Source organism: Streptomyces sp. NPDC020747 (genome assembly GCF_044334695.1).
Taxonomy (GTDB): Bacteria; Actinomycetota; Actinomycetes; order Streptomycetales; family Streptomycetaceae; genus Streptomyces.
The window spans coordinates 1-115,343 of record NZ_JBIRTJ010000020.1 but is presented as its reverse complement, the minus strand read 5'-3'; the positions used below and the strand labels follow the sequence as shown (position 1 = coordinate 115,343).

Annotated in this window: 78 protein-coding genes and 11 pseudogenes (1 of these 89 running past the window's edge); 52 read left to right on the top strand and 37 right to left on the bottom strand. The window is 68.8% G+C overall.

The annotated features are described in order from the left end of the window. Positions 1 to 314, bottom strand: partial view of a ferredoxin reductase gene (locus ACH4YP_RS40615; RefSeq protein WP_398496145.1) — the start only. Its footprint begins 742 nt before the window's first position; 314 of the gene's 1,056 nt are visible here — the first part of the coding sequence; its start codon is at positions 312 to 314; the stop codon falls past the left edge of the window. An 86-nt stretch (positions 315 to 400) separates the two neighbouring features. Here ACH4YP_RS40615 and ACH4YP_RS40610 point away from each other — a divergent pair, with 86 nt between their 5' ends. The 3 genes from ACH4YP_RS40610 (at position 401) to ACH4YP_RS40600 (ending at position 3,491) form a co-directional block, all read left to right on the top strand. After that, on the top strand, positions 401 to 1,540 hold the full coding sequence (locus tag ACH4YP_RS40610) for a helix-turn-helix domain-containing protein (RefSeq protein WP_361069556.1): 1,140 nt from the start codon (positions 401 to 403) through the stop codon (positions 1,538 to 1,540). A 567-nt stretch (positions 1,541 to 2,107) separates the two neighbouring features. Then, a complete protein-coding gene (locus ACH4YP_RS40605) occupies positions 2,108 to 2,446 on the top strand; it encodes a thioredoxin family protein (protein WP_398496143.1) in 339 nt (112 codons plus the stop codon). 556 nt (positions 2,447 to 3,002) lie between these two features. Beyond that, positions 3,003 to 3,491: a hypothetical protein gene (locus ACH4YP_RS40600; protein ID WP_398496141.1), complete on the top strand. Its 489-nt coding sequence runs from the start codon at positions 3,003 to 3,005 to the stop codon at positions 3,489 to 3,491. 191 nt (positions 3,492 to 3,682) lie between these two features. Here the strand turns inward: ACH4YP_RS40600 and ACH4YP_RS40595 are convergent. Both ACH4YP_RS40595 and ACH4YP_RS40590 read right to left on the bottom strand, forming a co-directional pair. Beyond that, positions 3,683 to 3,829, bottom strand: a pseudogene (locus ACH4YP_RS40595) (thioredoxin-disulfide reductase); the annotation flags it as partial. Between the two features lie 20 nt (positions 3,830 to 3,849). Then, positions 3,850 to 4,650, bottom strand: a pseudogene (locus tag ACH4YP_RS40590) (transposase); the annotation flags it as partial. Between the two features lie 487 nt (positions 4,651 to 5,137). Between ACH4YP_RS40590 and ACH4YP_RS40585 the strand changes: the two are divergent. The 4 genes and pseudogenes from ACH4YP_RS40585 to ACH4YP_RS40570 all read left to right on the top strand — a co-directional run bounded on the left by ACH4YP_RS40585 (position 5,138) and on the right by ACH4YP_RS40570 (position 12,381). Beyond that, positions 5,138 to 8,425 carry a S8 family serine peptidase gene (locus ACH4YP_RS40585; protein WP_398496140.1) on the top strand — a complete coding sequence of 1,096 codons (3,288 nt, stop codon included), beginning with the start codon at positions 5,138 to 5,140 and terminating at the stop codon, positions 8,423 to 8,425. Between the two features lie 141 nt (positions 8,426 to 8,566). Then, entirely contained in the window at positions 8,567 to 9,559 is a 993-nt protein-coding gene (locus ACH4YP_RS40580) for a helix-turn-helix domain-containing protein (RefSeq protein ID WP_398496138.1), read from the top strand. A gap of 1,122 nt (positions 9,560 to 10,681) precedes the next feature. Continuing rightward, positions 10,682 to 11,095 (top strand): annotated as a pseudogene (locus tag ACH4YP_RS40575) (thioesterase II family protein); the annotation flags it as partial. 59 nt (positions 11,096 to 11,154) lie between these two features. Beyond that, on the top strand, positions 11,155 to 12,381 hold the full coding sequence (locus tag ACH4YP_RS40570; protein WP_361069558.1) for a cytochrome P450: 1,227 nt from the start codon (positions 11,155 to 11,157) through the stop codon (positions 12,379 to 12,381). Between the two features lie 78 nt (positions 12,382 to 12,459). Here ACH4YP_RS40570 and ACH4YP_RS40565 read toward each other — a convergent pair whose 3' ends face one another. From ACH4YP_RS40565 to ACH4YP_RS40520, 10 genes are all read right to left on the bottom strand, one after another. Further along, on the bottom strand, positions 12,460 to 13,725 hold the full coding sequence (locus ACH4YP_RS40565) for a cytochrome P450 (RefSeq protein ID WP_361069561.1): 1,266 nt from the start codon (positions 13,723 to 13,725) through the stop codon (positions 12,460 to 12,462). Then, positions 13,722 to 14,339, bottom strand: a complete 618-nt coding sequence (locus ACH4YP_RS40560; protein WP_361069563.1) for an ATP/GTP-binding protein — start codon at positions 14,337 to 14,339, stop codon at positions 13,722 to 13,724. The genes ACH4YP_RS40565 and ACH4YP_RS40560 overlap by 4 nt, the downstream gene beginning before the upstream one ends. Next, positions 14,320 to 14,676 (bottom strand): DUF742 domain-containing protein, encoded by a 357-nt coding sequence (locus ACH4YP_RS40555; RefSeq protein WP_361069566.1) that lies wholly within the window; start codon positions 14,674 to 14,676, stop codon positions 14,320 to 14,322. Before ACH4YP_RS40555 ends, ACH4YP_RS40560 begins: the two co-directional genes overlap by 20 nt. Further along, a complete protein-coding gene (locus ACH4YP_RS40550; protein WP_361069569.1) occupies positions 14,673 to 15,092 on the bottom strand; it encodes a roadblock/LC7 domain-containing protein in 420 nt (139 codons plus the stop codon). Before ACH4YP_RS40550 ends, ACH4YP_RS40555 begins: the two co-directional genes overlap by 4 nt. A 123-nt stretch (positions 15,093 to 15,215) precedes the next feature. Continuing rightward, positions 15,216 to 16,961: an ATP-binding protein gene (locus ACH4YP_RS40545; protein ID WP_398496134.1), complete on the bottom strand. Its 1,746-nt coding sequence runs from the start codon at positions 16,959 to 16,961 to the stop codon at positions 15,216 to 15,218. Positions 16,962 to 19,078: 2,117 nt separating this feature from the next. Continuing rightward, a complete protein-coding gene (gene asnB, locus ACH4YP_RS40540; RefSeq protein WP_398496133.1) occupies positions 19,079 to 20,914 on the bottom strand; it encodes an asparagine synthase (glutamine-hydrolyzing) in 1,836 nt (611 codons plus the stop codon). A gap of 80 nt (positions 20,915 to 20,994) precedes the next feature. After that, the gene (locus ACH4YP_RS40535; protein ID WP_361069578.1) at positions 20,995 to 22,257 is read right to left on the bottom strand and encodes a nucleotide sugar dehydrogenase; all 1,263 of its coding nucleotides are present in this window, start codon (positions 22,255 to 22,257) and stop codon (positions 20,995 to 20,997) included. A gap of 72 nt (positions 22,258 to 22,329) precedes the next feature. Further along, positions 22,330 to 23,727: an MFS transporter gene (locus tag ACH4YP_RS40530; protein ID WP_398496131.1), complete on the bottom strand. Its 1,398-nt coding sequence runs from the start codon at positions 23,725 to 23,727 to the stop codon at positions 22,330 to 22,332. Continuing rightward, a complete protein-coding gene (locus tag ACH4YP_RS40525; RefSeq protein WP_398496129.1) occupies positions 23,720 to 25,555 on the bottom strand; it encodes an NAD-dependent epimerase/dehydratase family protein in 1,836 nt (611 codons plus the stop codon). Before ACH4YP_RS40525 ends, ACH4YP_RS40530 begins: the two co-directional genes overlap by 8 nt. A 104-nt stretch (positions 25,556 to 25,659) precedes the next feature. Beyond that, entirely contained in the window at positions 25,660 to 26,451 is a 792-nt protein-coding gene (locus ACH4YP_RS40520; RefSeq protein WP_361072236.1) for a phytanoyl-CoA dioxygenase family protein, read from the bottom strand. Positions 26,452 to 26,741: 290 nt separating this feature from the next. Here ACH4YP_RS40520 and ACH4YP_RS40515 point away from each other — a divergent pair, with 290 nt between their 5' ends. From ACH4YP_RS40515 to ACH4YP_RS40490, 6 genes and pseudogenes are all read left to right on the top strand, one after another. Beyond that, complete coding sequence (locus tag ACH4YP_RS40515; protein WP_361072233.1) at positions 26,742 to 27,386, top strand: hypothetical protein; 645 nt, start codon at positions 26,742 to 26,744, stop codon at positions 27,384 to 27,386. A gap of 226 nt (positions 27,387 to 27,612) precedes the next feature. Then, positions 27,613 to 28,840: pseudogene (locus tag ACH4YP_RS40510) on the top strand (IS701 family transposase); the annotation flags it as partial. A gap of 854 nt (positions 28,841 to 29,694) precedes the next feature. Further along, positions 29,695 to 31,311, top strand: coding sequence for an MBL fold metallo-hydrolase (locus ACH4YP_RS40505; RefSeq protein ID WP_398496128.1), 1,617 nt, complete (start codon positions 29,695 to 29,697; stop codon positions 31,309 to 31,311). Between the two features lie 62 nt (positions 31,312 to 31,373). Next, positions 31,374 to 32,129, top strand: a complete 756-nt coding sequence (locus ACH4YP_RS40500; RefSeq protein ID WP_398496126.1) for a thioesterase II family protein — start codon at positions 31,374 to 31,376, stop codon at positions 32,127 to 32,129. Between the two features lie 211 nt (positions 32,130 to 32,340). Continuing rightward, positions 32,341 to 34,155: an amino acid adenylation domain-containing protein gene (locus ACH4YP_RS40495; RefSeq protein WP_398496125.1), complete on the top strand. Its 1,815-nt coding sequence runs from the start codon at positions 32,341 to 32,343 to the stop codon at positions 34,153 to 34,155. Next, on the top strand, positions 34,152 to 35,906 hold the full coding sequence (locus ACH4YP_RS40490) for an NAD(P)/FAD-dependent oxidoreductase (protein ID WP_361072504.1): 1,755 nt from the start codon (positions 34,152 to 34,154) through the stop codon (positions 35,904 to 35,906). The genes ACH4YP_RS40495 and ACH4YP_RS40490 overlap by 4 nt, the downstream gene beginning before the upstream one ends. Before the next feature lie 74 nt (positions 35,907 to 35,980). On the opposite strand, the gene ACH4YP_RS40485 is transcribed toward ACH4YP_RS40490, so the two are convergent. Further along, positions 35,981 to 37,264 (bottom strand): cation:proton antiporter, encoded by a 1,284-nt coding sequence (locus tag ACH4YP_RS40485; protein WP_398496123.1) that lies wholly within the window; start codon positions 37,262 to 37,264, stop codon positions 35,981 to 35,983. A 452-nt stretch (positions 37,265 to 37,716) separates the two neighbouring features. On the opposite strand from ACH4YP_RS40485, the gene rsgA reads away from it, so the two are divergent. Both rsgA and ACH4YP_RS40475 read left to right on the top strand, forming a co-directional pair. After that, a complete protein-coding gene (gene rsgA / locus ACH4YP_RS40480; RefSeq protein WP_398496121.1) occupies positions 37,717 to 38,841 on the top strand; it encodes a ribosome small subunit-dependent GTPase A in 1,125 nt (374 codons plus the stop codon). 289 nt (positions 38,842 to 39,130) lie between these two features. Further along, positions 39,131 to 41,590 carry an amino acid adenylation domain-containing protein gene (locus ACH4YP_RS40475; RefSeq protein WP_398496119.1) on the top strand — a complete coding sequence of 820 codons (2,460 nt, stop codon included), beginning with the start codon at positions 39,131 to 39,133 and terminating at the stop codon, positions 41,588 to 41,590. Between the two features lie 425 nt (positions 41,591 to 42,015). On the opposite strand, the gene gntD is transcribed toward ACH4YP_RS40475, so the two are convergent. From gntD to ACH4YP_RS40450, 5 genes and pseudogenes are all read right to left on the bottom strand, one after another. Beyond that, entirely contained in the window at positions 42,016 to 43,053 is a 1,038-nt protein-coding gene (gntD, locus tag ACH4YP_RS40470; RefSeq protein WP_398496117.1) for a guanitoxin biosynthesis L-enduracididine beta-hydroxylase GntD, read from the bottom strand. Between the two features lie 165 nt (positions 43,054 to 43,218). Then, positions 43,219 to 43,326 (bottom strand): annotated as a pseudogene (locus ACH4YP_RS40465) (IS110 family transposase); the annotation flags it as partial. Between the two features lie 361 nt (positions 43,327 to 43,687). Then, a complete protein-coding gene (locus tag ACH4YP_RS40460; protein ID WP_398496115.1) occupies positions 43,688 to 45,304 on the bottom strand; it encodes a condensation domain-containing protein in 1,617 nt (538 codons plus the stop codon). Further along, complete coding sequence (locus ACH4YP_RS40455; protein WP_398496113.1) at positions 45,297 to 45,479, bottom strand: hypothetical protein; 183 nt, start codon at positions 45,477 to 45,479, stop codon at positions 45,297 to 45,299. Before ACH4YP_RS40455 ends, ACH4YP_RS40460 begins: the two co-directional genes overlap by 8 nt. Beyond that, the gene (locus ACH4YP_RS40450; RefSeq protein WP_398496112.1) at positions 45,469 to 52,551 is read right to left on the bottom strand and encodes an amino acid adenylation domain-containing protein; all 7,083 of its coding nucleotides are present in this window, start codon (positions 52,549 to 52,551) and stop codon (positions 45,469 to 45,471) included. The genes ACH4YP_RS40455 and ACH4YP_RS40450 overlap by 11 nt, the downstream gene beginning before the upstream one ends. 199 nt (positions 52,552 to 52,750) lie before the next feature. Between ACH4YP_RS40450 and ACH4YP_RS40445 the strand changes: the two genes are divergently transcribed. After that, positions 52,751 to 53,587 (top strand): putative nonproteinogenic amino acid hydroxylase, encoded by an 837-nt coding sequence (locus ACH4YP_RS40445; protein WP_361062521.1) that lies wholly within the window; start codon positions 52,751 to 52,753, stop codon positions 53,585 to 53,587. Here the strand turns inward: ACH4YP_RS40445 and ACH4YP_RS40440 are convergent. From ACH4YP_RS40440 to ACH4YP_RS40415, 6 genes are all read right to left on the bottom strand, one after another. Beyond that, the gene (locus tag ACH4YP_RS40440) at positions 53,563 to 55,128 is read right to left on the bottom strand and encodes an amino acid adenylation domain-containing protein (protein WP_398496110.1); all 1,566 of its coding nucleotides are present in this window, start codon (positions 55,126 to 55,128) and stop codon (positions 53,563 to 53,565) included. The genes ACH4YP_RS40445 and ACH4YP_RS40440 overlap by 25 nt on opposite strands. A gap of 38 nt (positions 55,129 to 55,166) precedes the next feature. Beyond that, a complete protein-coding gene (locus ACH4YP_RS40435; RefSeq protein ID WP_398496108.1) occupies positions 55,167 to 56,252 on the bottom strand; it encodes an ornithine cyclodeaminase family protein in 1,086 nt (361 codons plus the stop codon). Positions 56,253 to 56,266: 14 nt separating this feature from the next. After that, positions 56,267 to 58,060, bottom strand: a complete 1,794-nt coding sequence (locus ACH4YP_RS40430; protein WP_398496106.1) for an ABC transporter ATP-binding protein — start codon at positions 58,058 to 58,060, stop codon at positions 56,267 to 56,269. 49 nt (positions 58,061 to 58,109) lie between these two features. Next, a complete protein-coding gene (locus tag ACH4YP_RS40425; protein ID WP_361062533.1) occupies positions 58,110 to 59,801 on the bottom strand; it encodes an ABC transporter ATP-binding protein in 1,692 nt (563 codons plus the stop codon). 112 nt (positions 59,802 to 59,913) lie between these two features. Continuing rightward, positions 59,914 to 60,678 (bottom strand): alpha/beta fold hydrolase, encoded by a 765-nt coding sequence (locus ACH4YP_RS40420; protein WP_361062536.1) that lies wholly within the window; start codon positions 60,676 to 60,678, stop codon positions 59,914 to 59,916. After that, the gene (locus tag ACH4YP_RS40415) at positions 60,669 to 61,442 is read right to left on the bottom strand and encodes an alpha/beta fold hydrolase (RefSeq protein WP_361062539.1); all 774 of its coding nucleotides are present in this window, start codon (positions 61,440 to 61,442) and stop codon (positions 60,669 to 60,671) included. The genes ACH4YP_RS40420 and ACH4YP_RS40415 overlap by 10 nt, the downstream gene beginning before the upstream one ends. Positions 61,443 to 62,128: 686 nt before the next feature. Here ACH4YP_RS40415 and ACH4YP_RS40410 point away from each other — a divergent pair. The 6 genes from ACH4YP_RS40410 to istB all read left to right on the top strand — a co-directional run bounded on the left by ACH4YP_RS40410 (position 62,129) and on the right by istB (position 68,448). After that, positions 62,129 to 62,923 carry an SDR family NAD(P)-dependent oxidoreductase gene (locus tag ACH4YP_RS40410; RefSeq protein WP_361062541.1) on the top strand — a complete coding sequence of 265 codons (795 nt, stop codon included), beginning with the start codon at positions 62,129 to 62,131 and terminating at the stop codon, positions 62,921 to 62,923. Continuing rightward, entirely contained in the window at positions 62,913 to 63,425 is a 513-nt protein-coding gene (locus tag ACH4YP_RS40405; RefSeq protein WP_398496102.1) for a GNAT family N-acetyltransferase, read from the top strand. The genes ACH4YP_RS40410 and ACH4YP_RS40405 overlap by 11 nt, the downstream gene beginning before the upstream one ends. A gap of 35 nt (positions 63,426 to 63,460) precedes the next feature. Then, on the top strand, positions 63,461 to 65,176 hold the full coding sequence (locus ACH4YP_RS40400; protein ID WP_398496101.1) for a carbamoyltransferase N-terminal domain-containing protein: 1,716 nt from the start codon (positions 63,461 to 63,463) through the stop codon (positions 65,174 to 65,176). Positions 65,177 to 65,289: 113 nt separating this feature from the next. Then, on the top strand, positions 65,290 to 65,820 hold the full coding sequence (locus ACH4YP_RS40395; protein WP_398496099.1) for a hypothetical protein: 531 nt from the start codon (positions 65,290 to 65,292) through the stop codon (positions 65,818 to 65,820). Between the two features lie 706 nt (positions 65,821 to 66,526). Then, entirely contained in the window at positions 66,527 to 67,288 is a 762-nt protein-coding gene (locus ACH4YP_RS40390) for a Mu transposase domain-containing protein (RefSeq protein WP_398496098.1), read from the top strand. A gap of 29 nt (positions 67,289 to 67,317) precedes the next feature. Beyond that, complete coding sequence (gene istB, locus ACH4YP_RS40385) at positions 67,318 to 68,448, top strand: IS21-like element helper ATPase IstB (RefSeq protein WP_398496097.1); 1,131 nt, start codon at positions 67,318 to 67,320, stop codon at positions 68,446 to 68,448. Positions 68,449 to 69,110: 662 nt separating this feature from the next. On the opposite strand, the gene ACH4YP_RS40380 is transcribed toward istB, so the two are convergent. Then, positions 69,111 to 69,503, bottom strand: a complete 393-nt coding sequence (locus ACH4YP_RS40380) for a DUF4440 domain-containing protein (RefSeq protein WP_361062556.1) — start codon at positions 69,501 to 69,503, stop codon at positions 69,111 to 69,113. A gap of 286 nt (positions 69,504 to 69,789) precedes the next feature. Here ACH4YP_RS40380 and ACH4YP_RS40375 point away from each other — a divergent pair, with 286 nt between their 5' ends. Next, positions 69,790 to 70,125: a hypothetical protein gene (locus ACH4YP_RS40375; protein ID WP_398496095.1), complete on the top strand. Its 336-nt coding sequence runs from the start codon at positions 69,790 to 69,792 to the stop codon at positions 70,123 to 70,125. A 21-nt stretch (positions 70,126 to 70,146) separates the two neighbouring features. Here ACH4YP_RS40375 and ACH4YP_RS40370 read toward each other — a convergent pair whose 3' ends face one another. Continuing rightward, entirely contained in the window at positions 70,147 to 70,929 is a 783-nt protein-coding gene (locus ACH4YP_RS40370) for a transposase (protein WP_398496093.1), read from the bottom strand. Positions 70,930 to 70,979: 50 nt separating this feature from the next. Further along, a pseudogene (locus ACH4YP_RS40365) lies at positions 70,980 to 71,741 on the bottom strand (ISL3 family transposase); the annotation flags it as partial. Positions 71,742 to 71,845: 104 nt separating this feature from the next. Here ACH4YP_RS40365 and ACH4YP_RS40360 point away from each other — a divergent pair. From ACH4YP_RS40360 to ACH4YP_RS40350, 3 genes and pseudogenes are all read left to right on the top strand, one after another. Beyond that, positions 71,846 to 72,298 (top strand): annotated as a pseudogene (locus tag ACH4YP_RS40360) (thioesterase domain-containing protein); the annotation flags it as partial. A gap of 41 nt (positions 72,299 to 72,339) precedes the next feature. Next, positions 72,340 to 72,852 carry a hypothetical protein gene (locus ACH4YP_RS40355; RefSeq protein ID WP_398496294.1) on the top strand — a complete coding sequence of 171 codons (513 nt, stop codon included), beginning with the start codon at positions 72,340 to 72,342 and terminating at the stop codon, positions 72,850 to 72,852. A 14-nt stretch (positions 72,853 to 72,866) separates the two neighbouring features. After that, on the top strand, positions 72,867 to 73,631 hold the full coding sequence (locus tag ACH4YP_RS40350) for a hypothetical protein (RefSeq protein WP_398496091.1): 765 nt from the start codon (positions 72,867 to 72,869) through the stop codon (positions 73,629 to 73,631). Between the two features lie 303 nt (positions 73,632 to 73,934). On the opposite strand, the gene ACH4YP_RS40345 is transcribed toward ACH4YP_RS40350, so the two are convergent. Next, complete coding sequence (locus ACH4YP_RS40345; protein ID WP_398496089.1) at positions 73,935 to 74,684, bottom strand: SAM-dependent methyltransferase; 750 nt, start codon at positions 74,682 to 74,684, stop codon at positions 73,935 to 73,937. Positions 74,685 to 75,153: 469 nt separating this feature from the next. Between ACH4YP_RS40345 and ACH4YP_RS40340 the strand changes: the two genes are divergently transcribed. Continuing rightward, entirely contained in the window at positions 75,154 to 75,594 is a 441-nt protein-coding gene (locus ACH4YP_RS40340; protein WP_361062570.1) for a GNAT family N-acetyltransferase, read from the top strand. A 34-nt stretch (positions 75,595 to 75,628) separates the two neighbouring features. Here the strand turns inward: ACH4YP_RS40340 and ACH4YP_RS40335 are convergent. Beyond that, positions 75,629 to 76,504 (bottom strand): annotated as a pseudogene (locus tag ACH4YP_RS40335) (IS5 family transposase). 182 nt (positions 76,505 to 76,686) lie between these two features. On the opposite strand from ACH4YP_RS40335, the pseudogene ACH4YP_RS40330 reads away from it, so the two are divergent. The 7 genes and pseudogenes from ACH4YP_RS40330 to ACH4YP_RS40300 all read left to right on the top strand — a co-directional run bounded on the left by ACH4YP_RS40330 (position 76,687) and on the right by ACH4YP_RS40300 (position 85,794). After that, positions 76,687 to 77,844 (top strand): annotated as a pseudogene (locus ACH4YP_RS40330) (IS701 family transposase). 463 nt (positions 77,845 to 78,307) lie between these two features. Next, the gene (locus tag ACH4YP_RS40325) at positions 78,308 to 78,739 is read left to right on the top strand and encodes an NfeD family protein (RefSeq protein ID WP_398496087.1); all 432 of its coding nucleotides are present in this window, start codon (positions 78,308 to 78,310) and stop codon (positions 78,737 to 78,739) included. 4 nt (positions 78,740 to 78,743) lie between these two features. Then, complete coding sequence (locus ACH4YP_RS40320; protein WP_361062577.1) at positions 78,744 to 79,781, top strand: SPFH domain-containing protein; 1,038 nt, start codon at positions 78,744 to 78,746, stop codon at positions 79,779 to 79,781. Positions 79,782 to 79,882: 101 nt separating this feature from the next. Continuing rightward, positions 79,883 to 79,975 (top strand): annotated as a pseudogene (locus tag ACH4YP_RS40315) ((2Fe-2S) ferredoxin domain-containing protein); the annotation flags it as partial. A gap of 30 nt (positions 79,976 to 80,005) precedes the next feature. Continuing rightward, positions 80,006 to 80,419 carry a LysR substrate-binding domain-containing protein gene (locus tag ACH4YP_RS40310; protein WP_361062609.1) on the top strand — a complete coding sequence of 138 codons (414 nt, stop codon included), beginning with the start codon at positions 80,006 to 80,008 and terminating at the stop codon, positions 80,417 to 80,419. 977 nt (positions 80,420 to 81,396) lie between these two features. Then, positions 81,397 to 83,205: an alpha-L-fucosidase gene (locus ACH4YP_RS40305; protein WP_398496085.1), complete on the top strand. Its 1,809-nt coding sequence runs from the start codon at positions 81,397 to 81,399 to the stop codon at positions 83,203 to 83,205. Between the two features lie 264 nt (positions 83,206 to 83,469). Then, positions 83,470 to 85,794 carry a glycosyl hydrolase family 95 catalytic domain-containing protein gene (locus tag ACH4YP_RS40300; RefSeq protein WP_398496083.1) on the top strand — a complete coding sequence of 775 codons (2,325 nt, stop codon included), beginning with the start codon at positions 83,470 to 83,472 and terminating at the stop codon, positions 85,792 to 85,794. 650 nt (positions 85,795 to 86,444) lie between these two features. Here ACH4YP_RS40300 and ACH4YP_RS40295 read toward each other — a convergent pair. The 3 genes from ACH4YP_RS40295 to ACH4YP_RS40285 all read right to left on the bottom strand — a co-directional run bounded on the left by ACH4YP_RS40295 (position 86,445) and on the right by ACH4YP_RS40285 (position 89,544). Continuing rightward, on the bottom strand, positions 86,445 to 87,320 hold the full coding sequence (locus ACH4YP_RS40295) for a Ku protein (RefSeq protein WP_398496081.1): 876 nt from the start codon (positions 87,318 to 87,320) through the stop codon (positions 86,445 to 86,447). A 387-nt stretch (positions 87,321 to 87,707) separates the two neighbouring features. Continuing rightward, the gene (locus tag ACH4YP_RS40290) at positions 87,708 to 88,625 is read right to left on the bottom strand and encodes an NADP-dependent oxidoreductase (RefSeq protein ID WP_398496079.1); all 918 of its coding nucleotides are present in this window, start codon (positions 88,623 to 88,625) and stop codon (positions 87,708 to 87,710) included. A gap of 679 nt (positions 88,626 to 89,304) precedes the next feature. Next, a complete protein-coding gene (locus ACH4YP_RS40285) occupies positions 89,305 to 89,544 on the bottom strand; it encodes a hypothetical protein (protein WP_398496077.1) in 240 nt (79 codons plus the stop codon). A gap of 116 nt (positions 89,545 to 89,660) precedes the next feature. Here ACH4YP_RS40285 and ACH4YP_RS40280 point away from each other — a divergent pair. From ACH4YP_RS40280 to ACH4YP_RS40260, 5 genes and pseudogenes are all read left to right on the top strand, one after another. After that, a pseudogene (locus ACH4YP_RS40280) lies at positions 89,661 to 90,511 on the top strand (IS5 family transposase). Beyond that, entirely contained in the window at positions 90,508 to 90,783 is a 276-nt protein-coding gene (locus ACH4YP_RS40275) for a hypothetical protein (RefSeq protein ID WP_398496075.1), read from the top strand. Before ACH4YP_RS40280 ends, ACH4YP_RS40275 begins: the two are co-directional and overlap by 4 nt. 1,292 nt (positions 90,784 to 92,075) lie before the next feature. Further along, positions 92,076 to 92,384, top strand: a complete 309-nt coding sequence (locus ACH4YP_RS40270) for a transposase (protein ID WP_398496074.1) — start codon at positions 92,076 to 92,078, stop codon at positions 92,382 to 92,384. Next, entirely contained in the window at positions 92,381 to 92,713 is a 333-nt protein-coding gene (locus tag ACH4YP_RS40265; protein ID WP_398496072.1) for a hypothetical protein, read from the top strand. Before ACH4YP_RS40270 ends, ACH4YP_RS40265 begins: the two co-directional genes overlap by 4 nt. A gap of 21 nt (positions 92,714 to 92,734) precedes the next feature. Next, complete coding sequence (locus ACH4YP_RS40260; protein WP_398496071.1) at positions 92,735 to 93,664, top strand: LysR family transcriptional regulator; 930 nt, start codon at positions 92,735 to 92,737, stop codon at positions 93,662 to 93,664. A 107-nt stretch (positions 93,665 to 93,771) separates the two neighbouring features. Here ACH4YP_RS40260 and ACH4YP_RS40255 read toward each other — a convergent pair whose 3' ends face one another. Beyond that, positions 93,772 to 95,256, bottom strand: coding sequence for an NF041680 family putative transposase (locus ACH4YP_RS40255; RefSeq protein WP_398496069.1), 1,485 nt, complete (start codon positions 95,254 to 95,256; stop codon positions 93,772 to 93,774). Between the two features lie 155 nt (positions 95,257 to 95,411). On the opposite strand from ACH4YP_RS40255, the gene ACH4YP_RS40250 reads away from it, so the two are divergent. Then, positions 95,412 to 96,356, top strand: coding sequence for a hypothetical protein (locus tag ACH4YP_RS40250; RefSeq protein WP_398496067.1), 945 nt, complete (start codon positions 95,412 to 95,414; stop codon positions 96,354 to 96,356). 240 nt (positions 96,357 to 96,596) lie between these two features. Here ACH4YP_RS40250 and ACH4YP_RS40245 read toward each other — a convergent pair whose 3' ends face one another. Genes ACH4YP_RS40245 through ACH4YP_RS40235 form a run of 3 tightly spaced genes read right to left on the bottom strand, consistent with a single transcriptional unit; the run spans position 96,597 to position 99,435 of the window. Beyond that, a complete protein-coding gene (locus tag ACH4YP_RS40245; RefSeq protein ID WP_398496065.1) occupies positions 96,597 to 97,154 on the bottom strand; it encodes a hypothetical protein in 558 nt (185 codons plus the stop codon). 22 nt (positions 97,155 to 97,176) lie between these two features. Further along, a complete protein-coding gene (locus ACH4YP_RS40240) occupies positions 97,177 to 98,223 on the bottom strand; it encodes a DUF5937 family protein (protein ID WP_398496063.1) in 1,047 nt (348 codons plus the stop codon). Positions 98,224 to 98,244: 21 nt separating this feature from the next. Next, entirely contained in the window at positions 98,245 to 99,435 is a 1,191-nt protein-coding gene (locus tag ACH4YP_RS40235) for an amidohydrolase (protein ID WP_398496061.1), read from the bottom strand. A 368-nt stretch (positions 99,436 to 99,803) separates the two neighbouring features. On the opposite strand from ACH4YP_RS40235, the gene ACH4YP_RS40230 reads away from it, so the two are divergent. The 12 genes from ACH4YP_RS40230 (at position 99,804) to ACH4YP_RS40175 (ending at position 115,079) form a co-directional block, all read left to right on the top strand. Further along, entirely contained in the window at positions 99,804 to 100,142 is a 339-nt protein-coding gene (locus ACH4YP_RS40230) for a hypothetical protein (RefSeq protein WP_398496059.1), read from the top strand. A gap of 284 nt (positions 100,143 to 100,426) precedes the next feature. Beyond that, positions 100,427 to 101,062 (top strand): hypothetical protein, encoded by a 636-nt coding sequence (locus ACH4YP_RS40225; protein ID WP_398496058.1) that lies wholly within the window; start codon positions 100,427 to 100,429, stop codon positions 101,060 to 101,062. 213 nt (positions 101,063 to 101,275) lie between these two features. Next, a complete protein-coding gene (locus tag ACH4YP_RS40220) occupies positions 101,276 to 102,025 on the top strand; it encodes a transposase family protein (RefSeq protein ID WP_398496056.1) in 750 nt (249 codons plus the stop codon). A gap of 184 nt (positions 102,026 to 102,209) precedes the next feature. Next, positions 102,210 to 102,422 carry a hypothetical protein gene (locus ACH4YP_RS40215; protein ID WP_398496054.1) on the top strand — a complete coding sequence of 71 codons (213 nt, stop codon included), beginning with the start codon at positions 102,210 to 102,212 and terminating at the stop codon, positions 102,420 to 102,422. Between the two features lie 2,042 nt (positions 102,423 to 104,464). Beyond that, complete coding sequence (locus ACH4YP_RS40210) at positions 104,465 to 107,335, top strand: CRISPR-associated endonuclease Cas3'' (RefSeq protein WP_398496052.1); 2,871 nt, start codon at positions 104,465 to 104,467, stop codon at positions 107,333 to 107,335. A 303-nt stretch (positions 107,336 to 107,638) separates the two neighbouring features. Then, positions 107,639 to 109,174, top strand: coding sequence for a type I-E CRISPR-associated protein Cse1/CasA (casA, locus tag ACH4YP_RS40205; protein WP_398496051.1), 1,536 nt, complete (start codon positions 107,639 to 107,641; stop codon positions 109,172 to 109,174). Further along, complete coding sequence (gene casB / locus ACH4YP_RS40200; protein WP_398496049.1) at positions 109,174 to 109,818, top strand: type I-E CRISPR-associated protein Cse2/CasB; 645 nt, start codon at positions 109,174 to 109,176, stop codon at positions 109,816 to 109,818. Before casA ends, casB begins: the two co-directional genes overlap by 1 nt. 259 nt (positions 109,819 to 110,077) lie before the next feature. Next, the gene (gene cas7e, locus ACH4YP_RS40195) at positions 110,078 to 111,241 is read left to right on the top strand and encodes a type I-E CRISPR-associated protein Cas7/Cse4/CasC (RefSeq protein ID WP_398496047.1); all 1,164 of its coding nucleotides are present in this window, start codon (positions 110,078 to 110,080) and stop codon (positions 111,239 to 111,241) included. Further along, positions 111,238 to 112,047: a type I-E CRISPR-associated protein Cas5/CasD gene (gene cas5e, locus ACH4YP_RS40190; RefSeq protein ID WP_398496045.1), complete on the top strand. Its 810-nt coding sequence runs from the start codon at positions 111,238 to 111,240 to the stop codon at positions 112,045 to 112,047. The genes cas7e and cas5e overlap by 4 nt, the downstream gene beginning before the upstream one ends. Beyond that, positions 112,044 to 112,688 (top strand): type I-E CRISPR-associated protein Cas6/Cse3/CasE, encoded by a 645-nt coding sequence (cas6e, locus tag ACH4YP_RS40185; RefSeq protein ID WP_398496044.1) that lies wholly within the window; start codon positions 112,044 to 112,046, stop codon positions 112,686 to 112,688. Before cas5e ends, cas6e begins: the two co-directional genes overlap by 4 nt. Before the next feature lie 25 nt (positions 112,689 to 112,713). After that, on the top strand, positions 112,714 to 114,273 hold the full coding sequence (locus ACH4YP_RS40180) for a Mu transposase C-terminal domain-containing protein (RefSeq protein WP_398496042.1): 1,560 nt from the start codon (positions 112,714 to 112,716) through the stop codon (positions 114,271 to 114,273). Further along, positions 114,270 to 115,079, top strand: a complete 810-nt coding sequence (locus ACH4YP_RS40175; protein ID WP_398496040.1) for an AAA family ATPase — start codon at positions 114,270 to 114,272, stop codon at positions 115,077 to 115,079. Before ACH4YP_RS40180 ends, ACH4YP_RS40175 begins: the two co-directional genes overlap by 4 nt. The last annotated feature ends 264 nt before the right edge of the window (positions 115,080 to 115,343 follow it).

The following is a 115,343-nucleotide window of genomic DNA, read 5'->3' as shown; positions in this document are numbered from 1 at the left end:
ACGGTGATCGTGACGCGGCCGTCCCGGCGGTTCGTCGGCGAGGTGAGGGAGTAGGCACGCCACAGGCGCACCCCGTCGACGTCGACCCCGATCCGCACGTACTGACCGGCTGTGTGGCCGCGCCAGCCCCGTCCCGGCCTGATCACGATGGTCGCGGCGTCACCCGTCTCGGGGTGCACGGCCTCGATGCGCCCACGCAGGTCGGCGCCCGCACGCAGCGGGCTGACCAGGTCGAGGTAGTCCGACGGCAGTAGCGGCGTCGTGACCATCTCCACCAGTTTCCACGCCCTGCTGCGGAGGGCTGTACTCGTCATGACCCCAGCTTGCTGCGCCTCAGGGCGTAAAGTCCTGACCGCAGGACGTAAATCTGGTCGGCAGAATTGTTCGCAGGGAACAAAAAATGAGCCATGCAATCCGGAGGGTCAGCGAACTGGCCCTCGATGAGACGACGGTCACCGCACTTCGGGCCGCGCTGAAGACCACCGCCGACGAGGTCGTCCAGGCGATCATCGACGAGGTCCCTCCCTACGCCAACGCCCTTTCGGGCCGCATGGGCGGCACCATCCGCCGAGCCGTCCGCACCGCCCTGGGGCACTACCTGGACCTCGCGAGCGGGAACGCCACAGGCGGCGACGCCGGTGACGCGGCCTACGAGCTGGGCCGCGGCGAGGCGCGCGACGGCCGTTCGATGGACGCCCTGCTCAGCGCCTACCGCGTCGGCGCCCGCGTGGCCTGGCGATGCCTGGCAGCGGGTGCCGTACCCGTGGGTCTGCCCGCCGCCGAGGTCGCCAAGTTCGCCGAGCTGACCTTCGCCTACATCGACGAGCTCTCCGCCGCGAGCGCCGCGGGCCACGCCGACGAACTGGCCGCCCGGGGCAGAGCCCACGAGCGCCACCTGGAACACCTGGCCCGCGACCTCCTCGCCGACGCGAGCCCGGACGTGCTGCTGGCCTCTGTTCAACGGGCCGGGTGGCAGCCTCCGGTTTCACTGACCGCGGTCCTGCTGCCCGCCGCCCAGGCCCGGCCCGCCTACCGCGCGCTCGACCCGAGCACCCTCGTCCTCGACGATCTGCCGGACGCCACCGGTGTGCTGCTCGTCCCCGATGCCGACCGATCACATCTCTTGCGGCAGCTGACCGACCGCACCGCCGTGGTCGGCCCGGCCCGGCCATGGACTCGTGCGTCCGCCTCGTACGCACGAGCCGTACGCGCCCGCTCCCTCTCCTCCGACATTCGCGACACCGAGGACCACCTGCCCGAGCTGGTGCTGAGCGCCGACGCGGACGCGTTCGCAGACCTGCGTGCCCGAGCCCTCGCACCGTTGCGGACCTTGCCTGACGCGACCGCACGGCGGCTGGAGGAGACGTTGCGGGCGTGGCTGCTGCACCAGGGCAGGCGGGAGGAGGTGGCGGCAGCGTTGTTCGTCCATCCCCAGACAGTCCGGTACCGGATGTCGCAGCTGCGGGAGCTGTTTCCGGATCTCGCATCGCCACATCGGGTCCTTGAACTGACGCTGGCGGTCGGTCTTCGGGCCGGCTGACGCGTACGTCGGCCGTCCACGACCGCGTCCGCGAGCGGTCCGGGAATCGTGCCTCGTTCTCGGTGCCATCGGCTGGCTCATGCGGCCCGGAGAAGAGCGGTATGCGCTGGCTGAGACCGAGGGTTGATATGAGGACCGGGCAAGGCCTCGGGAAGCTCGGCAGGGGCGTTGTCTCTGAGAAGCGCGGTGGCGGATACGGCTCGACTGGATCCGGTGGACGGATGCGCACAGGCCCGTTCGTCGACGCGCTCATCGAGCATCTGGTCGGTGATCTGGGCAGTTACGTCCCGGAAAACTGGTTTTCACGTCGTCGTGGAGGGGCTGTCCTGGCCCGAGCTGACCCACGGGCGCGCGGCGGGCTGCAGCTGGGTGACCGGCGGGGCGGCCAGGCCGGGTCATCAGGGGCCGGGGGGCGGACCGCTTGCGCCGGGGACCACTGGTTCTGCGACGGCTCCGTGCCTCCGCCTCCCTTCCGGCAGGTCAGCCGGACGACCGACCGGGCCGGCCCGGCACACCGCGCGAGGGATGATGGGGAGGGAATGACGGAACGTGAGGTCAGGAGCTTTGATGGCGCAGCGGGTTCACCGACCCCGTGAGGACGCGGAGTTCAATTTCATCCTCGGGATGAGCAAAGTTCCGGTCTTCGCATACTTCACCGGGACATGGCCCAAGGCAATCGAGCCCTGCCGGGTGATGGACCTCGTCGTGGGTGGCATCGCCGACGACTACACGGGCCGCCTGACGGCCGTCCGCACCGACATCACGCGTTGTCCGGCCGCAACCGAGCGATACGGGATCACCGGAGCCCCGTCCTACGTCCTGCTGAAGGAGGGAGAGGCGGTGGCGCACGGCACGGGGCCTATGACCATCGCCGAGGTACGGACGTTCTTGGACGGCCACCTCTGAGCGGCCGCTGCGGCACGTGGCCGCGACGCCTGTCACGTCTCGTCCATGGGAGCTGCGCAGCCTGAGACACCTTGGGACTGAGACACTCCCCCCACAGGTCACATAACGCAGTCGATCGCGGTCGCGTCCGGCAGCCACCCGGCACCAGCCACAACCTCAGGGAACGCGGGTGACATCTGGGCGCCGTGCCGTGCCGTGAGCGAAGCACCACCTCGTCGCCGTCGACGGAGAGTGCGGCCCGGAATCCGTCCCACTTCGGCTCTGCGGTCGGCAATGCCGGCAGGGCGGGGCTGCGTACCGCGTCGGTGAGCATCGGCTCCGGCAGGGTCCACGTCATCTGGGATGCCTTCCACCCTCCTGGTCGGCTGCGGGCGTGGTCAGCCGAGTGGTTGTATGCAGTCACCGGTCGTTCGCCGCGGCGACGGCATGTATCCCCGTCCACGGTGTCGGCCGCATCCGCGGACAGCCCTTGCCCGGATGGGACGGGGCATTGCCGGTGTGCATCCTGCTGGGCATGTAAATCTCGCCCTCTGCGCTTCGGTACGCGGCGCTCGCCTTGTCGGTGACGCGCACGGCGGGCATGGGGTCGTATGCCGGATTCCAGCTCGGCGATCGGCTGGGTTCCCTGGCGGGAGCCGTGGTGGCGACGGTGGGGATTCTTGCGGCGGTGAGGATCACGCTGGCTCTGGCCGGCCTGCGGGTGGCGGCTACGGTCCGCGCTGTCCTGGGCGACGGGCACGTGCAGGGGACGGCGGACACAGCTTTGACGGGGATCACGCTGTACGAGGCCGCGGCCTTCCCGCTCATCGACGGAGGGACCAGTGCGCAGGAGCGGCAGGCGCGCCGGACGGTGGCTTACCGGCTTGCTGCCTATGACGGTCTGCCCCGGCCGGTGAGGGGGGCGGCTGCCGCGGCGATGGAGGTCATCGATACGGGTTTGGACAGGAAAGGAGCCCGAGCTGCGGTGAACGAGCTGGCAATCTTGATCTACGACTTGTGCAGCGGGCACCCGGACGCGGACGCGTGCGGTGACGAACTGCGCTGACGGGGCCTGCACGCGGAAGGTCCGCAGAGCCGATCGGTTACTCCCGGCTGCGTAGCGGCCGGTGAGGTCGCCGAGAAGCATGAGGTCAGTGGCGGTCCGCGGGAGCTCGGCGAGTCCCAGTGGTGAGGTTTGGGTGCCTGTGGCTGCCTCTGGCTGGTCTCTTGCTGGATGTGAAGCCTTCTGCGAGTAAGGATGTCGCCGGTGAGGTCGACCTCGACGATGTCGTCGTCGACCATCTCCGCGCCGACCTTCTCGGCCTGGGCCCGCATGTTCTCCATGAGGACCGGGCCGTCGATTCCCTCGGGGAAGCCGGGGAAGTTCTCGACCTCGGTGGTTGTGGGGGCGTCTATGTCTTTGGTCAAGTGAGGTGTGGGGTTCTGGGTTCGTAGAAGGTGCCGTCGCGGAGCATCGCGAACAGCACATGGATGCGTTGTCGGGCGAGCCGGAGGAGGGCTTGCGTGTGGGTCCTTCCGCGGGCTCGGCAGCGGTTGTAGTAGGTGCGGGAGGCGGGGTCGTGCAGGGCGGCGAACGCGGAGAGGAACATCGCGCGTTTGAGCTGCCGGTTGGCGCCTCTGGGGGAGTGTTCGCCGTGGATCGAGGTCCCGGAGGACTTGGTGGTCGGGGCGAGGCCGGCGTAGGAGGCGAGGTGGGCGGCGGTGGGGAAGCTGGTGCCGTCGCCGACGGTGACCAGCAGAGTGGCGGCGGTCCTGACCGCGACCCCTGGCATCGAGGTCAGGACCTTGGCAAGAGGGTGGTCCTCCAGCAGGGTGCTGATCTGGGCTTCTGTCGCCCGGCGTTCTTCGTGGACGGCGCCGGGCGACAGGGCCAGCGAGGGGATCACGATGTTGAGCGTGCCGGTTCCCGGAACGACGACGGTCTGCTCGTCGAGCGCGTCGAAGACATCGTCGATCAGCCGTGTCGCCGTGCACGGGGCCTTGGGGCGGATCTCCTCGACCAGCCTGCGGCGTCCGGTCTTTCGCAGCGCGGCCGGGGGTCCGTAGCGTTCCAGCAGCCAGGTGACGGCCTGGTGGTCCGGGTGCGGTCCGAGGACGCGTGACAGCGGCGGGTGGAACTGTGTGAGCAGGCCGCGGATCCGGTTGGAGGTGTGGGTGGCCTCGGCCGCCAGGTCCTGGTCGAAGCCGACGAGCACGGTCAGCTCGTTGTGGGCGTGCGGGACCATGGAACACCCGGATACCTCGCCCCTCGTGAAGAACGGCGACCCGGCCGTGGTCAGCGCCTACTACTCGCTCGACACCGGTCGGGCGGAGGTTCTGGCCGGGGCGCCGTCGACGTGACCGCCGGCCCGGACTCCGAGACCGTACTCCGCGGTCGGACGAACGGGCCGTGCTCGACAACTCCTCGCTGGGCCCAGAAGTGGCCTGTCTGCGTCATGGCGCAGACAAGCCACTTCACTCTGTTCCCGCAGGTTCCACCCGTCTGCCACCTTGTCGCGTATCCCACTCCCCTTCATTCGCTACGGAGGCCGACGAGTGACATCCCTGCGGACACCGCGGGGCGTCTGTACGACGTCCTGCACGGCGCTGACCCTTGTGGCGTCGATGTTCTTGGCAGCCGCACCTCCCTCAGCAGCCGCATCCTCGGCGGACGCGGCCGGAAAACCCCAAAGCGCCCTGGAGAACCGGGCGGTGACGCTGATCACCGGGGACCGGTTCCTGGTGGACGGAAACGGCGGCATCGTGTCGTTCACGTCCGCTGAAGGCCGCGACGATGTCGGCTTCCGGGTCGAGGAATCCCGCGAGCACCTGTACGCGATCCCCACGGACGCGGAGGAGTTGATCGCGCGAGGCACCGTGGATCGTCGTCTGTTCGACCTCAAGGCCCTGTTGGACGACGGGTACGACGACGCGCACAGCGGCAGACTCCCGCTGGTCCTCGGCGGGACCACGGCCACGTCCTTGTCCGCCACCCGCATCGGCTCACGGCCCGTTCCCGACGGGACGGTCGTCACCAAGAAGCTGCCGGCCGTCCGGGGCGCGGCCGTGGAGGTCGGCAAGAAGGCGGCCGGCGAGTTGTGGCGGACCCTGACCCGCCTGCCCGCCTCCGGTGCCGCGGACGGGCAGCGAGCCACGGCGGCCGGAGTCCGGCGGATCTGGCTCGACGGCACGGTGAAGGCCACGCTGGACCGCAGCGTGCCGCAGATCGGCGCGCCCGCCGCGTGGGCCGCCGGACACACCGGCAGGGGCGTCAAGGTGGCCGTGCTGGACACCGGCGTCGACAGCAGCCACCCGGATCTGGCCGGGAAGGTTGTCGCCCAGGCGAACTTCACCAGCACCGCCGACGCGGTCGACCGCCACGGACACGGGACCCACCTGGCATCGATCATCACGGGCAGCGGTGCCGCGTCCGGCGGGAAGTTCAAGGGGGTCGCCCCTGATGTCACTCTGCTGAACGGCAAGGTGCTCGACAACCAGGGCGGAGGCAACTACTCGGACATCCTGGAAGGGATGCAGTGGGCCGTCGACCAGGGCGCGAAGATCGTCAACATGAGCCTGGGCGGCCAGGACGATCCGGCGACCGACCCTCTCGAAGCCGCTGTCGACGACCTGTCCCGCAAGCACGGCACACTGTTCGTCGTCGCCGCGGGCAATGACGGGCGCAACGGTGACGGTACGGTCGGCAGCCCGGGCAGCGCGGACGCCGCGCTGACAGTGGGAGCCATCGACGACTCCGACGCCCTGGCCACGTTCTCCAGCACCGGCCCCCGCATTGGGGACAACGCTGTCAAGCCCGACATCACGGGCCCCGGTGTGCAGATCGTCGCCGCCCGTGCGGCCGGCACGTCGCTGTGCGAGAACGCTTGTGTTCAGCCGGGCGACGGTCCGGTCGACGCCAACTACACCTCGGCGTCCGGCACTTCGATGGCTACACCGCATGTCGCCGGCGCGGCGGCACTCCTGGCGAGCGCGCACCCCGACTGGTCCGGCGCGCAGCTCAAGAGCACGCTGATGACCTCCGCCCGGCCCAGCACCGACCGGGGCGCGTTCCAGCAGGGCGCCGGCCGGGTCGACGTGGCCGCCGCGACGAGCAGACAGGTGACCAGTGAACCGGCCTCGCTGTCCTTCGGCTTCGCGGACTTTCCGCACACCGACGACACGCCGACCGCCAGGACCCTGACGTACCGCAACAGCGGTGACCAGGACCTCGTACTCGACCTGGCCGCAGCGACGGCCGACCGCTCGGGCAAGGCGGTCAACGAGGGCACCTTCACCGTCGCCCCGGCGCGGGTCACGGTCCCGGCCGGTGGCACCGCGACCGCCACCGTCACCTCCGACACCCGGGTCGGCACGGCCACCGGCCAGCTGTCCGGCACGGTCACCGCGACCACCGGGTCCGCCGTCGTCGCCCGCACCCCGCTCGGCGCCGTTCGAGAGAGCGAGGTCTATGACCTGACGTTTCGTCGCATCGGAGCGGACGGGAACGCCCCGGTGCCCAGTTCCGGGGACAGTCTCTACGACACCACCACCGGCGCCTCGTACAGCTCCGACAGGCAGTCCGACGGCACCTGGCTGGTGCGCGTGCCCCCCGGCACCTATCACCTCAACAGCACCATCACCACCCGCCGGGCCGACGGCAGTACCCAGCGTGCCGTCCTCTACCACCCCGAACTCGTCGTGAACGAGGACAGGTCCCTGACCCTCGACGCCCGCACCGCCGGATCGGTCGATGTCACCCTGCCCGATCGCGAGGCCACGAGGACAGCCGGTGTGCTGGCCGTCCGAAGGACCACCGGCAGCGGGCTCAGGATGACCACGTCGTGGCTGGGCTCGTTCGACGGACTGTCGTTCGCGCAGCTCGGTGGGCGTGCCACCACCGGATCGCTCCAGGTGATGCTCGGCGGTCTCTGGACCCGCCCGGAGGTCCCCGGCGGCGCCGGCGCTCCCCAGTACCGCCTCGCCTTCCCGCTGCCGGACAGGCGCGGCGCCGGTCTCACCCGGGACCTCACCCGGCGTGACCTGGCCCGGATCGACAGCACTCTCGTCGCCTCCGTCGTGAACAAGCAGGCAGAGGTCGCGGCGGTTCCTTACGCGCCGGACGGCATGAGCTCCGCGGGCGTCGCTCTTCGCGACACCACCGCGCTGCCCCGCGTACAGACGGACTATGTCAACACGGCGGCCGGGGTGGCCTGGGGATTCATCGTGACGCAGAACAGCGCCACGCTGCGTGACGAGGCCAAGTACTACAGCCCCGAGCGACGCTACCGGGCCGGCGGCAGCTACCGGACCAGCTACGGAGTGGGCGTCTTCGGTCCCGGATTCGGCCTGGGTGAAGGGCGTGACAGTCTCGGTGGCAGAGGCTGGGGGCTCTTCAGGACCGGGAACCAGCTCGACATGAGCATCCCCCTCTACACGGACACCGCCGGCCACCCAGGCAGCACGGGCCTGCGCTTCGGTGGCCGTGCCCGCACCACACTCGTGGCCGGCGGCACCACCCTCGTCGACACCGCCTTCCCCACCTCCATCGGCAATGTCGCCGTCCCCGCTGGTGACATCGGCTACGTCCTGTCCACCGACCTGACCCAGGCGGCCCAGTACACCAGCCTCTCTCCCCGGATCGTCTCCACCTGGACCTTCCGCTCCGCCGCGGTCGCGTCCGGCACCCAGCGGATCCCGCTGCTGAACATCCGCTACACACCTCGTCTCACGACGGACACCGGCGCACCGGCGGGCCGGCCGGTCCTCGTGCCGGTCAGTGTCGAGGGGGTCCGCGCGGGGATCCGCTCCCTGACCGTGGAGGTCTCGTACGACGAGGGCGGGACCTGGCAGCGCGTACCCAGGACCGCAGGCCGGATCCAGCTGCTGCCCCCTGACGACGCAGTCTCCGTGTCGCTGCGCGCCAAGGTGAGGGACGGCAAGGGGAACACGGCCGATCAGACGATCATCCGTGCCTTCAAGGTCACCCCGCGCGACAACTGACCACCCGTCACCGTCGAGTCGTACGCGGTCCGGGCCCGCCCTCTCCGGAGGCGGGCCCGGACCGCGTATGCCCTGAGGGAGCCGTAGGAGACCTACGCTGTGCTGATCCACCTGATGTCGGCGGGAAGGAGCACGGGCCCCATGCTGGCTGGTCTCGGCCTGAGCTCTGTCGAGGAGGACGTCTACCAGCACCTCGTCGACCGCGGCGAAACCACCACGGCGGCACTCCGCACGGCCCTCGATCACCCGCCGGAAGCCATCACGGCGGCACTCGCCGGCCTTGCCCGCCACGGGTTGGTCACCACCGCACCGGACGAATCCGGCAGCCATGTCGTCGGCCCGCCCACCATCACGCTCGGCTCGATGCTCGCCGCCCGGCGCGACGAGTTGCGCCAGGTCGAACTCGCCGTCACCGAACTCGCCGAACGTCACCGTGCCGCCGCCAGTCGTGATCTGGGCGGTCTCATCGAGATCGTGACTGGCTTACAGCCCATCAGCCGGCGTTTCCTCCAGGTCCTGGAATCCGCCGACCACCAGATATGCGGCTTCACCAAGACCCCGCCGATCGCGGTCGGCCCGAGGGACAACCCCGCCGAACCCGTCGTCGCGCGGCGCGGGCTGCGTATGCGAACGGTGATCGAGCAGTCCTATCTGGCCGACCCCGACTCGACGATCGACATCGACCAGTCCCTCGGCCGGGGCCAGGAGATCGCCATCGTCGCCGAGTTACCGGTGTCCATGGTCATCGCGGACTCCGCTATCGCACTGGTGCCGCTTCTCGTCGGCCCCCAGGAGACACCCCGAGCCGTGCTGATCAGCTCCAGCGGCCTGCTGAGCCCACTCGTGACGCTCTTCGAGAAGACCTGGGCAGACGCCTACCCCCTGCGCCCGCGCGCCGCAGGTGAGGCACCGGTACCGTACGCGGACGGCTCCCCCGGCCCGGCCCGGCTCTCCTCCCTCGACGCCAAGATCCTGGACCTGCTGCTGGCCGGACTCACCGACCGTGCCGTCGCCAACAACATCGGTCTGTCCCTGCGTACCGTCACTCGCCGAATCCGGCACCTGATGGATCTCGCCGGCGCAGACAACCGCATCCAGCTGGGCTGGCGGGCGGCACAACGCGGCTGGATCTGACCCGTTCGCACGCACGACGCCGATTCCGCTCCCGCTCCCGCTCACCGAATCCGGCGCGCCGGTCGGACCCGCCGGTCGGACCCGCCGGTCGGACCCGCCGGTCGGGATGACCAGTCCGCGACGCAGTCGTGGCGCTGGTGCCCGGCGGCACGGTCGCGGTGAGGTGGAACCGTCCCTCTTCGATACGCCGGCTCGATGCGAGCGCTGCACGGAGTCGAACTCTCCCTCGGCCCAGGTGAGTCGGCCGCCCGGCCGGGGGCTGCTGTCGAAGTGGCGGTAGCCGGGAGCGTTGTCGCGCAGGCGGGATGCCCGCGATGGGGCGGTGGAGGGTGCAAGGAGATCACCGCTGTCCCTTCTCTCGTAGCGTAGAGACCGTGACTGCAGGGGGAGTTGGGGGAGAGTTCGACGACTCCGGCGGCACCCACGGCTCGCCGCGGATCTGGATCAGGCTGGTCGCGACGGCGGCACGCCACGGTGTCGAACCGGTCGTCGCCGCCCTGCACATAGCCGCGACGCCCCGTGGCGGAGACGTGTGCGGTGTCATCTTTCACACGGACCGCAGGAGCGAGTACGCCTCAGGCTCCTCAGATGGGCCACAACATAGTGGTGTCCGGATTCGACCGTTTCATGGCGCCAGGCGGCCCAGCAGGAGCCGCGCTCTTCGACCCGGCCACCAAGGTGCAGGAAGCGCAGAAGGCGAAGGTCCATCCGAACGCAGACCCGGTCCGAGGAACCGCACCGCTCAAGATCCGGACCATTCCCGGGCCGGCGATCCTGCCAAAGTCACGACGGGCACTGATCGCTCTGGTCAACGATTCTCTGCCGCCGTACCACCAGCAGAGAAAGAACCTGCCGACCGGCACCCCTCCGCCTCGCCCGCCAACGCATCATTGTCCTGTTCGCCATGCTCCGCGACGGCACCTTCTACGAACCCCACACCCCCGAAACCACCCCTGCATAAGCCCTTCGGCCTTGACGAAGGACATAGAGGCACCCCCCTCAGCACACCCTGGACCGTCCTCTTCTTCCCGCACTCAGGCGGTTCCGCAAGTTCCTACCTGCCTTGCTGCGCGCCCGGCCGGCAGCGCCCGGACAGCGGGCGTCCAGTAACCCGGGCGGGCGGAACGCCAACAGGAGCCGCTCTTCGCCGATGTGCAGGCTCTCGCCGACGAGGTGGCTGAAGCGTTCGCCTCGGTGGACGACGGCGGGCCAGTGATCTTTTTCGGTCACAGCCTGGGGGCGGCGGTCGCCTACGAAGTCGTGCGCAGAATCCCCGACCAGGGGTGGACGCTGCTCGTGGCCTCCGGCCATCTTGCTCCGTCCCGCCTCAGCCTGCCTGTTCTGGGGGCGGCCGACGACGAAAATCGCCGAACCACCCGCCGTCGGGGAGATGCCCGTAGGGGAGCCCCTGGCGAGAGTCGGGCATCTCGCGGGGCCTTCCGTGCCCGGGAGAGCGGTGAACGACCCTGTGGCCGTCCTGCATGCTCGACGCCCGATGGTCAGGCATTCAACTTCGGCCCGGACTGGACTGTTTGAGCCATCGAAAGATCAATAGCCTGTCCCTCGACGGCACGCATCTACTTACGAGGAGTACCGTGTCCACTGCCCAGCAGGTGCCCGACATCCTCTCGCCCGAGTTCGCCGCGGATCCCTATCCCGCGTACGTGGCGATGCGGGAGAAGAACCCCCTGATCTGGCACGAGGCCACCCAGAGTTACATCATCTCCCGCTACGACGACGTCGAGCGGGTCTTCAAGGACAAGAAGTCCGAGTTCACGACCGACAACTACAACTGGCAGGTGGAGCCGGTCCACGGCAAGACGATTCTCCAGCTCAGCGGTCGGGAGCACGCGGTGCGGCGTGCACTCGTCGCCCCCGCGTTCCGCGGCAGCGAGCTGCAGGAGAGATTCCTGCCGGTCATCGAGCGCAACTCGCGCGAACTCATCGACGCCTTCCGGCACTCCGGCTCGGCCGACATCGTCAGCGACTACGCGACCCGGTTCCCGGTCAACGTGATCGCGGACATGCTGGGCCTGGACAAAGCCGACCACGCCCGCTTCCACGGTTGGTACACCGCCGTCATCGCCTTCCTCGGCAACCTCTCCGGCGATCCCGAGGTGACCGCCGCCGGCGAGCGCACCCGGGTGGAGTTCGCCGAGTACATGATTCCGATCATCCGCGAGCGGCGCGACCACCTTGGCGACGATCTGCTGTCCACGCTCTGTGCCGCCGAGGTCGACGGTGTCCGGATGAGCGACGAGGACATCAAGGCGTTCTGCAGCCTGCTGCTCGCCGCCGGTGGGGAGACCACTGACAAGGCGATCGCGAGCATCCTCGCCAACCTGCTCCTGCACCCCGAGCAGCTGGCGGCGGTCCGCGAGGACCGGAGTCTGATCTCCGCGGCCTTCGCCGAGACGCTGCGCTACACCCCTCCGGTCCACATGATCATGCGACAGTCGGCCACCGAGGTCGAGGTCTCCGGTGGCACCATCCCGCAGGGAGCCACGGTGACGTGTCTCATCGGAGCTGCCAACCGGGACGAGCGCCGCTACCGCAACCCCGACCGGTTCGACATCTTCCGAGACGACCTCGCCACGACCTCTGCGTTCTCGGCCGCTGCCGACCATCTCGCTTTCGCGCTGGGCCGACACTTCTGCGTCGGCGCGCTGCTCGCCAAGGCAGAGGTCGAAGTGGGGGTGAACCAACTGCTCGACGCGATGCCCGATCTGCGTTTCGCCGACGGCTACGAGCCCGTCGAGCAGGGCGTCTTCACCCGCGGCCCGCAGTCACTGCCGGTGCGCTTCACCCCGGTCACCACTTGAGCGACGGCCCGGTGGCGATCCACGTTCTCCGCGTGCCAGGGGCCCCGCGGATCGCTGCCCGGCCCGCGGAGGACGTGGCTACTGCGCCGCCGGAGTGAACTGCACGGGCAGGGACGTCAGTCCGCGCATCCAGATGGACGGACGCCAGGTCAGGTCAGCCATTTCGATGCCCAGCACCAGGTCGGGCAGCCGCTCCAGGAGAGTCTCCACCGCCGTGCGTGCCATCACGTCGGCGAGCAGCGGAGCGGGATAGGGGCAGCGGTGCTCACCGTTGCTGAAGGACAGGTGCGCGGAGTTCTCGACGCCGACATGTGCGTCGGGCCAGATCTGAGGGTCCGTGTTGGCCGCCGCGAGGCCGAGGACGAGGCAGTCGCCCTCGCGGATGAGCCGCCCGCCGAGCTGTGTGTCGCGCACGGCCCAGCGGCCGATGAAGTTCTGGGTCGGCGTGTCCAGCCACAGCACTTCGTTCAGCGCGTCCCCGACACTGACCCGGCCGCCGGAGACGTTGACCGCGAAGCGCTCGTCGGTCAGCAGCAGGCGCAGGGTGTTGCAGATCCAGTTGGCGGTCGGCTGCTGCGCCGCGGCGATGACGGAGATCAGGTCCTGCACGATCTCCTCGTCGCTGAGGTCTGCCGGATCCAGCAGCATCCGGGAGGTGACGTCGGGACCGGGGCGCTCCCGCTTCTCCTTCACCAACTGCATGATGCGTTCCCCGACGCGCATGTACGCCGCCACCGGATCGTCGCCCTCACCGGCGTCCAGCGAGATCCGCAGATCATCGATGAGCTGCTCCGTATCCGCGCTGCCCTGCGGCACGCCGCACATCCACAGCACCGCACGGGCCGGCAGGGCATGCGCGTACGCGCTCATCAGCTCGGCCTGACCGCTGCCGGCGAACGAGGTGATCAGTTGCTCGGCGATCGACTGGCATTCGCGGGCCAGTTCGAACTGGTCGACCCCCTCCAGCGCCTGGGTGATGACGCCCGCCCGGCGCTGATGCTCCTGCCCCTCGGTGAACAGCACGGACGGCTGGTAGCCGACGAACGGCAGCAGGGGCCAGTCCTCCGGGATGTTCGGCCACTGGTTCCACCGCCGGGAGTCCCGTGCGAACAGCTCGTCATGGCTGGTCACAAAGCTGACCTCGGGGTAGCCGAGTACGAGCCAGGCCGGGATGTCGCCGTCGAGCAGGACCGGCGCCACCGCCCCGTGCTCCCGGCGCATGGTGCGGTACAGCTGCGAGGGCGTCTGCTGGTACTCCAGACCGCCCAGGGGTACGGCGGAGGCATGTGCCGGGCAGCCCGGCGGAGGCGTGCCCGTGGACGGGGAGCCGGTGGAGTCGCTCACGAGGTCCCCTCCTGGGACAGGGCCAATGCGTGGAGATGGTCCACGAGAGTGATCAGGACCTCTTTGCCCGAAGACCTGACCCGTGCGTCACAGTCGACCATGGGTACGTGTTCGCCCAGCGCGAGTGCCTGTCGGATCTCGTCGAGCGATAGCTGGCGCTTGTCGTCGTCGAAACGATTGACGGCCACCACGAACGGCGTCTCGTGGTGTTCGAGCCTGTCGATCGCGTACCAGGAGTCCTCCATACGCCGGGTGTCGACAAGGACGATCGCGCCCAGAGTGCCGGAGAACAGACGGTCCCAGAGGAACCAGAAGCGTTCCTGGCCCGGTGCGCCGAACAGGTAGAGCACCATGCGCCGGCTGAGGCTGATACGCCCGAAGTCGAACGCGACGGTCGTCGTGGTCTTTCGCTCCACACCCGTCGTCTCGTCGACGCCCTGCCCGGCCTGCGTCATCACCTCTTCGGTGTTGAGCGGCCGGATCTCGCTGACCGAGCGGACCAGGGTGGTCTTGCCGGCACCGAAACCGCCCACGACGACGATCTTCAGGCCGGTTTCGGCGGCATCGGTCAGCGGTGTGCGCTGGGCGGGCAGCTCAGAGGTTGCGGAGCCCATGGAGCACCTCCTGCAGCAGGGCGGTTTCGGGGAGGGTCGCGACGGACTCGGCCGCGCGGGGGTGACGGGCGCTCACCTTGCCCATGGCATGGAGGTCGCCGAGGAGGATCCGTACGACGGTGATGGGCAGCTTGAGTTCGGCCGAGATCTCGACCAGTGCCGTCGGGTGCCGGCACATCTCGAGGATCCGGGTGTGCTCGGACTGCATCCCGGCGGTGGGCTCGCACTCACTGACGATCAGTGTGACCAGGTCGAAGGCGTCGTCGGCTTCACTGCGTCCACCCGTGACCATGTAGAGCCGGTCGGGGCCGCCGACGTCCACGGGTTTGTGGATCACGCCGAGGCACCCCCGGTGACGGAGGCGCGGGGTTCGGCCCGCAGATGGTCACCGATCTGTTCCACCAGCTCGGTCATCTGATGGCCGACGACACCCGGGTCGGCGCTCTCCTCGGCGACGACCGCGAGATGCGCGCCCTGGCCGGCGTCCACGATGAACAGGAGACCTCCGTGGAACTCGGTCATGGAGTGCCGCACGCCGCCCGTTCCGTCGCCGAACTCCACGGACGCGCCCTGCGCGAGAGCCTGGATGCCGGAGCAGATCGCCGCCAGCTGATCGGCCTGGTCGAGGTTCAGGTGGTCCGTCCAGCACAGCTTCAGGCCGTCCCGTGACAGTACGAGTGCGTGGCGGGTGCCCGGGGTGCGCTCCATGAGGTTCATCAAGAGCCAGGTGAGGCTGTTGTCAGTGGTCTCCATGATGGGCGGGACGGGTCATGACCTCTTGGTGGTCACCCGGCCCGTTCCTCCAATCCAACGGGGTGCGGCGAATCAATGCGGAGGGGGCTTGCGGTGCCCCTGAGGTGTGCGAAGGGGCCGGATCTAGTCGTCCGCCTCGGGCCCGGTCTCGTGCCCGGAGTCATCGCCGGGATCGGCGATGGAGCCGGCGGAGGACCCTCCGGCCTGTCGGCCGCGGTGAAAGGCACCGAACTGGCTTCCGGCGTCGCGCGCCGGACCGGTTCCGCCGGGCTCCGCCCGGGACGGCTCGGACGTCGTCTTCGGCCGTCCTCGTTCTGCCTCGGCCATGGTGCGGCCGGGGGCCCGGACCGGCAGCCCGTTGGGAGTGGCCGCGGTGGGCCTGCCGGGAACGTCGGCTCGGGGCGCCTCATCCGCGGGCCCGACCGCCTGAGGTCGCAGCGGGAGTGCTTCCTCGACCACGGGAGCCGACGCGGCGGTCGGAACTCCCGCGCCACGACGCGGAGGCTCGGGAGTGACCGGCTCGCGCTGCTGCGCCACGAGCTGGGGCGGCAGCAGTACGACGACGCCGGTGCCGCCGCGCGAGGAGGGACGGTAGTTGACGCTGATGTCGTGCTTGGCGGCGAGCCGCCCCACCACGCTCAGGCCGAGCCGGGTGCCCTGCAGCGAGGCGAGGTCGGTGACCTGGCCCGACACCGACTCCGCAGCCCGGCGCATGGAGGCGTCGGACATCTTCAGACCGCTGTCCTCGATGGTGATGACGAGACCGGCGCTGCGCTCTTCCACGTATACGTGGACCTCGTCGATCGGCGGCGAGAAGTTGGCGGCGTTGTCCATGAGTTCGGCCAGCAGGTGCATCACGCCCTCTGCCGCGAAGCCCGCGATGGCGACCTTGCTGGAGTTGTGCAGACGGACGCGCCGGTACGCGGCGATCCGGCCGACGGAGCCGCGCAGAATGCTCTCCATGACGATCGGCTTGTTCCAGACGCGGCTGGAGCGGCCGCCCATCAGCAGGGCGAGCCGGTCGGTCATGAGGCCCAGTTGGGAGGTGCTGTGATCCAGGCGCAGCAGATCGCCGAAGATCTCCCCGGCGTGGCGGTCCTGCATGTCCCGCAGGTCGGCGAGCATGCCGACGGTCTTGGCCTGGACCCGGCTCAGCGCCTTCGCGGAGGCCGCCTGGGCGGCGGCGGAACGGCGCTCTGCGTACGCGAGTTCACGGATGAACGATTCCGCGGGGGAGCGCAGCAGGGGGACGCTCGGCCAGTCGAGCTTGGCGAGGACGGTGTCCGCCGAGCTGCCCTCGCGCAGCAGGGCCACCGCGGCCGGCAGCGTGTCGTTGGTGAGGCGTTCGAGTTCCTCTGTCCCCCGGGCCAGTTCACGACGCATCATGTCGAGGTCCGACTGAGCCTCGGCGGTTCGCCGGACCGACGCGGCGACCTCGGTGGTGAAGATGTGCAGCATCCGGCGCAGGTACGGGTCGGAGGGGATGGGCAGCCCGGCCAGAACCTCGTCGGTGCCGATGCCCTCGTTGAGCCGCTTGGCTGTCTCCGGCAGGGTCACATTGACCAGCCGATCCGTCTCGGCGCCGTGCTGCATCCAGTTGTTCTTGGTCATCTCCAGCTCACCGGACCGTGACACCGTCTCACGGTGGGCCTGACGCAACCGGGCGGAGGTGAAGGCGACGACGGCCGCGATGCAGCCCCAGGCTGCGATCGCCGTGCCCGCCACCCATGGGCGGGCTCCCTCGGGGGCGAGGCCGACGGCCGCTCCGGCTCCCGCGGCCGTGACGACCAGGAGTGCGGAGAGCACGGCTGGGGAGGAACCCGTCGGCTGCGCGGATCGGCGCTGGCGGGGGCGAGCAGGCACTGGCATTCCGCGGTCCCTCGGTCCGTGTGATCAGGGGGTGCGTCCATGGCTGAGACATCGCCGAGAATCCGGAAGACGTTGGGGCATCGTCCGGATCAAGCACGTCGCTCATGCTAGTCACCACACCAGGCACACGGGCCCCGGCGAAGGGTCTACTTCACTTCGTCGGAAAATGGCTACCGTGGCACAACTGTGTGGTAACCGGACTGACTTGCCGCCGCTGATCCATGGCATGCGGCATCCGGCGTTTTCAGGCGATTTACCGCCCCCTCGTCGTGTTCGAGATTTCGTGACACTCGGCTTGGAGTGTGCATTTTCAGCCAATTGAGCTCCAGTGATGGCCGATGAATCAGACAGCCATGAACAAGGATGGCGCGGACGTTGTGAGGATCCACCGATGGCCGGCGGGGTGCGGGTTGCGGCGGGGGAGGCGGCGGACGGGCTTGGTATCCCTGCATCGTTGAGCGCGCGGGTGATGCGAGCGATGCGGGCGATGCTGTGCCGTCCTCCTGGCCGGCCGTCTGCGGGTCGACGATTCCGCCCGGTGCGGGAGTGAGGGCCGTCAGTTGTGTCCGGCCCGGTGGCAGGGACTCCTCACTCGTCGCTCCTACGCACCTTCACCGAGAGCCTGCTCGAACACGGCCGTTGTGTCGCGTACGTCGTCCCGTCGTTCCGCCACGGTTCCGCGCCCGCTGACGCCGCAGGCACCCAGGAGAAGGGCAACAGCCGCCCCGCACGTTCGCCCACCTCCAACAGCAGTACAACGCAACGAGCCCCACGCGAGCGGCTACCGCGCGCCGGCCTTCCCCTCCCCGGCCGATCGACCGGCGGGGATCCGGTGGGGATGAGGAAGGCGGATCGCAACAGGGCACGTCCGCGGCGTGCGCGGTCGGTGACGGGTGACATCACGGTCAGGGGGTGCGTCTCGCCCTTGGCGTGGCACTTGATGTGCCATGGAGTGGGCTCGTATGGCGATACGGCCTGTCCGATGCTGTGCCGGGGCTGTTTGTTGTACTGACGGTGCGGCGGCGGGCGTGGGCCAGCCTGGGCCGGGAGCGGGATCTGGCGGCTCAGGCCGCCAAGGCGGCCCTGGCGGCGTGGGCGGTGGCGGGCTGGTGGAGTCGGCCTTGTACCGATCGGTCGCGCACGGTCTGCGGCAGCTCGCGGCGATCGCGGTGGGTACGGCGGTGGCGCTGATGCTGGCCAGCGCGATGGCCCTGGTCCTCCCGGCAGTGTCGCTCCCTGCCGGGCCCGGTTTCCCGAGGCGGTCACCGCTCCGGAGCAGGAGACGAAGTGTGTGCTGACCGGCGGCCTTTGGTACAGCGCCTACGACGACCTGTACCTCGACAGCGCGCGCAAGTTGGACGTCGACCACATGTGATCTGCAGCCGCGACGGACGAACCTGGATGGAGGTGCTGTTCAGTGCGTCAACGGCATACTGCTGACACCTTCAGTTGCGGGCGAGACGCGGTGCAGATCCGATTTCTGATGTGCGCGGCGGGCGAGGGCCCAGGGCCGTTGTTCGGCTGGCCCGACCGCGCCGACCGGTGCTGGAACAGCCGACTGCGCGACGAGCCTGAGTAGCGCGGCAGCGCGACAACGCTGCGCCACGTCGTGCATCGCGACCCGAGAGGCGACACCACCGGGTACGCGCTCACACGAGGCGGTGCGGATCGTGGAACTGGCAGCGGCCACCCGGCAGGTATACGCCGCGCTGTGGCGCTTCCTGACCGGGATCGGCCTGGTGCCTTGGATCGAGTAGGAGGCCGCCGCCAACGAGCCGCTCCCCAACCTGCCGGCCGAACCGCGAGCGGTCCACTCACCCGTGGTCGACCGGCTGTGGTTACGACTGGTCGATGTCGCCCGGGCCCTGGCCGGATGCCGCTGCTCCACCCCGCTGGACGTGGTCCCGGACGTCGATGACGACTTCTGCCCCTGGAACGCCGACCGCTAACGGCTGCAGGCCGAGAAAGACACCGTCACCTGCGAGCGCACGAAGGCCCCCGCCGACCTCCACCTCACCGCAGGCGAACTCGCAGCAGTCCTCCTCTGCGGCACCACGCTCGCCTCCCTCACAGCCGCGGGCCTCGTTCGAGAACTGCTGGACCTTCTACAGCGTCGGTTAGAGGACGAGCTGCACGTCGTAGGCACGCAGCCAGGCGTCCAGTTGCAGTGTGGTCTCCAGGGCGGCCCGGCTCATCCCCTGCTTCAGGGCAGCCGCGCCCTCCCGGCACACTGCCGACTTCAGTCCGGGGGCGATGAGGGGGTCAAGAGGAGCGTCCCCCGTGCGGATCAGTTCGGCCAGCCGCTCACGTAGCGTCCGGTCGTAGGCCTCGGCCCTGATGGAGGGATAGGGCGTCTTGACCCGCTGGGCCACCGCCTCCGGCAGCAGGTCCCGCATCGCCGCCCGCAGCAGGCTCTTCTCCCGGCCATCGAAGCTCTTCATGGCCCACGGGATGTTGAAGGTGTACTCGACCAGGCGGTGGTCGGCGAAGGGCACCCGGACCTCAAGACCGCAGGCCATGCTCATCCGGTCCTTGCGGTCGAAGAGGATTTGAGCGTGCCGAGTAAGGGCGAGGTAGGTGACCTCGCGATAGCGGGCCTCCACCGGGTCCGCGATGTCGGCGCGGGCGTCGATCTCAGCGACGGCGGTGCTGTGACAGTCCCGCTCGTACGCCGCGAGGTCCAGCTTGGCGAGCAGGTCGGGCGAGAAGACGACCTCGTTGCCCTGGTAGTTGGCGCGTCCTTCGTGCACCCAGGGGAAGGTGCTGGAGAGCACGGTGTCCCGTTCGCGCTGCCAACGGTAGCCGCCGAACACCTCGTCACCGCATTCTCCGGAGAGCGCGACCGTGGAGTGCCGACGCACGATGCTGAAGAGCAGGTGCAGCGAGGCGTGTTCGTCGCCCTTGGCGATGGGGAGGTCGTACGCCTGGAGGACGGAAGCCCGCAGGGCGGGATCGAGCAGGTCGGGTGCCTTGAGGGGGAGTTCGCTGTGGTCGGATCCGACATGCTCGGCGAGCAGCCGGGCGTACACGTGGTCCTGGTTGGCGGCGGCGCCCGCCGAGCCGTCCGGGTCGGGGTCGCTGACCGAGCAGGAGCGGATGCGCCCGGTGCCGGCCGTCTGTGAGGCCTGCGCGGCGAGTGCGGTGAGCGAGCTGGAGTCGAGACCACCGGACAGCAGCGTGCACAGTGGCACGTCGGAGACCATCTGCTCCTGGACGATCTGCTCCATGAGTTCCCGTACGGTGCTGATCGTCCGGTCGAGGGAATCGGTGTGCTCGGCCACCCGCAGCCGCCAGTACCGCTCCTCGGTGAGACCGGAGCGCCCGACGCGGACCATGCCGCCGGGCGGCACCTCGCGCAAGCCGCGGAAGACGGCGTGACCCGGGACCTTGGCCACGGAGAGGATGTCCCGGAGGCCGTCGACATCGAGGACCGGGGAGAACCCGGGGTGGGCGAGGACGGCCTTGGGCTCGGACCCGAAGAGCACGCCCGAGGCGGTCTCGGCGTAGTAAAGGGGCTTGACCCCCATCCGGTCCCGGACGAGCAGCAGTTCCTGCCGGTCCAGGTCCCAGACGGCGAACGCGAAGATGCCCTCCAGCCGGGTGGCGAGTCCGGCTCCCCACTGCTGGTAGGCGCGCAGCACCACCTCGGTGTCGCTGCGGGTGGTGAACCGGTGGCCCAGGCCGCTGAGCTGAGTACGCAGTTCCTGGAAGTTGTACGTCTCGCCGCTGTACGTCAGCGCGGCGCGTACGGCGGAGGGGCTTTCGGCGGCCATGGGCTGGCAGCCGCCCTCCAGGTCGATGACGGAGAGGCGTCGGTGTCCGAGGGCGACGTGGTCGCTGGTCCACAGTCCCGCGGCGTCGGGACCTCGGCGGGCCATGGTGGCGGTCATGGCCAGTGCCGTGCCGTGGTCGAGCGGGCGGGCGAAGTCGACCCAGCCGACGGTACCGCACATGTTTTTACACTCCTGTGAAGCGGCGGGCCCATGGGCCCTGAGGGAGGGAGGTTGGGGGTGCCGGCCGGCGGCGCAGGGCTTCAGAGGCGCTCGACGTGGTGCTGCGGGCGGGCGGCGCCGCGGGTGTCCAGCAGCAGCGGCGCGTGGGCTTCGATGAGGTCCGTGTCGTAGACGCGGTGGTGTTGGAGCAGGACGGCCAGGTCGGTGTCGGCGAGGGCGGTTCGCAGGTCCGGGTCGGCGGCCTGGACGGGGGCGCCGTCCACGGTCCATTGGGGTACGTGGGGATCGTGGTAGGAGACCTTTGCACCCCGCGTGCGTAGCCGTTTGACGACATCGCGGGCGGGGGTCTCGCGATGATCCGCGATGTCCGCCTTGTAGGTTACGCCGAGCAGCAGGACCCGGGCGCCGGTGAGCGTCCGGCCGGCGCGGTCCAGGAGGTGCTGAGCGCGTTCGACGACATAGCGCGGCATCCGGGCGTTGATCTCCTGGGCCAGTTCGACCATGCGGAAGGGGTAGCCGAGGGTGCGGACCTTGTGTGCCAGGTAGTTGGGGTCGATCGGGATGCAGTGCCCGCCGACGCCGGGCCCGGGCCAGAAAGCCTGGAAGCCGAACGGCTTGGTGGCGGCGCAGGAGATCGCGTCCCACAGGTCGATGCCGAGTTCGTGGCAGAACACCGCCATCTCGTTGACGAGGGCGATGTTGACGTGCCGGTATGTGTTCTCGATGAGTTTGGCCATCTCCGCTTCGCGGGTGCCGGCGGCCTGCACGATGCTGTCGATGAACTTCCCGTAGAAGGCCGCCGCGGCCGAGGTGCAGGCGGGTGAGTGGCCGCCGACGACCTTGGGTGTGTTGCGGATCCCGAAGGCACGGTTGCCGGGGTCGACGCGCTCCGGTGAGAACGCCAGCCAGAAGTCCCGGCCCGCGCCGAGCCCCGATTGTTCGAGGATCGGCCGCAGCAGTTCGTCGGTGGTGCCGGGGTACGTGGTCGACTCGAGCACGACCAGGGTCCCGGGCCGCAGATGGCGGGCGACCGCCTCGCACGCGTCCCGGACCATGGCCAGGTCGGGCCCGCCGTGCTCGGACAGCGGGGTGGGCACACAGATGACGACGGTGTCGGTGTCGGCGAGGACGCCTTCGTCGGTGGTGGCGGCGAAGCCACGGGCACGCAGGTCGGCGACAGTGGCGTCAGACACGTCGTCGACGTGCGAGACACCTGAGTTGAGGCGGTCGACGGTCGCGGGGTCCCGGTCGAGGCCGACAACGTTCAGACCTGCCCGGCCGGCCTCCACGGCGAGGGGGAGCCCCACGTAGCCGAGTCCGATGACGACAAGATCGCTGGTCACAGCGTCCCCTTTCGGAAGTGGGTGCCCCTGGCGGGGCACCGGAATGGGTGGGACCGGGGCGAGCGGCCGCTGTCAGACGACTCGGGCCCGGCCCGCCAGCACTGCGACGAGGAGCGGTAGCGCTACCAGGAGCGCGAAGGCCGACGCGTAGCCGCCGAGCCGGCCCGTGCCCAGCGCCAGACAGGCGTTGAGGACCGCGGAGGCCAGCCCCAGGACGACGACCTGGCCGAGGTTCATATTGGTCTGCAGGGCGCTGGTGGTGTGGCCCTGCCGGCGCGGGGCGCTGTGTTTGAGGGACAGCACGGTGACACACGGGTCCAGCAGGCCCATGCCGACGGCGGCCAGCGGCATGGCGGCCACCGCGATCAAGGGGTGCACGCCGCTGAGGCTTCCGGCGGCGGCCAGGATGACGGACACGGCCATGATGAGGGCGCCCGCAGTGATCAGACGGTGCCGGGCGACATGCTGGAGCAAATTGCCCTGAACCCAGGACGCTGCAGCCCACAGCACCGCCGCTGTGGTGAACGCCACGCCGACCGTCACAGTGGCGACGTCCCGCTCGGTGATCAGCATCAGCGGAACCAGGGCCTCGACGGTGAAGTACGTGCCCGAGGTGAGGCCGCGCAGCAGCACGGTGGTCGGCAGTCCGCGGGCACTGCGCCAGGTGCCGGCCGGCAGCAGACGGGGGGCGAACACCACGAGCAGAGCGACGCCGACGACGACGAACAGCAGGTGGCGGACGTCCCATTCCGAGACACCGAACTGGCCGAGCGCCGCCCCGAGGCTGAGCATCGCTGCCACGACCAGCGGCGGGCGGGCGGCGCGTTCCTCGGCCGGTGGCAGGTCCGTCGGCGCGGCCCCGTCGCTGGAGGGGCGACGGAGCACGATCGCCAGCACGATTGAGGGCAGGAGGGTCAGCGCGGCGAGGCCGTAGAAGACGACCCGCCAGGACCACGCCTCGGCGACCACGCCCGCCAGTGGCGGGCCGACCAGGGACGGGATCACCCAGCTCGCGCTCATCAGCGCCAGCATCCTTGGCCGCAGCTGCTCCGGGTAGGACTGGCCGATTGCGGTGGTCACGGACACCGCGACCATGCCGGCGGCGAGACCGTCCACGAACCGGCCGGTGACCAGCTGCCAGATCGACTGGCTGGAGGCCGAGACCAGCAGGGTCAGGACGGACAGCACCATGCCGAGCGCGAGCGGTCGGCGTGCACCCGAGCGGTCCGCCCAGTGCCCGCCGAGCACGCCGCCCAGCAAGCTGGCGGCGACGAAGCTTCCCGCCACCAGCGGGAAGAGGGAGACTCCGTCGAGGTCGCGGGCCGCCGTGGGCAGAGTGGGGACCACGGCGAGGGCAGCAAATCCGGTCAGGAACATCACCACGGCGAAGGTCGTGGTGGCAACCGCGTACGGGCGGGAGAAGATCCCTGTTCCGGTGTCGGCCAGGGGCTTCGGCGGGCTCTCAGCCATCGCTGCCTGTTCCCTTTGGACCTGGGACGTCGTCATGGGTGTCGCAAGCCAACCACTGGGCCTGGGCTCGGGCCCCGCCGTGCACGTCGGCGGCGGGGCGCCATCCGGTCTCGGCGGTGACCAGGGCGGTGGACATCAGGGGCGGGTGCGCGCCGTCGGCGCCGGTGCCGGGGTGCCAGGGAGTGGCCCGGGCGGTGTCCGTGACGAGCTGGGCCAGCTCGTTCTCCTCGTACCGCACGGACGCCACGTTGTATGTCGCCGAGCGCACGGGGGCGGTCAGGATGGCGGCGAGGGCTCCGGCCATGTCGCGGTGGTCGATGATCTGGTGGCGACGGCCGTTGAGCAGCTCCATGGGGCGTCGGGTCCAGGCTCGCAGCATCCACCCGGCGAGGACACCGTGCAGAGGCGCGTGCGGCCCCACCTGCTCGGCAATCCGTACGACCTGGACGGGAATCCCGGTGCGGGTGCCCCAGCGCCGGCAGGTCTCCTCCGCGTCCCACCAGGCACGCGCCTCAGCGTCGGCCGGTGGCCGCCCGCTCACGGCGTTCTCGGTGCACTCCTCGTCGGTCAGCCCGCGGTAGACGGCGGCGGAGGCAATCAGGACCAGGCGCCGCACGCCCTGCCGCTCGGCGTCGGCGAACAGGTCCGGCAGGGCGTCGCTCCGGCCGTGCGGGTCGGCGAGATGGATCACGGTGCGTGCCGCGGGATCCGGCCGTTCGCCGGGGACCGCGGCGCATCCCGCGTCGGTGAGCAGCCGCGCCAACTGTTCCCGGAAGGCCGCGGAGCCACCGGTGACCGCGAGGTCGGCCGTGGTGGCACGAGGTCCGGGCGAGGCCGCGCGGCGGGCCGCCCGGCCGGCGGCGAACGCGGTGAGCGCAAGCGCCCGTATCCGCGGGATCATCTCCATCAGCTCGGCGCCGGTGTACTCCTCGCACAGGCCGCCGGGGCCCAGCGAGTCCATCACCGCGTCCGCCACCGCCGGGTCGGATTCCGCGGCGGTCAGCCCTTCGACGACGGCACCGGTGGCGAAGGCCGTGAGCCACACGTGGCGGCGCACGACGGCCGGCAGCCCGGGTCCGTCGTGTTCCGCGAGCCCGGTGTCGCACCGGTCCAGCAGACCGACGCGCCGCAGGTACCGGTCGGTGTCCAAGTGCTCCCAGTACGTCCCGTACCGGACCGCGCAGCGGGCCTCTCCGTATTGGTAGTAGGGCACCACGGAGAACGCGGCGCAATCGTACGTCCGCACGTCTACGGCGCGCTCGGAGAAATAGGTTGCGCGTCGCCATCCGTGCGTGCTATTTCCGGCGAGGCTGGGTACGTCGTCATGGTCCACGGTGCTGGGAACAGCGATACGCACCGGAATTTCTCGTGATTTCAGATACCGCTGGATGACGACGTCGTAGGGCCAGCCTTTGCCATGTGTCACAGCAAATTTCTGATATTCGCGGGCGATTTCGGCGGGCAGCATGAGGGCGAGCGAGGGCACGTGCTCATCGATCGCCCGGGCCCACTGTGCTCCGGTGAGAGCGCCGAGGCGCACGACTCCGCTGTTCCTTCCCTCCCAGCCCTCGTAGAAGGCGACCGCCTCTCCGGGGACGGCGGCGGCGACCTGTTCCAGGTAGGGGAAGAAGCCGTCGGCGATCAGGACGTCGTCCTGGAAGACCACGTGGTGGGTCGCGTCGTCCCCGACGCAGCTCCATGCGGGGTTCGCGGTGCGCAGCGCGGTGGGCGGACCGGACGGGTCCGGGTCCGTCACGACGCGGATGCGTCGCAGAGGGTCGCGGGCTGCGATGACCTCGGCGGCTGTGGCCCTCCGGGGGTGGGTCATTACGGCGCCCGTCAAAGAGATGGGGTGCACGGCTTCCCTTCTGGCCTCGCGGATGTGGGCCGCCGGGCCGACGGCGGAGGCCGGCCCGGCGGGCTGGGGCGGTGTCAGTTCTCGGCCGCGGCCGAGTTGCGTACTTGTCGTACGTTCTCGTTGAGACCGTGGTCGGCGCCCTGCTCCCTCTCCAGCCGGATCATCGCGGCAGGGCGGTAGTTGAGGATGTACGCCCTGCGGGTGGCGTCCGTGGTGTTGCCGCGTGAACTGTGCAGGGTCGTGCCCGCGTGGGCCACCGCCTCGCCCGCCCGCACCGGCACGCACGTGGCTCCCGGTTCGTCCTCGGAGCAGTCGCACTCGATGTTCTTGCCGTCGCTGGTGGGGCGGTGTACCCGCAGGGGCTCGCGATGGGAGCCACGCATGTACCACATGCAGCCGTTGTCGGCGACCGCGTCGTCGAGCGCCACCCAGATCGACACGGCCCGGTGGTCGGGCATCTCGATCCAGTACGCCGCGTCCTGGTGCCACGGGGTGGGGACGCCGGTGTGCGGAGCCTTGTGGATCAGCATGTCGAAGTCGAGCTCCGCGTCCGCGCCGATCAGTTCGCGGGCGAGGTCCAGTGCGTGTGAGTGCAGCGGGAGTTCGCGCAGCGGCGGATGGAGTGCCGACGGCCACATGATCTGTGTGATGTTCTCCCGAACCCCGTCCCGGAGTGGAACGTGCGAGCCGAGGTCGGACCTCTTGTCGCCGGCCGCGATGTCCCCGCTCAGGAAGCGGTCGTAGATGTCTCGGTAAAGGTCGAGGTCCCCGGGAGCGATGAGCTCACCAACAGGGGCGAACCCGTCCTGGGCGAAATTCTGCGCAACGCTGGAAACTACCTGCGCGGTCACGTTCAACAGCCCCATTCTCTAGCTCTGCACCGGTACTGCACCGGTATTGCACACGGTTTTTCGTGGAGCGTGAATTTGCAGTAGAAAATCGAATAGGGAAACCGAAGGTAATGGTCTGGACCAGCTACTCGTCGACCTTAAATTGCTTCAACGATCACAGTCAACAGCGAGAATCGGAACCACATGGGAATGTTCAGGCCATACGCCTATCGGTGTTCCAGGCCCCCTGGCCGGCCGGCGATCAAGGCGGCTACAGTCCTGCGCGCCGGGTCCCCGGGACGCGACCGCACTACGAGGAGACACAGGTGACCGACACGAACGGGCGGACCGCACTGCTGCGCGTGCGCGCCGCGATACGCCGCAACCCGTACGCGTACATGCTCGACGACGCCGAACTCGGCGCGCTACTCACCGACCTGGCCGAGCGGCGGGCAGCCAGCATTGCCCGGAACCACGCAGCAGCAGTCGGCGAAGCACCCCGCGGGCCTTACCCCCGCCCGGCGATGGGTTTCGTCATCCTCGACCCGACAGCCGAGTCCGGTGCCGAACCGGCCGATACCGTGCTGGGCGCTCTCACCGTCGGCGAGGACGCGCGCCGCTTCCTGCCCAAAGCGGCTGCCAAGGCTGCGACGCACCAGCGTCTGAGAGGCAACAACGGCACGGCCGTACACACCGATCCGCATCTGCTGGGCAACGGAGCCTTCCGCTACGGGCACTCCGCCGAGGTGCGGGGGGTCGTCGTGGCCGCCAGTTCGCAATCCCCCGACCAGGATCTGTACGAGGCCTCACGCCTTGCCGCCGACCTCGTCGAGGAGGTCGGCATCCGGCACCGGCGGTACGAGCGACGCGAGGGCGAGCGGGACTGGCTCGCTGCCACGGACGAGCCGCCGGCCCGCTATGCCGGGATGACAGCATGGTTCCCCGAGGAGTCGGCCGACTCCGCCGACTGACGCCGAAACGGGCGGACGCTCAGTCATGAGGCCCACCTGGTACTGCAGTGGAACTTCACCATTTCCGCTGGTCAGGCGGGTAGTTTCGAGCTTATCGGGCTGGTGGGCCGTCAGTGGATGGTTCCGGCAAGCCGCCTCGGGCACGGGTGCGTCGACGGTAGTGGCAGGCACGGGCAGTGGCTCGATGGCGTCTGCACCAATGGGACCAGTTCAGTGCGCTGGCGCGATGGTGCGCGGGCCGGCGACGGACAGTTGCCAGCAGGCGCCGGTTGGGTGTGTCGATACGCATGAAGTGAACCGATTACGGGCTGGGTCGGGGCTCCTCGTGGAGGACGTACTCGCCTCGGTGCCGCGCAGGGATCGGAGGTGGTGGGGCGAGTGCCCTCTGCGGGGGCTGATGCCGGACGGCCGCCGCAAGTCGATCCAGGCGAGGGCCTCGCGGCTGCCGGACGGCAACGAGCAGAACCTGAAGTAGTTCGTGAACCAGTCCACCTGGGATCCGGTGCCGGTTCAGCGGCGTATCTGTGAACGGATGCTGCCGCTGGTCGCACCGACGGCGTGGGTGATCGACGACGTGTCGGTGCCCAAGGACGGCCAGATGCCGGTCGCCGTGGCTCCGCGGTACTGCGGAGCCCAGGGCAAACGCGCCAACTGTCAGGTCGCCGTCAGCGTTCACGCGGCGAGTGACACCGCTTCGTGCCCGCCGCGATGGCGGCTGTTCCTGCCTGAGGACCGGGCCTCGGACCGCGACCGCCGGGCCAGGACCAGGATTCCGCCCGAGGTTACCCACCAGGAGAAGTGGCGCCTGGCCCTGGACATGCTCGATACCCTCGCCGAATGGGGCATGAAGGCGCCGGCCGTGGTGGCCTACGGCACCAACGCCCACCTGCGGGCCGCCTCGCAGGAACGTCGGCTCGCCTACGTGCTGGCCATCCGGGCCGGTGTGACGGCATATCCGTTCGCCACCAAGCCTGAGGCCCCGGCCCGCAGGGGCACGGTCGGCTGCTGGCATCAGCCCCGCTACCGCCACCGAGCGCCCTCCATGGCGGCCCTCGGCGTGGGACTTGAGCGAACGGATTTCACCCCGCTCACCTGGCGGCAGGGCTCGCGCGGAGAGTTACGTTCCCGCTTCGCCGCCGTACGCGCCCGGCCGGCCGGTAAAGCCGTCGAGCGCCCGATCACAGCCACGGCCTCCGCTGAGCAGGGCTGGTGGGACGGGGTCCTGCCCGACTGCCGGCTGCTGACCGAATGGCCCGAGGACGCCGAGGCATCCACCGAGTACTGGCTGTCCAACCTGCCCGCCGACACCCCGATCGCCGACCTGGCCGGGCTGGCACCACCACATCACCCTCGTGACCGTCGCCTACGCCTTCCTCACCGAACAGCGCCTGGCCCCAAAAGCGCCCGGCCCGGTCTCACGCCCTGCCAAGTCCTCGACGCCCTCCAGAGCCCCTGAGGTGTCGGACCGGCATCTGCACCACCTGCCACCAGCCCCTGCCCCTGCCCGCGAGAACACGCACGACACCAAGATCAAGACAGACCTAACGGAGTCCTATTGGTGCCGCGAGGCGAGGTCATGTGATCCAGAACCCTGGTTCATGCCCAAGCTCGATGATCAGTATGAATAGGGTTGCTAAAGAGCGCCTCAATTGGCCTGATCACTGGGCTGGTTGACGTGAATTCGATGGTTCGACGGCGGGTCCCGAATCGGGACGTGAAGTGTTTAAGGTGTCGTCTTCGAGGCCGTCAAGGGCTGCGCTCGGAGGGAAAGGGCCTTCGGCTCATCCGGGCCGACTCCGGGACCGCCGGTTCACAGAATGGAGCCATGCGGGGCGTCGACCTGCCGAGCGCGACATCTCGCCGGCCATCACTGACGCGGATATAAGGGAAATGCGTGATGGCCGTGCCTACCGGGGTAGGGGTCGAAGAGGGCTCAGGGAAGCACGAAAACGGGACCGCGCTCCATGTAATCCATGTCACTTGACGTTCGCCTTGAACCAGTTGGGGGGTAATAGCTAGATGCATCATCGAGCGTGAGCGGTACTCAACTGGGCTGCCAAAACTGCCGGATTCATGATCTGCGGACGTGATAGACATGAACAACGCTGCGAGGTAAAGGGGCTGACTCACCCTCAGACGGACACCGCAGGAATGGCGCGAAAACTCCGAACCCGGTGACTCGAACGTTTCCTCCGGGCCCAGGCCGGACAGCCCTGTGCCTTGTGTTTCCTTATTCACGGGCACACGCACGCTCATGCCACGAGCCATCCCCACCCACCGTCATCACTCGACCAGTGAGGGAAGTAACGTGCCGGCACACCAGAAGCTGTACCTTCGCCCGTCCGTGGTCGCGCAGCCCCTGCTGCACCGCTGGTACGCGTGGCCCTATCTCCTGGCACCCCACACCGGCGCGCTCAATCTACGAGACCGTCTCCTCCCTATCGTGGACAGCTACTTGAAAGCCCCTCATATCCACGAATCGGTCACCGCGGACCCCCACCGCTACGGCGCCCCCTTCCTCGATCCCCAAGGCGCCGACCACGAGGACGTCCAAGCCGTTCGCGACACGATGGCCAAGGAAGGCCACGCCAAGCTCCAACTAGCCGACGACATAGACCAACTCCGCACCCTCTTGCGGGAGAACGCCCTCGGCGGGCCGATGGAGCCCCTCTACCCCCTGGTCCCCGACGCCCTCCGCGGACGGGTCGAACTCGTCTACGACACCGCCCACCGGCCCACCTTCCGCTTCTTCGAACCGCTGATGTACGCCTCTCCGGCCTACGAACGCGACGGCCAGCGCATCTCCCTCACCGCCGCACCAGCTCCTCAGCCCTTCGTGTACAGCAGCCCGGTTCTCCCTCACCCTGATCGACTGGACATCGACCTGCCCTTCGACTCCCCTCTGTGGGACGAACTCTTCACCGCCCGCACCACCCCGGTCGACGTCCCCCGCCTCGCGCAGCGCTTCGGCATCCCCGAGGCCGACATCCCTGCCTTCATCGCGTTCTTCCACGACGTTCCGCCGGCCGCCCACACTCGGCCCGCGCCCGGAACCGTACGGACCCGTTACTTCAATCACGCGACCGTGCTCATCGAAACCGACACCACGTCCGTTCTCCTCGACCCCCTCATCGGCTACACCGACGACGGTCACCAGCACTACACCTTCGAAGACCTCCCCGCACACATCGATGCCGTGGTCATCAGCCACTTCCACTCCGACCACTTCTCCGTCGAAACCCTTCTCCAACTCCGCGCGCGCATCGGCACCGTCCTCGTTCCCCGTGCCTCCGGCGGATCTCTGCCCGATCCCAGCCTGAGGACCATGCTCCAGGCCCTCGGCTTCCCCGACGTCAGGGAACTGTCCGAACTCGAATCCCACCAGGTAGCCGACCGCGTCGAGGTCACCGCCCTCCCCTTCCTGGGCGAACACGCCGACCTCGACATCCGCACCAAGATGGTCCCCCTCGTCCAGGCCGCAGGCCGCACCTTCCTCTTCGCCACCGACATCACGCCTCTCGAGCCCGCTCTCTACAACAACATCCCCCACCTCACAAAGACCCCTCTCGATGCCCTCTTCATCGGTCTCGAATGCGTCGGAGCCCCCCTCAACTGGCTGTATGGACCGCTTCTGGAACAGAAGCTCTCCCGCGAACACAACGCCGGGCGCCGGCTCAAGGGCAGCGATGCCGCTCAAGCCGACCAACTCGCCCAACAGCTCAACGCCCGACACGTCTACGCCTACGCCATGGGCCTCGAACCCTGGCTCAAGCACCTCACCGGCTCCGACTACGACCCTGAAGCCGAACCCGTCCGACAAGCCGCCGTCCTCGCCGACCTCAGCGCCCGACGAGGCATCACATCCGAACTCCTCCGGGACCAAGCCGAACGCAACTGGCCCGCCCTCGGCCCGACAGGGCAGTAGGCGTCGAGCGGAACTCCTTCCCCGCGGTACTCGTCGTAGATCCCCTTGGATGGTGTGCGCACATGCAGAGCAACGCCGGGCGCGGCAACGCGCCTCTGCGCCACTTCGGTCCGCGGAATCCCGGCACGGGCGACGTCACTCGCGCCACCCTGGTCTGCTTTCCGTGCGCGGGTGGAGGGGCGACCGGCTTCGCGTCCTGGCGGCGGTTGCTGCCCGACCAGCTCGATCTCTACGCCCACGTGGCACCTGGGCGCGAGGAGCGCGGGCGAGAGGTGCCTCTCAGCTCAGTGGACGAGCTCATCGCTGATGTGCTGCCGGACGTGCTGGCGCTCTCAGGTCCGCTGGTTCTGGTCGGGCACAGCTTCGGCGCCGGCCTGGCCTACGAACTGACGCACCGGCTGACGCTGGCAGGGCGCCCACCGATCCGGCTGGTGGTGCTGGCGTCGGTCGCCACAGGGGCGACGAAACTGCGGCCCCCCAGAGATGATCACGAGATCGAACTGCTCTGGAAACGGCTCGGTGCAAACCCCGCCGGTCTCGCCCGTCCCGGGTTCCGCGAATGGCTCTTCCCGGTGTTGCGCGCGGACTTCACCGCGCAAGCGGCTTACCGGCCTCCGCTCAGCCGAGCGCACATCACCACGCCTGTCACGGTGATGTACGGGGACGAGGATTCCGTGGTGACGGCCGATGAAGCATCAATCTGGCGGACGTTGTGCGCGGGGCCGTTCGAGGTCACGCCGGTACCGGGCGGACACTTCTTTCCGCAGACCTCGACAGCTGCGACGATCGGCGAACTCGTCCGTGCCCTCGAGCGCTAGTGCGCAACACTGTCCGCGCTTTTCGGCGTCGGCCCTGGACCATGACGAAGAAATGGGAGCCGGATTCGACAGGACGTTTCCGGACTTTCCGTGCCACGACTCTCTGCGGCGACTGGATTCAGTCACCGAAATGGTGTCGCAGAATCAAGAAAAGCCCCCTTGATCACCCGATCGGTGGCGGCTAGGCTACCCGAGTCGAGAAGTTAGGATAATGCCGCAGGGGGAACATTTGTCGATGAGTAATGACGATTCGAGTACCCTGAAGTTCCTTTTTGAGGAGTGCGCCCGAAAGGTTCCGGGGAGCATCGCCCTGGAATTCGAAGGCGAATGCATGAGCTACGGCGAACTCAATCGCCGTGCCAATATGCTGGCGCATCACCTGCGGGACGCCGGCGGAGTCCGTCCCGACGATCGGGTGGTGATCCTGGTTCGGCACCCGCCGGATGTGGTCATTGCCGTGCTGGCCGTCATCAAGGCCGGCGGCGCCTATGTCCCCCTGGACCCCGACAACCCGCCGGGTGTGACGCAGCGGATCGTCGAGAACGTGGCGCCGAGGGCCATGGTGATCGAGTCCTCGTCGGCGGCGGGCGCGATGTTCTTCGACGGAGAACTCTTCGTGCTGGACGTCATGGGTGCCTCACTCGACACCCCGGACTCCGACCCCGAGCCGGCGGCGACGCCGTCCGACCTCGCATACGTGATGTACACATCGGGAACGACCGGGACGCCCAAGGGCATAGCCGTCGAGCACCGTGCCATCGTCAACACGGTGACGTGGCGCAATTCCTATTACGGATTCGGTCCGGAAGACGTGACGCTGGCAATTCCGCGACCGTCGTTCGACAGCTCCGTAGCGGACACTTTCTGCGCCCTCACGTCCGGTGCACGACTGCTCCTGCCCCGCCGGGACCGCATCACTGACCGGCGTTATCTGACCGGCCTGATGGAGCAGCGGAGTGTTACCCACTTTCTGATCACTCCCGCGCTGTACAAGCGCCTTCTCGGCGGAATGGACGCCCAGCGGGCGAAATCCCTGCGCAGCGTCACCATCGCCGGTGAGTGGTTCACGTCGAGTCTGACCCAGGAGCATTTCCAGCGTCTCCCGGCGGTGCAGCTGTTCAATGAATACGGCCCCTCCGAGAACGCTGTCTGCTCCACCGTCCACCCGCTCGCAGCCACCGATGCGAGCGTGCTCATCGGCAAGCCCATCGACAACACCGAGGCGTTCGTCCTGGACGAGGACGGCACGCCCGTGGAACCGGGCGGAACCGGCGAGCTGCACCTGGCCGGGGCGGGGCTGGCCCGGGGCTACCTGGGCGATCCGGAGCTGACCGCGGAGAGGTTCTTCACCCCGTTCTCGCCCCCGGCCGCGGGAAAGCGGGTCTACCGCACCGGCGACATCGTCCGGCAGCGCGAGGATGGTGATCTCCAGTTCATCGAGCGCCGCGACGAGCAGGTGAAGATCCGGGGCCGCCGGGTCGAGTTGGGCCATGTGGCCGAGATCCTCTCGAAGGACGCCGCGGTCGGCTACGTCCACCTTTTGCGTCGCGAAACGGATTCCGAGACGCCCCTCCTGATCGCCTTCGTCCAGGGCCCCGCTGCCCGGGACGTGGACCAGCTGCGCGCGCTGGCGCAGGACAACCTGCCGGGGTACATGGTCCCGTCAGCGATCATCCCGGTCGACGCCGTGCCGCTCACCGGCCACGGCAAGGTCGACGAAGCGGCCCTGACCGCCTTGTACGAGAGCGCCACCGGCCAGGCCGGCTCCGGCCCGGAGCCGGTGACGGAGACCGAGGCAGTGCTCCTGGCGGTCTGGCAGAAGCTGTTCGCACCCCTGCGCATTGCCCTGGACGACGACTTCTTCGACCTCGGCGGAGACTCCCTCAGCGTGATGGATCTCGTCTCCGGTGTGGAGGAACGGCTCGGAGTTCAGCTGGACAACTCGGCTGTCTACACGGACCGGACCATCCGGAGTCTGGCCCGAATCATCGAGAACCGACGGAACGAGAAGGCGGGTACATCTTGAGCGGGAAACGCGGTACCGATTCCATGTTCACCGGTGTCGACTACGACGTGGTCATCGCGGGCGGCGGACTGGCCGGGCTCTGCCTGGCCAAGCAGCTCAAGGACGAGTACCCGTCGCTCTCCGTCCTCGTCTGCGAGCGCGAGCGTTCACCGATACCCCTGTCCGCGTTCAAGGTCGGCGAGTCCACGGTCGAGGTGGGGGCGCACTACTTAGCCGAGGTCATCGGCATCCGCGACTACCTGGAAGAGGAGCAGCTGGAGAAGCTGGGTCTCCGATACTTCTACGGTGGCGCGGACGGCCTCCACGAGGAGGCCGAATTCGGCGTCAACCGCTTCCTCCCCGCCAAGTCCTACCAACTCAACCGCGGTTCCCTGGAGGAGCACCTGCGCGTCGTGGTCGAGGGCACCGGGGCCGAGCTGACGCAGGGCGTCAAGGTCCTCGACATCGAGCTCGGCGAGCAGGACGCCGCGCACCGGGTGACCTACCAGTCCGACCAGGAAGGCGAGGAGGAGGCCACCACCGTCACCTGCCGCTGGGTCATCGACGCCACCGGTCGGCACCGGCTGCTGCAGCGCAAGCTCGACCTCACCAAGCGGTACCCCAAGCCGCACAACTCGGTCTGGTTCCGGCTCGAAGGCCGACTCGACACCGACGAGGTGGTCGGTGCCGACCACACCGCCTGGCACGACCGCATCCACGAACCCCGCTGGCACTCCACCAACCACTTCATGTTCGAGGGCGGTTGGGTGTGGGCCATCCCGCTGGCCCCCGACCACACCAGCGTCGGCATCGTCGTGTCCGACGACCTCCACCCGGTCACGAAGTTCAACCGGATCGAGAAGGCCATCGACTTCGTGGTCGAACGCGTCCCGGGCTTCGATCCCGCCATCCGTGACCTGCCGGTCCTCGACTTCCGTGTACTGAAGAACTACAGCCACTCCTCGCAGCAGGTCTTTTCGCACGACCGCTGGGCGTGCGTCGGGGACGCCGGGGTCTTCGCCGACCCCTACTACTCCGTGGGGTCCAACCTGATCGGCTACGCCAACGGCTTCGTGACCGAGATGATCGGCCGGGACTCGGCGGAGTCCTTCGACGAGGGCTTCGTACGGTATGCCAACCGCTGGTTCCTCTCGCTGGCCGAGGGGCTCACCATGAACATCCAGGGCTCGTACGTCTTCCACGACAACGCCGTGATCATGTCGCTGAAGACGATCTGGGACTACTACGTCGGGTGGTCCTTCTCCGACCCGCAGTTCTACGGGAAGACCTACCTGGACGAGTCGGCGAGCACGACGCTCAGCTCCCTGGGCGCGCACGCGGTATCGACCCAGGGCACCATCATGAACCTGTTCCAGAACTGGGCGCGCAGCTACCGCGGGGTCTTCGCATTCGACTACATCGACTACTACGACGACCTGCCGACGCTCGCCCGCCTCTTCGCCCAGAACCTGCCCGGCTCCGAGACACCCGCCTTCGGCACGGTGCTCACGAGCGTGCGCGACGGCCTGGAGCGCATCGAGGAGCTGGCTCACGTCATCTTCTACCTCGCGCTTGAGGACGCGCTGCCCGAGAGGCTGGAGGAGATCCGCTCCCGCGGCTGGCTCAACGTCTCGGCGATGAGCCTGGATCCGGAGCGCTGGGAGCAGGACGGCCTGTTCGCGCCAAAGAGTCGGCCCCGGCTTGACGAGGTCAAGGCCCTGGAAGAGGAGCTGCGGGGCCTGTACCGCGTCTCCTCGGCAGTCGGGCGCTAGCCTCCCGCTCCTGTCGCCACATGTGAGCTGCTCGTCCCGGACAGTCCGACTGCCCGGGACGAGCCGCGTCAGGGTCAGGGCAGCGAGCGCCCAGCAGACACGGGCTGCCCGGAGTCGCCGAGGGCACGGCCCTGGCCGGGGCCGTCGGCTGGGCCCTCTCGCTTCCAGATGCGCTGGACCAGCACCAGCAGCGGCTGTGTCAGCAACGTGGTGGCGATCGCCATCAGGACCAGCACCGTGTACAGCGGACCGCTCAACAGCCCTGCCTGGAAACCGGCGTTGAGGGCGATCAGCTCCGTCAGCCCGCGTGTACTCAGCAGTACCCCGATCGTCATCGATGTCCGGTTGTCCAACTTGCACATGCGGGCAGCCAGCGCGCCGGACCCCACCTTGGCGACGACCGCCAGCACGGTGACGCCCACCAGGACGGATATCGCGGTGCCGTCCAGGGTGCCGATGGAGACGCTCCGGCCCGAGACCACGAAGAAGAACGGCAGCAGCAGCGACCCGATGCTGTCCAGTGAGCGCACCAGGTCCGGGCTGAGGGTGCCGTCCGGCTCGCGCGGCGTGACCACCCCGGCGAGCAGCGCGCCGAAGATCACGTGCAGGCCGAGCGCGCTGGTCACCCAGGAGGCGGCGAAGGCGAACCCGATCAGTGCCGACAGCCGGGCCGCGGAGGAGACGCCGGGGGACCGCATGAGTCGGCGCAGCAGCAGGCGTGCCGGCCAGGCCATCACCACGACGGCCACCACCAGCAGGATCAGCCGCACCGGAAGTGATATTCCCGACCCTTCGCCGCTGTCCATGATGGTGCCGAGCAGAACGGCCCAACCCACTACGTCGATCAGTCCGGCGGCCGAGACGGCGATGACGCCGGGCACGGTGGCGGCCAGGCCGTTCTCCCGCACCACGACGATCAGGACCGGAACGGCCGTGATCGACAGTGAGACGGCCAGGAAGAGGATCGAGCGTGCCGACAGGTCCTGTGGAAGGCCGAGATTCTCCAGCGTCCCGTGGAAGAGGAGAGCAGCGCCCGCGCCCATCATCATCGGCACCGCGAAGGCCGCCGCCGCGACCGTCAGAGTGGACCGGGACCGGCCGCGCAGCAGGCCCAGATCCAGCTCGTAACCGACGAAGTACAGGAAGAGGACGAGTGAGACCTGTCCCAGTCCCGTCAGCATCGGTGCGATCTCGGCCGGAAACAGTGTGTTGCCTACGGCGGGCGGGAGTTGGGACAGCAGACTGGGGCCAAGGGCGATACCGGCTATCAATTGGCCGACTATGGAAGGTTGTCCGAGTTTCCGGGCCAGCATACCCGCCCCATGGGCGGCCACCAGGATGACAGCGGTAGCTCCCATGAGATGGGTAATGGTCTCGTCCGGGCTCACATAATCCCCCTGAGATCGGTTCCGCAAACGTCTGGTTGAGTGCGGTAGGTGGGGCGCCCGACGAATTTTCACCAGATCGGGTAGCGCCCGCACTGAAATGGGTGATTGCCCCCGGCGGAGTGGAACTCAACGCGTGTGCAGCTGGGGGAGGTGGGCCGACTCTAGCCGAGATTGATCTCCGATAGGGCGAACTGGCCTACTTGATCGGGGACTTCAAGCCGATCACCAATGAAGGGTATTGCGGGCCGCCCTGGGCTGTCGTAGCGTCAATTGCGTTCAATGCCTGGTGCGTCGGAGTCGGCCGAGGCTGGGGTGACTCTCATGTCGCCACTGCCATAGCGGCGCCCCGGAGAGCAGCCCAACACCTCCGTCCCCTTGTCCAGCAGCCGGTGCAACCCCGACTTGCGTCCACCCGGCCGGAAATGCCTCCCGAAGGGCTCATCGCGTTGCGTCACTCATCGTTTTCGGCCGATTCCATTTATCCGCGGCCGTTGGACGCCTACGGGTGGTCCGCTGAACTTGATGACCACTTCAGGTCCGTGACCGACGCCCCGACCGTGCCCGGCCGGGTCATTCGGGTCGACCGGGGCCGTTGCGACGTCGTGATCGCCGACGGCGACTCCGGGGTGACCGTCGTGCACGCCGACACCGGTCCGGTCGCGGACCCCGACCCGATGCGGCTGCCCTGTACGGGTGACTGGGCGGCTGTCTCGGTCGGCGCCGCCGGCACGTTCGTCCAGGCCTTGCTGCCGCGTCGAACGGCCATGGTCCGCTCCAGTGCGTCCCAGCGCTCCGAAGGCCAGGTGCTCGCGGCCAACGTCGACACCATCGCGGTCGTCGTGTCCCTGGACACGGAGCCGGACCTCGGCCGGATCGAGCGGTTCCTCGCTCTCGCGTGGGAGAGCGGAGCACAGCCGTTGATGATCCTCACCAAGTCCGATCTCGCGGAGGACGCGGACGCCGTCCGCGAGACGGTCGAGCAGGCTGCGCCCGGGGTGGACGTCCTGATTGTCAGCGCCACGAGCGGGGAAGGGATGGACATCCTCGCGGCCGTTCTGACAGGGACGAGCGTCCTGGTCGGGCAGTCGGGCGCGGGCAAGTCCACCATCGCCAACGCGCTGCTGGGCCGCTCCGCCATGGAGGTCCAGCAGACCAGGAGCGACGGCAAGGGCCGTCACACCACGACGACCCGCGAGCTGATGCCACTGCCGGGCGGCGGTGTGCTGATCGACACCCCCGGTATCCGAGGGGTGGGCATGTATGACGCCTCCGAGGGCCTGCAGCAGGTGTTCTCGGAGATCGAGGAACTCGCCGAGGACTGCCGGTTCCGCGACTGCGAGCATGTCGCGGAACCGGGCTGTGCGGTCATCGAAGCCATCGAGGACGGCATGCTGCAGCAGCGCCGGTTGGACAGCTATCGCAAGCTGGTCCGCGAGAACCAGTGGATGGCCTCGCGGAGTGACGCCCGCCTGCGTCAGGAGCGGCTCAAGGCGCTGAAGACGCAGGGCAAGGAGGGCATGGCCAACATGATCGCGAAGCGTGGCTGACGCGAGGCGATGGCCGGGTCGGCGGCCGGGCGGGGGAGTCCCGGTCCGCCCGGCCGCAGGCACGACAAGTACATAGGCATCCTGTGGTGTCAGTGGGTGTTCCTGCCGAGCGTGGCTCGGCCACGGCCTCACGCGGTGCGCGGTGTGTTCGCGTCCCACCTCAGTGAGGGGTGCGGCCGCCCGCGCCCGACGTGGTGTTCGAAGCTGATTGCCGCTCACACGTTGTGGAGAACGCCGCGGGGCCAGCGGGCAGTTGTCTTCATTGACCCCCGAGCAAGGGAATGCGCTAATGACGTCTGACTCTGCTGTGCCTGCCACCACGATCCGCCGGCGGCGCCTGGGTTCCGCGCAGTCCTCGCGAGTCCATGCCCGGCTTCCGCTGACCGAGGCCGCCATCGATGGCCTGGCCAAGGTCTCCGGGGGGCGGCCACTGGAGGAGTTGGTCGGCCTCACCGCGGCGACGACGGTGGTGGTCGGTTCGGCGGAGCATACCGATGAGCCGGTGGTGGCCGTGTCCGGTCCGGCCGGGCCGGTGCTGTCCTCGATCGGCCTTGCCGCGCAGACCACCGTCGCCGATCTGGTCCGGGCCGTCGACTCGACGCTGCGGGCGGCGACCGCGGTGGACGACGTGGACGCGGCGCTCGCCGACGCCGTGCTGGTCCGTTCGGCCCGGGTCGGCGGGCCCCTCGCCGCCGGCGCATCCCGGCGGAATTTCATCGAGCTGACGCTGACCGAGCCCGGCGCGGACGGCGGTCGTGAGCTCTTGGCCGAGACCGACCCAGAGCTCACCGAGGCATGGTTCCTGGAGGTCCTGCTGCGGTCGGTGGTCGGCGTGCTGGCCGGATTCACCGATCCGCGGAGTGCCGTCGCGGCTCTGCTGTCGGCCGGACCGGAGGATGTGGCGACGACGACCGGGTTCGGCCGGGACGGCTTCGAACCGGACGGCGTCACCACGACGTTGACGGCGCCGATCGAGGAAGCAGTCCGCAGGCACCCGGACCGCACGGCGGTCGTTGCCGGTGCCGAGACGCTGACGTATCGCGAGTTCTGGCGAGCGGCCGAGGCTGTGGCGACTCGGCTGCATGCGTCGGGCATCGGCAGGGGAGACCGGGTGGCGCTGTTCACCGGCAAGTCGATCCATGCCGTTCCGGCGATCACGGGCACGCTGCTCGCGGGTGCTGCCTATGTACCGCTCGACCCCCGGTCACCGGCCGCGAGGCTGGCCGAGATCCTCGACGACGCCGAGTGCGGAGCCGTTCTCGCCGCGCCCGACATGCTCACCGAACTGCCCGCCGGGCTCACCACTCCGGTGATCGACTTCCAGTCCGCGGTCGGCCACGACGCGGGCGACGTCGACACGGGCGACCCTGAACCTCACCGGTCCAGGCCGCTACCGGACGACCTGGCGTACGTGGTGTACACCTCGGGGTCGACCGGCAGGCCCAAGGGCGTGGAGATACGGCACCGCGCCATCGCGAGCTACGTGCACTGGAAGCTGGGCAACCACGAGCTGGGTCTCGACACGAGGTTGCTGCAACTGCCGTCTCTGGCCTTCGACAGCTCGGTGGCCGACCTCTTCCCGGTTCTGGCCTCCGGCGGCCGCCTCGTGCTGGCGGACACGCACAGGCTGCTGCCCCGCCAGCTGGCCGAGCTGGTGGAACAGCACCGGATCACCCATCTGACGATTGTTCCCAGCCTCTATCAGGTCCTGCTGGACGAGCTCGCGGGCGCCGCTGCCACGCTCCGCGCCGTCACGGTCGCCGGCGAGGCCACGTCGGCCGATCTGGTGCGCCGTCACCACGAACTGCTGGCCGGAGTCAGGCTGATCAACGAGTACGGCCCGACGGAGAGCTCGGTCGGCGCGACCGCGTTCGACCACGGCCCTGACGCCGGGCCCGGCGTGCCGATCGGGTGGCCCATCAGCAACACCGTCGCCACCGTGACGGGGGCCGACGGCCGGGCTCTGCCGGTCGGCTTCGTCGGAGAGCTCAGGCTGGCTGGGCACGGCCTGGCGAACGGATACCGCAACCGGCCGGAGCTGACCGCTGCGGCGTTCGTTGCCGACGCCGAGGCACCGGGCGCACGGAGTTACCGCACCGGGGACCTCGTCTGGTGGCGTCCGGACGGAATGCTGGAGTTCGCCGGGCGGGCCGACGATCAGGTGAAGATCCGTGGGCACCGGGTGGAGCCAGGGGAAGTGGAGAGTGTGCTGGCGCTGTTGCCCGGGGTCCTACAGGCGGCGGTGACCGTGGTGAGCGGCCCTGATGGCGCTCCGGCGCTGGCGGCCTGGCTGAACGTGGTGGACACCACGGTGGAGGAGATCCGGGCGCGGGCCGCTGCCACACTGCCGCCCGCGATGGTTCCGACCTCCATCACACTGATCGCCGAGTTGCCCCGCCTGGTGAGCGGCAAGATCGACCGGAAGGCCCTGACCCGTCTCGTCGAGACGGCCACGGCTCCGTCACCGCCGTTCCCTTCGCCGTCCGCACCCTCGCAGGCGGCGCCGGGCGGCGACGAGCTGGAGACGACGGTCGGGGACATCTTCGAGGAGGTCCTCGCCTGTGGCCCCATCGGTCCCGACGGTGACTTCTTCGAGGAGGGCGGGCACAGCCTGCTCGCGATATCCGTCCTCGACGCCGTGGAGAAGCGGCTGGGCGTGAGTGTGGACCTGGGCGATTTCTTCCTCACGCCCACCGTCCGCGAGGTCGCCGAACTGGTCCGGAAGGCCAAGCCGGAAGCCGCGGAGTAGCCACGCCTGGACGCCGGTTGGCGCACCCGGGGCGTCGTCGCCCCGGGTGCGCCACGAGATCCGGTGCTGCCGACCAACCCTGTACATCGCGGGTCACCGATTCAGGTCTCTGGCTAGCGGGTTTGGGTGACTTGGATGCCGAGGAGGTCGAGAAGGTGGAGTTGGACTCCTCGGGGCCCAGGGCTTGTCCGACCTGGCGTTCGATCAGACAGAAGACGAAGCAGGGCTGGGCAGATCACCTGGATGAGGGCAGCGACGCGGTGGTTGTGCTGCACGAACAACGGGGTGACCGCGAGAGAGCTCTGGGACCGTGGCCGCGGGAACCGGGAAGTCATCGACACACCCAGCTACCCCACCCGCGGCCCCACCCCGGACACCACCGGGACACCCGATCCACCCGAATCAACGACCCACGAAGTACGGGACTAGCCAATCAGGCGGGAGCCGACGGAGCGGCGCATGGCCCGCGACTTGCGGAGGTCGTGGGTGACGTTGACCCGCTTCAGCCAGCGGTCAGTGCCGTCGTAGCGTGCCTCAAAGGCGGTACGGCTGTGCACCACCGCGTGGTTGTTCATGAAGACACAACTGCCCGCCTCCAGAGGACAGTCCGTCAGGCCGGCCTGAAGCAGTCGCTCCGCCGCTGCGTAGGCCCGTACGGCCTCGGGGTCCTCCTGCGGCGCCGACATGTGCGTCGCGTCGAAGCACAGCAACGGGTGGGACCGGGAGCCGGTCAGTACGGGCACGAGGCCGAGCCCGTCGATGAGTTGCGCGATGTTCTCGAAGACCAGCCGGTCCTCGTCGGTCTGCACCGTGTTGTTCTCCGGCAGGTGCGACTTGTCGGGAACGATGCGGAACCGGCTCTGGAACAGGACGTCGAGCACGTCATCGGAGAGAACCGAGAAATCGGCCTCCGCGACGGTCACCGGGACGGAGTCCGGGTTGCGCAGCGAGGAGAGGACGATGTAGTCGGCGCGGTACGGGTGGAAGGCGTCCTCGGTGTGCAGGGTCAGCGGCGTCTTGCTGCCCGTGCCGAGCAGTTCGTGCTCGTACTCGCGGATCGGAAAGACGTCGTTGACCAGGTGCCCGTCTTGCTGGGTGGCCCAGCCGAAGGGCTCGCCGAGCAGTGAACTGTAGAGGAGGACCAGGATCTCCTCGGGCAGCTCTTGGTGGATCCGCTTCTCGTCCTTCCAGTGCACGGGGGTGGATCCGATGCGCTCGTCGTCCACGACGTGCCCGCTGACCGCGCAGAAGCCGTGGGCCTGGTCCAGAGAGAAGGCGCGCAGGAACCGCCGTATCCGACCGGGCAGCCCGTCGGCGAGCAGTGGCAGATCCTGGAGCAGCCGTTCGTCGTCGGCCGCGGGGTACAGCTCGGACAGTCGCAGAGTCAGCTCGGCCACCTGCCGGGCCTCGGCCGCGGTCAGCCGCAGCTCCGTCCCGGTCTGGGGCTGGGTGGACGTCGTCATGGTTCATCTCCTCATGGGCAGGGGCGAAGGGCCGGGATGCTCCTGTAGACGTCAAGCGGCGGGAGCGAGGTTGGATTGCATGATTTGTTCCGTTGGTGTGCTGGTCAGAGCGGGGTAGACCTTGCGGGCGACGAATCCCTTCAGGCAGCGCGTGCGGACGAGCACGATGGTGTGCAGGGCGTTGTCGGCGGCCCGGTCACCGCCTCGGTCGAGGTGGTGGGTGAGGCCGGAGGACGCGGGAATCGGTGCGACTCCGGCCGGCGCGGTGCCGCCCGGGTGGCGGCCAGTGGGCGGGACAGGTCGTCGCCGGACCTCAGCCGGGCCAGGGTCCGTATCAGTGCCGCCCGTTGCGGGCCGACGACCTGCTCGAGATCGGGTCGGACTTGCCCTTCAGCCGGCGGGTCTTGCGGTCGGGCCGAACTCGCCCGTGTGCTGATGGTGACGCCGGCGGCGGTCGGCACACGGGCGAGCTCGGCCCCGTAGGCGCTGCCACCATCCATGAAGTCACAAGCGCCCGTCCGGCCGCGTGCATGGTGACGCCCGGCGGGCGGACAAATCCCAGACAGGACAGTCGAAACGTCAGTCAGGCGGAGGGGCGGACCCACCAGCGGCGTCACCACGAACATCATCACTGTCAGGCGTCGAAGCGGAAGCCGCTGAAGGTCCGGTTCGCAGGCTCTGCCTCGGGTGCGGGCTCCGCGGGGTCGTCCAGGAGGCGCGTGACCTCCTCGCCGAGTCGATGGACCATCCGCTCGGCGGTGTCGGCGGCATAGCGCAGGACGTCGTACTGAAGCACCAGCCGCATCCCGTGCGGGTGTTCCACGAACTGGAAGGACAGCTCGAACATGCCGACGCGCATCGGTATCGGCCCGCCGCTCAGGGTGATGCCGCCCGGCGGGCGCGGTCCGGTGTCGATGCGGGGGTACAGCGCCACCCAGACGTCGAAGAACGGCATGCGTCCGGGGGACCGCGGTGGATCCAGGGCTGCCACGAGCGCGTCGAAGGCCACCTCGCTGTGGTCCACCGCGTCCATCGTGCGCTGCGCGACCTGCCGTACGAGGTCCTCCGCGGACATCTGCTCCGGGACCTCCAGCCGCAGCGGAACCGTCGTGACATGGAAGCCGACCGCGTCCTCGGCGCCGAGTCGCGCCCTTTGGTCCACGGCCGTGCCCAGACAGATGTCCGTGCTGCCGGTGAGCCCGGCCAGGGTGCGTGCCACGGCGGCGGCCAGCGGCGCGAACGGTCCCGCGTGGTGCCGCCGGCCCAGGTGCGTCAGTCGTTGCAGCACGTCCGGACCGATCTCCTCCACCGCAGTCCCGGTGGTGCCGACCGGTTCGGTACGCGGACCCCGCACGGGCAGCGGGAGCGGCGCCGGAGACGGGAGGAGCAGCCGCCGCCAGTGATCGAGGGCTGCCTGTGGATCTGTCGTGCGGTGCGCGGGCGGCTCTTCCCGCGGTTCGCCGGTCGTCGGCTGTGCGTCGTCGAATGCCAGGTCGGCGTAGGCCTGCACGACCTCGGCCGCGAGGATCTCCAAGCTGAGGCCGTCGCACACGAGGTGATCGGCGACCAGCAGCAGCGACCACTGGCCGCCGGGACGGAGGAACAGGGTGGTCCGAGCCAGCGGGCCCGTCGACGGGTCGAACGGCATCGCGACGCGCTCGTCCACCAACGCGTCGAACTGGGCCCCGCCCAGGTTGCGCGCACGCAGGTCGACCACCTCGAAGGGAGGGACGTGGTCAGTGACCACCGCCCGCGGCTCCCCCCGAGCCTCGACGAACACCGTCCGCAGCGCCCGGTGGCGCCGTGCCAGGGCGGCCAGGGCGCCCGCCAGCCTTTCGCCGTCCAAGGGGCCGTCGCCGTCCATCAGGCAGGGCACCGTATAGGCGCCGGAGTCGCCGTCCCGGCGTTGCCGCTCCAGCCACAGCCAGCGGGTCGCGTCGGCGACCTCGGTACCGGGCAGGGGTGCGGAGGCCCGCTGTCGCGGGACGGGCCGCGCGGCACCGGCAGGTTCGGCGGCCCTGGGGGCGGTTTCGGTCAGCCGGGCCGTGAGGAGCGCAGGCGTGGCTGCGTCGAAGACGTCCCTTACGCGGACCCGTACTCCGAAGGCATCCTCCACCGCCACGGCGAGGGCCAGGGCGGACAAACTGTGTCCGCCGGCGAGAAAGAAGTCGGTGTCCGGGGTGACGTGGTCCAGCTCCAGTGCGTGGGCGAACAGCGCGCACAGGCGCTGCAGCGGATCGAGGTCAGCCACGGTCGCCCCGTCCCTCGCGCAGGAGGGCGGCGATACCGCTCGGGGCGTCGGCCTTGAAGAAGTCGCCCGTGTCGAACCTGTCGGCACTGTCCGGCGTACAAGGTCCCGAGGGCGCTCCGGCCGATGCTGCGGAGGGCACGTACGCGGCCCGTGTGAGGACGGCGTCAGAAGTCATAGTGTGTGTCGCTCCAAACAGTGCCGGCTGCGGACGGGTTCGGAGATGTGGGCGGGATCGTGGCCACGGCCGGTGACGGGGCACCGGACGTCGGTGCGGCCTGACCGGTGGTCAGGGAGCGCAGCACGTCGGCGACGTGATCGGCGTAGGCACCGGCCTCGGCCTCGTCGAGCAGGTTGTCGTCGTAGGTGAGGTCGAGGTGCAGCGCCTCGCCCTTGACGCGTGCGTAGAGCCACAGATCGCTGGTGGCGGGCAGGTCGTGCACCAGCAGGTCCTCGACCACCTGGCTCTCGGGACGAAGTCCCGCGTTCTCCCAGCTCACGCCCAGGTCGAGCAGCAGACTGCGGCCCGGTCCCGCGCGCAGGGCAAGTCGCTCGGCGAGGACGTCGAACGGTAGTTGGGAGTGTTCGTACGCCTCGACGATCCCGCGCTGGACCCGGGGGAGCAGGCCCCTTGCGGTGGCCCCGTCGTCGAGCATGATCCGCAGGGGCACCGCGTTGACCAGATAGCCGATCAGCGCATCGGCCTCGGGCCGGTGCCGCAGCCCCGCGGCGAAGCCGACGACGAGGTCCACGGCTTGGGTGCGCTGATGCATGGTGATGGCGAAAGCTGTCATCACCTGTGCGAAAGGGGTTGCGGGGGCATTTTGGAGCAAGGACGCGGGAACGGTTCTGCGGACCAGTCCGGTCCGGCCCCGGCGGCTGCGGCGTCGGGCCGGGTCCACGGGAGCGGGCCCCTCCACGACGCCGCGCAGCCGCTCCCGCCAGAACTCCACCTGGCGCTCCGCCTCCAGTCCGGCCAGCCACTCCTGTTCTTCGCGAATCCACTCCTGGTAGGTGTAGGGGAGCCGGGGCAGCCAGGGCGGTTCTCCGGCCACGGCCTGCTCGTAGGCGGTGAAGAGGTCGCGCAGCAGTACGTCGACGCTCGCGCCGTCGTAGATCAGGTGGTGCGCGGTGACGGTGAGCAGATCGCCGCCGTCAGGCCCCGCGAGCAGCCGCACCTCGAACAGCGGCGCCCGGGCCAGCGCGAAACTGGCCCGCCGGGCGTCGTGCAGCGCGGCCGCGACCTCCGGGCCCGAAGGGTCCGCACCGGGCAGATCCACCACGACCAGCGGCGCACCGGCCGGCAACCGGTCGAGTACGGTCAGCTCCGCCTCCACTCCCCGAGGCAGGACCTGCGCACGCAGCATGTCCTGCCGCTCGACGACAGCATCGAGGGCGCGGCGGAGCACGTCGGCATCGAGCCGGCGGCCCAGGCGTACGAGGTCGGAGATGATGAAGGTGTCCGAGCCTGCCCACCGCGAGGTCAGCCAGACACGGTGCTGCGCCCGGGACAGCGGCAGGAATCCGCTCACCGAGGGCCCGTCCGCAGCCGGGCGTTGCCCCGCGCCTGCCTCGGTCGACTGCCCGGCCAGGGCCGCGGTGAGCGTGCTCACGGTCTGGAAGGTGAAGACAGTGCGCACCTGGACCCGCAGGGCGTGTGCGATGCGCGCGGCGGCCAGGCTGTGGCCGCCCAGCTCGAACAGGTTCGCGTCCGGGGTCGTGACGGGACGCTCCAGGACCTGCGCCCACACGTCCGCGACGTGCCGTTCGGCTTCCGTGAACGGCCGGGCGGGAGCGGGGGAGTCCCCATCGGACAGGGCCTCGTCGGGTGGGGGAAGCGCCCGGCGGTCGAGTTTGCCACCCGCGGCCACGGGAAGGGCGGGCAGGTGCACGAAGGCGGCGGGCATCATGTAGGCGGGCAGCCGCCCCGCGAGGTGCTGTCGGAGCACCACCGGGTCCGGCTCCCCGACCACGTAGGCGACCAGCCGCGGCTCTCCGTCAGGGCCGGGCACGGGAACCACGGCGGCGTTGCGCAGGCCCGGGGCCTCGGCGAGCGCCGCGGCCACCTCGTTCGGCTCGACCCGGTTGCCCCGGATCTTGAGCTGGTCGTCGGTCCGGCCCAAGTACTCCAGGCGCCCGTCGGGCAGCCAGCGGGCCAGGTCGCCCGTGCGGTACGTCCGCTCTCCCGGGCGCACCCGGCTGGGGACGAAGCGGGCGGCGGTCAGCTCCGCGTCGCCGAGGTAGCCGCGGGCCAGGCCGGCCCCGCCGATGCATAGTTCGCCCGGTGCCCCCAGGGGCACCAGTTCACCCCTCTCGTCGAGCAGGTCCACCCACTTGTCGGGCAGCGGGCGACCGATCGAGGCGTCGCCGGAAGCCGTCCGGGCCCGAGTACCAGGCGTGCCCGTGGGTTCCGTCGGGCCCACCGGCTCCACCGTGGTCACGACACTGTCCTCGGCGGGGCCGTACTCGTTGAACAGCTGCACACCGGGAAGGAGTTCGGTGTGGCGGGCGGCGAGCGTCCTGGTGACCCGCTCTCCGCCGAGCACGATCTCGCGTACCCCGCGGAATGCCGGTCCGACCTCGTCGAGCAGCATCTGGTAGAGGCTCGGTACGAGCAGCACGTGACGGATCGGGTGCTGCCGCATGACCGCGGCCACCTCCTCCGGCGTGAGCAGCTGGTCCCGGGTGACGATCACCATGGGCGCACCCGACCCGAGCGCGCTGAACACGTCGGCGATACCCGCGTCGGCATGGATCGGGTCGACCTGGAGAACTGCCCCGTCGGCGTCGAGTCCGTAGTAGTCGATGCGGAACCGGACGGAGTTGACGATGCCGCGGTGCTCCACCATGACGCCCTTGGGCGCTCCGGTGGACCCCGAGGTGTAGACGACGTACGCGAGATCGGCGGGGCGGGCCGACCGGAGTTCTTGTGGCTCGTCCCGGACCGGATCCACCCCGGGCGGGTCGGCGATGCTCACCGTGGGAAGACCTGCGTCGGCCGCCACCCGCGTGAACTGTGATGTCGTCACAGCGGCGATCGCGCCGCTGTCGCCGAGTATGGTCGCCAGCCGGACCGTCGACTGCTGCGGATCGAGGGGAAGGAAAGCCGAACCGGTCTTGAGGACGGCGAGCAGCGCGACCGGCATCCATTCGGAACGGTCGCACAGCACCGCGACCACACGGTCGGGGCCGGTCGGCGCCGCCGCGGCGATCCGGGCGGCGAGGACATCGGCCCTGCGGTCCAGTTCGGCGTAGGTCAGGACGCGGTCGCCGCAGACGACGGCCCGCCCCTCGGGCGTACGCCGTACCTGTGTGCGTACGAGGTCGAGCAGGGTGCCCGCCGTGAGCGAGGCAGGGCGGCTCTCCCCGGTACCCGCCACGATGAGTGCGTCGCGTTGTTCCGGGGGCAGCAGGGGGACTGTACCGACGGGGACCGAGGGGGCGTCCGACAACGCGGTCAGGACGTGGACCAGCTGCCCGGCGACGCGGTGCACGGTGTCTGCGTCAAGTACGTCCTCGCGGTAGGTGATCGCCACCTCGATCGGCCGGGCCGGGCCGGGCTCGGTGAAGCTGAAGGCGAGGTCGAACCCTTCCGCGCCGGCGTCCAGTTGGATGTGATCGGCCGCCGAGCCCTCCTCGGTGCCCAGTGGGTCCGTGCCCGAGACGGCGGCCTCGACCAGCACGTCGAAGAGCGGATTGCGTCCCGTGACCCGTTCGATCCCCATTGACTCCACGAGGTTCTCGAACGGGTACTCCTCATGGGCGCGGACCTCCCGCGCATGCGCCGCCACCGCCGTCACCAGATCCGCGAAACCGCGCTCGGGGTCCACCGGGGTGCGCAGCGCCACCGTGTTGACGAACAGCCCCACCGAGTCGGCCAGTTCGGGATTGTCGCGCCCCGAAACGACCGTTCCCAGCACGATGTCGTCGGCCCTGCTCCAGCGCAGCAGCAGGACACGCACGGCGGCCACCATCGCCGTGAACGAGGTGGTGCCGAGCTGTCTGCACAGTTCCTGTACCGACCGGGTCGTCCGTTCCCCGACCGTCAGCCGGACCGTACCCGCCGCCGAACTGCGCTCCACCGGTCGGCGGCGGTCGAGCGGCAGGTCCACGTTCGGTGCGCCGTCCAGGGTGCGCCGCCAGAACTCGTAACTCTCCGCGTCGTCCCGGCTGTTGTGCTGCCCGAGTGCGTACGCGCCGTACTGCGTAGGGTCCGGTACCTGCTCCGCGCCTTTCAGGAACCGCAGGAGATCACGCAGGATCACCGCGAACGACCAGCCGTCGCAGATGCTGTGGTGGACGGACAGGAGGAGCGTGCCGCCGCTGCTCCCGTCCTCGACGAGCCAGTGGGCACGCAGCAGCGGACCCGCGGCCGGATCGAACAGGTGGCGCTGCTCCGCACCGGCGATCCGGCGCAGCAGCCCGGCCGCGTCCCCGGCTCCGCAGCGGTGGACCCGCAGCTCGGGCCGGGCCTGCTCGGGCACCAGCACGATCTGCTGCAGGCCGTCGGGCTCGGCGCGGAACACGGTGCGCAGGGCCTGGTGCCTGCGCACCGTCTGCTCCAGCGCGGCCGACACGTCGGCCGCCTCGTGGGAGCCGGGCAGCCGGAAGGCTTCCACCATGTTGTACGGGCGCAGCTCCCCTTCCTCGTACTGTTCGAGGAACCACATCCGGCGCTGGGCGTTGCTCGCCGGGACGGGGCCGGGGGGCTCGGGCCACGGCGTCCGGGTCGTGGGGTCAGGACGTCCGTCGGCCGCGGCGTGGCGCAGAAGCGCGCCGAGCCCCACGGGCGTGCGGGCCGTGAACACCCCGCGGACGGTGATCACGCCGCCTCCGCAGGCCTCACCGAGCCTGCCCGCGAGCACGGCGGCAGTGAGGCTGTGGCCGCCCGCCGCGAAGAGGTCCTCGTCTCCGGCGCGCGGCGGGGCGCCGAGCACGTCGGCCCAGATCCGGGCGACGGCACGGTCGGCTTCGTCGGTCGGCTGCCAGACCTGTCCGTCCAGGCGGGCCACGTGCGCCAGGATGGCCGCGCGGTCGATCTTGCCGTGCAGGGTGACGGGCAGGTCGTCGAGGCGCAGGATCCGGCCGGGGACCATGTAGCCCGGAAGCTGAAGGGCCAACTGGTCGCGCACGTCAGCCGGTTCGAGTTCTTGGTCCGAGGTGTAGACGGCCGCGAGGGCGGGCGGTCCCGAAGAGGTGGTGAGCGGGAGGACTGTGGCGGCGAGGACGCCCGGAACGGAGCTGAGGGACGCCTCCACTTCGCCGAGTTCGATCCTGTTGCCGTGGATCTGGATCTGGTTGTCCCGACGGCCGAGGAAGACCAGTTCCCCCTGGTCGTTCCAGCGGCCGAAGTCGCCGGTCCGGAAGGCCCGGACGCCGGGGTGCGCAGGGAGCTCGCAGAACCGGCCCGGGCCCGTGGGCTCGCCGTCGAGGTATCCGCGGGCCACGCCGGGGCCCAGTACATGGATCTCACCGGGTACGCCGGGCGGCGCGTGGTCTCCATGGGGGGTGAGGACGACCACGCCGAAGCCGGCGGAGGGCCTGCCGACCGGGACGGTGGTGAGTTCGGGGAAGTCGGATCCCCGGCAGGTGAAGGTGGTCGCCTCGATGGTGGCCTCGGTGGGCCCGTACAGGTTGGCGAAGGTGCCCACGCGCAGTCGGCCCGTCAGCCGGGGCAGGAGCCCGGCCGGGATCTCGTCGCCGCCCAGCAGACAGATGCGGACTTCTTCGGTGGCTCCCGCGGGCAGTCCTTCGACCATGACGGCGAGCAGGGAGGGAACGCAGTTGAGGACGTTCACGCGGAGGCGGCGCGTGAACGACCAGAACTCCGCGGGGGAGAGCGCCTGGGGGGATTCCATGGGGATCACGCAGCCGCCCGCCGCGAGCGTGGTGAAGATCTGGTACGTCAGGGCGTCGGAGGTGATGGCCGAGAGCAGGGCGCACCGGCTCTCCTCGTCGAAGCCGACGAGCCGTCCGGAGGCGGTGGTCTTGTGGGCGAGTTGACGGTGGGTGAGGGGCACAGGGCGGGGGAGTCCGGTCGATCCGGAGGTGAAGAAGAGGATGGCTTCGTCGTCGGGGCTCACCTCCGCCGCCGCCCAGGTGTCGGCGGTGGCGGAGGTGGTGGCCAGTGCCTGCGGGGGCACCACCGGAATATCCGCTTCACCGGGCAGTGCGTCCTGTGCGGAGATGGCGCACACCGCCCCGCTGAGGCGCAGCTGACGGGCGATGCGTGCCGGGGGATGGGAGGGGTCGAGGGGGACGAACGAGGCGCCCGCCCGAAGCACGGCCAGAACCGACAGCACCAGTTCCGGGCTCTTGGGCAGGAGCAGTGCGACCCGGTCGCCCGGCTTCACTCCGTGGTCGAGGGCTAGCGACCGGGCGGCGCGCGAAGAGCGCAGAGCCAGCTCCCGGTGGGTCCACACCACGGTGCCGTCCGACACCGCCTCGCGGTCCGGAACGCGGGCCGCGGCATCGTCGACGATGCCGGTGAGGGTCGCGTCGGGGAAGTCCGCCATGACGGGCAGGCCCGACCACCGCTCCAGCTCGGAGCGCTGTGCGGGACTGAGGACGTCGATGTCGGCGACTGACCGGCGAGGGGAGCGTGCGATCCCCGCGAGGGCCGACGCCGTGCAGTGGATCAGGGCTGCCGCGGCCACCGGCATCTGTCCGGCCGCCTCGGCGGTCAGGGTCAGCCGGCCGTCGGCCCGTCGCAGGATCAGGCACAGGTCGACCGGCTGCAGCAGCTTGCCGCCCGCTTCCTCGCACACGACACCGAGCCGGGCGAGGGCGTGGCCCGCGGGCACCCCGGCGAGTCGCAGTCGCGAGGCGACCGCCTCCCGGTCGTGCCACGCGAGGGGCAGGGCGGATTCGAGTTCGGCGTGCAGCGTCGTCAGGAAGGCGGAGGCCGGTGCCTCCTGGTCGAGGGGTGCGCAGAGCGCCAGTTCCCGTGGCGCCGCGTCCGGCTCTGTCCCCTCGTTCAGCCGGGACGACGGGGTGGGCGCGGGCACCAGAAGCACGTGCTGGGCCTCGTCGTCGAGAGTGGCCAGCGCGAGTCGCGCCGCTGCGACGGTCAGCAGCAGCAGTCCGGTCGTGTCGCCGCCCGTCAGGGCGTCCAGTCGCTCGGTGACCGCGGGCTCCAGAACGCATTCCGGCGTGCTTCCGGCCGGGGACACGACATCAAGGAAGGGCACTCCGTGGCCGGCTGCCAACCGGGCGATCCAGGATTCACTCAGGGCATTGTCACTCAGCATTTCTCACGCTCACCCAATACCTTCCATGATTCTGACGAACATGACGGCACCGTAAGATCCTGCGCAAGAGAAATAGATCTTGTCAATCATCAAGGCGGATGCCCGCAGCCGATCATTGCCCTTCCTTCCTCAAGCCGTTACGATTTCTGATCATCGGCGCCCGGTGTCAAGCTTCAATCACCAACCGACGGGATCTTGCATGCTTGAATCGCAAAGGATCGCCACGCTTCCGATCGACTCGTACGGCTTTGACGAAGAGCTTTCGATCGTCGATTCGCGCGATGCTGGAGGCGAGTACGACGCGTTTACCTTCGGGTCCTGGTCGGCGCATGTTCTTGCCAATTCCGGGGGGAACGACGAGGACACGTCCTTCCGGCCCTACGAGGGGCAGCTCACCCTGACTGAGCTGGGCAGGAAGCTTCCCAGGATCATGTCGATGGTCACCGCCAACTTCCCTCTCGAAAGGTTGCAGTGGGTACGCATATTCGGCCTCATTGATGGAATTCTCGCTCCGCACGTCGACTTCCTCGAGTTCGCCGAGCCGGGTACGCGACTTCAGATTCCACTGCGGACGGACGAAGGTTCCCTGCACTCTGAGAACGACATCGTCTATCACCTCCGGCGTGGCGAGGTCTGGAAAATCCACACGACTGTTCCGCACTCCGCCCGCAGTGTCTCTCCATTGGCCAGGCTTTCCCTCTGTCTTGATTTCGCTGGCGCCGACGAACCAATTCAGGTCAAGAATTCCATTCCGGCGGAGCTGCCTGTCCGTATTGTTTCGCGTCCTCCAGTCCCGGACGCCGAGCTGGAGGAGCTGCTGTCCTCCCTGGCCGACCTGAACACCTCCACCATGCGCGCCGCCTTCCGGCGATTCGCAGCGGTCCACTTCGACCGGCAAGCCGGTGCGACGGCGGCGTTCGACTGGTTCATCGAGGCCGCCGTGCGCACCGGGGACGACGCGATGGTCGACAAGGCCAGGGCGTTCCGTACGTACTGCATCGAGAAGCGGGGCTACCGCGAGGCGTTCGATTGGTGAGGCACGAGGGACAGGGGCTGAGCCCCGTGGCCGGGCAGGGCCTTGCGATCCAGCTTGCCGTTGGGTGAGACAGGTAGCCCCTCCGTGAGCCACCAGCGCACCGGCACCATGTAGTCGGGCAGGACCGCGAGCAGCGCCCGGCGCAGTTCCGGGGCCGACGGCGGGTCACCGGTGAGAGCCACGTGCAGCTCCACCGCCCCGTCGGCCCGCACCACCGGGAACGCCGCGGCGTCCCGGACACCCGGGAAGTCCGTGAGCCGCGCCTCCACCTCCCGGGGTTCCACGGCATTGCCCCGGATCTTGATCAGGTCGTCCATCCGGCCCAGCAACTGGAGAGTGTCGTCGGCCCGCCACACCCCCCGGTCCCGGGTGCGGTAGAGCCGGGCGCCCGGTCGGAACGGATCGGGCACGAACGCGGTGCTGCTCAGGGCGGGATCGGTGTAACCCAGCGCCACCCCCACGCCGCCGATGTAGATCTCCCCCACCTTCCCGTCGGGCACTGGCACGTCCTTCTCGTCCAGCAGGTAGACGTAGGTGTTCCAGACCAGCGAGCCGACCGGTGGCCTCGGTTCCAGGTTGCCGGCCGCGCCACTCATCGAGTGGCTGGCCACCATGTGGTTCTCGGCCGGTCCGTAGTGGTTGTGCAGCGTGATCTCCGGCCGGCGCGTCAGCAGCCGCTCCAGGGACTCCGTCACCCGGACCGTCTCGCCCGCGCTGATGATGTGGCGCAGGTCCGGAGCGTGCTCGAAGTTCGTCGGCAGCGCCATCACCACGTCGACGAGGGACTGCGGGAAGTCCACCACCTCGATGCGTTTCTCGACGACGAAGTCGATCAGATCTCTCGGATCGCGCCGCACATGAGGTTCCGGCACGTACAGGCACCCGCCCGAGGCGAGGGCGTAGAACATCTCCTGGACGGAGACGTCGAAGGTGAGGGGAGCCACCTGGAGAACCCTCCGCCCGCGCCCCAGCCCGGAGCCGTCCACCTGCCAGGAGATGAAGTTGGCCAGGCAACGGTGCGTCTGGACGATTCCCTTCGGGACACCGGTGGAGCCGGAGGAGAAGATGACGTAGGCCGGATCCTCCGGCACGGGCGGACGACGGATGGCTGCCGGGGCCGAGTCGTCCGCCGGATCCGCGGCCACCAGATTCGCCAGACCGGTCGACCGTGTCCGCGGTGCGACGGAGTCCAGCGCTTCGGGATCGGCCAGGATCAGCAGTCTCGCGCTGCTCGCCCGCAGGATCTGCTCGATGCGTTCGGACGGGTACGTCGTGTCCACCGGCAGATACGCGGCCCCGGCCCGCAGCGTGCCCAGCACCGCGGCGGTGAAGTCGACTCCCGCCCGCGCGGCGATGAGCACCACGTCACCCCGAACGATGCCGAATTCCCGTACGAGGCGGCCCGCGACGGTGTCCGCCAGACGGTCGAGTTCCGCGTACGTCACCTCCCGGCCCGCCTCGCGCACCGCGGGGGTCCGCGGGTGCGAGGCCACCTCGTGGTCGATCAGCTCCAGGACCGTGGACACGCCGGTGTCCACCACCGGCCCGGCGTGTCCCGGGGGACGCGAAGCCGCGGACATCACCGCGCCCCCAGCCGTGCGGCCCAGGACCGTGTGACCGGTCCGGGCAGGAACGAATAGGGATCCTGTGGGTCGTCTGCCGTGGCCTCGATCGCGATGCGATGACCGACATCGAGCTCTCGCGCCAGTTCCTCGAACACCTCGACCATGACCAGATCCTGTAGTGCGAGGCCGGTCGAGTCGTAGACGGTGGTGACCGGAGACAGCTTTTGGTGCGCGTCCGCATCCTGGAGGATCTCGGTGAGCGAGGGCCCGATCTCTTCGGGAGCGAGCTGCTGGCAGTCACCCTCGGCCCTCGCCTGTTCCATGTGATCGGGGCAGACGACCGCCCCGCGCAGCAGGTCCAGCGGCAGCTCGGTCTTTCCCGGCATGTCGGAGCCGATGGCGTTGATGTGCACCCAGGGCTTGAGCGCGGTCCCACGTATGACCGGGCCGTGGCGCGGCGCGACCGAGGTGGCGGTGCACAGCACATCGGCCCGCTCCTCCACTTCCGCCAGCGGCGCGATCCGTACGACCCCCTCGGGCAGCCGGGCTCTGGCCTCGAAGGAGTTCTCCGCCCGCACGTCCGTGTCACAGACCAGTACTTCGGTGAACGGAAAGACACGCGACAAGGCGTGCAGCTGCGTGACGGACTGCGCGCCACAGCCGACCAGACCGAGCACGGCGGCGTCCGGGCGCGCGAGCACCCGGCTGGCCAGCGCGGACGCCGCGCCCGTACGGATGGCGGTGGCGAAGGTGCCGTCGACGACCGCCCGCAGGTGGCCGCTGTCCGCGTCGAAGGCGCACAGGGTCGAAAGAATGGTGGGGAGTCGGTTCTTGACGGGATTGTGAGGGTTGTAGCCGACGATCTTGATGGACACCGTGACACCGTGCCGGACCGCCGGCATCCACTCCAGCAGGCCCAACTGCGGCGCCTCCAAAAGGAATCCGTCCCGTTGTTTCATCTCCACCCGTGCGCCGGGGGCACCCGTGAGAACGGCTTCCATGCGGGCGATCGTCAGATCGTAGAGATGCCCCAGCCCCACCTTGGCGACGATGGCGGCAATGGCTTCGGCGTCGACTATGTGTGTGCGCTCAGCTTGCAAGGGTCTCTCCTGGCTCAGTGTTCCGGCTGGTCCAAGGGGTTCGAATGGGCTGAGAGATCGGAATGGGCTGAGGGAGCGCGCCCGTGCCAGGACTCCCACAGACCGGCGTAGGCGCCGCCCGCCGAGACGAGTTCTTCATGAGGCCCGTGCTCGGTGACACGGCCGCTCTCCATCACGACCACGCGGTCGGCGTCGTGGGCAGTGTGCAGCCGGTGGGCGATGGCGATGACGGTGCGCCCGCGCAGCACGGCGGCGAGCGAACGCTCCAGGTCGCGCGCGGCCCGCGGGTCCAGCAGGGAGGTGGCCTCGTCGAGTACCAGGGTGTGCGGATCGGCCAGCACGAGCCGGGCCAAGGCCAGTTGCTGTGCCTGGCCGGGTGACACCGCGCTCTCGTCGGTGCCGAGCTCGGTGTCGAGACCGTTCGGCAGCGCCTGCACCCAGTCAGTGGCGGCTACGGCCGCCAGGGCGGCTGTGACTTGTTCGTCGGTGGCGTCCGGCGTGGCCAGCGCGACGTTCTCGCGCACCGTTCCGAGGAAGACGTGGTGTTCCTGCGTGACCAGTGCGACGTGGCGGCGCAGTTCCTCCAACGGCAGTTCTCGGAGCGGCACTCCGCCCAGCGTGACCGACCCGGTACGCGGCTCGTGGATTCCGGCGAGGACGCGGCCGAAGGTCGACTTCCCGGCCCCCGTGGGACCGACGATGGCGACGCGTTCACCGGCGCCGGTGCTCAGGCTGACGTCCTGGATCACGTCGTGACCGGCCCGATAGGAATAGGTGATGCGCTCCGCGGTGAGCCGGTCGCCCTCGGGCCGTCGGCCGGAGTCGCGCTCCGGGCCGGGCACCGACTCGACGCCGATCAGGCGGGCCAGTGAGGCATCACCGACCTGCAACTCATCGAGCCAGCCCAGCAGTTCGTCCAGAGGGTCGATCACGGCCCGGGTGTAGAGGGCCGCGGCGGTCACCTCGCCGAGGCTCACCCAGCCCTCGATGTAGAAGAGGCCGCCGAACAGCAGAGTAGCGGCGACCGGCAGGATGTAGCCGAAGTCCATCAGAGGGAACCAGATGCTGCGCAGGAACAGTGTGCGCCGCTCTGCTGCGTTCGCTCGCTGGACGTCCTCGTCCGTGCGGCGTACGCGCGGGCCGGACCGGCGCAGCGACTCCACCGTCCGGGCGCCGGTCACCGTCTCGGAGAGCCCCTGGGTGAGGTCCGAGTAGCCGGCCGCCTCGGCCAGGTAGGCGTTCCGGGCGCGCGCCAGGTACCAGCGAGTCGACCAGACGATGACCGGTACGGCGACGAGACAAGGCAGCACCATGATCGGACTGGTCACGACCAGGGCCACCAGAGTCAGCGCCACCGAGAGGCTCGCCACCAGGATCGACGGAGCGCCCATCCGTACGGCGCGTGACAGCGAATCCACGTCGCGGGTACTGCGGGTCAGCAGGTCACCGGCTCCGGCCTTCTCCACGGTGGGCAGGGGCAGGGTCAGGACCCGCCGGATGAACCCCTCGCGGATGTCCGCCAGCACCAGTTCACCGAGCCGGGCTGCCTGGAGCCGGGCGGTGCGGGTGAACACCCCCTGGATCAGCAGGAGGCCGGCGATCACCGCCACGGTGACGTCCACTTGGGTGGTGGTGATGCCCTTCTCCACCTGCTCGACCAGACGGCCCAGCAGCGCGGGGACGACCAGGCCGCATGCCGTGGCGAGGACGAACCAGAGCACGGTGCGAGTCAGCAGGCTGGTATGGCTGCGCACCAGCCCTCGTACGTGACGGCGGACCGTCTTCGCGTCCGCTACCGGAAGACTCACTGTGCACTCCTCTGAGGGCGGCTGTCGGAAGGACCGGGGACGGTGACGTTCACGTCTCCTCCCGCATGACGACCGCCGCGTACTGGGACGTCCCGGAGGCGAGTTCACGGTGCGTGCCGGTCACGACGACCTTGCCGTCCTCCACGTAGGCGACCTCGTCGGCCTGGTCGAGCAGCAGCGGGCTGTTGCTCACGACCACAGTCGTGAGTTCTGACCTGGACTTGTGCAGCCGTTCGGCGATGATCGATTCCGTGTGCGCGTCCACGGCGCTGGTCGGATCGACCAGGACGAGCACCGCGGGCTGTGCGGCCAGGGCGCGCGCCAGCCGCAGGCGCTGCTGTTGGCCGCCCGAGAAGGTGGAGCCTCCTTCTGTGACGACGGTGTCCAGGCCCTCCGGCAGGGCGTCCACGATGTCCTCGGCGTTGGCGTCGTGCAGGGCCTGGGCCCGCACCTGGTCCGAGCGTCCGCCCAGATCATTGGCCAGGGTTCCGGAGAACAGGATGTCGTCGTTGCGGGCCACCAGAACGAGGTCCCGCACCTGTCCCAGCGGCAAGGACTCCAACGGGACGCCCCCAACGGTCACTTGGCCGTTGGAGTAGCGCCCGAGCCGTTCGGCGATCTCGGCACTCTCCTCCGGTGTGGAGGCGGCGATGGCGGTCATCAGGCCCGGCCGGACCCGCAGCCCCGATGTCGCGTCGTACAGGTCCGGCGCCTCGGAGAGGTCGGCCCGTGCGTTGTCGCTGGTGGGGTCGGGCTCCAGGGCCAGTACCCGCACGACCCGCTGCGCGGCCACATCGGCGCCGACGAACGACTGCACAGCCGAGGTCACCGTGCGCATCGGCATCATGAGGAACGCGGCGTATCCGTAGGCTGCGACGAGATCGCCGGCCGAGAGCCCACCCCCGGCCGCGAGACGGGCCCCGATCCAGACGACCGCCACCACGAAGATCCCGGGAAGCAGCACCTCGGCGGCGGGCAGCACCGATTCGACCTTCGCCACGTTGACGCCCGCGTGGCGCAGCCGCTGCGAGTCCTTGCGGTAGCGCTCGCCGAACGCGGCCTCGCCGCCGATGCCACGCAGGACGCGCAGACCGGACACGATGTCGCCGGCCCGGTTCGTCAACTCGCCCTGGAGGTCGCGGTAGTGACCGATCCGCTTGTGCAGGGGACTGAGCAGCGGACCCGTTCCCGCGAGCAGGGCGGGGACACCGATGAGGACGAGCAGGCCAAGGGTGACCGACGTGGAGAGCAGCACCGAGGCGACGAGCACGACGGTGACCGCGCTGCCGATACCGCGGGCGACGGCCCCCGGCAGTGCTCCGATGCGGGAGATGTCCGCCGTGCCAATGGCCACCACCTCGCCCGTGGAGACCCGCTTGGGCAGCGTGGCGCCCAGTCGTACGGCCTGGGCGGCCACGAGACGGAACGTCAGGTAATTCGCCCTCAGCCTGCCGATCGTGTCACAGCGGTGGCGCAGTACGCTGCCGACGGTGGTCACCAGGCCAAGCCCGATGATGACGCCGGTCCAGACCAGCAGCCGGTCGGTGTCCTTGTCCGACATGGCATCGATGGCCCGGCCGATGGCGAAGGGGGTCAGGCCCATGCTGGCCATCCACAAACAGCCCCAGAACACCCCGAGGAACAGTGTGCTCGACTGCCTGCCGATCAGCCATCGAAGATAGCTCCTGGGCGAGCGGAGATCCGGATCTCCCAGCGCGGGCAGCGGATTGATGCTTGGCAATGCGAATTCCTTCGGGGTTGTCCCGCCCCGGATGGCGGGAGCGGGCAGGGGGACTGAGAGGTTCGGCGTTCGGGCGGTGCGCGTCGGGGAGACGCTCGGAGGACGTCGTCGGTCAGCTGCGCGGTCGCAGTTGATCCGTGACGAACGCCCTCAGCTCAGCGGTCACTTGGCGCGGAACGGCGAGATGGTAGAAGTGGTTTCCGGGGAATGTCCGTACGGAGCTGGTCTCAGCGGACCACGCACGCCACCGGTGAACGTGGTCATCCGTCACACCCGCGTCGTCCTGTCCCCTCCACGCGCTGAGCGGACAGGGCAGGAGGGTGTCCTCGACGGGCGGTGTGTAGGAGTCGCAGATCGCCTTGTCGCCGCGCAGGGGCCGTGCCACCGCCGCTGCCAGCCGGGTGTTGGTTCCGACGGCCGCGGGCACGGCGCCATCCGCGACCAGTTCGGCGACAAGCTGGTGATCGGTCAGTTGAGGTGTGTCGGACACGCCTCCCTGGGCATCCGGTGCGCGGGAGGCCGAGGCGACGAATCCGCTCGGCCACCGGCCGTGTGCACGGCCGAGGACGCGGGCGAGCTCGTACCCCACAAGGGCTCCCATGCTGTGGCCGAACAGGATGTAGGGCAGGTCGAGTCGTGCGCCGAGTGCGGGGGCCAGTTCGTCGAGTACCTCCGCCATGGTGGTCGCGGGCTCCTCCCGCCACCGGTTCTCCCGGCCCGGCAGCTGTATGGCCAGCAACGCTATGTCCGGGCCGAGCAGTTCCTGCCACGGGCGGAACTGAAAGGCGCCGGCACCCGCGTGGGGCAGGCACACCAACAGTGCCTTCGCGGTGTGTGGAGGCTCCCACTCCACGAGCGGGCCCGGCGTCACAGCCACCCCCGTAAGTCGTCGGCGAGCCCGCGGAGCACCTCTGACAGGCTGCCGTCGGTGTAGAAGTGCCCACCGGCATGACGGCGCACCTGGAAGGCGCCTGTGGTCTCTCGACGCCAGGCCTGCAGCCCGGCGGCTCCCACGCAGGGATCGGCCTCGCCCGCCACGACGGTGATCGGGCAGGCGAGTGGTGCGGCGGACCGGTACACGTGCCCTTCCAGCCATGCGCAGTCAGCCCGCAGGACGGGCAGCACCAGTTCGTGCATCTGCGGCTCCGCCGCCACCCAGGCCGGCATCCCGCCGAGGGCCACGGCCCAGGCGAGCAGCTCCGTGTCGGACAGCCGGGAGACGGGTGGGCCGGAGTGTCCTGTCGCGACGGGATGGTCCGAGCCGGAGACGAAGAGTCCGACGAGTGCCGGGCAGCCGTCCCTGTCGAGCAGCCGGGCGACCTCGAAGGCGAGCAGCCCTCCCATGCTGTGCCCGAACAGTGCGACGGACCGGTCCGGACGCTCACTCAGGTCGGCCGCGACGGCCGCCGCTGTGTCCTCGGGGGAGACCACCGCGGCCTCGGTCACCCGGTTCTCGCGGCCGGGTAACTGCACCGCCACGACCTCCAGCCAGCCGGGCAGATGGCGGGGCCAGTCGCGGTAGGCGGAAGCGGCGCCACCCGCGTGGGGCAGGCAGTACAGGGCGGTGTGTGCTTCCGGCCGCGGGTCGGTGCGCAGCATGCTGCGGGGGCCGCCCGTCGTCCTTGCGTGGGAGACAGCCATGCGTGCGGGTCTCAGGACCACGCGCGTTCGTCACGCAGGTGCAGGAGTTCTGCCGGGTGGCACGGGTACGGCAAGGGCTGGGCTAAGACGGACGCGTGAATGTGACGCTTCTGAATGGCAGACACACTGTTTCCCCTGTCAGTCGAAGGTGATGTTCAGCTGTAGGGCATGGTCCGTGCTCGGCGTCCGGACATGCCATCAACGGCGCACTCAATATCATGAGTTGATGGCACGGCAGGCTGCCCCTGCTCCTCGGGTGCAACCGGAATCGTAAATGCTTATACCCCCTACCCCGTCGCCAACATTCCTACCACGGACCGCACTTGAGAGGGCAAGAGGTTAATTCGACCAGCCTGTTGTGTCTCCGATTCCAGGTCAAACAGGAAGACGTTCCCATTTGGTGACTGTCCATCACATGCGTGCGCTGTGCCGCACGTCACACTGTTGAGCTCTATCGGCTCGTGATTCACTGGCCATGAAATTACGGGGTAGAGGTCGAGTTGACCTGGGGTCTTGCCGACGAGGGTTTGCTCGACGCAAGCGGGAGCGGCTCTCGTCAGTCAGCGCGCACGGAGACCCCAATGCCGCTGAACAGGTGTCCAAATTCCGCCCTCGACCGGGGTGTGGGGATGACCGCGTGAAGCCTTCGTGGCGATACGGCGTGACGGGGCCGAGGGGATGTGTGCATGGCGCAGGAGGAACGTGGCGTAGCTGTGATTTCGGGTGCATCGTCGGGATTCGGCGAGAGAATTGCGCAGGTTTTGTCCCAGCAGGGTTACTCCGTGGTGGCTCTGGCCCGTAGGGGGGACCGGCTGAAGGTCCTGGCGGAGCAGGACTCCAGGGGCGCAATTCTGCCGGTGGTCGCTGATGTCCGGGACCGGGACGGCCTGGCGCGAGTCCTCGACGGACTGCCCTCCGATTTCCGTGACATCTCGGTGCTGATCAACAACGCGGGCCTGTCCCGGGGGTTCGGTCCCCTGCAGTCGGGCAGCGACGAGTCCTGGCGCGAAATGATCGACACGAACATCTCTGGTCTGCTGAACGTCACCGGACTGCTGCTGCCGCGCCTTGTGTCCCGCGGATCCGGCCACGTGGTGAACATCGGCTCGATCGCGGCGAGTTACCCCTACATGGGGGGCAACGTCTACGCCGCCACCAAGGCCTTCGTGCACCAACTCTCGCTGAACATGCGTGTCGACCTCCAGGGCACGGGCGTCAGGGTGAGCTGTGTGGCGCCCGGGATGGCGAAGACCGAGTTCGCCAAGGTTCGTTACGACGGGGACGCGGAGCGCGCCGACGCCCTGTACGAGGGCCTCGCGCCGCTCACCGCCGGCGACGTGGCGGAGGCCGTGGCCTGGTGTCTGTCGCGGCCTGCCCGCGTCAACGTCAACATGATCGAACTGATGCCGTCCGAGCAGCACTTCGGACTTGGATTCGCCGGGAGCCCGCCTGCCTCGCCCGGCGGTGCGGATGGCGCGTGAGTCCGTACAGGCTGCCTCCTGGCGCGTGAGTGCGCGGGACGGTCTCGTCGCGAGACCCGCGCGTCCTGAGGACGCGGAGCAGATATCCTTACTCTCTGCCCCTTTCGTCGAGGACGGGCTGCTGATTGCTCGTCCTCTTGCCGAATTGGCCGAAAAGATGCAGGAGTTCATGGTCGCTCGGCAAGGGGGCCGACTGGTCGGCTGTATGGGGATGGCCTTGTCCGGCAGGAGTCTGGTCGTCTACAACCTGTGTATCGCGCCCGAATGGCAAGGCAGGGGAATCGGCCGTCATTTGGTTGGGGTCGCGGTGAATACCGGCAGGGAAGAGGGGTATCACTCTCTGTTGGCCCTGACCCGATACGGCGGCGAATGGTTCGGGAAGCTGGGATTCTCGAAGGTCCCCGTGAGCGAGACCCGCGACGAGTGGCGCAATCTTTTCCGACCCGGCCGAAGATCCAGCCTATATGAGTTGATACTCACCTCCGAGCAGTCCAGAGACTGAAGCATGTCCGCGTACATGCTCATGGCGACCCAGGAGTGACACAGTTGATAATCTGCGGGTTGAAACTCACGCATGATGGCTCCGTTGCCCTGATCGACGACGACCGGCTGGTTTTCAGCGTTGAGATGGAGAAGTTAGGAAACGGTCTGCGCTACAGCACTGTTGCCGACTTCAGCCTGATCCCCGGGATTTTGGCCGATTTCGGCTACAAGCCGGAGGACGTGGACGAGTGGGTTATCGACGGCTGGGACGGCGACGTGTCCGGAACCGTGACCCTGCTCGACCGGGGGAGCCCGACGGAGGTCGTGGTCGGCCCGTACCGGGAGTCGCAGGCCTGCCCGGCGCTCGACTCGCCCGGAGTCTCGGGTACGTACCCGATGGACGGCGAGACCTATCCGTACACCAGCTACCCGCACGCGGCGGGACACGTTGCGAGCGCCTACGTCTCCAGCCCTTTCGCCCAGCGAGGTGAGGGCTCCTTCGTCCTCGTCTGGGACGGGGGACTCTTTCCCCGCCTCTACTGGGCGGACCCGCGGGGCGGCGTGGAGAACTTGGGAGAGCTCTTCCCCCTCATCGGCCACGCGTACGCCATCGCTGGACACCACTTCGGACCCTTCCGCAGAGCCGTCCAGTCGCCCACGGTCGACGACCTCTCGGTCGCCGGCAAACTCATGGCGTACATCGCGCTGGGCAAGGCGGACGCGGGTGTACTGGCCATTCTGCGGGAGGAGTTCCACCGCGTTTTCGAGAGCGATGAACCGGCCGCCGTCGAGTACCGCGCGACGGTCGGAGGGTACGGCAGCCTCTTCGAGCAGTCCGTACCTCCGGTGCACGAGTTCTATTCCGCGGTCCGTGCCAGGGCAGCGGAGAACGGGGTCAGCGACGAGGACGTGCTGGCCGGCGTGCACGCCTTCTTGGAAGGTCTCCTTGTCGAACGGATCTCCGCCAAGGTGCGCGCCGCCAAGGGCGATGGCCCGTGGAACCTGTGCTTCGCCGGCGGCTGCGCGCTGAACATCAAGTGGAACAGTGCGCTGCGCGAGGCACCGGACTTCCATGATGTCTGGGTCCCGCCGTTCCCCAACGACTCGGGATCGGCCATCGGAGCGGCCGTGCTGGGCAGGGCGCGGCACACCGGTCTGGGGCCGCTTTCCTGGAACCCTCGGCTGGGCCCGGCGTTGACGCCCTCACCCGAGCTGCCCGCAGGCTGGTCGACGGAGGCCTGCACTCCGGAGGAACTCGCCCGGATCCTCCACGCGTCCGGAGATCCCGTGGTGGTCCTGCACGGCCGCGCCGAACTCGGCCCCCGCGCGCTTGGCGGCCGCAGTATTCTGGCGGCCCCGGTCAAGGCGTCCATGAAGGATGAGCTGAACCGTGTCAAGGACCGCGAGCCCTACCGGCCCGTCGCCCCCATCTGCCTGGAGGACGAGGCCCCGGCGATCTTCTCTCCCGGCACCCCGGACCCGCACATGCTCTTCGACCACGAGGTACGAGCGGACTGGCTGGAACGCATTCCCGCAGTCATCCACCTCGACGGGACCGCACGGCTCCAGACGGTCGGCCCGGGAGACGACGACCTGCTCTTCACCGTGCTGTCCGCCTACCACCGGCTCAGTGGCGTCCCGGTGCTCTGCAACACGAGCGCCAACCTCAACGGGCACGGTTTCTTCCCCGACGTGGCCTCGGCGGCGCGGTGGGGCCGGGTCTCCCGGATCTGGAGCGACGGGACGCTGTACGAGCGGACCGGCGGTTGAGTCGATCCGTGACGCAGGAGGCACGATCCCACTCCGCCGCGCATGCAGCGGCGGAGACTCTCGTAGCAACTCTGCCCCGGCTACGGGAACTTCACGGTGAAACAGTGGTCGTGGTGGCCGGGCACGCCGTCCTCGCCGACGAGAAGCTGCGGCACGCGTTCTGCGGTGACATCGGGTTCCTGCGGTACAGCGGGGTGAGGACAGTCGTGGTGCACGACGGCGGACCTCACCCTCCGATTCGGCCGGGCGAGGACCCGGCCGCACTTCGCAGGTACGTCGCGGGACATGTACAGCGGGGGCTGGTCGGGAAGCTCAATGAGCGCACCCCTCTGGCGGTCGGCATCACGGGCGAGGACTGCCGGACCCTGACGGTCCGTGACGAGGCGGACGTGCTGGTCGATACGGGGGTGGTCCGCGTGCTCCTCGACAGCGGCCGTATTCCGGTGGTGTCGAGCATCGCGTACGGCAGGGACGGCGGCATCCACCACCTCGACGCCGCATCGGCGGCCGCCCCTCTCGCCTCCGCGCTCCGCGGCTCCCTGGTGCTCCCGGCCGGGGCGGGGGCCGGTGGCCCGGCGGTCGCTGCCGTCGTCGACATGTCCTTGCCCCACGCCGTGCTGAGGCACCTTCACTGCCTCGGGTGACCGCGCAGGCCTGCGGGGCCGATGTGGGGAGATCCCGCAGGCGGCGAAGCGGGGAGTTCAGGAGGGGGAGGTTCACGATGCTCAGGGAGCCGACGACGATCCACATGGTTGTGCGGGGACCAAGGAGGGTGTTCACCGTTCCGCCGGTCACCGCGCCGAGTGGAATGGTGCTGTAGTTGAGGACCGGAGTGGTCGCGTGGTCGCGGTGATACGGCCCACCATGTCGGGTGGGCGGTAGGCCTGCCGGAAGCTGACGATGATGACGTTGCGGGCCACGACGCCGGCCGGCACCACGGTGGACCCCACTACGAACAGAGACAGCCGCGGGCCGGGGCCGGCGAAGGGGGATGAGGAGCCCGAAGGGAGCCGCCGTCACCTGGATTCTCAGCAGCGCGCGGGCCGTGCCGAAGCGGCACGCCGATCGTCTGGCCGCGAGCCCTCCCAACACATCCCCCTCACGCCGCCGCAGGAGACCAAGACGCCGACCAGACCCGGCTCGGTCCCTACCGTGCGTACGAGGAAGACGACTTGGACGGCCTGGTAGGCGGCGAACGCCGGGTTCAGTGCCGCACCGAAGACAGTGACAGGGCGAACGAATCGGTCGCGTGCAACGAACCGGAGGCCGTCGGACATCTCCTGCCGCATGCGCCGAGGGCGAGGAGCGGGGCGTCGCTCGGAGCCGTTGATGCTCACGCGGGAGGAAGACGTGGACGCGCACGCTCTGCGTCGTCAGGGATGGACGATCTCGGCGATCGCCCGGCATCTGGAGCGGGACCGCAAGACGATCCGTGCCTATCTGAACGGCGAGGCAATCATCCCGCATCCGCCGGGCGAGGAGATCCAGTTCGACTGGCTTGAGCTGCCGGATCCGCCCGGAGAATGGGGTGTCGGCGTGAACGCGCACCTGCTGGTCGGTGCCCTGGCGCACTCCGGCCGGTGGCGGGCGGTCCTTGCGGAGTCCGAGGACTTACCGCACCTGGTCCAGGGTTTGGACCAGGCGGTGCGCAAGCTTGGCGGGACGGCCCGCCGATGGCGCTTCGACCGGATGGCCACGGTCTGTTATCCCTCCAGCGGCCAGGTCACCGCCGCGTTCGCCGGGGTGGCGAAGTACTACGGCGTGGGGGTCGACGTGTGTCCCTCGCGCCGCAGCAACCGCAAAGGCGTGGCGGGGAAGGCCAACCACTCGGCCGCTCAGCGGTGGTGGCGCACGGTCCCCGACGGATTGAGCGCCGAGCAGGCCCAGTCCGGCGTCGACAAGCTCTCCGTGCGGATGGACGTTCGCCGCCGCGCCATCGACGGGGTACGGACCATGGTGGCCGAACTCGCCGCAGCAGAACCGCTGTTGGGGATTCCCGCGCTGCCGTTCCCGGCCCAGCTGTCGGTGGAACGGACGGTCACCGCCCAGAGCCTGGTGCCCTTCGACGGCAACTTTTACTCAGTACCGCCGGGCCTGCCCGGCCCCGGGTGACGGTCACCTGCCGCCTGGGCGAGGACGTCGTGAGCATCGCCACCGCCGGACGGGCCGTGATCGCCCGGCACCGCAGGGCGGTGCGCGGGGCCGGACAGATCGTCCGCGACGCCGGCCACGTGATCGCGCTGGAGCGATCGGTACTGGCCTCGTTCTCCGACCGGGCGCCCTGCAAGCCCAAGGTCCGCCGCCCGCCCAGCGAGGCCGCCCTGGCCGAGGCCGGCCAGCTGCGCGAGGGACAGGCGACCGGATCGACCGCGGAACGGGTCGTGATCGACCTGTCCCACTATGCCGCCGTGGCCGAACGGCTGCGGCACGTTCCCCCTGCCGAACGAGGAGGAAAGCACGGAGCGAGTACGGCACCGATGCAGATGAGCGAGGCACGCCGCTATCAGCAGCTGCGGGCCCATCTGTCCTACCTCAAACTCAACGACGCCGCCGAGGCGCTCAACCGGGTCCTGGACCAGTCCAGGACCGAGCGGATGACGCTGACCGCGGCCCTGGAACGACTGCTGGAGATCGAGGTCGAGGCCACCGAGGCCCGTCGGCTCGCCGCCCGGTTGCGGTTCGCCTGCCTGTCCGAGCCCTGGACACTCAACGACTTCGACTTCGCCGCCGAGCCGGGCGTCGACGAGAAACCCATCCGTGACCTGGCCACCCTGCGGTTCCTGGACGACGCCTCCAACGTGCTGTTCGTCGGCCCGCCCGGGGTCGGCAAGACCATGCTCTCGGTCGCGCTGGGCCGGGCCGCGGTCGACGCCAGCCACCGCGTCTACTTCACCACCGCCGCTGAACCGGCCGCCAAGTGCCACAAGGCCGCCCTGGAAGGTCGATGGAAGACGTGCATGCGGTTCTTCGCCGGCCCCCGACTCCTGGTGATCGACGAACTGAGCTATCTCCCGCTGCCCGAGGACGGCGCCTCCGCGCTGTTCCAGGTGATCAACCAGCTGTATCTCAAATCGTCCACGATTTTGACCACAAACGTCGGTATCGCTGACTGGGCAGGCGCCTTCGGAGACGCCACCGTCGCCGCCGCCATGCTCGACCGGCTCCTGCACCGGGCCGCGGTCGCCGGCATCGACGGCCCCTCCTACCGGCTCCGCGGCCATCAGCAGCAGGCCGAGGTCCTGCGGCAGGGAGTGAACGCCCGTGTTTCCTGACCAGCCCCAGCACCCATGAGGTTCCCGACGACATGGCCCGCCGCTGCCCCGCCTGCGAGACCGTCTTCGCCGTCACCAACAGCACCAGCCGACAGGTCTTCTGCTCGCCCATCTGCCGCGAGGCCAACCGCCAGCTCACGCCAGTCCAGCGGATCTGTCCCGTCTGCACGAACGAGTTCACCACCGACGTCAGTTCCCGGCGCATCTACTGCTCTACCGAGTGCCGGGCCATCGCCCGCAACAGCACCGAGCGCCTAGAACAGCGCACCTGCCCCCTCTGCCAGGAAGCATTCGAAGCCTCCGGACCACCAGGCAGATCTACTGCTCTCCCACCTGTCGGCGGGGCGCCGATCGACAGCGCGGGCAGGAACGGGACCAGGCGCGGGCCCGCCGCCTCGGTGAGACACCACCGCCACCGGCACTACCCGAACTCCCGCCACCGCCCAGACCGGTGCACCGAACTGGAGGACTTCGCCAAATACCCGCCGAACGCGCCCCGTTGGAACCAGCCGCGACACGCAACTGCCCGCACTGCCAGCAACCCGTCACCATCGTGGCACTGCTGGCAACACCAGAAGCCGCCCGGCCTGCCATGCCCGTCCGCAGCCCGGACATCGTCCCTCTGCGCAGAACCCCGTGATCGGACCCGCTCACGACTTCGACTAGTCCACGTCAGGCGGCAGGCGCGTGGCCTGGTGGTAGTACATCCGCCAGCCCGCGGCTCCGTCCCCCCTGCGCCAGATCGAACTGTGTCTGGTCCGGCGCTCGCCGAGCATGGTCTCGAACGTCAGATGCACCAGCCCCGGGGCAAGCAGCACACCCGAGATGTCTGAGGGCTCGAAGCGGGGAGCGTCCAGCGAACTGCCCGGATGCTCGGGCAGTTCGGCGAGCATCGCCTCATACGTCCACCGCCGCCCAGACCCGCCGACCTCCATGAACTCCGGGTCGAGGAGTTGCCCGGCGCGTTCCCGCGAAGAGCGGACCCTCGGATCCATGAGCTGCAGTTCGCCCGCGATCGCCTGGTTCACGTCGTCTGTTGCACTGTCCACGAACATATCCTCACCGAGCCCGCCAGCCCCGCCGCAACCGAATTCGTCTGCCGCCACGCGGGCCTGGTGTGATCCGGAGGACACCCCTGACCGTTGCCACTCCCCAGGGGCCGCCGACCTGACGGTCGGCTGCCCCTCAAACGTGCTCATACTCCCCACCCTCCCCACACAGTCCAAGACCGGATCAAGTGAGGAAAAGAAGCAGCTCTGGCCGTTTTCAAGGCTCTGTCCGCAGTTCCGTGAACGGACATATGGCAAGGAGCGAACGTGCCACATGTGGCACTCTGGCCGGATGGCAGAGAGCGACCGGGACCGAGCGGTAGAGGGCTGGATCTGGAACGAGAACGTCCAGCCCTTCTTGACTCTCTTGGCGCGTTACGCCGGCTACGACTTCGATGGCACCGACTGGCAGGCGGTCGAACTCGGCCTTGAGGCCACCGATGATGAGCACCCGGATCGCTGGTACAGCTATCCACTCGTCGGATCGGACCATCACTTCGAAGTGCACCTTGCGCAGGCCGTGGGTGGCAATGAGGTTTCTGTCCGCGTGGCGGGAACTTCCAACTCTGAGCTGGGGCTGAGGGCGGACACCCTGATAGCGGCCTTTGCCACCAGACTCGTCGCATGAGGCGAGCATGACTCACAGCCCTCATGGCTGGGTGAGGATGCGGGTCCGGAGAAGTGCGAACGAGGCTCGGCCATACATGGCCGGCTTGAGTGTTTTCACCCCGTTCACATGCCCTTCGACTACCCCGGAGCTCCACCGGAGGGTGAGTCCGGCAGTGACCGCGTCGAGGTCCTGGCGGAGGAAGCCGGCGAAGCCCTTCATGGGCTTCGGTGCGTCCTGTTCGGCCCGCCGGATCCACTCCAGCAACAGGTATCCGCGCTGGTGGCGGACCATGTCGGCGAACGCCCGAGCGAGAACGCAGGCCCGGGTGATGTCCGGGCAGGCTAGCCGGACTTGAAGGAGGCGCTCGTCCTGGCTTTCGGTGAGCGTTTCCCGGGGCCGCATGATCCAGGAGGTGATCTTGCGGGGGCTCGGAATGTCGGCCCGGACTGGTTCGGCGGTGCCCGCGCGAAGGGCAGCGAAGTGTTTGCGGACGACCTGGCGGCTGCCGCGGTAGCCGCGAGCCTGGATCTCCAGAAACAGTCGGGTGCCGCTGACCTGGCCTTGTGCTTCGGTGAAGCGGGCGTTGAGGTATGCCTTGAACGGTTCCAGGACGCCGTTGGGCCGGCGCTCGCGGGCGGAGGCCGGCAGCTCGTCGAGGTCGGTGTCGCGGAAGCGGCGCACGGTCTTGCGGTCGAGGTTCAGACGGCGGGCGATGGCGCTGATCGTCCAGCGTTTTTCCAGCAGGCGGTGGATGTCCTCGTAGCGGTGGCGGGCGCGTTCGATGATCTGGGTGCGGGGCAGTTCCGCGGGCGGTGGCAGCATCGGGGCTGCTCCGGCACCTCGGCCACCGACTTCTCCTCGGCAGGTTCGCGCAGGCAGTCGCGGTGCTGGTGACAGGTCTTCTCCAAAGCTGCAGACAGGTTCTGCAACAGGTGCCAGCGATCCGCGACTTCCAGTGCACGAGGGGCGGCTTTCTTTACCGCCTTGGTGTAGGCGGTGGCCCGGTCCCTGCAGATGATCTCCGCTCCCGGATGGTCCTTGAGCCAGGCCGCGAACGTCTCCGAGGTACGGTCGGGCAGCACGTCCACGCCCCGGCCGGCCTCGACGTCGACCAGCACGGTGCCGTAGGTGAAGCCCTTGCGGAAGGCGAACTCGTCCACCCCCAGCACCTGCGGCCCACGGTCCGGCACCGTCGGCGCCGTCAACAGCCTGAGCAGCCGGGTCCGGCCCGCGACCAGCCGCAGGCGGCGGCACAACCGTGCGGCCGGACGGCTGCCGAGCTCGATCACGATCGACCTCAGCCAGCCTGTCAGTCCGGTGCTGGAGCGGCGGTGCCGCTCGGACAATCCCGGCACCTGCTCGACGAACGTCTTACGGGAACAACTCTTCCGGTCACAGAAGTACCGGCGCACCCGCAGCCGGACTATGACCCGGCGAGAGCCCAACGGCCTTTCATCGAGGGTGCGTTGGTACCTGCTGTGTATGCGCCTCGCCTGTTTCCGACAGTCCGGGCATCGGCCCGGGCGAGCGGTGGGCAGCGCCTCCACCACAAGGACGTTGGTGGAGGCGCTGACGCGCTCCACTCGCACATCGATCCCGGGAAACAACACAGCCTCGACCGTCGTGCTCGCCATGCTAGGACATACTCTGCCGAATCGATCCCTCGTTCACTTCGCTGACCTGGGGATTCACGGAACTGCGGACAGAGCCGTTTTCAAAGAGTCTCATCAACCGGCTGGTGAGCCGAGTTCGGACGGTTCTGGGCCTCGAACCCGACATCCGCGCCTTGTCCGGGGCACCGACAGTGGCAGCGTTGGCGGGTTGGTTCGGCGGCGTCGGTCGCGGGGCCGGACTCGTCGTGTTGTTGCCGCTGTGCCGTGATGGTGGGGACCCGCCCGCTGTTCTGGGTGCGGCCGGCGGCCTGGCATGGCTGTACGCGCGACTGCTGCCCCACCTCGATCCGGAGATACCCGTATACGGACTGCAGTCGCGCGGCATGAGCGCACCCGAGACCGGAGCGTGGAAGCTCGACGGCATGGTGCGGGACTACGCCGACCGGATGCGCTCGGTGCAGAGAGAAGGCCCGTACCGGCTGCTCGGCTGGTCGGTCGGCGGCAACATCGCCTTCGCTGTTGCGGTTCACCTGATCGAAGAGGGTGAACGCGTAGAATTCTGGGCCCTGTTGGGCTTGTACCCTCCGGCGGATCCGACCTGCTGCCGGATTCGCAAGAGATGCTGCGCGACGTTCTCGGCGGTGTCGGCGTCGCGGCCGACGGGAGCCTGTCGGAACAGATCGCGACCTTGGGAGAGCAGCAGGCGGTCGAGGGAGTACGCCTGGCGGCTCATCCTGCGGTTGAGGCCCTGTGGACAGTGCCACGGCGGAGTTCAGGAATCGGCATCGTGTACTTCCAGGCTGCGGCCGACGGGCCTCGGGCCGACGTCGTCCCCGAGGACCGGGAAGCGTTCAGCGGCGGTCGGTTCACGGTGCACGACATCGACTGCGGCCACTGCCAGATGATGGCCCCAACCCGCTCGCTGGCATCTGCGGCGCTCTGTCCGAGCACATCGCAGGACATTGAAAGGGGGCCTGGCGTGCAGCTTCTCTCGGAGACCGATTTCGCGGATCTGGCTCTGGACGCGGAAGAAGACCTGTCACAGGTGTGGCGGCGACTGCGTACAGGTGGGACCTGTCCGTCGGCAGCCGCAGCGTGGCACCAGGCTTGGCTTCTGGCTTCTGGCTTCTGACGCGGTACGAGGACGTGGCAGCCGCCTACCGTGACGCGGATTGGTTCCGTTCAGACCGGGGGAATGTTCTCGACACCCTCCTGGGCGGCGGTGATGCCGCAGCCGGACTGATGCTGCCGCTCACGGAGGGGGCACGCCACGCTGATCTGCGTGGTGCGTTCATGAAGGCGTTCTCACCTCGTGCCCTGTCCGGAGTAGGCGACAGCGTTCGAGCGGCATCGCGAGAACTCCTCACCGACCTGCCGGCGAAAGGGGAGTGTGGTTTCGCTCAGGACGTGGCGGGGCGACTGCCGTTGCGCGCCATTTGTGATCTCTTGGATGTGCCGCAGGCCGACCGGCAGCACCTCCTCGACATGACGTCATCAGCCCTCGGCTCGGAGAGCGAGCAGGGTCTGCAACTGGATTCCTGGGTCTCCGAGAGCGAAATCCTGCTCTGCTTCTCCGATTTGGTCGCGCAGCGACGCAGGGACCTACAGGACGACATCGTCAGTCTCCTCAGGCAGGTCCCGGTCGAGGACGTTCCGTTGACCGACGAAGAGGTCGTCCTCAACTGTTACAGCCTGATCGTCGGTGGCGACGAGACCACACGCCTCGCCCTCGTCGGCGGAGTGGCCGCGTTCCTCGGGAACCCTGCGCAGTGGGCCGCGTACCGGTCCGGTGGAGTCCCGACCGGACCGGCCGTCGAAGATGTGCTGCACACTGACCTTGCATGTGGGCCGCACGGGCAGGGACGGGTGTCATCGTGCACGGCCAGGCGATCAAGGCCGGTGGCATCGTGACCCTGTGGAGCGCCTCGGTGTACCGGGACGATGCCGTCTTTGACGAACCGGACCGATGATTCCGGGTCGACCGCGTACCGAACCGCCATCTGACGTTCGCCCGTGGCTCGCATTTCTGTCTGGGTGCCTTCTTGGCGAGGGCCGGGATCAGCGCCATGCTGTGCGACATGCGCGAGCTGGTGGGGGAGATGGGCCCGGCAGGGCCGGCACGGCGGAGCTACTCCACCTTCTTGGGCGGCCTCGGTTCACTTCCGCTCGCCTGGAACCAGCAGTAGGCCCAGCAAGATCCCGGTGAAGCAAGGCTTAAGGACGGGTCGTCCGGCGTAGGAGCAGGGTGACGAATCCGAGTGTGCCACGGTAGCCGTGGAGCCAGGCGGTGCGGTGTGCGGCTGCGGCTTCGAGGGCCTGGCCGTTGTCGGGGTGCTCGGGGTGGTCCAGGGCCCATCGGGAGAGGGCTCCGGTCCAGGACCACTCGTAGTCGTCCCATTCCTGGAGGGTGCTGACGTGTCCGTGGACGGGGATCCAGTCGTCGGCCATGACGCGGTCGACGGTCGTGGCCAGGTCGTCGTATTCATCGGGGGTGAAACCGGAGTCGAGGGTCGCCCGGTCGGGTTCGCGTTCCCAGAAGCACTCGCCGAGGAGGACGCTTCCGCCCGGGGAGAGGTGCCTGGCGGCGGCCTCCAAGGTGGGGAGCAGGCCGCCGAAGGCGTGTGCGGCACCGATGCTGAGAACCACGTCATAGAGGTGCGGGGAGGCGAACTGCGCGGCGTCCTCGACGTGGAACGCGATCTGGTCACCCAGCCCTGCGTCGGCGACGGCTCGCCTGGCAGCGGCGATGGTTTCGGTGTCGTTGTCGACGCCTTCGGCACGGAGGCCGGGGCGAGCGGTTTGTGCGCGCACCAACCAAGTTCCTGATCCGCATCCGAGATCAAGGAGGCGAGCGTCGCCGCGCGGCAGGGCCCGGTCGAGGAGCGCGTGTACTGAATCATCGCTCAGCGGAGCAGCGATGGGGTGGCCGGAGTGGGCGATGGAGCTGACCTGTTGGCGGTGCATGGCGGCATCCTGCCTTCTGCCTGCCTCGTGGACTTCCGAGGCGCCCCGGGGTTACCGGGCAGGGCACCCGATGGGGTGCCCCGAACCATCTCCGAGACGGCTCGTGAGTGGGAACTGAATCCGGAGACGCTGCGTCGTCGGGCCTTTCCACCAGGCGTCGACGCGTCGAAGTCCTACTTCGAGATCGTCCGTCTCCGTCCAGAAGCCCTCGTCTGCGTCCTGAGGCCGGGACGAGGCGTGCTTCATATGACGGTGTACGGCAATGCGGGCCGGCTGCGTGTCGCCCGACTCGATGGCCGCCAAGATCGTGTGGTGCTCCACCTGGACCGCCTCGATGCGCCGATTGGCCTGGCCGGCGTTTCCCTTGGCGCCCGAATTACAGCCAAGGCCACTAGGGTCTGTTACGAAAGTGGATCAAGGTCACGGTAATCGAGTGTGAGGGCTCAGCCGAACTGGCATACTCCGCGCGGTGACAACCCACCACAGCCCCGACCCGGCCCTGATCACCGGCGAACGCGACGCCGAACTCAACGAGCGTCTGACTGCCGAACTCGTCGCCTTCAACACGGCTGCGACAGGTGCGGCCGATCGTGACATGTTTTCAGTCAAGGTCACCGATGAAGCAGGTGAGCTCATCGGCGGACTGGCTGCCTGGACCTGGGGCGGTTTGTGCGGCATCGAACTGCTGTGGGTGCGCGAGGGCGACCGCAAGGATGGATGGGGCGGCAGGATCCTGCATGCGGCTGAGGCCGAGGCCCGGCGACGCGGCTGTGACCGCGTGGCGGTCTCTTCCTTCACCTTCCAGGCCCCAGGCTTCTACCAGCGGCACGGCTATGTCGAGACCGGCCGGACCCTGGGCATCCCCGGCGGACATGCGGACGTGCACATGTTCAAGTCGTTGGCGTCGTGAGCTCACGACGCCGAGCAAGGCGTGAACGCTCGCCTCACAGCCACTCATTGATCGCAGCGATCAGCACGGTGGCCTCGTAACGGACGGCGAGCTTGTCGTACCGTGTCGCCACGGCCCGGTGCCGCTTGAGGCGGTTGATTCCGCACTCGACCGCGTGACGCTCGCGGTAGTCGTCAGGGTCGAAATGCGGCGGCCGGCCGCCGCGGGAGCCGAGCTTCTGGCGGTTGCGCGCCTGGTCGGCCTTGTCGGGGATGGCGCAGCGGATTCCGCGGCGGCGCAGGTAGACGCGGTTTCCGTGGGAGGCGTACGCCTTGTCCGCGCGAACCCGATCGGGGCGGACGCGTGGGCGGCCTGGTCCGATACGGGGCACGTGGACCTTGGCCAGCACGGGTTCGAATTGTGGCGAGTCCCCGCGCTGCCCTGCTGTGATCACGATCGACATGGGCTTCTGGCCCTGCTCTACGGTCAGGTGCAGCTTGGTGGTGAACCCGCCGCGCGAGCGTCCCAGTCCGTGATCGCCGGGCTCGGTGAAGACACCGCCTGGTGGTTCCTTCTGCAGGTCACCCCGCTTACGGGCCCCGGCCGCGTGCTGATGGGCGCGGCACACAGTGGAGTCGACGCTCAGATCCCACGTGATCGCACCCTTCGCGTCGGCCAGGGACTAGAGCCGGGTAAGGATCCGATGCCAGGTGCCATCCCGCTGCCATCGGCGAAACAGGTCGTAGATCCGAGCCCACGGCCCGTACTCGGCGGGCACGTCCCGCCACGGCACACCGGTCCGGACCCGGAACCGTATGCCGTCGATCAGCAGCCGCCGGGACCAGACAGGCGGCCGCCCCGCCTTCGCCCCCTTCGGCAACAACGGCTCCAACATCGCCCACTGACCATCCGTGAGATCTCCCCGACCCATGAACCGTGATCATTTACAGCTCAAGATCAACTTTCGATACGCGGCCTAATACTCCAGTGGTACTTCACCATTCCCGCTGGTCAGAGGCAGTCTTTCAAGCGTAGCGGGCTGACGGTGCCTCAGGGGCCGGTTCCGGGAAGCCGTCGTGGACGGTGGGCCGAGAGGTGCAGGCTCGGGGCATGATGGCGGACTTCGTCACGGGACGCTGGAGTGCCGAACTCGATGACCTGTTCCTGCGGGTGAGCGGACGGTTCGGCCGGGTCGAGGTGCGGCGCCGGATGCGGGATTACGTCCGGGGCCTGCTGGGCCCGGTCTGCCGCAAGAACAGCTGGCAGCTGGCCGAATACGCCGGTCACAACGGCCCGTACGGGTTGCAGCACCTGCTGTCGCGGAGCAGATGGGACCCCGACGAACTCCGGGACGACGTGCAGGAGTACGTGGCCCAGCGGCTCGGCGCCCCGGACGGCGTCCTGATCGTGGACGACACCGGATTCCTCAAGAAGGGCGTCGTCTCCGCCGGAGTGCAGCGGCAGTACTCCGGCACGGCCGGGAGGACCGAGAACTGCCAGATCGGCGTCTTCGCCGCCTACGCCTCCGGACGGGGGCGGGCTCTGGTGGACCGAGAGCTGTAGCTGTATCTGCCCAGGTCGTGGACGAACGGCTCGGAGCGCTGCAAAGCCGCCCGCATCCCAGCCGAACGCGGCTTCGCCACCAAGGGCGAACTCGCCCACACTCTGGTCCTGCGGGCACTGGCCTCGCCGCTGCCGATCGCCTGGGTGACTGCCGACAGTCTCTACGGGCAGGAGTGGCGCTTTCGGCACCTGTTCGAACAGGCCCAGGTCGGCTACGTGCTCGCGGTGCCCAAGTCCCAGCAGATCAAGTCACTGTTCGGGATCTGGCGCATCGACCAGCTCATCCACGACGCCCCCACCGGTGCCTGGCAGCAGCTGTCCTGCGGCAACGGCGCCAAGGGCCCGCGCGTTTACCACTGGGCCGCGGCGAAGCTGCCCGTCAATATCGTCTTCGACCCCGACCCGCCCACGCACGAGCGGTGGGTGCTGGCCCGCCGCAGCCTCAAGCGCCCCGACGAACTCGCCTACTACCTGGCCTACGCGCCCGTCGGCACCACCGTCGAGAAACTGGTCAGCGTTGCCGGCTCCCGCTGGGCGATCGAGGAATGCTTCCAGTCCGCCAAGGGCCAGTGCGGCCTCGACGAGTACGAAGTGCGCCGCTATCCAGGCTGGTATCGGCACATCACCCTGGCCATGCTCGCCCACTCCTTCCTCGCCGCCATGGCCATCGCGGAGATCGAAAGGGGGGCAGCAAAACGACACAGCTGATCTGGCCCCGCTCACCGTGGCTGAGGTCCGGCGCCTGCTGGCAGTTATCGGCCCCCGGCCGGCGCACCCCGGTCTCAGCGCATTGAGCTGGTCACGCTGGCGCAGCGCCACCAGGCCATCGCCCGCGCCTGCCACTACCGCAGACGCACCCGCGCCTGAAGCGGCTTCCCGGAATCGGCAACCTGAGGCACCGTCAGCCCGCTACGCTCGAAGGGCTTCCTCTGACCAGCGGGAATGGTGAAGTACCACTGGAGTATTAGGCCGGCCTCTTCTAAACGATCTTCTCCGACCGGGTAAAGTGACTGTAAAGTCTGAATGTGGCATTTGAGCTGTTCGGATCCCCTTGCGTGTTTGTTCGTCCGGCAGGATTTCCTTATCCCAGGGGTATCGCGGTTGTCCTGTATCGGGGTCCAATGGTGGGAATCGGGCACTTCGCGCCCGCACCGGTCAGACGAGGCACGCAATGGATCCATGGCTGATCTGGTTGATCATCGCAGCTGTGTTGGCTGTGGCGGAGATCGTCACCCTTACTGCTGCGCTCGGAATGCTGAGTGCGGCCGCCTTGGTCACGGCGGGGTCCGCTGTGGTCGGGCTGCCGCTGCCCTTCCAGTTCTTGGTGTTCGCTGTCGTCGCTACGGTCACCGTGGTGTTCGTGCGCCCCGTTGCGCTGCGCCATGTACTCGGGCCCCAAGTGGAGCGGTTCGGCATAGACGCACTGGTCGGCAGGGCTGCCTATGTCGTGTCGGAGGTGACGGGCCGGGATGGCAGGGTCCGTATCGACGGCGAGGAATGGACGGCCCGCGCTTATGACGAGACGCTGGTGATTCCTGCTGGAAGCACTGTCGACGTCATGGAGATCAGCGGCGCCACCGCGATCGTCTATCCCCGGGACTGAAATCATGGACACCTCGGCGTTCCTCATTGCCGGTTTGATCGTCGCGCTGATCGCGGTTTTCACCGTGGTGCGGGCGGTGCGTATCGTGCCGCAAGCACGCGCTCGGAATGTCGAGCGACTCGGCCGCTACCAGCGGACCCTGAATCCCGGCCTCAACCTCGTGATCCCATACATCGACCGCGTTCACCCGGTGATCGACCTGCGGGAGCAGGTCGTTTCCTTCAAACCGCAGCCGGTCATCACCGAGGACAATCTGGTCGTCGAGATCGACACCGTGCTGTACTTCCAGGTCACTGACCCGCGAGCGGCTTTCTATGAGATTGCGAATTTCCTTCAGGCGGTTGAGCAGCTCACCGTCACCACCCTGCGCAACGTCGTGGGGTCCATGGACCTTGAAGTGACCCTCACCTCGCGGGACACCATCAACAGCCAGCTGCGCGGTGTGCTGGACGAGGCCACCGGCAAGTGGGGGCTGAGGGTCAACCGGGTGGAGATCAAGGCCATCGACCCTCCGCAGTCCATCAAGGACGCGATGCAGAAGCAGATGCGGGCCGAGCGGGACAAGCGGGCCGCGATTCTCGGGGCCGAGGGGCAGCGCCAGTCGCAGATCCTCACCGCCGAGGGCGACAAGCAGGCCGCTGTCCTGCGTGCGGAGGGTAACCGTACTGCCGCGATCCTTCAGGCCGAGGGCCAGTCCCGGGCCATCGACGAGGTGTTCCAGGCCGTCCATCGCAACGACCCCGACCCCAAGCTGCTCGCCTACCAGTACCTCCAGACACTGCCCCTACTCGCGCAGGGCCCGGGCAACAACTTCTGGGTGATCCCCAGCGAGATCACCTCCGCACTCCAGGACGTGTCCCGCGCCTTCACCGAGGTGCTGCCCCAGTCGCCTGCCACACGCGACAAGCCCTCGGACGACATGGTTGCCCAGGCCGCCAACGACACGGCTCAGGCGGCAGAAGCCGCGGCCGCGGCCCTCGCCGACGCAGCCAGGGCCGAGGGCATCACCCCCGATTCCCTCCCGTCACACCCAACTCGCTGACGGCGGGCAGCGTCTCTGCCAACGCGACTCGCGCACCGGAAGCCTCCGAGCGGATGACCTTCTGGCAATCGCCTTCGGGGTGCCTGCTGCTCCGGTTGCACGCCGGCGGACCGGGCCTCACCGACCCGCCCGACATCCTCGACCTGTACGCCGTCCAGCCCTCCCGGCGCATACGGGGCACCCTCAACGACTGATGCGCGCTACCGGCGTGCGGCACGGCCGGCCTGCGCACGGAACTGCTGCTGACGGAGGAGCGAGTGGCGGTCCGGCCCGCGGACAGCCCACTCGCCGCCCTCCCTCAGGTCACACTCGCGGACCTCGCCACACATCCGATCGCGCTGAACACCGTGTCCGGCACCACGGCGATGGACCTGTGGCCACCCGCGGCCCGGCCCGCCGCGACCATCGAGGTGACCAACACCGACGAGTGGCTCATCGCCATCGCCGCGCGCCACGCCGTGGGGATCTCCACGACGGCCACTCCCGGGAACCACACGCACCCCTCGCGGGTTTACCGCCCGCTCACGAACACGCGAACGGTCCCCGTCGTCCTCGCCTGGCGCGAGGGACTGGGGCACCCGGCCATCCCGGACCTGGTGGCACTGGCACACGAGATCCTCGCCACGGAGAAGCCCTGAGCCGAACACCCGCGGTCCGGCCTGCGCCCCCCTGCGCCCCCGGTTCGGTCGTCCACGAGAGGCGTGCGGCAGATCGTTCGCCGTACCCGCAGACGGGGGGCGTCGGGCTGTGCGACTGGTGCGGCACCTGGCGGTGTTCGACCACATGGCGCTGTCAGATCGTCGCCGGCGAAGACGGCCGGCGGCGGCTCTACGAGATCCAGCAGGTCGTGGCTGAGAAACCGTGCGGGCGCTCGGACATACGTCCCGTGGCGCACGAGGTCCGGGGCGAACGGCGGAACCGTGTCCTGGAGGGCGGCACGCTAGCCGTGCAGCCGGGTGCGCGGCGAGTGCCTGTGGGCCGGACCCACGAGCGCGGCGACACGACGGGTGCCGCGGCCCGACTGCGGGTGGCCGTACTGCCTCAGCAGACGCCCGACCGTTCCCGCGCAGTCCTCGATACATCCGATCTATCTCGCAAGACCGAGGAGATCGTCGACATGGATACCCTTCCTCGCTGACGATCCTTGCCAGCACTGCCGCCTGGCTACTGCATAACTTCCCCTCAAGGCCGACGAGTTCAGGCCTTCAAGCCGTCCGGAAAGATCCTGCGCCAACTCTTGACGACATCCGATGTTTCTTCTTACGTTACGGCCACTCGCCGACGGTGCGAATGCTCGCGCGGAGATCGGACCGCACTGCACCACCTCCGCGGGCTCGTCTCAGCCCCGCACGGTTCAGCACCGCCGCACCGTTCGCTTCGCCCCGATCGGAGCCCTCCTCATGCGCACGCCCGCCGTCTGTCCGCCGCCCGGGCGGTGGCCCGCCTCACCGCTTGGCGAGGCGGTCGCTGTGGACGTCGAACTCGGCCCTCCTCTGACGGGTGTTCATCTACAGGCCGAAGGACGGCCTGCGGACCTGGACCACACGCCCGAAGTAGAAGTCACGTACACGCTCAAGCCCGCCCGTCCTCGACACCGCCAGGAGCCCTGACCGCCATGTCCGCGCTGAGCCGACGCAGTTTCCTCGCCTCCGCCGTCGCCGTCTCTTCCGCCCTCACCCTCGGCGGCCTCGACTCCGCCCCCGCGCATGCCGCGGCCCCCGCCCACCACCCCGGCCGTGCATGGCTGCGGGACGCGCGCGTCGGCCTGTTCCTGCACTGGGGCATGCGCACCGTCCCCGAGTACACGGACGTCGAGGCGTGGGAGGCCCGCGTCACCGGCGACGGCTGGAGCGCCGACTACTGGGTCGACGAGGCCGTCAAACTGCACGCCTCGTACCTGGTCCTCGCCTCGTTCCACTCCAGGCTCGGCTACGCCCGCACCTGGCCGTCCCGCATCCCCGGCTCGCCACGCACCCGCCGCGACTTCCTCGGTGAACTCATCGACGCCGCCAGAGCCAAGGGCCTCAAGGTCATCCTCTACATGACGGACGACCCCCAGTGGCACGACGACACCGGCCACGAGTACCTCGACTCGGCCGCGTACTCCGCCTACAAGGGCCAGTCGGTCGACCTCACGACGCGTGACGGGTTCGGCATGTTCTCGTACGACAACTTCGTCGAGGTCATGGCCGACTACCCGGACCTCGACGGGTTCTGGATCGACAACGACAACGCGTACTGGGAGCGCAGCGGCCTCTACGAGCGGATCCGACGTGAGCGGCCGCACATGACGCTCAGCAACAACAACGAGGACACGCCGATCATGGACATGGTCAGCCACGAGCAGAAGAGCGGGATGCTCCCGGACTACGACTACGCGGCGGCCACCTGGACCCCGCTGCCGCGCCTGGCGGAAGGCTGCTTCACGGTCGCGGGACGCTGGTGGTACAACGGCACGGACAACGCCGTCGACCAAGCCCTCACCCTCCGCCGCATCATCTCCAACTGCGGTGCGTCGACACGGTCGTTGGTGGCCGAGGGCGCACAGCACGGCGGCCGGTTCCCGGCCAGGACCGAGGCCTTCAACAACGCCGCGAAGACGTGGCTCGACGGCGTGTGGGGCTCGCTTCGGGGGACGGAGGGCGGTGGCTACCTGTACGGCGGGCTGCAGCCCGGCTGGATCCCGGACGGCGGGTTCGTCACCGTCACCGTCGCCAAGGACGACCCGACCACCCAGTACCTGCACATCACTACGCGCCCGTCCGGTGGCGCGGTCAAGGTCCGGGACAACGCTCACACGGTGCGGCGCGTCGAGGACTTCCGCACCGGGCACCGGCTCGCCTTCGAGCAGCGGGACGGATACCTCACCGTCTCCGGCGTCACGCGCTGGGACGCGTACGACACCGTCCTGAAGATCCGCACCGCCCCACGCGGCACCGGCCTGATCCCGTCCGCCGAGATCACGGCGAGCGCGACGAGCACCGCGTCCGGCTTCCCCGCGGCGAACCTGGTCGACGGTGACTTCACGACGTACTGGGACGCGGGCGACACGATCCCGGTGTCGGTGACGCTGGATGTCGGCAAAGTGTGGCCTCTGGCGTATCTGGCACTCCATCAGCGGGAGTGGTCGCCGACGCAGAACCGGGAGACGTTCGGCCGCAAGGAGGACTCCGCCCGCATCAAGGACTACCGCGTCTTCGTCAGCGACGACGGAGTGACCTGGGGTCAGGAACCCGTCGCCGCCGGGGTGTTGGAGAGTGCGAAGGGCGTGCGCTTCATCGACCTCGGAGTGCGCTGCCGGTTCGTACGGCTCGACGTCGACTCCACGTGGGCGGCCGAAACGGTGCCCGCGTACTACCACAAGCTGCGCATCGACCATATCGGCATGGCCACGCACTTCCCGGGACGAGCCGGCCGTGTCTGACTCCGACCCGGCCCGGCACAGATGTGGGGAGCCACGCTCCCGGAGCGGCAGCGCGGAGTGGGGGCCCAGAGTAGACATCGGTTGGATTGCAAAACCCCCGTCGACTGGTCACTTCCAGGGCGTGCTGGTTTGCCAGTGAATACACCGCATTCATCCTACGGATGCACCTAACTCTCGATTCCGATACGTCGGAGGTCTTCCCCTTTCACTCACGGTGCCTGCACCATGCCAGGGAGTTCACAACCAGGATTTGGAGGCATCTACGTGACCGCGACGCCTGGAAGCGGGATCTCTCGAAGAGGTGCGATCGGTACGGCTGCCACGGTCGCCGCGGTGGGCTGGTCGGCGGGGTCCGTCACCGGCTGGGCGGCGCCCAGCAAGAACGGCCGACCGGAGGGACTGCACGAATGGATGGTGAGGGCCGCCGCTCTGCGTTGGCGGCGGATGCCCGGCGACTGGAAGGACGGCCCCTTCCTGGGTAACGGCCTGCTCGGGGTGCAGGTCTACCGAGGTGCGACCGCCAACTCCGTGAAAGTCATGGTCAGCCACAGTCACGTGCAGGACCAGCGGCCACAGTGGCGTGCTCCGTACGGATTCTCCCGGTTGCCCATAGGACACTTCGACCTCACGCTCGCCGGTGAGGTGACCGGCATCGACTGGACCCTGGACCTCTGGGACGCCGAGCTGCGCGGTACGGTTACCACCACCCGTGGCAGCATCCGCTTCTCGATGCTGGTGCACAACGCCCGTACCGCTCTGCTGATCTCCACCCGGCCCAGTGTCGGCGAGCAGGAGGCGGCCTGGTCGTTCACATGGATGTCAGCGACCTCTCCGCGCACGAAGGACAAACCCGCCGACTACACCGGCAACCCCGACCCCACCGTCGGCTCTGCCGGAGACACCGGGTACGTGCAGCAGCCGCTGATCGCGGGCGGAGGGTGGACCACCGCCTGGCGCGAACGGCGCGTCGGCAGCGGCCGGCTGCTGGCCGCGCACATCGTCTACCGCTTTCCCGGGGAACTGTCGCGCACCACGGAGCTGGCCGTCGCCGAAGTGGCCCGCACACTGTCCGCGGACCCGGACGACCTGGTGCGCGAGCACCGCGACTGGTGGCACCGCTTCTACCGGCGCAGCCTGCTGTCGGTACCCGACAAGCGCATTCAGGACTTCTACTGGATCCAGCTCTACAAGGCGGCCTGCGCCACTCGGGCCGGCGGGCCCTCGATGTCCGAATGGGGCCCGTGGTACCCGGAGACGGGCGGCAGCTGGACCGCCGTGTGGTGGAACCTCAATGTGCAGATCGCCACCTGGCTGATCCAGGGGTCCAACCACCTTGAACTCGACTCCGTCACCTCCACCTTCAAGGACTTCGAGGAGTACCTGCCGCTGTCCGTCCCACCGGAGTACCGGGACGGGCAGACCTACGCCCTGGCCCACCCCTCCGACTGGAAGCTCCGCCCCGGCGCCAAGACCGTCGGCATCCCCGGTACGTCCACCAAGACCGACAACAACGGCAATCTCATCTGGGCCATGCACAACGTCTGGCTCAGCTACCGCCACACGATGGACGTCTCGATCGTGCGCGACGTCCTCTTCCCGATCCTCGTCAAGGCGGTGAACTTCTACGACCACTTCCTGCACGAGGGCGGTGACGGAAAGCTCCATCTACCGCTCACCCGGTCTCCCGAGTGGGCCGACGCCGAGGACTGCGTCTACGACCTCTCCCTGCTCCGCTGGGGCTGCGCCACCCTCCTGGACTGCCTGCGCATTCTCCGTACGAACCATCCGCGCGCCGTGCGGTGGCGTGAGATCCTCCAGCGCCTCGTGGACTACCCGCGTGACTCGACCGGGGTCATGATCGGCGCGGGGAAGCCACTCACCGAGTCCCACCGGCACTTCTCGCACATGCTGTGGCTGTATCCGCTGCACGAACTGAGCTGGGACCGGCCGGCCGACCGCGAGGTCATACGGACCACCTTCGACCACTGGGTCAAGGACCGCGGTCTGTGGGCGGGTTACAGCTACGCCGCCGCCTCCTCCATGGCCTCCCTGACGGAACGGCCCGACGAGGCCCTAGACTTCCTCACCTTCTTCACCGGCGGCAACACCATCAACAACGCCTGGATGACCCCGAACACCATGTATGTGGAGGGCGGGAACCTGGCCACGGAGAGTCCGCTGACGGCGGCTCAGTCGGTCCTCGACATGGCCGTGCAGAGCCATGGCGGGGTGGTACGGGTCTTCCCCTCCGTGTCCCGGCGCTGGCCGGACGTCTCAGTCCAGGGTCTGCGCACCCAGGGCGCGTTCCTGGTGGACGCGGACCGCTCGGGCGGCCGGACCCGGTGGGTGCGGGTGCGCAGCCAGGCAGGTGCGCCGCTCGTGCTGCAGCACGGTATCGACGGCGCCGTCGACGTACGGGACGAGCATGGGCGGCGCCTTCGGTACAGGGAGACAGCGATCGGCCGTATCGAGGTTCCGCTCGCCCGGGGAGAAACGGCAGTCGTTCTCCGACGTGGAACCCATGCGGACCTCGGCCCGCGTGACGTACCGGCCGTTGGAGACTCGAAGCCGTGGGGACTGCCGGACTGAGCCGGCGACTCACCGCTCGACGCGTCGAGCGCGTCCAGCAGACACGGGCTCAGTCGACGGACACAGTGCCCACGGTGCCGCCAACTGGTGCTCGCTGAACAGTTCCTCGAGTGCGGCGTGGCGCCGCCGGTATGGCCATGCCACGGTGTCGGTGCCCGCCAGGCGCAGGACGTCGAAGGGCGACGAAGTGGGCAGGCCACTCGTTGGCGAGCCGGGCCGCTGTGGCGCCCCGCCGTTGCAGCTGGCCCTGAAGCCGCTCGAAAGCGAGCCGGCCCGCTTCCCACACCACCAGTTCGCCGTCCATTGCCGTCGCGTCCGGCAGCTACCCGGCGGCGGCTACCACGTCCGGGAAACCCGGCGCTATGTCGGTGCCCCGCCTGGAACGTAGTACCACCCGGCCCTGGTCGACGGAGAACTGCGCCCGCCACCCATCCCACTTCGGTTCACCCGCCCACCCCGGCGGCAGATCAGGGCTGACAACGGGAGCGGCAAGCATCGGGTCCGGCAGCGTCCACGTCACGGCCCATGCCTTCCACCCAGGCCATACGCCACCCGGGTGAGACGTGCGTACCGCCCGTCGCCGATGGGCTGCCGCCCCGACCACGGCTGGTCAGCGCGGGGCCGTCGCATCACCATCCCCCCGAGGTGGATCACGCGCTGCGTTTCGGCTTCGCCGCTGTCTTCTTGGCCGTGGTCTTCTTCTTCGCGGGCAGTTCGTGCACGTCGGCGTCGCCGTCCTCGCCGCGGGAGGCCCGCGCCTTCTTCACGGACGCCTCCAGGGCGCTCATGAGGTCGACGGCCTGCCCGGCCGGCGCCGCCGCTTCCGGAGCCGGGGGAAGTGCGTGCCCTTCCCGTTTGGCCTTGATGGCTTTCGCGAGGGCGTCCGTGTAGTGGTCCACGAACTCGCTGCCCTCCAGGCTGTCGCGGGTCATGTGGTCGATGAGGGCCTGCGCGCCCTCGATCTCGTCCTCCGAGATCTCCACCGCGCCCGGGACCAGTTCCTGGGGTGAGCGGATCTCGTCGGGCCATCGCATTGCGTGCAGGACGATCGCGTCGTCACGGACGCGGAGCAGTCCCAGGCGCTCGCGGCCGCTCCATGCGTATTTGGCGATGGCCACTTTGGCGCTGCGTTCCAGGGCCATCCTCAGCAGCGTGTACGGCTTGGCCGCGACCGGGCCTTCGGCCTGGAGGTAGTAGCCGTCGCCCACCTGGAGAGGGTCGATGGAGGCCGCGGGAACGAAGGCGGCGATCTCGATCGCCGTGGCGGTGGGCAGCGGCATCTCGCGCAGTTCCTCATCGGTCACCGCGATGAGGGTGTCCTTGCTGAGTTCGTAGCCCTTGCCGATCTCGCCCTGGGTGACTTCGCGGTCCTCAAGTTCACAGATCTTGCGGACGCGGACCCGGCCCATGTCTTCGAGGTGGTACTGGTGGAAGCGGATCGAGTGGTCCTCGGTAGCGCTGACCACGTGGATCGGCACGGTCACCAAACCGAACGAAATAGCGCCTGACCATACAGTTCGGGGCACGACGAACCTCCGTGAACGCCCCGAGGCATTCATGTGGGATCTCAGATTCCGTGGCCGAATCTCACGACCGGTGGCCACTCGGTGGCCGATTGGCCACGAATCTGAGACTCACCTCGCTTGAGTGAACCTGTCCCGTCGCATCGAACCGCGGCTTGTCGCACTGCTCTGTGTACCGAACGTGCGGTGCGGGGGCCGGGGCAGGTCTGAGTGAGACCGTGTCCCGGTTTGGGGTGGCTCTTGTCTCGTCAGAGGTGGCTTGTCTCATCCAGTAGACATCGGCGCAGGATCCGGGTGGCGACCTCGCGTGGCTCACCGCGGTGGCCGAGGGGGATTCGGCTGGGTCTCTTCGTGCTTGATCTGCTCGATGGTTGCCTCGGGCAGCCGGGGCTAGGGCCGGAGCACGATCTTGCCGTGGGTGTGCCGCCCTTCCAACTCGCGGAACGCGTCTCGTACCTGCTCCAGCGGGTAGGTGCGGGCGATCGGCACCTCCAGCTCCCCGCGCGCAGTAAGCCGGGCCAGCTCGCCGAGCACGACCGCGCACGCCGCCGCACCTTCTCCGTAGGTTCGCGCCCCCACCCTGGCCGCGGCCTGCCAGTCCCGGATCGTGTTGATCCGCTCGGGCCGCACGCCCAACTCCACTGCCAGCTCCACGTAGCCGTCGCCGAACGTGTCGATGAACGCGTCGACGTTCCCGCCGGAAGCCTGCCGGATCCGTTCGGCGGTGTCTTCTCCGTACTCGACCGGGACGACTCCGCGATCCTTCAACCAGGCGTGGTTCCGCTCGCTCGCCAGCCCGATCACCGTGGCGCCGCGCCGCCGCGCGAGCTGCACGGCAAGAGAGCCGACGCCGCCCGCCGCACCTGACACGACGACCGTGTCCGCCGGTCCGGGGTCCACCGCGAACACGGTGGCGTATGCGGTCGTGCCGGCCACGTACAACGACCCGGCCACGTCCCAGGACAGCCCCTCCGGACGCGAGGTCAGCTGCACGTCGTCAACCACGACGAACTGCGCATGGCTCGCCCTGTTATGGGTGAAGCCCAAGACCTCATCGCCCACCGCGAAGCCGCGCACCTGCGGACCGACCTCCACCACGACGCCGGCCAGATCGCTGCCCTGCCCGGAGGGGAACGTCGCCGGCCATCGTCCGTGCCGCGCGCCCTGCCGGATCATCACCTCGCCGGGCTGGATCCCCGCCGCGCGGACCTCGACCAGCACCTGCCCGGGGCCGGGCGTCGGCCGCTCCACCTCCTCCACCCGCAGTACATCGATCCCGCCGTACTCGTGGAACCGCACCGCCTTCATCGCGTGATCACCGCTCTTCCTCGTTCGGACAAGCCTTGACGGTCACGCCCCGGATGGCTACACATCGACCGCGCCATCGCATTCAACGGCTCAGAACGGAGCTCTCTTCCCAGGATCAACGGTCCGAGAACGTATTTAACGAACGGTGGCATCACTACCGACATGGGGATGCACCGCGACCACCTCGATATGAGCTTCCTCTGCCTGCCGGACGCCGTCCTCAGTGCAGCCGGCAGCGATGAGTGTCCGCGCCGAAGCCAGCCCTCATCGACTGGCCCGGAAACTGCCACCTTCACTGCGAATCCTGGAGCAGACCGTCTCACCATCCTGACGAAGCCCAGCTCAGGAACCACCCGTCTCGTCGTGATCGATGAGACACGCACTCGGCGCCGGCCTCAACCCCTCCGGGGCACCCCACCCTGCTTGCCCCTGGGTCTCAACTCAACCTTTCACCCCACAGGTCAGCAGCCCTGCCCCTGCAAGATCGAATGAGACGGGACAGCCTGTTCACTCATTCGAGTACGTCAGACATGATGTAGACCTCCCCTGAACAGTCTCCTGGTAGCGAGCCTCGTCAGCCACCGGCCGCTAAGGCATGTCCGACTGATCTCTGGTCAAGCAGGTCAGGACGCGCGGAGCGGGAACAACCACGATGCGCAGGGTTACGATCGGCCCGGCGCTACAGCGGTCGCGACTTGTACGCCAGCGCCAGCTGGATGCGGCTCAGATTCGAGAGATCCAGCCCGCTGGAGGCCAGCGACGAAGGTTCGATGATCAGTCGCCACGCCGTTGCGGGGCTCCGCCCCCAGAACAAGCCAGCGCTATTGCCGACCGGCCCACCGAACTCGTCCGCACTGAACGCCGCAGACACGGGAATGCGCCGCGCGGGCGACAACGACTCTACCGTGACGCCGTCCAAGCGTCGGTTCTCAGTGGGTGGTTCGTGAGTCTATGAGTGGTTCTGGTGTCGCCTGATGGTGTGGGCAAAGCCGGAACGTTCCGGTCCGGTGCCGGTGGCCTGCTGGGATCGGTGGGATGAGTGAACGCAAGCCGTACCAGAGCGACTTGTCCGACGAGCAGTGGGCGTTGATCGAGCCGGTGCTCACGGCGTGGAAGAACCGGCACCGTTCCGTGAGCGGCCACCAGGGCCGCTATCCGATGCGGGAGATCGTGAACTCGATCCTCTACCAGTCCCGGACCGGCTGTCAGTGGGCTCTCCTGCCGAACGACCTGCCGCCGAAGAGCGCGACGTACTACTACTTCGCCGTCTGGCGGGACGACGGCACCGACCCCAGTAGATCCATGAACTCCTGCGCTGCCAGGTGCGGGAGAGGAGCCGGCGATTAGAGGACCCGGCCCTGGTGATCCTGGACACCCAGAGTGTCCGGGCGGCCATCGGGGTCCCCGCGGTCACGACGGGCAACGACGCCGCGAAACGGATGCCTGGCCGCAAGCGGGGACTGGCCGTGGACGTCCTTGGCCTGGTCATCGCCGTCACCGTGGTGGCCGCGAGTGTCCACGACAACGCCGCCGGCATTGCTCTGCTCGACCAGGTCGCCGTCGCGGCCGGCGGCTCGGTCAGCAAGGCCCTGGTCGACCAGGGCTTCAAGAAACAGGTCGTCACGCACGGGGCCGCTCTCGGCATCGACGTCGAGATCGTTCGGCGCAACCCTGAGGAGCGGGGATTCGTTCCGCAGCCGAAACGGTGGCGGGTGGAGCAGACGTTCGGGACCCTGATACTGCACCGGCGCCTGGTCCGCGACTACGAACACCGCCCGGCCTCCTCCACCTCACGCGTCTACTGGGCCATGACCCACGTCATGGCCCGTCGGCTCACCGACGCGAGCATGCTCACCTGGCGCGATCCGCAGGTGGTCGGCGCGTGAACCTCAGCCCCCTCCTTCAGGCGCTCGACCTTCAGGAAGACGCAGCCCGGGCCCTGGCCGGCGATCTCCGCACCCAGATCGACACCCTTCAGACCCAGCTTCGAGAGGCCGAACTGCGTCTGGAACACCTCGCCATCACCCGCACGACCATCACCGGCCTCGCCGACCGAATCCCGGTCCAGAGCCCCGACCCATCAAGGAGTCTGGAGCTGCCCGAGCACCCGGACTACCGCGCATCCTCGCCGTCTTCAGCGACACCACGGGCCCGCTGAGGGCCCGCTACCTCTGCCAGACCCTTGACTTCGAGCTCCTGCCGAAACACATCGAACGCACCAGAGCCAAGATGAAACGCCTGGTCACACTAGGAATCCTCACCGAGGCCGAGCCCGGCACCTTCAGCAAGAAGCAGTAACCAAGTCCGGAACGGACATCAACTCACGCACCGCCCACTTAGAGCCTGCTGGTCAGGGCCGCGGCGGTGCATCGCACTTTGCGACTCTGGAGCGCGACATCTTGCCAGTGCGTCGCCGGCCGCCAAATGACCCGCATCGGCGATGGAACCTCAGGTCGGTTGGGTATCCCGATGGCAACGCAGCCGATCGTGCAGCAGCCTCTCCTGCCGATGCGCGGCAGGGTGTGAGCTCCACACTGTATGACTGGGAATGAGCTAGCCATCGCCCGGAGTGCCTAGCAGTATCCAAGCACGCTAGGGAACGGCTTGCGCTTAACCGCCTTACACGGCTACCGAGGGTCTACGAGCAGACCCGTGCCCATCATGAACTAGGGGGACGATGGTGAACGTCAGCAGGAGCGCAACTGCATCTTTCGTCGCAGCAATGCTCGTCAGCAGCGCGCTCGCCGCAGCGCCAGCCGCGCATGCCAAGTCGGCTGGCGGCGTGAGCGCTCAATCCTGCTACGGCAGCGCCAAATCCTTTTCCAAGCCTTCAGGAGACCTGTTCTATCCGCTCACGGGCCACCTGACAGCCACCAGTAACTGTAGTGACATCAACATCAAATCGACCTACAACGTTTACGTCGCGGCGTGCTTCCTCCCAACTTCTGGCGGTGAGTACTGTCAATCGAATTGGACATACGCACCCGGAGGTCAGTGGACCGTAGTCGCGACGGCCGTCCAGGACGGTACACGCTTCTACTTCTCCTTCCGCTCGGCTGCGTCCCACTCAGGGGTCTGGGCAGCCTGATGCCAACGCGCCATGGGCGGGGTTGAGTCCATAGCGAAGGTGTACGGGTTCGACCCGATCCGAGGGTTTGCTCCGAGGCCGGGATGACGCCCGCTTAGATGAACGGCCACCGGCTGATCTTCGAAGTGTCGAAGCCATGAAGGAGATCAGCACGATTACCGCACCGGTGAGAGAGCCACCGGCCAACACGCTCGCAAGGCGTTGTGCACCATTCGCAAACTGCCGTGCTCTGTCACACCTGTGTGCGGGTGTTGTTGAAGCGGACGCCGGTACCCCAGTTCTCCCGGGCGGTGGGGTCTGCCGCACGATCGGGTGGCATCTGAACTGGCTTGCCCTGTGGGGCGGGTGGGAAGGATGTCGCGGTGCCCAAGCCTTATCCGGAAGAGTTCCGCGAAGACGTCGTGCGGGTCGCGAGGAACCGTGGCCCGGGGGTGACGGTCGAGCAGGTGGCTACCGACTTCGGAGTCCACCCGATGACGTTGTGGAAATGGATGCGCCGTGCGGACATCGATGACGGATCCAAGCCCGGGGTGACCAGCCAGGAGAGCGCGGAACTGCGGGAGGCACGTCGGCGGATCAAGCTGCTGGAGCAGGAGAACGAGGTCCTGCGCCGGGCGGCGGCCTATCTGTCGCAGGCTCATCTGCCGGGAAAAGGATCTACCCGCTCGTGAAAGAGCCGGCCGGGGACGGGATGCCCGTCACGGTGACGTGTCGGGTGTTGAGGCTCGCCAGACAGCCCTACTACCGCTGGCTCGACAAGCCGGTGGCCGACGCCGTGCCGGCGGAGGCGTATCGCGCGAACGCGCTGTTCGACGCCCACCTCGAGGATCCGGAGTTCGGCTACCGCTTCCTGGCCGATGAAGCACGCGGTGCCGGGGCCCGGATGGCGGACCGCACCGCGTGGCGGATCTGCCGGGACAACCCCTGGTGGAGCGTGTTCGGCAAGAAGCTCGGCCGGGTCAGGAAGGCCGGCCCGCCGGTGCACGACGATCTCGAGTGAGAGGAGGGCTTCTCTGTGTGGGTGTCCGTATCGAAGGAACCGAGCGTTCATCAGCTTCGGCTCTTTCTCACGCTGAGCGAGGAACTCCATTTCGGGCGTGCTGCCGCGCGCTTGTTCATCACGCAGCCGGCGCTGAGTCAGCAGATCAGGGAGTTGGAGAAACGCTTGGGGGTACGCGTGGTGGAGCGCACGAGCCGGACGCTCACGCTCACGCTCACCGAGGCAGGGCAGGTTTTGCTCCCCGAAGCCCGCGCGGCGGTCGCGGCGGTCGACCGGCTGCGGCGCGTAGCCGACGCGCAGCTGCGACAGGTCTCCGGACGGCTCGTCGTGGGAACCATGGGAGCCGAGGCGTCCATGGCGCACACCCGTGCCGTACTCAGCCTCCTGCAAGACCGCCACCCCGGGGCAACCGTGCGGCTGGTCAACCTCGCGTTCGGCGACCACCTGGCCGCGCTGGCACAGCAGGAGGCCGACGTGGTTTTCGTCCGCCCTCCGGTGACGGACGACATCGAACTGCACCACCTGGCCACCGAGCCACGCGTGGCCTGCCTCTCCACCGGGCATCCCCTGGCGACCCTGCCCCGGCTCACCCTGGCTCAGCTCTCCGGCGTTCCGGTGGTCGACATGCCCGAGCAGGTTCCGCGACTGTGGTGGGACTTCTGGGCGGTCGATCCCCGCCCCGACGGCAGCCGCGTCCGCTACGGGCCGGTAGTCACCGACATGGAATCGTTGCTGCACACGGTGGCCGCCGGAGAGGCAATGTGCTTCCTGCCGAAGGCCGCCCGTGAGTACTTTCCACGCACAGGAATCAGATACATCGACGTGGCCGACCTCACCCCCTCCACATCCGCCCTCGCCTGGCTACGGCGAAGACGTTCCGAATCCACCATCAGAGCCATCCGGCACGCTGCACAAGAAGCCACAAAACAGGGTTACAGCGAAACCATCTGACGCATCTGAGGCTTCGAGGTGCCGCAAATTCGATAGATGGCGCACAGCGCCACCAGTCACGGAGCGTCACAGTTCAGGGGTTCTGGCACAGCTTCTCAGCTGGTTCCTTAACCTGGATCGGTCACTCTCTGTGTTGCAGGTTGGGATCGCTGCGATCTGTTTCGATCGCGTTCGGTCAAGGTCTCGGGGCGCTTGAGGGTTTCCCCCACGTCGTAGCGGGTGGGCCGCTGCCGGTTGGGGAGTCCGGGCGGTCTGCCGGGGCCGGGGCGGGCAGGTTTGGGTGCGCGGGCGGGACTGCCGAGGCGAGGGCGGATGTTCCTGAACCATCGCCGCACCCGGGTTGGGGTGAGTGCAGTGCCGGGGCGGGTGGTCTTCTCCCAGGGCTTGCGCTGATCGGCTGCCAGTGGGAGTGCGAGGCGGAGCTGGGTGTGGGCTGCGACGACGAGCCAGGTCCAGCGGTCCGCGGCCTGAGGGTCGCGAAGTCGGGGGCGGGTCCAGCCCAGGGACTGTTTGAACAGGCGGAATGTGTGCTCCAGGTCGAATCTTCGCAGGTAGCAGGACCAGATGAAGTCGACGTCGTCCGGGTTGGCGCCGATGGCGGAGGACCACAGCCAGACGAGTGGCGCGTCCCGGTCGCCGGGCAGGCGGTCGACCTTGAGCCGGATCAACGTGCCCTCAACCAGGGGAAGTTCTCCGTCTTGTTCGATCCAGGCCGAGCGGTGGGTGAACCGAGGATGGACCCGGTCCCATGCGCGGGCCTCAGCCTTGCCGTAGCGGGAGGTGTCATTCACTGTGACCACTGCCGGTTCCGGCCAGGTCTCTGGCTTCGCGAGGCGGAACTTCGGCCCGTGTTTGGGCGGTCGGCCGCCCTTGGGGTCGTAGACGCGCGGCGGCTTCGGCAGCCGCAGGACCCGGTCGGAGCGCAGGCGCCCGACGAGCTCGACGGGCAGATCGCGCAGCACCCATGCCAGCCGCATCACGTCATAGCCCGCATCCATCACGACCAGGACGTTCGGGTCGCCGTCCTGCCACTGGCCGGCCGCGACCAGGCGCTCGACCACAACCCGCAGTTGGTCGGCGGTGACGGCCGCGACGTCGTCGGCGGGCCCCAGCCGGACCACGTCCAGAAGCTGTGTCCAGGAGGTGCGGTCCGGGGTGAGCGCGGCGATGAACGAGTACGGCCAGCCCGGCACCACGTGGTCCGATGAGCGGCCGTTGCGGCCGTGGACCAGGCAGAACAGCCGTTCCGGCGAGCAGGCGGCGTCCGACCGCAGCCACGGCGAGACGTCCACGGTGAGTACGATCCGCCCGTCGAACCGCGGAAGTGGCAGCGATATCAGCAGGTCACGCAAGGCTTCGACATCAAGACAGCCACGGTTGAGGGCTCCGTACAGCGAGCCGTACCCGCGGCGGTGCTCGGCCGTCAGTGACAGCTCCACCGGGGTCCGCACCGGGCCGTCCGCACACAGCAGGGCATCGGTGAGTTCGAAGAACGCGTCGGCCCGCGCACGCAGACACCCGTAGAAGCCAGTCCGAAAACGGGACAGGTCCGCGAACGCGTCCCGATCATCGACGCGTTGGAACACGTGCATCACCACGGCCTTCTACGTGGACTCCCCAGAAATCCTTGCAGGGACCAGGGTCACGAGGAGCCGGTCTCGCGTCCGGCGATTACTCGAACGAGCGTCTGCCTGGTCACGAAGGGCCGCCCGCGACGTGGGCCTGCTGGGGAAGTAGCCTCCGACGCATGGCCCGCCCCCTCCGTTCCCTGCACCTGACCACACGCTTCGTGGACGGACGCATCTGCGTCTACGACCTGGCCACAGGTGTCATGGGCATTTTGTCGCCCGTCATGGCCTTTCAGCTATCTTCCGAAGACGACGTTGTGGATCACGCCATTGCCACTGGTCTTCAGCACGCCTACTACACGACCCTCAACGCGCTCGTCTGCGTCGCGGCCGATGGCACCGAAGTGTGGCGTTCGCAGTTCGACCCGCAGTCAGCCCAGCAGCACGGACACCGGCCCGGCTGCATGCTGTCGTGGGACGAACGTGTGGTGTGGGTCTACCGGCCCGACGCCATGGCCGAGCGCAACCGAGCTGACCAGTGGGTGGCCTTCGACGCCGAAGCCGGAACGGTCCTCGCGCAGGTGGACCTGGAAACCGTCGGACACGGCGGGCAGCAACTACGGCACCCAGCCGACGATCACGTCTTCCTCGACGTCGGCGAAGGACAGGACGGCTCGGCCATCTACCGCGCGTTCCTGGACAAGGGCCGGATTGATCTCACCCGATACCCCTGGGACGACCGATGTCTCATCGGCCTTGCACCCGACGGAAACCACTTCATGACCGTCCATCACGAGCAGACCGACGTCGCCGTCCACACCTGTCCCGACGGCGAGGTGACGTTCGCTCTCACCGTCGACGCCTTCGGACACGACCCCGAGCGGATCTATGTGGAATGGAGCGGCGGCTACCTCAGCCCGGACACGCTGATCGTCACGCTTACCGGTGAGACCGAGGACGAGCAGGAATGGGTCCGTCATTACCGCGTCGACGCGCACTCCGGCCACGTCCGCACGGAGTTCCACGCCGGCACCAACAACCCCTACGACATCCAGCCCCTGGGCGACGGAACCTGGCTCACTACAGATGAGTCCGGTCACCCCGTCCGCTGGACCGGCTCGTAGGAGATCTCTCGACAGCTCTGACCAATGACCCTGACCTCGCGAAAATCAGCGGGACGTTAAGGATCAAGCTCAGGGAGGCACGTTGGCTGGGCAGGTCCCCAATTGGGGTGTTCACGAGTGCGTCTGACGTGAGGCGCCAATGGCCGCTTGAAGATCGCTTCCCGGCTCACTGGAGATCGTTTCCCAGAATCGTGCCGTCAGGCGGCAGGTTCGTACGCGTCTGGCGGTCACTGCGATGCTTCACGCCTCGGTGTAGTCGTCGTCGGACCCGTGTCGCGTCACCACACTGACCTCCACGAGCTCCACACTCGCCTGCGCGAACTCCACCCGCACCCCGGCGATGTCCCGGTGGGCTGGTTGTGCTTGGAACAGCGAGGTCAGGGCCAGGCGCAGGCGGTCCTCGGCACCCTCGGAGTACTGCCACTGCAGCCCCCACGGCCTGGGGTCCCGGGCGAGGATGTCCTGCACGTCCCACGGGGTGCCCTCCCGCCGGCTCCGTGCGACCTCGGCGGGGTCGACGACCGTACAGCGGAACGTCACGGTGACGGAGAAACTCCAAGGGCCGGATGCCATGAACGTCCAGCGGGCGAACACGCTCCTGTCGGGGCGGACATTGACCAGGGTCACGGCGGTACGCCGAGTGGGATCGCCCGTCCCCACCATGTACGCCCCCCTGACGTTGTGCACGAGAACCTCATCGCGCCCGGCGATCAGTGGGTCGCGCCGCTCGAGCCGCGCGTCCCGCCGCCATCGCGGCCGCAGCTCGCGGTGGCAGACGATCGGGTAACGGTCCGTCATGCGGGCCACCTCCTGGTCATGGTCAGTACTGCAGAGCCGTCGCCACGTCCTGTCCGATGCGTTCGACGGCGGTGAGGTCGAGCCCGTAGTGCACATAGCGGCCGTGGCGCTCGCCCTGGACGAGGCCCAGGTCGCGCAGGGTGCGCAGATGCCGTGCGACCTGCGGGCGGGTCATCGACAGCCGGTCCGCCAGGTCGGCGGTGGTCATCGCCTGGCGTGCGATGAGGCGGCACAGGCGTACCCGACGCGGATCGGTGAGCGCCAGCATGCGGCTGCGCGCCAGGGTGACGCCGATCTGAGGGGCGTCGACGGGAAAGTGCACGACGGGGGGCAGTCCGGGCTCGTCCTTCACCAGCAGGTGCGGGGCGCCGTAGTGGGTGGGGATCAGCAGCAGTGGCGTACGGGCGGGGCTGACCACTGCGTGGTGCACTTTGTCGAGGACGACCCTTGCGGGGCTGGCCAGGCGGGCGCTGGACGGGCTGAGCGAGAGGAGGGCCGCCTCGGGTCCCTCGTCCGCGAGCCGTCGGCGCATCTGGTGTGCGGCCCGGGACAGGACGGGCTCGGTGCGCGTCCACAACTCGTCGAAGTAGACGCGGCGGCACAGATCGAGGAAGCCGAGGACGTCGGCGCGCAGGGCCTGCGGGTCGCGCAGCAGGTCCGCTGCGAGGGCAGAATGCGGATCCGGCAGCGCGGACGCGGCCGCGCGCAGCGCACGCGCCTGTGTCTGGTCGTGGAGCACCCTGCCGAAGCGGTAAGCGCGGTAGCCGCTGACGCAGGTGTACGCGGTGAGCTCGGCGAAGTGGTCCACGGCGAGCTCCGCCGGCGGCGCGGGAAGCCCTGGATAGAATCCGCGCCAGCGCAGCGGCGTCCACAGCGGGGCGAACCGTCCGAGGCCGGTCCGGAAGGCGGCCGGCGCGGCGGTGGTGGTCCGCTCGGCCCAGTCGGCGTGCTCGGTGTGGTGGGCGTGTCCGGTCAGCACGTGCAGGCTGGCGGCCAGCTCCGCGAGTGGGGACACGGTGACCGTGAACCGGTCGCAGGCGGCGCCTTCCAGGACTATGACGACCGACATGAGCGGGAGTGTACGGCGGCCTCACACCGCCACCCCCTCGAATTCGGCCCGCGCTGCCGCCAGCACGTCCGGCTCCGTGAGCAGCGCGGCGACCACCTCGGCGAGCCCGGCTGCCGCGACCTGCGTGCGGTCGTGGGCCAGGGGCGTCGCCGCGGCTTCCCGGAACGCCTCGGAGTGGGCGGGCGTACCGGCTTCGGCGATCTGGACATACGGGTGGATGACCGGCATCAGCTGCGAGAGGTTGCCGATGTCGGAGGACCCGGCGGGGCTGTCGGGGTCGTAGGGCCCTATGTCCGCGCCGAGCACGCGTACCGCGTCGGCGAACCGCTCCGCGAGAACGGTGTTGTGGCGTCGCTCCGCATAGAGCGGCCCGGTCTCGGAGACCTCAGCCTGTGTCTGCGTGGCGAGCGCGGCCCCCGCCGCGGCGGCCCGCACCCGTTCCACCAGCGCCCCGGCCGACGCGGCCGTACGGTCCCGGACGTACAGATCGACCGCGGCCCGCGTGGGGACCACGTTGGGTGCCTGACCGCCGTCGACGACGATGCCGTGCAGCCGGGCGCTCGGCGGCACGAACTGCCGCATCGAATCCAGGGCGTTGAGGAACAACTGGGCAGCGGCCAGAGCGCTGCGTCCCTGCCACGGCGAGACTGAGGCGTGCGCGCCGACCCCGGTGAACGCGATCCGCAGGTGCGCCGCCGCGAGCCCGGGCCGGCCGGTCAGCCAGCGGTCCCCCGGATGCAACATCACCGCCGCGTCCACCCCACCGAAGACCCCCGCATCCGCCAGCCGCACCTTGCCCGCGCCGCCCATCTCCTCACCCGGGGTGCCGATCACGGCGACCGTGCCCGGGTGCGCGGGCAGCGCCCGTACGACGGCCAGGGCCGCCGCCACCCCGCCGGCCGCGATGAGGTTGTGGCCGCACCCGTGCCCGACGCCGGGCAGCGCGTCGTACTCCGCGAGCACGGCGACACAGGGCCCCGGTCGGCTGCCCGCGTGCAGGGCCACGAAGGCAGTGTCGAGGCCGCCCGCGGGCGTGGTCGCCGTGAAGCCCGCCTCGCCCAGCCAGCGGGTCAGCACCTGTTGGGCGTGGAACTCGGCGAACTTCAGCTCGGGATGCGCGTGGATGGACAGGCTGACGGCGTCCATGCGGGGCCGCAGCACGGCCAGTTCGGCGGACAACGCCTTCACCGAGGACGCTTTCAAGGACGACATGGGAACTCCCCTCGTACGACGCACGGAGTGACGTGCTGTCAGGTACGAGATGAGACTGCGGCCGGGCAGGCACGAGCGGCCGCCGATTACCGCGTCCCAGGCAACCCTCGCCGACCGGACGAACAGATGGGTTCCTATGGACACGGTGCGGAAGCGGTGCGGTCGAGCCGTGCGACACCACGATCGTCGCGATCGGCGGCGGGGGCACGGTTCGCGGTGGTCACAACCGGGAGGGGATCCGGTGAGGCGTACGGAAGCGGCCATGCAGGTGGGGGGACTCGTGCGGGAGCACCGCGCCGATGGCGCGCGACGCCTGCGGCAGGCGGGCAGCTGGCTGAGGGGCGGGACCGTGAGCGAGGAGGCACTCGATGGAATTGCAGTCCTCGGACGGGATGGTGACCGGAGAACAGGTATCCCCGCTGGTACGTCACCACCAACACCCCACCGCCCTGGTGAAGGCCATCACCCAGAGCGTGTCCGACCCGGCGCCCCCGCCGCGCTGGAGAGACTCGACGCTCCCTGGGCTGCGCGAGGCTGCCCAGCTCACCCCCGTCACACCGCCCGCGCCCTCGGTTCCGACCCCGCTCGACATCCAGCGCGCCCGCACCCGAAGGACGCCGACACTCGGCACCCGCAGCGTCCCGCGCTGGAGCACCGCCACCCTTCCTCCGGCGTCCGCTGCCCCACATACGGCCACACGCCGCTGATCCGTCACTGCCCACGACCAACAACACCCGCCCTAAGAAAGGATCTTGTGACGCTCAGCCCGCTGGGTGCTCTCGACGACCACGACGTGGTCGAGGTCCTGCCCCGCCACTTCTTGTCAGCTCTGGGCGTGTTGCTGCCGCTGCGCTGATTCCGGTGAACGCTGCTGGAACTGCCCGATCCCCCTGCCCGCACTGCCGGACCGAAGCTGCGCGACCATCCGCCCTCGGCACAACAACCATCCAGGGCAGGGTAATTGACGACAAACGGTGGTCTACTGTAGGATATGCGCCCTACGGGCGACACGCGGGACACGCTGTTGATGGGTGCGGCCTTCGGAGGGTTCGCGGCGGTACTACTCCTCGTCGTCGAGTTGTTCTTGCGATTGCCGTGGCAGTGGATAGTGCCCCTCCCCGCCAGCGCGCTCGTGTTCGGGGTTTTGCTCGCCGCCATGTCGCTGGGCGACGATGAGCGCGAGGCGGACCGGCGGGAGAGCAGTCGCGTGTGCCTGCTCGCCTGGGCGTGCCTCAACGGGGGGCGTTGCGAGACCGACTCGTCGGCGTTCACCACCGACGGGGAAGGGCGGGAGCTGCTGGCGAGCCGGCTTTTCCGCGGCACACTGCTGGCCGTGGGCTACCGGGAGGGCGTCCAGGTGGGCATCGCCTGCGCCATGAGCGAGGACCCCAAGGCGGAATCCTTTTGGTGCATGACGGTCCTGGTCCGCCTCCGCGAGGAGCATTCGCCTACACGGGTGCAGTACCGGAAGGTACACCGACTGGGCCTGCCGCCGGACGTGGAGTCGGTGGCGATGGCCGACCGGGAACTGTGCGTGCGGTACGCGGGCTGGCCGGAGGATTTTGTGGCGCTGAATAGGCGGGTCGACGCAGTCGTTAGGCTGGCGGCGAGCCTGCAGGAGGCATGACGCGGACGCAGACTCGTTCACTGTATCGGCTCCGGCTCCCCTCCGTAAACGTTGCTCGCCGGACCTACAAAAGTCCGCAAGCCCCTCAACTGACACTAAGGTTTCTCAGGGTGGCCACTGTTCGGGTGACTGGCACTGTGGCCACAACGCACAAGGCTCCCGTGCCGTTGAGGGAGGTGTTCGAAGTCTCAACCCATCGGTGCAGGAGCCTTGTTGGTCCCTCATCCTGCCGCACTCGACCTGCCCCATGCGCTCATCGAGTGGCTGACGATGCTCATCGTCACCCGCGAGGGTGACCGCCGCTGCAAGCTCCCGCCCCACCAGCGTGCCCTGGTCGCTCTGGTGTACCTGCCCAAACACGAGCCCCTCGCGCAGATCGCCGCCGGGTTCGGCATCTCGGTCGGCACCGCGCACGCCTACACCACCGCTGTCATCGATCTCCTGGCCGCCCGCGCGCCCGGTCTGCTGCGAGTTCTGCCCGAGGCAGACCCTGAATTCGTCCTGCTCGACGGCACCCTGGCCGAGTGCGACCGCCTCGACGACGGCCGCGCCGACTATTCGGCCAAGCACCGCCGCCACGGGGTCAACGTGCAGGTGGTCACCGACCCACGCGGCGAGGTGCTGTGGCTGTCACCGGCCCTGCCGGGGCGCTGCCATGACCTGACCGCGGCCCGTGCCCATCGGATCATCAGGATCTGCGAGCGCCAAGGGGTGCCGATCCTGGCCGACCGCGCTTACATCGGTGCTGGCGCGTGGGTGACCACACCGGCCAGACGGCCTCCGGGAGGCGAACTGTCGCCCACCCAACAGACCGTCAACCGGGCGCTCTCGAAGGCGCGGGCTCCGGTCGAAGGCGGAGTCGCCCGTCTGAAGTCCTGGCGGATCTTCCGTAAAGCGCGGTGCAGCCCGAATCGAATGACGTCAATCGCAGCAGCGGTCCTCACTCTGGAGCGGCAACGCTGAAAGACCTCAGTAGTTGGAGGTGAGTGGCCCGCTCTTGTCAGCGTAAATGGATACCCATGCGCGCTGGCAGGACGGGCCTTCGTCGTGAGGGTCCCGCGAAGAACGACCGACGTGGGGAGAACAGAAGAGTGGGACCCGCACAGCACCCGGCTCATCGGGCCGCCGTCCTGGAAGGTGGCTCTGTATGAACCTGGACTTCGTGTTGCCCGTCGTGTCGGCTGCGGCAGCCGTGACCGCGGCCGTGTATTACTTCGGCCGCAAGGTGCTGAAAGGCACCGAGGCCCTGCTGTTGGACCTGGTACCGGAGAGCCATGCGCTGGGCAAGGTCCGCGCCGCCTGGCGACAGACCCGCCAGTCCGAGGCGGTCACCGGGCGGGAGGAGGACCCGCCCAGTTGAGTCCGAGGTCGGCGAGCTGCTGGAGTTTGTCGGCGGTGAGCTTGTCGCGCCTCGATTTTGCGTTCGAAAGGAACACGCCGAGCTTCACGGAGTGCTGACTCTCACGGTCCTGTCTCGTGAAGTTCTCACCCAGGTGTCATTCTCGATGAGTACCAGGAGCGTCTGTATGCAGGGGAAGTGGGGGAGTTGCTCCTGACATTAGACGAGAATGACTGACGCATGGCTATGAGAATTTCCTGTTCAGCTCCAGGAGAATCACAATACGAGGGCGGCTGTGACCTGCGTCTTTGCTCTATAGGTGGTCTTCTTCAAGTATGGCCTCCACTCGATTTCGCGCTGGGCTGTGGGTGCCCCGCCGTGACGGCTCCCTATCGGTCGGCATGCTGACCTGGCGGATAGGGATGGCCTCGGCGAACTTGGCCAGGTTGTTGCCGAACCCGCGTCAGCCCCGCGCGCTAGTCCTGCGACGACGAAGATTGGAGTTCCGTGTCCCCCGCTCGCGCGGGCTTTTCAAGCGTGAACCGATGCTGGCGTCACGGATCGAGTCACTCCCGCTCGCGCGGGCTCTCCAGGAACGTGCGGGGCCGTTCGGTCAGGGCGGTCGGGTCACTCCTGCTCGCGCAGGCTCTACGGTGCGGGTGTTGCCGGCCGGGTCTCGGCCCTCGAGACCACTCCAGCCCAGCGCGGGCCGTACCTCTACGTCTGAACACTGAGGACCAGAAATCGAGTCCCTCTCGCGCGGGCTCTACGTCCACCACAACCCCCACGATGTCCGTCAGATCGAGTCACTCCCGCCGCGCGGGCCCTACAGGCGTCTGTAGGGCGCGAACCAGCTTCTGGACGGGGCATTCCCGCTCGCGAGGGCTCTACCCCGAGTTCGCCCGGCGTGACGGCTTCGGCTATGGGCCACTCCCTCTCGCGCGGACCGCATGCTCCGGTGATGTCTCCTCCGGTGTCGTCGATCGAGTCACCCCTGCTCGCGCGGGCTCTACCCCGAGACAATCGTCGTCGACCGGGGCAAGGTCGGTCACCCCCGCTCGCGCGGGCGCTACGTCCGGATCGAGGCTCCCCTGCTGTACACCTTCGCGTCACTCCCGCTCGCGCGGGCTTTACGTCCACCTCAACCCCCACGACGTCCGCCAGATCGAGTCACTCCCGCTCGCGCGGGCCCTATACGCGCCTGTAGGGCGCGAACCAGCTTCTGGACGGAACATTCCCGCTCGCGCGGGCTCTACTATCGGCCGGAGTCGCTGGTGTGACTGGAGGGTGAGTCACTCCCGCTCGCGCAGGCTCTACCTCGGTGGGCATACGCCACCACTGCAGAGACTCGCGTCACTCCCGCTTGCGCGGGCTCTACCCCAACGTCGAAGTGAACTTGGAGTATATGGCCGAGTCACTCCCGCTTGCGCGGGCGCTAGAGACGGTCGCAGTCAGTCGGAGTCCACGCAACCGCGCGTCATTCCCGCTCTCGCGGACTCTGCAACCCGGTGTGGCCGACGGAGTGGCAGCGGCACGGGTCACTCCCGCTCACGCGGGCTCTAACGGAAGCCGATCGACTCCCAGAGGGCGGCGATCGAGTCATTCCCGCTCGCGCGGGCTCTACGTCCAGATCACCGGCCCCCATCTCGACGACATCGCGTCATTCCCGCTCGCGCGGGCCCTACGTCTTCGTAACGGTGTGGCTGGTCTCGGGGAACGCGTCACTCCCGCTCCCGCGGGCTCTACAACGACGTCTTCGCCTGGGTCGTCGCCCGAGTCGCGTCACTCCCGCTCGCGCGGGCTCTACGAGCACCTCGCCGAGGCCGTCGACCGCGTCTTCGCGTCACTCCCGCTCGCGCGGGTTCTACCCTTCTTGGCCTGGGCACTCTGGGGCACTTTGCCTGTCATTTGCTCGCGACCGGCTAGGGAAATGATGTCACATCAGAGGTTGAGGCCGTACGAGATGTACGGGTAGAGCGTGGATTCTAGCGGGCGCGAGGCTGATTGCTCTGCTTTTGCGTGATCATGTTGTCGTGGGTTCCGCGAGGTGGCAGCGTGTGGAGATGGGAGCTGTTGAGGACGCCCGGTACGACGGTGTTGATCGTCGTCCCTGCGGGAAGTTCGATCGTGCGACGCTGAGGGTGTATTCGCTGCTGTTCCACTTGATCGATGTGGGTGCGGTGGCCGCGGTGCTGTGGGACCGGTTCCTGACCTCGAGCCAACGTAAGGTCATCAGCGCCGGGTTCAACGTCTCGCAGGAGCATGCGCGTTCGCTGGTGTCATTCCTGGCGGCCATGCATGACATCGGAAAGCTAATTCCGAGTTGGCAGTTCTTTGAGCCCTCAGTACGCATACGGCTGGGGGAGGACCTGCTGGCGGACATGGGGCGGGTGGTGCACGTGCCGCACGCGCGCGCGTCGATGCATGCGGGGCTGCATCTGCTGGGCGAGCTGGGATTCGCCGTCGGCGGTAACGACAGTCCCGCTGTCCGTGCTGCTCAGTCTTTGGGTGGGCACCACGGCCGGTTCCTGCAACTCGACGTGGACGGGGCGGCATCCGCTCACCGGGTGCAGGCCACCCTGGGCGGGCCTGTATGGCAGGACCTGCGCCGCCGTTACACCCGGCTGCTGTGGCACCTGTTCGGTGTCGACGAGGCTCCGGATCGGGTGTCGGTCGAGGCTGCGGTGCTGATCACGGGTCTGACGATGGTCGCCGACCGGGTCGCGAGCCAGCGCCGCTATTGGGTGCCCAACGCGGACACTCCGTCCTTCGGGGCTGCCGAGCACCACAGTCACGCCCGCAGGCAGGCCGAGGAGGAGGTCGAGCGGCTCGGACTTACGCGCTTCGCTTTGGACCGGGTCCCGTTCACCACCGCCCACCCGGGACTTGAGGAACCCAACGCTCTTCAGGCCTCCGTGCTGGAGGAGTTGCCGCGGCTGGTCGCCGAGCGGGGGAGTGGCATCGCGGTGGTCACGGATGCCATGGGGGCGGGAAAGAGCGTGACCGCCCTGGAGATGGCGCGGATCTTCAACGAGCACTGTGGCACTCAGGGGGTGATGTGGCTGCTCCCGGCCACGGCTGCCGCCGACCAGGCGTACGAGGTCCTGGACCGGTACGTGCGAGCCCACCGGCCCGAGTACGCCCCCGTGATGCTGGTGCACCACCACAGCGACCTCAACGAGGCCTACACCGGCCGAAGTCTGTCCCCGGCGGACATGTCCGTTCTGGACGGCCCCCCCGACAACCCGTTCACCGACGACCCGGACGATCTTGCGGCCGGCGACGAGACGGAGTCAGGGCCGGGCATCGCCGGTCCTGACCGATGGCTGCGCGGAGGGGACAACGCGCTCCTGGCCCAGTACACCGTCTCCACCACCGACCAGGCACAGATGGCTGTCCTGCCCGTCCGCTACAGCGCGCTGCGCATGCTGGCCCTGTCGGGCAAGACGGTCGTGGTCGACGAAGCCCACGCGCTGGACTCGTTCAGCCAGCTCCAGTTGCTGCGCCTGCTGCACTGGCTGGGAGCCCTTAGCTGCCCGGTTGTCCTGCTGTCGGCGACGATGCCTGCGTCCACCGCCACCGAGCTGGTACGGGCCTACCTGTCCGGAGCCGGCCAAACTGGTCTCCACGGTGCCTCGTTCGCCCCCCGCTACCCCGGGTGGCTGTTCGCGGACGCGGCAACCGCCACCGCCCACCGCATGTCCGAACCGGCCCACGGCCGGCAAAAGGCCGCTCAGCGCAGGGCCGCTCACATCCGCATCCGCCCGGTCACTTACCGGCGCCTGGAACAGGCCGGCCGCACCGTCGACCGGGGGGAGCGCCTGGCCGTGATCGCCGACACGCTCCAGCCGGTGGCCGGCCACGGCGGATGCGCGGCCGTGGTGTGCGCGACCGTCGCCGACGCGCAGGACACCTACCAGTACCTGCGCCGCACATGGACCGGCCCGCCGCACGACCTGGTCCTCGTCCACGCCCGGGTCCGGGGGTGGCGACGGCAGAGCATGCTGCGAGACCTCCGGACCCGGCTGGGGCCCGTCGGCCCGCGCCCGGCGCGCCTCGTGTTCGTCACCACCAGCCTCCTCGACATGAGCCTGGACCTTGATGTCGACCTGATGGTCAGCGATCTCGCTTCTCTGGCACGCCTGCTGCAGCGCCTGGGGCGCCTGGGCCGTTTCACCCGTCTGTGGGCCGGGCAGGACCGCCGCCCCGCCTGGTGGGACCGTGACAACAGCCCGACGTTGACGGTGCTGAACCCGGTCAACTCCCGCGGCGCGACCGCTCTGCCGCCCGGGTGGGGCACGGTCGAGCCTGCCGTCACCCTCCACGAAACCGCCCGGCTCCTCCTCACCCTGGAGAAGGAACCCCTTCTTGTACCTGACGATGTCCAGGCCCTCGTCGAACAGGTCCACGGTGTCACCTCCGGTTTCGCGGCGGAAACGACGCGTCTGCAGCAGATGGCAGCCACCCACCAGAGGCGCACCAGTCGTCAGCAGCAGCTCAGCGCGATCCACCTGGCGCCCCCGGCGATACGGGTCTCTTCCCTGGCCGACCTGCACCGTCAGCACCTCACCACCGCCCAGGCGGCCACCCGGCCCGGCATCCTGCCCCGCCGCCTGCTGCCCTGCTACCGCGGCCCCGAGGGCACCCTGACCTTCGACGCAGCCGGCCTTCTCCCGCTCCCGCACCAGGAACACCTCAGCCGGCGCCACCTGCGCAGCATCCTGGAACACACACTGCCTGTCCCGGCCGCCTGGGTCACCCGCGCTTCCGACCGGCATCAGCCGCCCGAAAGCTGGAAGCAGCATCCTCTTCTCGCCGACACCGTGCTGCTGCCCACTGATTTTTCAACACGGGAGAGTGAACAGCGTTTCGGCCATCACTGGCTCCGCATGGACGAAGAACTCGGCCTCCTGCACCGCAAAGACCATCAATGATCACTGCACGTAATACTCAGGGCTGAAAGCATCACGCCACCCTTCGATAGTCGGATTTTCTCACCGGTCGCGAAGCGCTGTGGCGACATGATTCGCTGTGCCGCACGCCACCGAACGCCCGGTCGTACATCGCACACCACTCTGCCCCACAAGGGCGCTGCGATGTCCCCTGCACAGCACCGGCCGCGCTCGGCCCGGTCGCCGTGTTGCCCCGCAGCAGCAAACCAGCCGAGAACATGCCCTGGTCCCGGCTGCCCGCACCCCGCCTCCTCACGTTCCTCCCTCTTTCCGGAAGTCACCCCCTTGCCCTCGTTATCCCCGCCCGCCACGTTCAGCGCAGCCGACAGTCCCTGGATCGACGTCCGCTCCGGTCACGAGTACGACCAAGTGGGCCTGCGGACCCTGTTCCTGGACGCCCACCGCATCGACGATCTCGCCCTGCCTCACCCGCCGGCAGCCTCAGCGCTGCTGAGGGTCGCGGCCGTCTTCACCGCCCGGATCACCGGCCTGGACGACCCCGAACTCACAGCCTCCCAGTGGAACGCCCTGCGCCGCCGCTGCCTGGTCCGGGGCCGTTTCGATCCGGACGCCGTCCACGCCTACTTCGACCAGCACGGCTGGGACGTCTTCGACCCGGTCCGGCCCTGGCTGCAGGACTCCTCGCTGCGCACCCAGTGCCCCCACAGCACCGGCATCAACGTCTTCGTGCCCGGGCGCCCCGCCGGCAACAACCTGGCCTGGTTCAGCCCGCACAGCCATCACACCGCCGAACCCGTTCCCACCGCCGAGGCCCTGCAGATCCTGCTCATCCACCGCTACTACGGGCGTTCCGGCAAAGGCACCCCCCGCACTCTGGACGGTGCCACCAGCATGAAGCAGACCAGCGGGCCACTGCGCTCCAGCGTGTCCTTCCACCCCCTGGGCCGCACCCTGCACGAAACGCTCCTCACCGGTGTCCCCGCCTTCACCGGCGACGAGCAGCCACCCGGCGCTGACGCCTGCCCGTGGGAAGAACCCGCACCGCCCGACCCGCAGGCCCCGCTCCGCGCGCCGACCTGGCCCGGCCGGCAACTGACCGGACTGAGCCGGCACGCGATCCTCCTCGTGCCTGGCCAGGGCGGAACCACCGTCACCGACGCTTACATCACCTGGGCCACACAGCAGCCCAAGCAGATCACCACCGACCCCTACCTCGCCTACCGCTTCATCCCCGAACGCAAGAACGTCGCCCGGCGCCGCACCATCCGCCGCGCCGACGCCTCCCGCGCATGGTGGCGCGACCTGGAGACACTGCTCCTGGCTCCGGATGAACACGGCACGCACCGCCGGCCGGCCATCTTCGATACCCTCAACGACCTTCCTGAACCCGTGCGGCGCAGCCTGCGGATCCGCGTCCACGGATTCGACCAGGACGGCAAGGTCATCGACCGGCAGTGGTACACCGCCCTCACCCCACCCCTGCTGAACTGGACCCAGGAACACGACCCGGTCAAAGCCCAGCGCATCGCCGAGTGCTGCCGGGAGGCCGAACACGCAGCGCACCGGCTGGCGACCGTCGCCAAACAGGCCTGGGACACCGTCACCCGCAGCCGCACCACGCAGCCCCCCTGGGCGGGCAAGGCTCTGACCCGGTACTGGCCGAGGGCCGAGACGGTGTTCTGGCGGCTTCTGGACGAGCCCGGCACCGGGGCACCCGCCGCCTTCGCGGCCGCAGCCGCGGCCGCTCTGCGCGAGGTCACCGAAGCCGCCCGGATCCGTCACGCCTCCGCGGGCCGCGCCGTTGCCCATGCCGTCAGGGACCTCTACCGCCAGCCCTCGACACCCCGGAAGGCTGCCTGATGCCCACCGCAGCCGAACACCGCGCCTCCTGCGACGCGTTCGTCGCCCACATCCACCTCCTGTGCGCCGAGCCCGGCGTCCGCGTCCGCCTCAGCAGAGGGAGGGGCCGGCCCGTCGAGGACTGTGCCCCCATGGACCGCTACCTGGCCCGGCGCACCGCACGCCGCGCCGGGCGCCGCGCCTACTACACCGTCGCGAGCCTCATCGCGACAGCCGGGCCCCAGGCCCACACCCCGGGCGTGCGCCCCGACCCGGACGACGACGCCGGCCTCGTGAGCCTGGGAGACGACCCCGGAGTCCGCCTCGTCGCCCCCGTCGAACCGGCCCCCGCACCATCGCCGCCGGATCCGGCGGCCTGGTTCGCCAGGCCGAACTTCGGCGCCACCCTCGCCACCGCCGTACACCGAGCCGGCCACGGAGCGCAGCGCACCGAGGATCTCCTGAGCGTCCTGACCCGCCTCAGCGACGACCAGTTGCACCGCCGCCTGCCCGCACCTGTCACACAACTACTGAAGGACGGCATCACCCCCGACTGGGGTGTCCTCCTCCACGACCTGGTGCAACGCCCCCACCAGCGTGACCAGGTCGGATTGCGCTGGCGCGACGCCTTCTACCTCGCCACCCCCGAACCCCGGCGCTCCTGACACCCCCGCACCAACCGGCCCCGCCCCTCCCTGCCGGCGCTCCCCACCGGGACACCCCGGTGCACGCCGCCACGGCGACCCATGCCCCGGAACCGTCCGGTGCCCCTCGGGCCCCGCCCGACCGCCCAGGCCGCCCGACCGCCCGGACCGGCCGGCGGCACACAGACAAATCCCGGCCCTTCACACAGCCCACGGCACCCCGTACTTCGCGGGCCCGTATCAGCGCCATGCCCGCCGCCCCAGTGAAAGAAGCACACCCATGCACACCCCGGCACGATTTCTCGACCTGCACATCCTCCACCCTGTGACCGCGGCGAACCTCAACCGCGACGCGGACGGCGATCCCAAGACCATCTCCTTCGGGAACGCGATCCGGGCCCTCGTCTCGTCCCAGGCATGGAAGCGCCCCATCCGCCTCAACGTCGAACAGGACCTGGGCGAGCACGCCGCCCGCACCCGCGAGGTGCCGCCCCTGGTCACCCGGAAACTGCAGGAAGCCCAGTGGCCCGAGGACCTCGCCGCGTTCGCCTCGGCACAGATCGTCCACTCGGCCAAGAAGGGCGGCCTGAAGCACAACGACAAGGAGGGCTACCGCACCCAGGCCATGCTCTTCCTCCCCACGGACGTCATCGACGACCTCGTCGCCCTGTGCGAAAAACACCGCCCCGAACTCGAAGAAGCACTCGCCGCCCACACCCCCAAAAAGAAGATCGACGCGGTCCTGCCCGCCAAAGACCTCGCCGCGCACCTGACCCGCCGCACCGCGAGCATCAACCTGTTCGGGCGGATGCTCGCCGAACTGTCCGCCGGCCACGTCGAAGCAGCCGTACAGATGGCCCCCGCCTTCTCCGTGCACCAAAGCGACCCGCAGCCCGACTTCTTCACCGCGGTGGAAGACCTGCCCCAGGACGCAGACCCGGGCAGCGCCCATCTCCAGACCGCGTTCCTGACCACCAGCGTCTTCTACCGTTTCGCGACCATCAACATCACCGACCTCCACCACAACCTCGGATCCGGCACCCCCGCCGACACGGTCAACGAACTCGTCGAGCTCTTCGTCCAGCACTTCATCCTGAGCATGCCGGGCGGCAAAAAAACGTCCACCGCACCGCACACCGTCCCCGACCTCGTCCACTACGCCGTCCGCGACCGCCGCTCCGTCTCCTACGGCGCCGCCTTCGAACAGCCAGTCAAAGCCGCCCCTCAAGGCGGCTACACCGCCCCCGCCCGCCAGACGCTCACCGACTACGCCGCCACCATCACCCGCCTGCTCGGCACCCGCCACCTCGTCGCCCACGGACATACCGGGACCTTCACCAAGCCCATCAAGGACCTCGGCACCCACCACACGTCCTTCGACGACCTCGCCGCCGCCAGCGCCACCGCCGCGACCGCCGCTCTGACCCCCGCAGACCGGCCGTGACCGGCCTTGTCCTGCGCCTGGCAGGCCTGCTGCAGTCCTACGGCGAACGCGGCGTCTTCCACTACCGCGACACGTGCGCCTTCCCCACCCGCTCCTCACTCATCGGCATGTTCGCCGCGGCCCAGGGCCGCCCCCGCGAACACGCCCTCGACCCCTACCCCCACCTGCGGGCACCGGGCGACACCACCTCCCCGAGCCACCGCGACCTGACCCTCACCATCCGCGTCGACCAGCCCGGCACCCTGTACCGAGACTTCCACACCGTCGGCGGCGGCCACCCCAAAGACCAGAGCCTCCTCACCGGTGACGGCACCCGACGCAAGCTCACCGCCTCCACGCTCGTCTCCCACCGCGACTACCTCACCGGCGCCGTCTTCACCGTCGCCGTCGAAGGACCCGACCTCCTCATCAGCCACATCGCCGAAACCCTCGAACGGCCCCGCTTCGGACTGTTCCTCGGCCGCCGCGTCTGCCTGCCCGACGAACCCCTCGTCCTCAACGCGGGCAGCCCCGACCCCGTCGACGAACTTCTCACCCGCACCCCCCTCACCCGTAACCGGCCCCCCGGCTCCACCGACACCCATGTGCCCACCACGTTCGTCTGGGAACACCCGCCCCCCGGCGCCGACCCCGCCACCCCGCCCGACCGGGAAAGCACCAGCGAACCCACCAACCTCACCCGCCATGCCCGACGCCACCTGCCACGCCCCTTGTGGATGAGCACCGAGCCCCTGCCCGCCCACCTCTGCGCAGGACCCCGACCGATCGACGCCCTCACCACGTACGTGCACGGAGAACCCGCATGACCAGCCTCACCCACATCACCATCGACCCCCACCACGCAGCGGCCAGAGCCGACCTCGCCGACGTCAACAGCCTCCACAAGACCCTCATGCGCCTGGTCCCCGACCAGGCCGGCCCCACCCCCCGGGCCACAGCCGGCCTGCTTTTCCGCACAGAACCCGGACCCGGCCCCACCCTTCTCGTGCAAACAGCCCACACACCCGACCTCACCGCCCTGCCCACCAGCTACGGCACAGCCCGCACCATCGACCTCACCCCCCTGCTGAACTTCCTCACCCCCGGGCGCACCATGCGCTACCGCATCACCGCCGCCCCCACCACCGCACGCTCCGCAGGCAATCCCACACCCCACCCCGTCACCGGAAAACGCCGCGGCAAAATCACCCACCTCACCGGCGACGACGCCATCGCCTGGTGGCAACGCCGCGCCACAGACGCCGGACTCGAACCCGTCACCATCTCCTCCCTCCCCAGGCCCTTCCCCCGCACCCACCTCGCACGCTCGGCCCCCTACTTCAGGCTGACCCAGTTCGACGGCCTCGCCCGCATCACCGACACCGGCCTCCTCACCCACGCACTGAAGAACGGCATCGGCAGGGCAAAAACCTACGGAGCCGGCCTTCTCTCACTTGCCCCCGCCTGACCCCCGACCAGAAAACACATCCGTCATGCCGCAAATCCCTGACCAGAACGCCCTGCGTGCTGCCGCCATCCACCGCCTCTACACCCTCGAGAAGTCAGAACGGCTCACCCGCTCCCGGCTCATCGGTGTTGCCGACGCCTTCGGCGTCGACCCCCGCACCGTCGACCGCTGGCTCGCCAACGCCCGCGCCAACAACGGCACCTACCAACCCCGAGGCCGACCCTGCTTCATCCTCACCCCGCTCATGCTCGACGCGGTGGCCCGCTGGCGCGGCAACGCCACCGCCGCATGGAGGGAACTACGCGCCGACGGCCACCCCGTCCCGTCCCTGCCCACCTTCCACCGCGCCGCGAACAGAGCCCTCACCCCCGGAGTACGTGCCGGCCTCCGCGGCGGCGAGAAGGCCCGCCGACGCTATGACGTGTCCGGTGAACGCGACCGCCACCACCGCAACTACGCCTGGGAAACCGACCACGTCGAAGCCAGCGTCAAAGTCCGCATCGACGGCCACATCCGCAAACCATGGATCACCTTCTTCGTCGACTGCGCCGCCTCAGCCATCTGCGGCCTCGCCATCAGCCCGCAACGTCCCAGCCGCGAAGGCGTCCTCGTCGCCATCCGCGACGCCGTCCTCATCGACGAACACCACGGGCCGTTCGGCGGCATCCCCACGTATGTGCGCGTCGACGGCGGCAAAGAATTCCTGTGCGCCACAGTCAAGGAAGCACTCGGCGTCCTGGGATCCGAAATCATCGAGCTGCCCCCCTTCAACCCCGAGGGCAAAGGCAACGTCGAAGCAGTCAACGGAGCCATCAAAAAGACACTGTTCGCCGGCATGCCCGGCTACACCCACGCACCCACCCTCCTCGGCGGGAAACCCGTCGACCCCGACCAACCACTGCTCCACTTCGAAGCGTTCGTCGGCCGGGTCCTCGAATGGGTCCACCGCTGGAACCACGAGAACACCCCCAGGGGCCTGGGAGGCCAGACTCCCCGCCAAGCGTGGGACGCCGACCCCGCACTCATCGACACTGTCACCGCCGAAGATCTCCACACCTACACCCTCGAACGCCACGGCAAGCCCCTGGTCATCAACAACGGTGGTGTCCGCTGGCACAAGCGCAACTACATCGCCGACTGGATGCACGGCCGTGTCGGCGAAAAGGTAGACCTGCGCTACCTCCCGCACCACGATCACCGCGTCGAGCTCTACGACCCGCAAACCGGCCGCCACCTCGGCGCCGCCGTCATGGCCGGACAAGCGACCCGTGAACAGACACTCAACCTCAAACGAGCCCGGCGACGCGAAGCCGACCGCCTGCGCACCCAGCTGAAGAAGGCAGAGAAGAACCGCAACACCCGCTACGCCGCCGCAACCCGCCCTGCCCCGCCCGTGCCCCTGGACGTGATGCCCGAGGAAGAGGCCATCGAGCACCTGCGGGCCCTCGACGGCTTCGACCCGGTAGCAGAGGCACTGCCCGACCTCATCCAACTGCCCGAACCCGACGCCGAATGGACCCTTCCCCTCAACCCCAACACCGCGCCCTCACCCCAACCGCCGACACACCCCCAGGACCAGCCGTGAGCACCCCCACCACCTCGCCCCGCCCCAGCCAGCTCCCCCCACCCAGTCAGGACCACTACCTGGGTCTCACCGGAGCCAACGCCATGGCCACCAAAGCCGTAGCCGAAACCGAAGCCCGCATCCTCAAGGCCATCAAGCACAACGCCATGGTCTGCATCCACGGACACGTCGGCCTCGGCAAAACCTTCGCCGTCCACACCGTCCTACGCCGCCGCGCCCCCGAAACCACCGTCCGGCTGCGCTACAACAACGGCGCAAACATGAACGAAATCCGAACCCAGCTCTGGCGCCGCCTCGACCTGCCGGGAGAACCACCGCAGTCCGTCGGTCCCTGCGACCAGCAGATCCAAGACGCACTCGAAGCAGAACCCCGCGTCCTGCTCATCGATGAAGTACAAGGACTCGGGACGAAGGCACTGGAATACTTCCGCAACCTGTGGGGCGACGACGCCCGCCGAGCGGCCATCATCCTCGTCGGCAGCGGCAACGCCCGGCAGAAAATCCTCAACAACCCGGCCCTGCACTCCCGAATCCTCGACTGGTACCAATTCAGCCCCCTCACGCCGACCGAAGTCCAGGCCGTCATCCCCGCCTACCAGCAGACCTGGGCCGGTACGCAGCCCGAACTGATCCTCTACGCCGATGACATGGCCGGCCACGGATCGTTCCGGAACTGGGCAAGAATCACCCTCCTCCTCCACGACGCACTCGAGGAGAACCCCGACCTCGCCCTCAGCAAGGACCTCATCCGCTGGGTACTCAGCCGCATCGACCCCACCACCCGCCACACCCCGCAACGCAGCTGACCGCACCGTTCCCCCGGCAGGAGCGAAACCCGCCTGTGGGTGCCCCAGAACGGACGGGCGGGGAGGCGCCGTTCAGCAGCACCTGCCGGGCTTGGAGTATCAGGGACGAGGTTGCCCCGGCCGTGGGGGGGGGGGGGGGGGGGCCCCCCCCCCCGCCCCGCGCCCCCCCCCCCCCCCCCCCCCCCCCCCCCCCCGCCGCCGTGCGCGAACACGAACTTGCCGTTCTCCACGCGGTGCGGGCCGATGGCGGCGGCCACCAGTGGG

Excerpts from the sequence above, each read along its gene's own strand:
- ACH4YP_RS40445 (WP_361062521.1), top strand. The coding sequence starts at position 52,751 with ATGCTTGAATCGCAAAGGATCGCCACGCTTCCGATCGACTCGTACGGC.
- ACH4YP_RS40250 (WP_398496067.1), top strand. The coding sequence starts at position 95,412 with ATGGCCCGCCCCCTCCGTTCCCTGCACCTGACCACACGCTTCGTGGAC.
- ACH4YP_RS40345 (WP_398496089.1), bottom strand. The coding sequence starts at position 74,684 with ATGCACCGCCAACAGGTCAGCTCCATCGCCCACTCCGGCCACCCCATC.
- ACH4YP_RS40380 (WP_361062556.1), bottom strand. The coding sequence starts at position 69,503 with ATGTTCGTGGACAGTGCAACAGACGACGTGAACCAGGCGATCGCGGGC.
- ACH4YP_RS40375 (WP_398496095.1), top strand. The coding sequence starts at position 69,790 with ATGGCAGAGAGCGACCGGGACCGAGCGGTAGAGGGCTGGATCTGGAAC.
- cas7e (WP_398496047.1), top strand. The coding sequence starts at position 110,078 with ATGCACACCCCGGCACGATTTCTCGACCTGCACATCCTCCACCCTGTG.
- ACH4YP_RS40530 (WP_398496131.1), bottom strand. The coding sequence starts at position 23,727 with ATGGCTGAGAGCCCGCCGAAGCCCCTGGCCGACACCGGAACAGGGATC.
- ACH4YP_RS40605 (WP_398496143.1), top strand. The coding sequence starts at position 2,108 with ATGGCGCAGCGGGTTCACCGACCCCGTGAGGACGCGGAGTTCAATTTC.
- ACH4YP_RS40520 (WP_361072236.1), bottom strand. The coding sequence starts at position 26,451 with ATGGGGCTGTTGAACGTGACCGCGCAGGTAGTTTCCAGCGTTGCGCAG.
- ACH4YP_RS40325 (WP_398496087.1), top strand. The coding sequence starts at position 78,308 with ATGGATCCATGGCTGATCTGGTTGATCATCGCAGCTGTGTTGGCTGTG.
- ACH4YP_RS40405 (WP_398496102.1), top strand. The coding sequence starts at position 62,913 with ATGGCGCGTGAGTCCGTACAGGCTGCCTCCTGGCGCGTGAGTGCGCGG.
- ACH4YP_RS40320 (WP_361062577.1), top strand. The coding sequence starts at position 78,744 with ATGGACACCTCGGCGTTCCTCATTGCCGGTTTGATCGTCGCGCTGATC.
- ACH4YP_RS40245 (WP_398496065.1), bottom strand. The coding sequence starts at position 97,154 with ATGACGGACCGTTACCCGATCGTCTGCCACCGCGAGCTGCGGCCGCGA.
- ACH4YP_RS40500 (WP_398496126.1), top strand. The coding sequence starts at position 31,374 with ATGCAGAGCAACGCCGGGCGCGGCAACGCGCCTCTGCGCCACTTCGGT.
- ACH4YP_RS40485 (WP_398496123.1), bottom strand. The coding sequence starts at position 37,264 with ATGGGAGCTACCGCTGTCATCCTGGTGGCCGCCCATGGGGCGGGTATG.
- ACH4YP_RS40355 (WP_398496294.1), top strand. The coding sequence starts at position 72,340 with ATGCTGCGCGACGTTCTCGGCGGTGTCGGCGTCGCGGCCGACGGGAGC.
- ACH4YP_RS40455 (WP_398496113.1), bottom strand. The coding sequence starts at position 45,479 with ATGACTTCTGACGCCGTCCTCACACGGGCCGCGTACGTGCCCTCCGCA.
- ACH4YP_RS40410 (WP_361062541.1), top strand. The coding sequence starts at position 62,129 with ATGGCGCAGGAGGAACGTGGCGTAGCTGTGATTTCGGGTGCATCGTCG.
- ACH4YP_RS40580 (WP_398496138.1), top strand. The coding sequence starts at position 8,567 with ATGCTGGCTGGTCTCGGCCTGAGCTCTGTCGAGGAGGACGTCTACCAG.
- ACH4YP_RS40495 (WP_398496125.1), top strand. The coding sequence starts at position 32,341 with ATGCCGCAGGGGGAACATTTGTCGATGAGTAATGACGATTCGAGTACC.
- ACH4YP_RS40415 (WP_361062539.1), bottom strand. The coding sequence starts at position 61,442 with ATGGCTGTCTCCCACGCAAGGACGACGGGCGGCCCCCGCAGCATGCTG.
- ACH4YP_RS40545 (WP_398496134.1), bottom strand. The coding sequence starts at position 16,961 with ATGCCAGTGCCTGCTCGCCCCCGCCAGCGCCGATCCGCGCAGCCGACG.
- cas6e (WP_398496044.1), top strand. The coding sequence starts at position 112,044 with ATGACCAGCCTCACCCACATCACCATCGACCCCCACCACGCAGCGGCC.
- ACH4YP_RS40235 (WP_398496061.1), bottom strand. The coding sequence starts at position 99,435 with ATGTCGTCCTTGAAAGCGTCCTCGGTGAAGGCGTTGTCCGCCGAACTG.
- ACH4YP_RS40475 (WP_398496119.1), top strand. The coding sequence starts at position 39,131 with ATGACGTCTGACTCTGCTGTGCCTGCCACCACGATCCGCCGGCGGCGC.
- casB (WP_398496049.1), top strand. The coding sequence starts at position 109,174 with ATGCCCACCGCAGCCGAACACCGCGCCTCCTGCGACGCGTTCGTCGCC.
- ACH4YP_RS40240 (WP_398496063.1), bottom strand. The coding sequence starts at position 98,223 with ATGTCGGTCGTCATAGTCCTGGAAGGCGCCGCCTGCGACCGGTTCACG.
- ACH4YP_RS40610 (WP_361069556.1), top strand. The coding sequence starts at position 401 with ATGAGCCATGCAATCCGGAGGGTCAGCGAACTGGCCCTCGATGAGACG.
- ACH4YP_RS40560 (WP_361069563.1), bottom strand. The coding sequence starts at position 14,339 with ATGGGCTCCGCAACCTCTGAGCTGCCCGCCCAGCGCACACCGCTGACC.
- ACH4YP_RS40450 (WP_398496112.1), bottom strand. The coding sequence starts at position 52,551 with ATGCTGAGTGACAATGCCCTGAGTGAATCCTGGATCGCCCGGTTGGCA.
- gntD (WP_398496117.1), bottom strand. The coding sequence starts at position 43,053 with ATGACGACGTCCACCCAGCCCCAGACCGGGACGGAGCTGCGGCTGACC.
- ACH4YP_RS40230 (WP_398496059.1), top strand. The coding sequence starts at position 99,804 with ATGGAATTGCAGTCCTCGGACGGGATGGTGACCGGAGAACAGGTATCC.
- ACH4YP_RS40305 (WP_398496085.1), top strand. The coding sequence starts at position 81,397 with ATGTCCGCGCTGAGCCGACGCAGTTTCCTCGCCTCCGCCGTCGCCGTC.
- asnB (WP_398496133.1), bottom strand. The coding sequence starts at position 20,914 with ATGTGCGGTACCGTCGGCTGGGTCGACTTCGCCCGCCCGCTCGACCAC.
- ACH4YP_RS40290 (WP_398496079.1), bottom strand. The coding sequence starts at position 88,625 with ATGAAGGCGGTGCGGTTCCACGAGTACGGCGGGATCGATGTACTGCGG.
- ACH4YP_RS40180 (WP_398496042.1), top strand. The coding sequence starts at position 112,714 with ATGCCGCAAATCCCTGACCAGAACGCCCTGCGTGCTGCCGCCATCCAC.
- ACH4YP_RS40370 (WP_398496093.1), bottom strand. The coding sequence starts at position 70,929 with ATGCTGCCACCGCCCGCGGAACTGCCCCGCACCCAGATCATCGAACGC.
- ACH4YP_RS40255 (WP_398496069.1), bottom strand. The coding sequence starts at position 95,256 with ATGCACGTGTTCCAACGCGTCGATGATCGGGACGCGTTCGCGGACCTG.
- rsgA (WP_398496121.1), top strand. The coding sequence starts at position 37,717 with ATGCCTCCCGAAGGGCTCATCGCGTTGCGTCACTCATCGTTTTCGGCC.
- ACH4YP_RS40550 (WP_361069569.1), bottom strand. The coding sequence starts at position 15,092 with ATGGAGACCACTGACAACAGCCTCACCTGGCTCTTGATGAACCTCATG.
- ACH4YP_RS40525 (WP_398496129.1), bottom strand. The coding sequence starts at position 25,555 with ATGACCCACCCCCGGAGGGCCACAGCCGCCGAGGTCATCGCAGCCCGC.
- ACH4YP_RS40225 (WP_398496058.1), top strand. The coding sequence starts at position 100,427 with ATGCGCCCTACGGGCGACACGCGGGACACGCTGTTGATGGGTGCGGCC.
- ACH4YP_RS40215 (WP_398496054.1), top strand. The coding sequence starts at position 102,210 with ATGAACCTGGACTTCGTGTTGCCCGTCGTGTCGGCTGCGGCAGCCGTG.
- ACH4YP_RS40210 (WP_398496052.1), top strand. The coding sequence starts at position 104,465 with ATGGGAGCTGTTGAGGACGCCCGGTACGACGGTGTTGATCGTCGTCCC.